The sequence below is a fragment of the Mycobacterium sp. smrl_JER01 genome (assembly GCF_048513595.2).
GTDB lineage: Bacteria > Actinomycetota > Actinomycetes > Mycobacteriales > Mycobacteriaceae > Mycobacterium.
This window is the reverse complement of record NZ_JBLXXK020000001.1, coordinates 4239038-4354380: the sequence shown is the minus strand read 5'-3', so window position 1 is coordinate 4354380 and position 115343 is coordinate 4239038. Positions and strand designations below refer to the sequence as shown.

103 protein-coding genes (2 of these 103 running past the window's edge) are annotated in these 115343 nt (G+C 68.5%); 53 read left to right on the top strand and 50 right to left on the bottom strand.

The window, feature by feature from the left end; genetic code table 11:
* On the top strand, positions 1-43 hold the 3' end of the coding sequence (locus ACNUDN_RS20195) for a M15 family metallopeptidase (RefSeq protein ID WP_419125236.1). It extends 485 nt beyond the left edge of the window; the window shows 43 of its 528 coding nt (coding positions 486-528); its start codon lies off the left edge, out of view; it ends in the stop codon at positions 41-43.
* Between the two features lie 4 nt (positions 44-47).
* Here ACNUDN_RS20195 and ACNUDN_RS20190 read toward each other — a convergent pair whose 3' ends face one another.
* Entirely contained in the window at positions 48-1220 is a 1173-nt protein-coding gene (locus ACNUDN_RS20190) for an MFS transporter (protein ID WP_419123544.1), read from the bottom strand.
* 54 nt (positions 1221-1274) lie between these two features.
* On the opposite strand from ACNUDN_RS20190, the gene ACNUDN_RS20185 reads away from it, so the two are divergent.
* Positions 1275-2465, top strand: coding sequence for an ROK family protein (locus tag ACNUDN_RS20185; RefSeq protein ID WP_419123543.1), 1191 nt, complete (start codon positions 1275-1277; stop codon positions 2463-2465).
* A gap of 73 nt (positions 2466-2538) precedes the next feature.
* On the opposite strand, the gene dapD is transcribed toward ACNUDN_RS20185, so the two are convergent.
* The gene (gene dapD, locus ACNUDN_RS20180) at positions 2539-3534 is read right to left on the bottom strand and encodes a 2,3,4,5-tetrahydropyridine-2,6-dicarboxylate N-succinyltransferase (RefSeq protein ID WP_419123542.1); all 996 of its coding nucleotides are present in this window, start codon (positions 3532-3534) and stop codon (positions 2539-2541) included.
* Positions 3535-3596: 62 nt separating this feature from the next.
* Here dapD and ACNUDN_RS20175 point away from each other — a divergent pair, with 62 nt between their 5' ends.
* The 5 genes from ACNUDN_RS20175 (at position 3597) to ACNUDN_RS20155 (ending at position 10131) form a co-directional block, all read left to right on the top strand.
* A complete protein-coding gene (locus ACNUDN_RS20175; RefSeq protein ID WP_419123541.1) occupies positions 3597-4526 on the top strand; it encodes a LysR family transcriptional regulator in 930 nt (309 codons plus the stop codon).
* A gap of 89 nt (positions 4527-4615) precedes the next feature.
* Complete coding sequence (locus tag ACNUDN_RS20170; protein ID WP_419123540.1) at positions 4616-6124, top strand: APC family permease; 1509 nt, start codon at positions 4616-4618, stop codon at positions 6122-6124.
* 98 nt (positions 6125-6222) lie between these two features.
* A complete protein-coding gene (locus ACNUDN_RS20165; RefSeq protein ID WP_419123539.1) occupies positions 6223-7236 on the top strand; it encodes an aminotransferase class IV in 1014 nt (337 codons plus the stop codon).
* Between the two features lie 59 nt (positions 7237-7295).
* On the top strand, positions 7296-8360 hold the full coding sequence (gene dapE, locus ACNUDN_RS20160; protein WP_419123538.1) for a succinyl-diaminopimelate desuccinylase: 1065 nt from the start codon (positions 7296-7298) through the stop codon (positions 8358-8360).
* 169 nt (positions 8361-8529) lie between these two features.
* On the top strand, positions 8530-10131 hold the full coding sequence (locus tag ACNUDN_RS20155) for an ABC-F family ATP-binding cassette domain-containing protein (RefSeq protein ID WP_419123537.1): 1602 nt from the start codon (positions 8530-8532) through the stop codon (positions 10129-10131).
* A gap of 27 nt (positions 10132-10158) precedes the next feature.
* Here the strand turns inward: ACNUDN_RS20155 and ACNUDN_RS20150 are convergent, their stop codons facing one another.
* Both ACNUDN_RS20150 and ACNUDN_RS20145 read right to left on the bottom strand, forming a co-directional pair.
* Positions 10159-10938, bottom strand: coding sequence for an ESX-1 secretion-associated protein (locus ACNUDN_RS20150; RefSeq protein ID WP_419123536.1), 780 nt, complete (start codon positions 10936-10938; stop codon positions 10159-10161).
* A gap of 88 nt (positions 10939-11026) precedes the next feature.
* Positions 11027-13027, bottom strand: coding sequence for an AAA family ATPase (locus ACNUDN_RS20145; protein WP_419123535.1), 2001 nt, complete (start codon positions 13025-13027; stop codon positions 11027-11029).
* A gap of 31 nt (positions 13028-13058) precedes the next feature.
* Between ACNUDN_RS20145 and log the strand changes: the two genes are divergently transcribed.
* The 7 genes from log (at position 13059) to ACNUDN_RS20110 (ending at position 18817) form a co-directional block, all read left to right on the top strand.
* Positions 13059-13622: a cytokinin riboside 5'-monophosphate phosphoribohydrolase gene (gene log / locus ACNUDN_RS20140; RefSeq protein ID WP_419123534.1), complete on the top strand. Its 564-nt coding sequence runs from the start codon at positions 13059-13061 to the stop codon at positions 13620-13622.
* Positions 13623-13656: 34 nt separating this feature from the next.
* On the top strand, positions 13657-15462 hold the full coding sequence (gene fadD6 / locus ACNUDN_RS20135; protein WP_419123533.1) for a long-chain-acyl-CoA synthetase FadD6: 1806 nt from the start codon (positions 13657-13659) through the stop codon (positions 15460-15462).
* A 127-nt stretch (positions 15463-15589) separates the two neighbouring features.
* Positions 15590-16414: a dihydropteroate synthase gene (folP, locus tag ACNUDN_RS20130; protein WP_419125235.1), complete on the top strand. Its 825-nt coding sequence runs from the start codon at positions 15590-15592 to the stop codon at positions 16412-16414.
* Complete coding sequence (locus ACNUDN_RS20125; protein ID WP_419123532.1) at positions 16411-17370, top strand: glucosyl-3-phosphoglycerate synthase; 960 nt, start codon at positions 16411-16413, stop codon at positions 17368-17370. The genes folP and ACNUDN_RS20125 overlap by 4 nt, the downstream gene beginning before the upstream one ends.
* A gap of 54 nt (positions 17371-17424) precedes the next feature.
* A complete protein-coding gene (locus ACNUDN_RS20120; RefSeq protein WP_419123531.1) occupies positions 17425-17817 on the top strand; it encodes a DivIVA domain-containing protein in 393 nt (130 codons plus the stop codon).
* Positions 17814-18437, top strand: coding sequence for a DNA-3-methyladenine glycosylase I (locus ACNUDN_RS20115; protein ID WP_419123530.1), 624 nt, complete (start codon positions 17814-17816; stop codon positions 18435-18437). The genes ACNUDN_RS20120 and ACNUDN_RS20115 overlap by 4 nt, the downstream gene beginning before the upstream one ends.
* A gap of 212 nt (positions 18438-18649) precedes the next feature.
* Positions 18650-18817, top strand: a complete 168-nt coding sequence (locus ACNUDN_RS20110; RefSeq protein ID WP_003931055.1) for a DUF3117 domain-containing protein — start codon at positions 18650-18652, stop codon at positions 18815-18817.
* Between the two features lie 10 nt (positions 18818-18827).
* On the opposite strand, the gene glgA is transcribed toward ACNUDN_RS20110, so the two are convergent.
* Complete coding sequence (gene glgA / locus ACNUDN_RS20105; protein WP_419123529.1) at positions 18828-19991, bottom strand: glycogen synthase; 1164 nt, start codon at positions 19989-19991, stop codon at positions 18828-18830.
* A gap of 163 nt (positions 19992-20154) precedes the next feature.
* Here glgA and glgC point away from each other — a divergent pair, with 163 nt between their 5' ends.
* The gene (gene glgC, locus ACNUDN_RS20100) at positions 20155-21369 is read left to right on the top strand and encodes a glucose-1-phosphate adenylyltransferase (protein WP_419123528.1); all 1215 of its coding nucleotides are present in this window, start codon (positions 20155-20157) and stop codon (positions 21367-21369) included.
* 15 nt (positions 21370-21384) lie between these two features.
* Here the strand turns inward: glgC and ACNUDN_RS20095 are convergent, their stop codons facing one another.
* The 5 genes from ACNUDN_RS20095 to ACNUDN_RS20075 all read right to left on the bottom strand — a co-directional run bounded on the left by ACNUDN_RS20095 (position 21385) and on the right by ACNUDN_RS20075 (position 26143).
* Positions 21385-22071: a methyltransferase family protein gene (locus ACNUDN_RS20095; RefSeq protein ID WP_419123527.1), complete on the bottom strand. Its 687-nt coding sequence runs from the start codon at positions 22069-22071 to the stop codon at positions 21385-21387.
* A gap of 38 nt (positions 22072-22109) precedes the next feature.
* Complete coding sequence (locus ACNUDN_RS20090; protein ID WP_431960478.1) at positions 22110-23735, bottom strand: ABC transporter permease; 1626 nt, start codon at positions 23733-23735, stop codon at positions 22110-22112.
* Entirely contained in the window at positions 23732-24637 is a 906-nt protein-coding gene (locus tag ACNUDN_RS20085) for an ABC transporter ATP-binding protein (protein WP_419123526.1), read from the bottom strand. The genes ACNUDN_RS20090 and ACNUDN_RS20085 overlap by 4 nt, the downstream gene beginning before the upstream one ends.
* Positions 24630-25292: a TetR/AcrR family transcriptional regulator gene (locus tag ACNUDN_RS20080; RefSeq protein WP_419123525.1), complete on the bottom strand. Its 663-nt coding sequence runs from the start codon at positions 25290-25292 to the stop codon at positions 24630-24632. Before ACNUDN_RS20080 ends, ACNUDN_RS20085 begins: the two co-directional genes overlap by 8 nt.
* Positions 25293-25462: 170 nt before the next feature.
* On the bottom strand, positions 25463-26143 hold the full coding sequence (locus tag ACNUDN_RS20075; RefSeq protein WP_419123524.1) for an O-methyltransferase: 681 nt from the start codon (positions 26141-26143) through the stop codon (positions 25463-25465).
* A 178-nt stretch (positions 26144-26321) separates the two neighbouring features.
* On the opposite strand from ACNUDN_RS20075, the gene sigE reads away from it, so the two are divergent.
* The 4 genes from sigE (at position 26322) to tatB (ending at position 29786) form a co-directional block, all read left to right on the top strand.
* Entirely contained in the window at positions 26322-27140 is an 819-nt protein-coding gene (gene sigE / locus ACNUDN_RS20070; RefSeq protein WP_419123523.1) for an RNA polymerase sigma factor SigE, read from the top strand.
* A 97-nt stretch (positions 27141-27237) separates the two neighbouring features.
* Complete coding sequence (gene rseA, locus ACNUDN_RS20065; RefSeq protein WP_419123522.1) at positions 27238-27633, top strand: anti-sigma E factor RseA; 396 nt, start codon at positions 27238-27240, stop codon at positions 27631-27633.
* Positions 27634-27768: 135 nt separating this feature from the next.
* Positions 27769-29259 carry a serine protease HtrA gene (gene htrA / locus ACNUDN_RS20060; protein WP_419123521.1) on the top strand — a complete coding sequence of 497 codons (1491 nt, stop codon included), beginning with the start codon at positions 27769-27771 and terminating at the stop codon, positions 29257-29259.
* Positions 29260-29261: 2 nt separating this feature from the next.
* Positions 29262-29786, top strand: a complete 525-nt coding sequence (gene tatB, locus ACNUDN_RS20055) for a Sec-independent protein translocase protein TatB (RefSeq protein ID WP_419123520.1) — start codon at positions 29262-29264, stop codon at positions 29784-29786.
* Positions 29787-29819: 33 nt separating this feature from the next.
* On the opposite strand, the gene ACNUDN_RS20050 is transcribed toward tatB, so the two are convergent.
* The 4 genes from ACNUDN_RS20050 to ACNUDN_RS20035 form a co-directional block, all read right to left on the bottom strand.
* A complete protein-coding gene (locus ACNUDN_RS20050; protein ID WP_419123519.1) occupies positions 29820-30947 on the bottom strand; it encodes an Mrp/NBP35 family ATP-binding protein in 1128 nt (375 codons plus the stop codon).
* Positions 30948-31004: 57 nt separating this feature from the next.
* Entirely contained in the window at positions 31005-32402 is a 1398-nt protein-coding gene (locus ACNUDN_RS20045; protein WP_419123518.1) for a lytic transglycosylase domain-containing protein, read from the bottom strand.
* An 88-nt stretch (positions 32403-32490) separates the two neighbouring features.
* Positions 32491-33036 (bottom strand): DUF1003 domain-containing protein, encoded by a 546-nt coding sequence (locus ACNUDN_RS20040; RefSeq protein ID WP_419123517.1) that lies wholly within the window; start codon positions 33034-33036, stop codon positions 32491-32493.
* Positions 33033-34328, bottom strand: coding sequence for a magnesium transporter MgtE N-terminal domain-containing protein (locus tag ACNUDN_RS20035; protein ID WP_419123516.1), 1296 nt, complete (start codon positions 34326-34328; stop codon positions 33033-33035). The genes ACNUDN_RS20040 and ACNUDN_RS20035 overlap by 4 nt, the downstream gene beginning before the upstream one ends.
* Positions 34329-34354: 26 nt before the next feature.
* Here ACNUDN_RS20035 and ACNUDN_RS20030 point away from each other — a divergent pair, with 26 nt between their 5' ends.
* A complete protein-coding gene (locus ACNUDN_RS20030) occupies positions 34355-35311 on the top strand; it encodes an HpcH/HpaI aldolase/citrate lyase family protein (protein ID WP_419123515.1) in 957 nt (318 codons plus the stop codon).
* 16 nt (positions 35312-35327) lie between these two features.
* On the opposite strand, the gene ACNUDN_RS20025 is transcribed toward ACNUDN_RS20030, so the two are convergent.
* Entirely contained in the window at positions 35328-36038 is a 711-nt protein-coding gene (locus tag ACNUDN_RS20025; RefSeq protein ID WP_419123514.1) for a DUF4190 domain-containing protein, read from the bottom strand.
* A gap of 153 nt (positions 36039-36191) precedes the next feature.
* Here ACNUDN_RS20025 and ACNUDN_RS20020 point away from each other — a divergent pair, with 153 nt between their 5' ends.
* Together ACNUDN_RS20020 and ACNUDN_RS20015 are read left to right on the top strand one after the other, a co-directional pair.
* Positions 36192-36719: a YflT domain-containing protein gene (locus tag ACNUDN_RS20020; RefSeq protein WP_419123513.1), complete on the top strand. Its 528-nt coding sequence runs from the start codon at positions 36192-36194 to the stop codon at positions 36717-36719.
* 97 nt (positions 36720-36816) lie between these two features.
* Positions 36817-37410, top strand: coding sequence for a suppressor of fused domain protein (locus ACNUDN_RS20015; RefSeq protein WP_419123512.1), 594 nt, complete (start codon positions 36817-36819; stop codon positions 37408-37410).
* An 82-nt stretch (positions 37411-37492) separates the two neighbouring features.
* Here ACNUDN_RS20015 and corA read toward each other — a convergent pair whose 3' ends face one another.
* Positions 37493-38614: a magnesium/cobalt transporter CorA gene (gene corA, locus ACNUDN_RS20010; RefSeq protein ID WP_419123511.1), complete on the bottom strand. Its 1122-nt coding sequence runs from the start codon at positions 38612-38614 to the stop codon at positions 37493-37495.
* A gap of 154 nt (positions 38615-38768) precedes the next feature.
* Here corA and ACNUDN_RS20005 point away from each other — a divergent pair, with 154 nt between their 5' ends.
* Positions 38769-39938 carry an NAD(P)-dependent malic enzyme gene (locus ACNUDN_RS20005; protein WP_419123510.1) on the top strand — a complete coding sequence of 390 codons (1170 nt, stop codon included), beginning with the start codon at positions 38769-38771 and terminating at the stop codon, positions 39936-39938.
* 34 nt (positions 39939-39972) lie between these two features.
* Positions 39973-40821: a glycine betaine ABC transporter substrate-binding protein gene (locus tag ACNUDN_RS20000; protein ID WP_419125234.1), complete on the top strand. Its 849-nt coding sequence runs from the start codon at positions 39973-39975 to the stop codon at positions 40819-40821.
* 15 nt (positions 40822-40836) lie between these two features.
* Here the strand turns inward: ACNUDN_RS20000 and ACNUDN_RS19995 are convergent, their stop codons facing one another.
* Entirely contained in the window at positions 40837-41667 is an 831-nt protein-coding gene (locus tag ACNUDN_RS19995; protein ID WP_419123509.1) for an SDR family NAD(P)-dependent oxidoreductase, read from the bottom strand.
* Positions 41668-41791: 124 nt separating this feature from the next.
* Between ACNUDN_RS19995 and ACNUDN_RS19990 the strand changes: the two genes are divergently transcribed.
* Entirely contained in the window at positions 41792-42145 is a 354-nt protein-coding gene (locus tag ACNUDN_RS19990) for a DUF732 domain-containing protein (RefSeq protein WP_419123508.1), read from the top strand.
* Between the two features lie 19 nt (positions 42146-42164).
* On the opposite strand, the gene ACNUDN_RS19985 is transcribed toward ACNUDN_RS19990, so the two are convergent.
* Both ACNUDN_RS19985 and ACNUDN_RS19980 read right to left on the bottom strand, forming a co-directional pair.
* Positions 42165-45962, bottom strand: coding sequence for a multifunctional oxoglutarate decarboxylase/oxoglutarate dehydrogenase thiamine pyrophosphate-binding subunit/dihydrolipoyllysine-residue succinyltransferase subunit (locus ACNUDN_RS19985; RefSeq protein WP_419125233.1), 3798 nt, complete (start codon positions 45960-45962; stop codon positions 42165-42167).
* Positions 45963-46228: 266 nt separating this feature from the next.
* A complete protein-coding gene (locus tag ACNUDN_RS19980) occupies positions 46229-46972 on the bottom strand; it encodes a hypothetical protein (RefSeq protein WP_419123507.1) in 744 nt (247 codons plus the stop codon).
* A gap of 240 nt (positions 46973-47212) precedes the next feature.
* On the opposite strand from ACNUDN_RS19980, the gene ACNUDN_RS19975 reads away from it, so the two are divergent.
* Positions 47213-48478, top strand: coding sequence for a multidrug effflux MFS transporter (locus ACNUDN_RS19975; protein WP_419125232.1), 1266 nt, complete (start codon positions 47213-47215; stop codon positions 48476-48478).
* Positions 48479-48579: 101 nt separating this feature from the next.
* Entirely contained in the window at positions 48580-50520 is a 1941-nt protein-coding gene (locus tag ACNUDN_RS19970; RefSeq protein WP_419123506.1) for an MFS transporter, read from the top strand.
* Here ACNUDN_RS19970 and ACNUDN_RS19965 read toward each other — a convergent pair.
* The 4 genes from ACNUDN_RS19965 to ACNUDN_RS19950 all read right to left on the bottom strand — a co-directional run bounded on the left by ACNUDN_RS19965 (position 50439) and on the right by ACNUDN_RS19950 (position 57519).
* A complete protein-coding gene (locus ACNUDN_RS19965) occupies positions 50439-51908 on the bottom strand; it encodes an NAD(P)-binding protein (protein WP_419123505.1) in 1470 nt (489 codons plus the stop codon). The genes ACNUDN_RS19970 and ACNUDN_RS19965 overlap by 82 nt on opposite strands.
* A gap of 44 nt (positions 51909-51952) precedes the next feature.
* The gene (locus ACNUDN_RS19960) at positions 51953-53311 is read right to left on the bottom strand and encodes an FAD-binding oxidoreductase (protein ID WP_419123504.1); all 1359 of its coding nucleotides are present in this window, start codon (positions 53309-53311) and stop codon (positions 51953-51955) included.
* The gene (locus ACNUDN_RS19955; protein ID WP_419123503.1) at positions 53308-56805 is read right to left on the bottom strand and encodes a TM0106 family RecB-like putative nuclease; all 3498 of its coding nucleotides are present in this window, start codon (positions 56803-56805) and stop codon (positions 53308-53310) included. The genes ACNUDN_RS19960 and ACNUDN_RS19955 overlap by 4 nt, the downstream gene beginning before the upstream one ends.
* Positions 56806-56955: 150 nt before the next feature.
* The gene (locus ACNUDN_RS19950) at positions 56956-57519 is read right to left on the bottom strand and encodes an LppP/LprE family lipoprotein (protein ID WP_419123502.1); all 564 of its coding nucleotides are present in this window, start codon (positions 57517-57519) and stop codon (positions 56956-56958) included.
* Positions 57520-57626: 107 nt separating this feature from the next.
* Here ACNUDN_RS19950 and ACNUDN_RS19945 point away from each other — a divergent pair, with 107 nt between their 5' ends.
* The 4 genes from ACNUDN_RS19945 to ACNUDN_RS19930 all read left to right on the top strand — a co-directional run bounded on the left by ACNUDN_RS19945 (position 57627) and on the right by ACNUDN_RS19930 (position 63811).
* Positions 57627-59312 (top strand): DEAD/DEAH box helicase, encoded by a 1686-nt coding sequence (locus ACNUDN_RS19945; protein ID WP_419123501.1) that lies wholly within the window; start codon positions 57627-57629, stop codon positions 59310-59312.
* Positions 59313-59362: 50 nt separating this feature from the next.
* Positions 59363-60499, top strand: a complete 1137-nt coding sequence (locus ACNUDN_RS19940; protein ID WP_419125231.1) for an acyltransferase family protein — start codon at positions 59363-59365, stop codon at positions 60497-60499.
* 80 nt (positions 60500-60579) lie between these two features.
* Complete coding sequence (locus ACNUDN_RS19935; protein WP_419123500.1) at positions 60580-61296, top strand: siderophore-interacting protein; 717 nt, start codon at positions 60580-60582, stop codon at positions 61294-61296.
* 181 nt (positions 61297-61477) lie between these two features.
* Positions 61478-63811 (top strand): arylsulfatase, encoded by a 2334-nt coding sequence (locus tag ACNUDN_RS19930; RefSeq protein WP_419123499.1) that lies wholly within the window; start codon positions 61478-61480, stop codon positions 63809-63811.
* An 11-nt stretch (positions 63812-63822) separates the two neighbouring features.
* Here the strand turns inward: ACNUDN_RS19930 and ACNUDN_RS19925 are convergent, their stop codons facing one another.
* Genes ACNUDN_RS19925 through ACNUDN_RS19915 form a run of 3 tightly spaced genes read right to left on the bottom strand, consistent with a single transcriptional unit; the run spans position 63823 to position 67091 of the window.
* Complete coding sequence (locus ACNUDN_RS19925) at positions 63823-64404, bottom strand: TetR/AcrR family transcriptional regulator (RefSeq protein WP_419123498.1); 582 nt, start codon at positions 64402-64404, stop codon at positions 63823-63825.
* A complete protein-coding gene (locus tag ACNUDN_RS19920) occupies positions 64404-65669 on the bottom strand; it encodes a cytochrome P450 (protein WP_419123497.1) in 1266 nt (421 codons plus the stop codon). The genes ACNUDN_RS19925 and ACNUDN_RS19920 overlap by 1 nt, the downstream gene beginning before the upstream one ends.
* Positions 65670-65729: 60 nt before the next feature.
* The gene (locus ACNUDN_RS19915) at positions 65730-67091 is read right to left on the bottom strand and encodes an FAD-binding oxidoreductase (RefSeq protein ID WP_419123496.1); all 1362 of its coding nucleotides are present in this window, start codon (positions 67089-67091) and stop codon (positions 65730-65732) included.
* 62 nt (positions 67092-67153) lie between these two features.
* Here ACNUDN_RS19915 and ACNUDN_RS19910 point away from each other — a divergent pair, with 62 nt between their 5' ends.
* A complete protein-coding gene (locus tag ACNUDN_RS19910) occupies positions 67154-67498 on the top strand; it encodes a hypothetical protein (protein ID WP_419123495.1) in 345 nt (114 codons plus the stop codon).
* 19 nt (positions 67499-67517) lie between these two features.
* Here the strand turns inward: ACNUDN_RS19910 and tap are convergent, their stop codons facing one another.
* A complete protein-coding gene (gene tap / locus ACNUDN_RS19905; protein ID WP_419123494.1) occupies positions 67518-68786 on the bottom strand; it encodes a multidrug efflux MFS transporter Tap in 1269 nt (422 codons plus the stop codon).
* Between the two features lie 105 nt (positions 68787-68891).
* Positions 68892-69590 (bottom strand): sensor domain-containing protein, encoded by a 699-nt coding sequence (locus tag ACNUDN_RS19900; protein WP_419123493.1) that lies wholly within the window; start codon positions 69588-69590, stop codon positions 68892-68894.
* A gap of 162 nt (positions 69591-69752) precedes the next feature.
* On the opposite strand from ACNUDN_RS19900, the gene ACNUDN_RS19895 reads away from it, so the two are divergent.
* Positions 69753-70604: a uracil-DNA glycosylase gene (locus ACNUDN_RS19895; protein ID WP_419123492.1), complete on the top strand. Its 852-nt coding sequence runs from the start codon at positions 69753-69755 to the stop codon at positions 70602-70604.
* 17 nt (positions 70605-70621) lie between these two features.
* On the opposite strand, the gene ACNUDN_RS19890 is transcribed toward ACNUDN_RS19895, so the two are convergent.
* On the bottom strand, positions 70622-71239 hold the full coding sequence (locus tag ACNUDN_RS19890; protein ID WP_419123491.1) for a TetR/AcrR family transcriptional regulator: 618 nt from the start codon (positions 71237-71239) through the stop codon (positions 70622-70624).
* 64 nt (positions 71240-71303) lie between these two features.
* Here ACNUDN_RS19890 and ACNUDN_RS19885 point away from each other — a divergent pair, with 64 nt between their 5' ends.
* Entirely contained in the window at positions 71304-72518 is a 1215-nt protein-coding gene (locus ACNUDN_RS19885; RefSeq protein ID WP_419123490.1) for an FAD-dependent oxidoreductase, read from the top strand.
* Positions 72519-72544: 26 nt separating this feature from the next.
* Positions 72545-73594 (top strand): LLM class flavin-dependent oxidoreductase, encoded by a 1050-nt coding sequence (locus ACNUDN_RS19880; RefSeq protein ID WP_419123489.1) that lies wholly within the window; start codon positions 72545-72547, stop codon positions 73592-73594.
* On the opposite strand, the gene ACNUDN_RS19875 is transcribed toward ACNUDN_RS19880, so the two are convergent.
* From ACNUDN_RS19875 to ACNUDN_RS19865, 3 genes are read right to left on the bottom strand one after another with little or no spacing between them, the layout of a single operon-like run.
* Complete coding sequence (locus tag ACNUDN_RS19875; protein ID WP_419123488.1) at positions 73591-74049, bottom strand: nitroreductase family deazaflavin-dependent oxidoreductase; 459 nt, start codon at positions 74047-74049, stop codon at positions 73591-73593. The genes ACNUDN_RS19880 and ACNUDN_RS19875 overlap by 4 nt on opposite strands.
* A gap of 3 nt (positions 74050-74052) precedes the next feature.
* On the bottom strand, positions 74053-74490 hold the full coding sequence (locus ACNUDN_RS19870; RefSeq protein WP_419123487.1) for an HIT family protein: 438 nt from the start codon (positions 74488-74490) through the stop codon (positions 74053-74055).
* Positions 74491-74506: 16 nt separating this feature from the next.
* Positions 74507-74977, bottom strand: coding sequence for a VOC family protein (locus tag ACNUDN_RS19865; RefSeq protein WP_419123486.1), 471 nt, complete (start codon positions 74975-74977; stop codon positions 74507-74509).
* 27 nt (positions 74978-75004) lie between these two features.
* On the opposite strand from ACNUDN_RS19865, the gene ACNUDN_RS19860 reads away from it, so the two are divergent.
* The gene (locus ACNUDN_RS19860; protein ID WP_419123485.1) at positions 75005-75838 is read left to right on the top strand and encodes an AraC family transcriptional regulator; all 834 of its coding nucleotides are present in this window, start codon (positions 75005-75007) and stop codon (positions 75836-75838) included.
* Here ACNUDN_RS19860 and ACNUDN_RS19855 read toward each other — a convergent pair.
* Complete coding sequence (locus ACNUDN_RS19855; RefSeq protein ID WP_419123484.1) at positions 75816-76319, bottom strand: DNA-deoxyinosine glycosylase; 504 nt, start codon at positions 76317-76319, stop codon at positions 75816-75818. The two genes, ACNUDN_RS19860 and ACNUDN_RS19855, sit on opposite strands and share 23 nt — an antisense overlap.
* 31 nt (positions 76320-76350) lie before the next feature.
* Between ACNUDN_RS19855 and ACNUDN_RS19850 the strand changes: the two genes are divergently transcribed.
* Entirely contained in the window at positions 76351-77472 is a 1122-nt protein-coding gene (locus ACNUDN_RS19850; protein ID WP_419123483.1) for an adenylate/guanylate cyclase domain-containing protein, read from the top strand.
* A 197-nt stretch (positions 77473-77669) separates the two neighbouring features.
* Positions 77670-79112 carry an HNH endonuclease signature motif containing protein gene (locus ACNUDN_RS19845; RefSeq protein WP_419123482.1) on the top strand — a complete coding sequence of 481 codons (1443 nt, stop codon included), beginning with the start codon at positions 77670-77672 and terminating at the stop codon, positions 79110-79112.
* 71 nt (positions 79113-79183) lie between these two features.
* Here the strand turns inward: ACNUDN_RS19845 and ACNUDN_RS19840 are convergent, their stop codons facing one another.
* The 4 genes from ACNUDN_RS19840 to ACNUDN_RS19825 all read right to left on the bottom strand — a co-directional run bounded on the left by ACNUDN_RS19840 (position 79184) and on the right by ACNUDN_RS19825 (position 82165).
* A complete protein-coding gene (locus tag ACNUDN_RS19840; protein ID WP_419123481.1) occupies positions 79184-79420 on the bottom strand; it encodes a hypothetical protein in 237 nt (78 codons plus the stop codon).
* A 164-nt stretch (positions 79421-79584) separates the two neighbouring features.
* Entirely contained in the window at positions 79585-81795 is a 2211-nt protein-coding gene (locus ACNUDN_RS19835; protein WP_419123480.1) for a heavy metal translocating P-type ATPase, read from the bottom strand.
* Positions 81792-81953, bottom strand: coding sequence for a hypothetical protein (locus ACNUDN_RS19830; protein WP_419123479.1), 162 nt, complete (start codon positions 81951-81953; stop codon positions 81792-81794). Before ACNUDN_RS19830 ends, ACNUDN_RS19835 begins: the two co-directional genes overlap by 4 nt.
* A 5-nt stretch (positions 81954-81958) precedes the next feature.
* Positions 81959-82165, bottom strand: coding sequence for a heavy-metal-associated domain-containing protein (locus ACNUDN_RS19825; RefSeq protein ID WP_419123478.1), 207 nt, complete (start codon positions 82163-82165; stop codon positions 81959-81961).
* A gap of 78 nt (positions 82166-82243) precedes the next feature.
* On the opposite strand from ACNUDN_RS19825, the gene ACNUDN_RS19820 reads away from it, so the two are divergent.
* Positions 82244-82936: a DUF305 domain-containing protein gene (locus ACNUDN_RS19820; protein WP_419125230.1), complete on the top strand. Its 693-nt coding sequence runs from the start codon at positions 82244-82246 to the stop codon at positions 82934-82936.
* Between the two features lie 10 nt (positions 82937-82946).
* Positions 82947-83378 carry a D-aminoacyl-tRNA deacylase gene (gene dtd, locus ACNUDN_RS19815; protein WP_419123477.1) on the top strand — a complete coding sequence of 144 codons (432 nt, stop codon included), beginning with the start codon at positions 82947-82949 and terminating at the stop codon, positions 83376-83378.
* Between the two features lie 118 nt (positions 83379-83496).
* On the opposite strand, the gene ACNUDN_RS19810 is transcribed toward dtd, so the two are convergent.
* On the bottom strand, positions 83497-84387 hold the full coding sequence (locus ACNUDN_RS19810; protein WP_419123476.1) for an AIM24 family protein: 891 nt from the start codon (positions 84385-84387) through the stop codon (positions 83497-83499).
* Positions 84388-84524: 137 nt separating this feature from the next.
* Between ACNUDN_RS19810 and ACNUDN_RS19805 the strand changes: the two genes are divergently transcribed.
* Positions 84525-84728: a hypothetical protein gene (locus tag ACNUDN_RS19805; RefSeq protein ID WP_419123475.1), complete on the top strand. Its 204-nt coding sequence runs from the start codon at positions 84525-84527 to the stop codon at positions 84726-84728.
* Between the two features lie 63 nt (positions 84729-84791).
* On the top strand, positions 84792-85427 hold the full coding sequence (locus tag ACNUDN_RS19800) for an Rv1265 family protein (RefSeq protein ID WP_419123474.1): 636 nt from the start codon (positions 84792-84794) through the stop codon (positions 85425-85427).
* A 39-nt stretch (positions 85428-85466) separates the two neighbouring features.
* Here the strand turns inward: ACNUDN_RS19800 and ACNUDN_RS19795 are convergent, their stop codons facing one another.
* A complete protein-coding gene (locus ACNUDN_RS19795) occupies positions 85467-87374 on the bottom strand; it encodes an ABC transporter ATP-binding protein (RefSeq protein ID WP_419123473.1) in 1908 nt (635 codons plus the stop codon).
* Positions 87371-89113: an ABC transporter ATP-binding protein gene (locus tag ACNUDN_RS19790; protein WP_419123472.1), complete on the bottom strand. Its 1743-nt coding sequence runs from the start codon at positions 89111-89113 to the stop codon at positions 87371-87373. The genes ACNUDN_RS19795 and ACNUDN_RS19790 overlap by 4 nt, the downstream gene beginning before the upstream one ends.
* Before the next feature lie 139 nt (positions 89114-89252).
* Between ACNUDN_RS19790 and ACNUDN_RS19785 the strand changes: the two genes are divergently transcribed.
* Positions 89253-89834, top strand: a complete 582-nt coding sequence (locus ACNUDN_RS19785) for a DUF3558 domain-containing protein (protein WP_419123471.1) — start codon at positions 89253-89255, stop codon at positions 89832-89834.
* Positions 89831-90376 carry a DUF3558 domain-containing protein gene (locus ACNUDN_RS19780; RefSeq protein ID WP_419123470.1) on the top strand — a complete coding sequence of 182 codons (546 nt, stop codon included), beginning with the start codon at positions 89831-89833 and terminating at the stop codon, positions 90374-90376. The genes ACNUDN_RS19785 and ACNUDN_RS19780 overlap by 4 nt, the downstream gene beginning before the upstream one ends.
* A gap of 4 nt (positions 90377-90380) precedes the next feature.
* On the opposite strand, the gene ACNUDN_RS19775 is transcribed toward ACNUDN_RS19780, so the two are convergent.
* Complete coding sequence (locus ACNUDN_RS19775) at positions 90381-90899, bottom strand: SixA phosphatase family protein (RefSeq protein ID WP_419123469.1); 519 nt, start codon at positions 90897-90899, stop codon at positions 90381-90383.
* 102 nt (positions 90900-91001) lie between these two features.
* Here ACNUDN_RS19775 and ACNUDN_RS19770 point away from each other — a divergent pair, with 102 nt between their 5' ends.
* Both ACNUDN_RS19770 and ACNUDN_RS19765 read left to right on the top strand, forming a co-directional pair.
* Positions 91002-92153: a metallophosphoesterase family protein gene (locus ACNUDN_RS19770; RefSeq protein ID WP_419123468.1), complete on the top strand. Its 1152-nt coding sequence runs from the start codon at positions 91002-91004 to the stop codon at positions 92151-92153.
* Positions 92150-94795 carry an AAA family ATPase gene (locus ACNUDN_RS19765; RefSeq protein WP_419123467.1) on the top strand — a complete coding sequence of 882 codons (2646 nt, stop codon included), beginning with the start codon at positions 92150-92152 and terminating at the stop codon, positions 94793-94795. The genes ACNUDN_RS19770 and ACNUDN_RS19765 overlap by 4 nt, the downstream gene beginning before the upstream one ends.
* A gap of 122 nt (positions 94796-94917) precedes the next feature.
* On the opposite strand, the gene ACNUDN_RS19760 is transcribed toward ACNUDN_RS19765, so the two are convergent.
* Complete coding sequence (locus ACNUDN_RS19760) at positions 94918-96132, bottom strand: acyl-CoA dehydrogenase family protein (protein WP_419123466.1); 1215 nt, start codon at positions 96130-96132, stop codon at positions 94918-94920.
* Positions 96133-96246: 114 nt separating this feature from the next.
* Between ACNUDN_RS19760 and ACNUDN_RS19755 the strand changes: the two genes are divergently transcribed.
* Positions 96247-97497 carry an alpha/beta fold hydrolase gene (locus ACNUDN_RS19755; RefSeq protein WP_419123465.1) on the top strand — a complete coding sequence of 417 codons (1251 nt, stop codon included), beginning with the start codon at positions 96247-96249 and terminating at the stop codon, positions 97495-97497.
* Here ACNUDN_RS19755 and ACNUDN_RS19750 read toward each other — a convergent pair.
* The 5 genes from ACNUDN_RS19750 to ACNUDN_RS19730 form a co-directional block, all read right to left on the bottom strand.
* Positions 97487-99202 carry an ABC transporter family substrate-binding protein gene (locus ACNUDN_RS19750; protein WP_419123464.1) on the bottom strand — a complete coding sequence of 572 codons (1716 nt, stop codon included), beginning with the start codon at positions 99200-99202 and terminating at the stop codon, positions 97487-97489. The genes ACNUDN_RS19755 and ACNUDN_RS19750 overlap by 11 nt on opposite strands.
* A gap of 11 nt (positions 99203-99213) precedes the next feature.
* On the bottom strand, positions 99214-101088 hold the full coding sequence (locus tag ACNUDN_RS19745; protein WP_419123463.1) for a dipeptide ABC transporter ATP-binding protein: 1875 nt from the start codon (positions 101086-101088) through the stop codon (positions 99214-99216).
* The gene (locus tag ACNUDN_RS19740) at positions 101085-101984 is read right to left on the bottom strand and encodes an ABC transporter permease (protein WP_419125229.1); all 900 of its coding nucleotides are present in this window, start codon (positions 101982-101984) and stop codon (positions 101085-101087) included. The genes ACNUDN_RS19745 and ACNUDN_RS19740 overlap by 4 nt, the downstream gene beginning before the upstream one ends.
* 23 nt (positions 101985-102007) lie before the next feature.
* Complete coding sequence (locus tag ACNUDN_RS19735; protein WP_419123462.1) at positions 102008-102985, bottom strand: ABC transporter permease; 978 nt, start codon at positions 102983-102985, stop codon at positions 102008-102010.
* Between the two features lie 97 nt (positions 102986-103082).
* A complete protein-coding gene (locus ACNUDN_RS19730) occupies positions 103083-103373 on the bottom strand; it encodes a hypothetical protein (RefSeq protein WP_419123461.1) in 291 nt (96 codons plus the stop codon).
* A 105-nt stretch (positions 103374-103478) separates the two neighbouring features.
* Between ACNUDN_RS19730 and ACNUDN_RS19725 the strand changes: the two genes are divergently transcribed.
* From ACNUDN_RS19725 to ACNUDN_RS19700, 6 genes are all read left to right on the top strand, one after another.
* A complete protein-coding gene (locus ACNUDN_RS19725; protein WP_419125228.1) occupies positions 103479-104183 on the top strand; it encodes a response regulator transcription factor in 705 nt (234 codons plus the stop codon).
* On the top strand, positions 104161-105873 hold the full coding sequence (locus ACNUDN_RS19720; protein ID WP_419123460.1) for a sensor histidine kinase: 1713 nt from the start codon (positions 104161-104163) through the stop codon (positions 105871-105873). Before ACNUDN_RS19725 ends, ACNUDN_RS19720 begins: the two co-directional genes overlap by 23 nt.
* A gap of 23 nt (positions 105874-105896) precedes the next feature.
* Positions 105897-107789 carry a glycosyltransferase family 39 protein gene (locus tag ACNUDN_RS19715; RefSeq protein ID WP_419123459.1) on the top strand — a complete coding sequence of 631 codons (1893 nt, stop codon included), beginning with the start codon at positions 105897-105899 and terminating at the stop codon, positions 107787-107789.
* 20 nt (positions 107790-107809) lie between these two features.
* On the top strand, positions 107810-109099 hold the full coding sequence (locus ACNUDN_RS19710; protein ID WP_419125227.1) for a bifunctional glycosyltransferase family 2/GtrA family protein: 1290 nt from the start codon (positions 107810-107812) through the stop codon (positions 109097-109099).
* Positions 109096-111096: a glycosyltransferase family 39 protein gene (locus tag ACNUDN_RS19705; RefSeq protein ID WP_419123458.1), complete on the top strand. Its 2001-nt coding sequence runs from the start codon at positions 109096-109098 to the stop codon at positions 111094-111096. Before ACNUDN_RS19710 ends, ACNUDN_RS19705 begins: the two co-directional genes overlap by 4 nt.
* Before the next feature lie 196 nt (positions 111097-111292).
* Positions 111293-111784, top strand: a complete 492-nt coding sequence (locus ACNUDN_RS19700) for a beta-class carbonic anhydrase (RefSeq protein WP_419123457.1) — start codon at positions 111293-111295, stop codon at positions 111782-111784.
* On the opposite strand, the gene ACNUDN_RS19695 is transcribed toward ACNUDN_RS19700, so the two are convergent.
* The 3 genes in view from ACNUDN_RS19695 to ACNUDN_RS19685 are tightly spaced (at most 24 nt apart) and all read right to left on the bottom strand, a layout consistent with a single transcriptional unit that may run on beyond the window.
* On the bottom strand, positions 111728-113944 hold the full coding sequence (locus ACNUDN_RS19695) for an ABC transporter ATP-binding protein/permease (protein WP_419123456.1): 2217 nt from the start codon (positions 113942-113944) through the stop codon (positions 111728-111730). The two genes, ACNUDN_RS19700 and ACNUDN_RS19695, sit on opposite strands and share 57 nt — an antisense overlap.
* A complete protein-coding gene (locus tag ACNUDN_RS19690) occupies positions 113941-114906 on the bottom strand; it encodes an ABC transporter permease (protein WP_419123455.1) in 966 nt (321 codons plus the stop codon). The genes ACNUDN_RS19695 and ACNUDN_RS19690 overlap by 4 nt, the downstream gene beginning before the upstream one ends.
* A 24-nt stretch (positions 114907-114930) precedes the next feature.
* Positions 114931-115343 carry the end of an ABC transporter substrate-binding protein gene (locus tag ACNUDN_RS19685; RefSeq protein WP_419123454.1) on the bottom strand. It continues 1198 nt past the right edge of the window, so only the last 413 of its 1611 coding nucleotides appear in the window; the start codon falls outside the window, past its right edge — the gene reads right to left on this strand; it ends in the stop codon at positions 114931-114933.

Below are 115343 nucleotides of genomic sequence, written 5' to 3'. Positions count from 1 at the left end.
GCAGGGCAACTGTCCGCCGCTCAAGCCCAACGCGGCGGGGTAGCCGGTCACGGCTGCGCCGGGAAGGCGTGACGCGCCAGCACCGCGACGGCAAGGCCGAGGCCGAACAGCAATGCCGCCGCCCAGGGCAGTGACTGCAACCCGGCGGTCCCGAGCAGGCCGGCGCCGATGGCGGATCCACCGGCGATGCCGGCGTTGGCGGTGGCGTTGACCCACGCGCCCGCGCGTTCGGGTGACACCGCGCCGGTGCGCACCGCGCAGGCCTGGTAGATCGACGGGATCCCGCCGAATGCGGTGCACCACACCGCGATCGTCGCCAGCAACGCCCACAGCAGTGACGACGTCACCGTCAGTGCGGCGACGGCGACCGTCGCCGATCCCAGCAGCACCGCCGTGGTCCGCCGGGGGTTACGGTCCAGGCCCCGTCCCGCATACCACAGGCCGATCAGCCCGCATGCTCCGCACATCAGCAGCACCGGTCCGACGAAGGCCGCCGGTACACCGCCGGTCAACAGCACCACGCTGATGAACGTGTACACGGTGAAATGCCCGAGAAACACCAGGGTGTTCGACGACGCCACGGCGAACAACCGGCGGCGTCCGCCCGTCGGTCGCGGATGCTCGCCGGGTTCGTGCCCGACCGGCGGCAGCACGCGGGCCATCAGCGTGACCGTCACCGCCGACAACACCGTCAGCGCGACGAACGACGTGCGCCAGCCCGCGGCGGTGCCCAGTGATGTCAGCAACGGCACGCCGAGGACCAGACCCACCGACGCGCCGCTGCCGGCCAATGCGAGCGCGCGCCCGACCTGCGCACCGGACACCAGTCGGGGGGCGTAACCGATGGCCAGCGAGAAGAACAACGCATGGGTGAGACCGCCGACGGTACGGCCGACGGCCACGATCGCGAACGTCGGTGCCACAGCCACCAACGCGTTGCTCACCACATAGCCACCGACGGTGACCACCAACAGCGGCTTGCGCGCGAAACGCGCGGTGGCCGCGGTGAGCGGCACCGCCAGCGCGGCGACCATGACGGCGTAGAGCCCGACGAGCAGACCGGTCGCCGATTCGGAGACGGTGAACGCACGTGCGATCTGGGGGAGCAGACCGACGGGCAGCATCTCGGTTGTCACCGCCAGGCACGAGGCCGCCGCGAGCGCGGACAGGCCGGCACGGCTGGCACGCAGCCCGGAACCGTGCGTCGCGGCTGCGGTCATGGCTGCTGAATATACTCGCGCGATGAGTTTAATCAAGTGCGATACTGCTCGGCGATGTCCGAGGAACAGCGGCACGCGGCGCAGACGCGCTGGTCCGGCGCTGCCCAGCTGATCGCGGTGGTGCGGGCCGAGCCCGGTGTCACCCGGGCCACCGCCGCGCAACGTCTGGGCATCGGCACCGGGGGAGCGGCCGATATGGTCGCCCGGCTCAGAGGGCTCCGCCTGCTCGACGAGACCCCCGCGCCGGCGCGTGGCCGTGGCAGGCCGACGACGGTGCTGGGGCCCCACGATGCCGGACCGCTGGTGCTGGTCGCCGAGGTGCGGGCCGCCGACTGGCGGCTGGCGGTGGCCGGGATCGACGCTCAACCCCGGATCGTGGCCACCGGTGACTACGCCGACAACGAGCTGGACACCGCGCTGCGTCGACTCTCGGTGGCTGTCGGCAGCACCTATCGGCGCAATGCCACGCGGTTCAGGGCCTTGACGATCTCGGTTGCCGGCACCGTCAGCGATGCCGAGCTGGTCCAGTTCACCTCCCGGCGCAGGCGCAACGTCGACCTGTCCGTGCTCACCGAACGGATCCCGCGTCGGGCCGGGCTGACGGTGCTGGTCGGAAACGACGCCACGCTGGCGGGTCTGGCCGAAGCCCGCACCGGCTCGGCCCGATCGGCGCGCACCTCCCTGCACCTGATCGTTGCGCAGGGCATCGGCGGAACCCTGGTCGTCGACGGTGAGCCGCTGGCCGGCGCGCACGGCGCCGCGGGCGAGTACGGCCACATCCCGTTCGGCGATCCGGCGCTGGCCTGCCCGTGTGGGGCGCGCGGATGCTGGGATCTGACCGTCGACGGACGCGCACTGGCCCGGCTGCGGGGGGAGGACGCGCCCGAGGACCCGGTCGGCTATGTCCACCGGGTGCTCGCCGAGCCCCGCGACGCCCGGACGCGGCTGGCTCTGGAGAGCGTCGCGGCGTCGTTGGGCCGCGGGATCGGGGCGCTGGTGAACCTGCACGATCCGGAGGTGGTCACGCTGGGCGGCGTCGGCGCGGCACTACGCTCGGGTGCGGCGCGGACCTTCGAGACGGCCTACCGCGACGCTCTGATGGCCTACCGCCAGGATGCCCCGCCGCCGGTGTGCGATGCCGAGCACGGCGAGGAAGGTCCGCTGCGCGGTGCCGCCATCATGGCGGTCGACCAGGTCGTCAGCGTCGCGGGTCTCGCCGATTGGGCGCAGCGCCAACGGCTTTGAGCGTGCGTGAAGTCGTCGATGAGGGCGGCGTTTCGCCTGCAGACACGCACGCTCGCACCATTGGGGGCTGGGGTCAGTTGGCGTGCAGCGCTTCGTTGAGGGTGATGCCGGAACCGTCGCGCTTGACCACCTCCACCGCGCCGGTCACCGAATTACGGCGAAACAGCAGATTGCTCGCCCCGGAGAGCTCGCGCGCCTTGACCGTCGTGGCCGTGCGGTCCCCGTCGAGGAGGGTCACCTTGGTGCCCGCGGTGACGTACAGGCCGGCCTCGATCACGCAGTCGTCGCCCAGCGAGATGCCCAGACCGGCGTTGGCGCCCAACAAACAGCGCTTGCCGACCGAGATCACCTGTGTGCCGCCGCCGGACAGCGTGCCCATGATCGATGCGCCGCCACCGACGTCGGACCCGTCATCGACGACCACACCCGCCGAGATCCGCCCCTCGACCATGGAGCTGCCCAGCGTGCCGGCGTTGAAGTTCACGAAGCCCTCGTGCATCACCGTGGTCCCCGGCGCCAGGTGCGCGCCGAGCCGCACCCGGTCCGCGTCGGCGATGCGCACCCCCGACGGCAACACATAGTCGACCATCCGCGGGAACTTGTCGACGCCGTAGACCGCGACGTGGCCCCGGCGGCGCAACCGCGCCCGCACCGTCTCGAAACCGTCGACGGCACAAGGCCCGTGGCTGGTCCACACCACATTGCTGAGCACTCCGAACAGCCCGTCGGCGTTGAGGCCGTGCGGCGCGACCAGCCGGTGGGAGAGCAGGTGCAGTCGCAGATAGGCGTCGTAGGCGTCGACCGCCTTGTCGGCCAGCGACGCGATGACGGTGCGCACCACCACGACATCGACGTCGCGGTCCTCGTCCCGGCCCGCGAGCGCGGCCAGTTCCGCGGGCACCTCGGCGACCGACAGGCGCACCGTCGCCGACTCGCCGTCGGCGCTCAGTTCGGGCGCGGGGAACCAGGTGTCGAGGACCGATCCGTCGGCCGCGAGGGTCGCCACGCCGACACCGGATGCTCCAGAAGCAGAAGTCACGGTGCTCCAGGCTACCGGTGGGCCTAGCATCGCTTCACGGGGTCCCGACCAGGTCAGGAGGAGCCACGACCGCTGGAGTCCACGCCGTCACGTTGCGTCAACTGCGCTACTTCGCTGCTCTGGGCCACGAGCTGAACTACCGGCGGGCCGCGGAGAAGCTGTTCATCACCCAGCCCGCGCTCTCGACCGCGATCAAACAACTCGAGCACCAGTTCGGCATCGTGCTCTTTCACCGCAACACCCGGGAAGTGGCCCTGACCGATCTCGGTTCGGCATGGTTGCCGCAGGTTCAGCAGGCGCTGTCGGGGGTGGACGCCGTCGTCGACAACCTGATCATGCTCTCGGGCACCCGGCGTGGGGTGCTGCGGGTCGGCTACCTCATCGGGACCGGCGCCGACCTGTTGTTCCGGCTGGTCCGCCACTTCGAGGCGGCCTACCCCGACGTCACCGTCGAACCCATCGAGTTCGATTTCGCCGACCCGACCGCGGGACTGGCCGAGGGCAGCACCGACGTCGCGATCATCCGGCCGCCGGTCGACCTGCCCGGGCACCGCATGCTGATCCTCGACTCCGAATCGTGGGTGGCCTGCCTGCCGCGCGATCACCGCCTCGCCGAGCGCACCGAGGTCGAGATCGCCGAGTTGCTCGACGATCCGATCGTCTGCGCTCCGCTGACCGCGGGCACCTGGCGCGACTATTGGCTGGCGATGGACGTCCGCGGCAACCGGCCGCCGACCATCGCCGCCGTGGCGGCCACCTATGAGGCCGAGACGACGGCCATCGCCCGGGGCCTGGGTATCAGTTTCACCACCTCGTCGGTGGCCCGGTTCTACGACCGGCCCGGGATCGTCTACGTGCCGATCGTCGACCGCCCACCCAGTCACACCGCGTTGGCGTGGAATCCCGCCGACCTCACCCCGCAGGCTGATGCGCTGGTCCGGCATGTGCGGTCGGAATGGAGTTTCGGGGATTCCGACACGGTGGACGCGCCGCGGACCACCGCTGATAACCGTGGTTTATGAGCAGATCAGAAGTGCGAACTTCCGGTAACCGCGCGGTGGCGGTTCGCTGTCTCCAGGTGTTCTTCCCGATGGCTTGACCTGGAGCGACCATGACCGATGCGATATCACCACCCACTCATTCACCAGAGCGCGGCTCAGCACTGAGCGCCGAGGATGCCAAGCTCGCCGAACTCGGCTACCACCAGAAGTTGGACCGGTCGGTGGGCACGCTGGCGTCCTTCGCGATCGGATTCGCGACCATCAGCGCCACCACGGCCGTGTTCACCGGCTTCGGTGCCGGCTACTTCACCGCCGGAGCGCCGTTCGTATGGACGCTGCTGCTGGCCGGCGCGGTGTTCGCACTGTGGACGTTCATCGCCGCCGACCTGACCGCCAAGCTTCCCCTGGCCGGCTACTCCTACCAGTGGATCAGCCGGATCAACGGCCCCAACCTTGCCTGGTTCACCGGCGTCATCGCGCTGATGGGCTGGGTCTGCGGTATGACCGGTGTCGGCTTCATCCTGTCCGGTTATCTCGGCGGGTTGATGGGCTGGAGCATGACGCAGACCACCCAGATCCTGCTCGCCATCGCGGTGGTGGTCGTCTGCGTGTTGATCAACATCTACGGTGTCCGCTTCGCCACCATGGTCAACAACATCGGCGTCAGCCTGGAGTTGGTGATCACCGTCGGCGCCACCGCGCTGATCGCGATCATCGCGTTCTCCGCACCCGAGAACCACCAGCCGATCTCGACGTTGTTCACCGGCGGCGAGTCCGGCGACAAGGACTCCTACCTGCTGGCGTGGCTGGCGGCCGCGCTCGGACCGTTCTTCGGGTTGATCGGCGTGGAGTCCGGCGCCGACGTTGCCGAGGAGACCAAGAACGCCCGCCGGGTGGTCCCGAAGACGATGTTCTACGCGCTGGTCACCTCGATCGTCATCGAGTTCCTGATGTACATGGTGTACGTCCTGGCCATCAAGGATCCCGCCGCGGTGCAGGCCAATTCGGCCGCGCCCATCGAGGAGATCATCACCCAGCAGGCCGGTCCGACGGTGACCAAGGTCGTCGTCGCGATCGCACTGACGAACATCCTGGCCTGCCTGCTGGCCAACATCCTGGTCGCCACCCGGCTGGCGTACTCGATGGCCCGTGACAACATGTTGCCGTTCTCCCACGTGTGGCGCCATGTGTCGCCCAAGAGCAAGGCGCCGACCTACGCCATCATCGGATTGGGTTGTCTGTCAACGGTTCTGCTGCTGTCTGCGCTGGTCAACGAGAAGGCGTTCAACTACATCATCGGCATCGCTTCGCTGCTGTTCTTCTTCGTCTACATCCTGCAGACCGTCGGCCTGCTGGTGGGCTACCGGCGCGGAACCATCCCGGCGCCCGAACCCGGCACCTTCGATCTCGGCAGGTTCCGATTGCCGCTGTACGTCACGGCTCTGGTCGTATTCCTGGCAGTGGCGGTGGCCCTGCTGTTCCTGCCCCAATTCACCACCAACAAATGGGTTTTCCTCGGCATCGTCGCCCTCGCCGCCATCTGGTGGGCCACCGGGCTGAAGACCCGCCTGGCTGCCGGTGAGGCCGGCGCCGACTACGCCAAGACCCACAACCTCTGACCCGAACCCTCGCTGACACTGCGTTCACCGCGGCATCCACTCGCACGTCCTCACGGTGGACGCAGTGTCAACGCACCGATGAAAGGACCACAAACACCATGAGCGTTGACATCGGCACGTCGAATCTGGTCGCCGTCGAACCCGGCGCCATCCGCGAGGACACCCCACCGGGATCGGTGATCCAGTACAGCGACTACGAACTGGACCACTCCAGCCCGTTCGCCGGCGGGGTGGCCTGGATCGAAGGTGAGTATCTGCCCGCCGAGGACGCCAGGATCTCCATCTTCGACACCGGGTTCGGGCACTCCGACCTCACCTACACGGTGGCCCACGTCTGGCACGGCAACATCTTTCGGCTCGGCGATCACCTCGACCGCCTGCTCGACGGCGCCCGCAAGCTGCGCCTCGACCCCGGCCACACCAAGGACGAACTCGCCGAGATCACCAAGAAATGCGTATCGCTGTCGCAGTTGCGCGAGTCGTTCGTGAACCTGACCGTCACACGGGGCTACGGAAAACGCAAGGGTGAGAAGGATCTGACGAAACTGACCCATCAGGTCTACATCTACGCGATCCCGTACCTGTGGGCATTCCCGCCCGCCGAGCAGATCTTCGGCACCACCGCGGTGGTACCCAGGCACGTTCGCCGCGCCGGTCGCAACACCGTCGACCCCACCATCAAGAACTACCAGTGGGGCGATCTGACCGCGGCCAGCTTCGAGGCCAAAGACCGCGGGGCGCGCACCGCCATCCTGATGGACGCCGACAACTGCGTCGCCGAAGGACCCGGGTTCAACGTCTGCATCGTCAAGGACGGCAAGCTGGCATCCCCGTCGCGAAATGCGTTGCCCGGCATCACCCGGAAAACGGTCTTCGAGATCGCCGACACGATGGGCATCGAGGCCACGCTGCGCGATGTCACCAGCTACGAACTCTACGAGGCCGACGAGATCATGGCGGTCACCACCGCAGGCGGCGTGACGCCGATCAACACCCTCGACGGTGTCCCGATCGGCGACGGGGGCCCCGGCCCGGTGACGGTGGCCATCCGGGACCGCTTCTGGGCGCTGATGGACGAGCCCGGGCCGCTGATCGAGGCGATCCGGTACTGAGGTCGGGCGATCGGCGACCGGGGCGAACGGGTCGACGCGAACAGGGTTAACGTGGTCGTGTGCTGGATCTACACGGCGACCCGATCGCGCTGACCGCCGCCCTGGTCGACATTCCCAGCGAATCGCGTCACGAGACGCGCATCGCCGACGAGATCGAGACCGCGCTCAGAGCGCAGACGGTCGGCTTCGAGATCATCCGCAACGGCGATGCGGTGCTGGCCCGCACCGACTTCGGTAGATCGTCGCGGGTGCTGCTGGCCGGGCACATCGACACCGTGCCCGCGGCCGGCAACATGCCCAGTCGGCTGGCCGACGGTGTCCTGCACGGCTGCGGGACCTCGGACATGAAGTCCGGTGACGCGGTGTTCCTGCACCTGGCGGCCACCGTCACCGACCCGACCCACGACATCACGCTGGTGATGTACGACTGTGAGGAGATCGAAGCGTCCGCCAACGGGCTGGGACGCATCGAGCGCGAACTGCCCGAGTGGCTCGCTGCGGACGTCGCGGTGCTGGGCGAGCCGTCGGGCGGATTGATCGAAGCCGGCTGCCAGGGCACGCTGCGGGTCATCGTCAGCGCGGCGGGAACCCGGGCGCATTCGGCTCGGTCATGGTTGGGGGACAACGCCGTTCACAAACTGGGTGAGGTGCTGGCGCGGCTCACGGCGTACCGCGCCCGTTCGGTCGACATCGACGGATGCGTCTACCGCGAAGGGCTCTCGGCGGTGCGGGTCGAGGGTGGCATCGCGGGCAATGTCATCCCCGACGCCGCCAGCGTCACCGTCAACTTCCGCTTCGCCCCGGACCGCTCTGTCGAACAGGCGTATGCCCACGTATGCGAGGTTTTCGACGGCCTCGACGTGCGGATCGACATGACCGACTCCGCACCGGGCGCGCTGCCGGGATTGACCCGGCCCGCCGCGGCCGCGCTGGTCGCCGCCGCCGGCGGTCGGGTGCGCGCCAAATACGGCTGGACCGACGTGTCGCGGTTCGCCGCCCTCGGCATCCCAGCGGTCAACTACGGGCCCGGCGACCCGAATCTTGCCCATCGGGTGGACGAACACGTCGAGGTCGAGCAGATCACCGCGGTCACAGCCATGCTGCGGCGTTACCTGACCGCTTGACCGGTGGCGAATAATCGGATTGACAGCCGAGATAATCTGCCAAGCATGCTGGGAGAAGACATCACCGGGTAGATCCCGGACGTGTCCTTATTTCGCTGCACGGGCGTATTCGCCCCTGCGCCATCGAAAGCGCTTCCACATGTCTATCTCTGCGTCTACGTCCGCTCCCATGGTGGCCGCCAGTCGATTGACCTTCTCCTGGCCCGACGGCACCGAGGTGTTCGGCGACCTGTCCTTCACCGTCGGTGCCGCGCGCACCGGTCTGGTCGCGGCCAACGGTGCCGGTAAAAGCACACTGTTGCGGCTGATCGCCGGCGAACTGCGTCCCAGTTCCGGCGCGGTGACCGCGGACGGGGTCGTCGGCTACCTGCCACAGACCCTGCCGCTGCTCGACGACCGCAGTGTCGCCGAAGTGCTGGGTGTCGCCACGGCGATCGATGCGCTCAACGCGTTGACCGCCGGCGATTGCGGCGACGACGTGTTCGCCGCGATCGGCGACGACTGGGACATCGAGGAACGCACCCGAGCTCAACTCGACCGGCTCGGCCTCGGGCGCATCGCTGTGGACCGGTCGCTGCGGTCGCTCTCGGGTGGCGAGGCGGTGCGGCTCGGCCTGGCTCGGGAACTGCTGCGCCGACCCGATGTGCTCCTGCTCGACGAGCCCACCAACAACCTCGATGTCGACGCCCGGCACCGACTCTTCGACACGCTCGACGACTACGGCGGGTGCCTGCTGGTGGTCAGCCACGACCGGGAGCTGCTGGACCGGATGGACCAGACCGCCGAACTCCATGATGGCGAGATCACCTTCTACGGAGGAGGTTTCACCGCCTACCGGCAGGCCGTCGAGGACCTGCAGCGTTGCGCCGAGGATGCGGTGCGCAACGCCGAGCAGACCCTCAGGCGGGAGAAGCGACAGCGCCAACAGGCCAGGGAGCGGGCCGATCGGCGGGCCGGCGCGGCCACACGCAACCTCAAGGACGCTGGGCTGCCCAAGATCGTCGCCGGTGCGATGAAGCGACGGGCGCAGGAGACCGCGGCGCGTGCCGACGATGTCCATGCCAACCGGGTGCAGGATGCCAGGACCCGTCTCGATGACGCCCAGCGGACGCTGCGCGACGCGCCCACCCTGGTACTCGAGTTGCCCGAGACGGTCGTCGCTTCCGGCCGAAAGGTTTTGCACGTGAGCGGATTACATGTGCATCTCGACGGGCGTGTGGTGCTCGGCGGTGTCGATCTCGACGTGCGCGGTCCAGAGCGGATCGCTCTGACCGGACCCAATGGTGCGGGCAAGACGACGCTGTTCAGGGCGCTGCTCGGGCGGGTCGAACCGGACGTCGGCACCGTCGAGCTCACCGCCGCGCGCACAGCGTATCTGTCCCAGCGGTTGGATCTGCTCGACGACGACAGCTCGGTGTTCGACAATCTCGAGGCGTTCGCACCCGAGCTGTCGGTGACCCGGCGCCGGCATCTGCTCGCGCAGTTCCTCTTTCGCGGCGACTCGGTCGACCACCCGGTGCGCGTGCTCTCCGGCGGCGAGCGACTGCGCGCCACCCTGGCCTGTGTGTTGTTCGCCCAACCCGCACCCCAGCTGTTGCTGCTCGACGAGCCGACCAACAACCTCGACCTGACCAGCGTCGAGCAGCTGCAGGACGCGCTGACCGCCTACCGGGGGGCCGTCATCGTGGTCAGCCACGATCACGCCTTCCTCGACGCGATCGGCGTGCACCGCGTCCTGCGACTCGCCGACGGCAAGCTCACCGAAATCTGATCGATGCCGGACCAGGCGAAGCCGTGCCTACTCGACCGCCGGCCGGGTGGGTGCCGGCCGCGGTTCGGTGGCGGGCAGCGGCACCGGACCGGCTGCTGCGTGGGTGCCCTGCCCTGCCCCGCGTGCAGCGTTTCCGGTGGCCTCCTCGCTTCCGGTGGGGTCTTCGCTTCCGGTGGGGTCCACGTCGACGGGTTCCCCGTCGGCGGCAGCACGCTCGTCGACGGGGTGCTGCTGCTCGATGAGGTCCGGGTCGGTCGATCCGGGGCCCTGCGCTGAAGTCTGCGCCGTCTGGGCCAGGCCTTGTGCCAGCTGTTGGGGAAGCTGCGCAAGCGGCTGCGCCAGTGCGGCCAGCGGTGCGGTGAAGGCCTGTCCCAACTGGCCCAGCTGGGCCAGCTGACCGACCGCCTGCCCCAGCGCATCGGTGCCGGCGCCGGCCGGGCCGGCCGCACCGGTGGCTGCGGTGGCGCCCTGGCCGACGGTGCCCTGCTCGCGCGCCAGCTGGTCGGCCGCGGTCCGGATGGCCTGGGCACCTTTCTCGTCACCGCGCTCGTAGGCGGCTGCCGCCTGCCGCAGCAACTCCGCAATCGTGTCCCCGGCCGCCTGGGTGGTGGCCATCGTGCCCGATCTGCTGCCGAGCGCGCCGGTGAGCGCGGTGCCGACCGCGGCGGCGATGGTGCCGTGCGATCCGGCGACCGCCGCCGCGCCGGGCGAGTCGCCCGCCAACGAGCCGAGACCTGCGGCCACCCGGCCGTGGATGTCGCCGAGGAAACGCAGACCGCTGGTGTCCACCGACAGCGGTTCGGTCATCGTGCACTCCATATCACGTGGGGTATCGGTGACATCGATTCTAAGTTCGCCGCCGGGGGTGCCCGGACACCGAAATTCGCTGCACCGTTCAGGTCCGGCCGGGGGCCGCGGCGAGCGCAGCGCGCCCGTAGCCACAGTCGACCTTCTCGGACAACCGCGACACCGTGTCCAGGGCGCGCGGATCACCCAGCCCGACACCGTCGACCGCGGCGCGCAACGCGACCGCCAGCTGCCCGCCCCGCTCGGCCGCCTTCACGGCGTCGCGGGCAGCACTGACCGCCCCGTGCGTATCCCGTCGCGCCGCCAGCGTCCACGCCCGCGCCAATGCCAGCTCGGGGGCGAACATCATCGACTTCAGGCCGTGGCGGGACTCCGCACGCGCCAACGCTTTTCCGGCTTCTACCGGCTGGCCGAGCCGGCCCAGGGCCTGCGCCGACAACATCCACGCCAGCGGGCCCCACGAGTATCCGGTGGGTGCCAGGGTTGCGGCCGCCTCGCGCAGCAGCGCCACCGCACGCGCCGGCTCGTCCACGGCGATGAGGGCGTCGGCGATCAGCACCTCACCGATGGCTCGGGCCGGCTGACGGCGCTGTGCGAAATCGGTGATCCGCTGCGCCAGCTCCAGTGCCCGGTCGGCCCGGCCCGTCATCAGCAGTGCCGTCGTCTGGCCCAGCCCGCTGGTGAACCGCAGCAGGCCGGGCTGGCCCGCGGACAGTGCCCGCTCGGCCAGCGCGTCGACGTCGTCGAAACGACCCATTCGCGCCGAACTGAGCGCTGCCGCGGACGCCGCCCACCCCACCGCGGTGTCGTCGGCATCGGGTGAGGCCAGTACGTCGCGCGCGAGTTCGCTTGCCCGAACCAGATTTCCGGCGTTCATACTGAAGGTGGCTGCCAGCGCGTCAAGTGTGATGCGCGCGGCCGCCGTGCGCATCTTGCCCCGGGTGCTGTGCAGGAACGCCGTGGCACGCTCGGGTTCGGACAGCATCCAGAACTGGTTGGCCGCCGTGGGCAGCGCCCACGCCAGCAGTTCCTCTTCGGTCAGTGCAGCCGGATCGATCTCGCCGAGCACCGCATCGGCCTCCCGGCCGCGGCCCTGCCAGGCCAGCGCGTACCCGACGGTCAAGCGGGCGCTGAGATCAGGAGCTTTTCCGAGCGCCGCGCGGCCGAGCTGCTCGCTGAGGTCGAGGTCGCCCAGCCGCAGTGCATCCTGGGCGGCGGCGCAGGTGTCGGACAACGGCAGCGGGCGGTCGCTTCCCACCGCCAGCACGGCCAGCCGCAGCCGGCCCACAACGCCGACACTGCCCGTCGAGACCTGCGCCACCATGGCGGTGCGCAGCCGGCGCAGATCCGGTCCACCGAGTGCGTCTCGGACGGCGTCGAGGAACAGCGGATGGGCCGGGCGCAGTTCGTCGTCCTCGACGACGACCGCACCGCACCGCAGTGCCCCCTCGACCGTGTCGAGGTCGGTCAGCGCCTCGGCATCGGCACGGCTCAACGGATCTGAGACCGCGAGGAACTCCAGGATGCGGTGGGCCGCGCCGGGCAACGTGTCGACGAACTCGGCGATCTGCGTCATCAGCCGCCCGTCGTCGTGACCGGGTGGCTGCAGGTCGACCCGGGCGACCAGACCGTCCCGCCACAGGGCGGCGACCTCGGCGGGAACCGGTGCCGCACCGAGGGTCGCGGTGACCAGCACCCGCGCCGTCGCGCCGACCGCCAACTGGTAGACCAGCGCCGCCGAAAGCGGGTCGAGCAGATGCGCGTCGTCGACGAGCAACAGTCGGCCGTCGCCGAGCCTCTCCCGGGCCGCGCGCAGAACCGTTGCGGTGGTGCCGGTCTCGGGCACGGTCAGCAGGCGTTCGAAGGGCGCCAGCGGGACCGGTTGTCGTGATGCGGTCGCGCGCACCCGGTCGACGCGCGGAAAGTCGGCGCCCAGGCGGTCGGCGGCCGTTCGGGCCAGCGTCGTCTTGCCCACCCCGGCGGGGCCGAGCAGCACCGCGCCGGCCCGCGTGCGCACGCCCGCCTCGAGCTGTTCGAGGACGGCGTCGGGCGGTGCGGTCACCCATCCGGGAGGCTGAGGCGAAGGCACATCGCGGAGTCTATGTGGATAGGTTGGTGTCGTGTCCCGAGATCCAGACCGTGAGTGGGCGGTGTGCGTCTACTGCGCATCGGGCCCGGTTCATCCTGAGCTGTTGCAGTTGGCCGACGCGGTCGGCAAAGGCATCGCCGACCGTGGCTGGACGCTGGTGTCCGGTGGGGGCAACGTCTCGGCGATGGGTGCCGTGGCCGCCGCCGCCCGATCGCACGGCGGATACACCGTCGGGGTGATCCCCAAGGCGCTCGTCCACAAAGAGGTCGCCGACACCGAGGCCGACGAGCTGATCGTCACCGACACCATGCGGGAACGTAAGCAGGTGATGGAGGACCGCGCCGACGCGTTCATCGCGCTACCCGGGGGCATCGGAACCCTGGAGGAATTCTTCGAAGCCTGGACCGCGGGCTATTTGGGTATGCACACCAAACCGATCGTGATGCTCGACACCCTCGGGCACTACGACGGTCTGCTGGCCTGGTTGCGCGGGCTGGTCGGAACCGGTTATGTCGCCGAGAACGCGATGCGGTGCCTCACCGTCGTCGGCGACGTCGACGCCGCTCTGGCCGCGTGCGTACCCCGGCTAGGGTGACCCACACATCGACACCGGAGGAAGAGCGGCAACTATGACGAACAGGTCAGGGACCCGAAGCAGCGTCGGGCTGCTCGACATCGCCAAGCAGGTACCGGGTCTGCTGAGAGACACGCCGACGATCGTGCGTGGCGTGGTGACCGGCTTCGGCGCCCGGCCCACGGCCAAGACGTCGATCGGCAAAGTCTTCCAGGACCGCGCCGCCCAACACGCCGACAAGGTGTTCCTGCGCTTCGAGGACCGCGACATCACCTACGGCGAGGCCAACGAAACCGTCAACCGGTACGCGGCCGTGCTCGCCGCCCGCGGAGTCGGCCACGGCGACGTGGTGGGCATCATGATGCGCAACTCGCCGGAACCGGTGCTGCTGATGCTGGCCGCCGTCAAGTGCGGGGCCATCTCCGGGATGCTCAATTACAACCAGCGCGACGAGGTGCTCAAGCACAGCCTGGGCCTGCTTTCGGCGTCAGTGGTCGTCGCCGAGACCGAGTTCATCGAGCCCATCACCGAGTCCGGCGCCGATACCGACGGTGTGATCACCCTCGACGAGCTCAAACAGCTCGCCGAGACCGCGCCGGCCACCAACCCGGCCACCACCTCGGCGGTGCTGGCCAAGGACAAGGCCTTCTACATCTTCACCTCCGGGACCACGGGCATGCCGAAGGCCAGCGTGATGACCCATTACCGCTGGCTGCGCGCGTTGGCCGGATTCGGTGGCCTGGGTCTGCGGTTGAACAGCAGCGACACGTTGTACTGCTGCCTGCCGCTGTATCACAACAACGCGCTGACGGTCGCGCTGTCGTCGGTGTTGAACTCGGGTGCCACGCTGGCGTTGGGCAAGTCGTTCTCGGCGTCGAAGTTCTGGGACGACGTGATCCGCTATGAGGCGACCGCGTTCGTCTATATCGGAGAGGTCTGCGCCTACCTGCTCAACCAGCCGGAGAAGCCAACCGACCGGCAGCACAAGGTGCGGGTCATCTGCGGCAACGGGCTGCGCCCGGCGATCTGGGACGCGTTCACCGAGCGCTTCGGCATCGGGCGGGTGTGCGAGTTCTACGCCGCGAGCGAGGGCAACACGGCGTTCGTCAACGTTCTCAACGTGGACAAGACCACCGGGATCTGCCCGACCCCGGTGGCGTTCGTCGAGTACGACGAGGGCTCCGGTGACCCGGTGCGCGACGAGAACGGTCGGGTGCGCAAGGTCAAGGACGGCCGGCCGGGTCTGCTGCTGTCCAAGGTCAGCAATTTCCAGCCCTTCGACGGCTACACCGACAAGAAGGAGTCGGAGAAGAAGCTGGTCCGCGACGCGTTCAAAGAAGGGGACGTGTGGTTCAACACCGGCGACCTGATGCGGTCGCAGGGGTTCGGGCACGCCGCGTTCACCGACCGGCTGGGTGACACCTTCCGCTGGAAGGGTGAGAACGTGGCCACCACCGAGGTGGAGGCCGCGGTGTCCACCCACGATCAGGTCGAGGAGTGCACCGTCTTCGGTGTGGAGGTCCCCGACACCGGCGGTAAGGCCGGCATGGTGGCGATCCAGCTCAAAGACGGCGAGCAGCTCGACGGCAAGGCGCTGGCGCAGTCGGTGTTCGACAAGCTGCCGGGGTACGCGGTGCCGTTGTTCGTCCGGGTGGTCAAGGAGCTGGCCCACACGTCGACGTTCAAGAGCCAGAAGGTGGACCTGCGCAAGGAGGGCTACGGCGGCTCCAGCGGCGAGGGTGACGACGACGACGTCACGATCGAGGATCCGCTGTTCGTGCTGGCCGGGCGCGACGAGGGCTACGTCCCGTTCTACAACGAGTACCCCGACGAGGTCGCTGCCGGCAAGAAGCCGAAATAGCCCGCGGCCGGGCGTGCGCACCAACCCCGACGGTCGCCCGGCGCTGCCGAACGGGCGCTGAACGTAGCCTGGTCAGGTGCAGTCGACGTTTCTGGGGCGCCCCGTGGCCGGCGATCGTGCGCTGATCATGGCGATCGTGAACCGCACGCCGGACTCGTTCTATGACCGGGGTGCGACCTTCACCGACGAAGCCGCCAAGCAGGCGGCGTACCGGGTGGTCGCCGACGGCGCCGATGTCATCGACGTCGGCGGGGTGAAGGCCGGGCCGGGTGTGACGGTGGACGCCGACGAGGAAGTGGCGCGGGTGGTGCCGTTCATCGAATGGTTGCGCGACGCCTTTCCCGACCAGTTGATCAGCGTCGACACCTGGCGAGCCGAGGTCGCCAAGCAGGCCTGCGCGGCCGGCGCGGACCTGATCAACGACACCTGGGGCGGGGCCGACCCGGAGCTGGCCGGGGTGGCCGCCGAGTTCGGCGCCGGGCTGGTGTGTTCGCACACCGGCGGGGCGGTGCCGCGGACCCGTCCGTTTCGGGTCGCCTACGGGCTCTCCGAGCGCGGTGTGGTCGACGACGTCGTCGCCGAGGTGACCGCGTCGGCCGAGCGCGCGGTGGCTCTGGGGGTGCGCAGGGACCGGATTCTCATCGATCCCACCCACGATTTCGGCAAGAACACTTACCACGGTCTTAGTTTGTTGCGCCACGTAAAAGAGCTTGTTAACACTGGATGGCCCGTCCTGATGGCCCTGAGCAACAAGGATTTCGTCGGGGAGACTCTGGGGGTGGGTCTGACCGAACGCCTCGAAGGCACCCTGGCGGCAACCGCGCTTGCGGCGGCCGACGGTGCCGCGATGTTCCGGGTGCACGAGGTCGGACCCACACGTCGGGTACTGGAGATGGTTGCGTCGATCAAGGGCGCCCGTCAGCCGAAACGCACGGTGAGGGGACTGGCATGACTGTGTTGTCTGATCGCGTCAACGACCTGGATACCTTCGGTGTGGCCGAACACCGCTGGCTCACCGACCGCAGTTGGTGCCGGCCCAGCTGGACGGTGGCCGAACTGGAGGCGGCCAAGAAGGGGCGCACGGTGTCGGTGGTGCTGCCCGCGCTCAACGAGGAGGAGACGGTCGCCGGCGTCGTGGAGACCATCACCCCGCTGCTCGGTGGGCTGGTCGACGAGCTGATCGTGCTCGACTCCGGTTCCACCGACGACACCGAGATCCGCGCGGTCGCCGCCGGTGCCCGGGTGGTCAGCCGCGAGGTGGCGCTTCCCGAGGTCGCGCCCGAACCCGGTAAGGGCGAGGTGCTGTGGCGCTCGCTGGCGGCGACAACCGGCGACATCATTGCCTTCGTCGACTCCGATCTGCTCGACCCGGATCCGATGTTCGTGCCCAAGCTGCTCGGGCCGCTGCTCACGGCCGAGGGTGTGCATCTGGTCAAGGGTTTCTACCGGCGGCCTCTGAAGGTCAGCGGCAAAGAGGACGCCAACGGCGGCGGACGGGTCACCGAACTGGTGGCGCGGCCCCTGTTGGCGTCGCTGCGTCCCGAGCTGACGTGCCTGTACCAACCGTTGGGCGGTGAGTACGCCGGTACCCGCGAGCTGTTGACGGCGGTGCCGTTCGCGCCGGGGTACGGCGTGGAGATCGGCCTGCTCGTCGACACCTACGACCGGCTCGGACTGGACGCGATTGCCCAGGTGAACCTTGGCGTCCGTACGCACCGCAACCGCCCGCTGACCGAGCTGGCATCGATGAGCAGACAGGTGATCGCCACCCTGCTGTCCAGGTGCGGAATCCCCGACTCCGGGGTGGGTCTGACGCAGTTCTTCGCCGACGGCGAGGACTACACCCCGCGGACGTCGACGGTCTCGTTGACCGACCGGCCGCCGATGATCACCCTGCGTCCCCGCTGAACCATGCCCGGGTGAGCCGGTGCCGGTGTCGGCGCCGTCGGGCAAGATCGAACTGTGACTCTGGTGCTGCTCTATCTCGTCGTGCTGGTGCTCGTCGGTTTCGTGTTGTTCGCGGTGGGCAGTGTGCTGTTCGGCCGCGGCGAAGTGTTGCCCCCGCTGCCGCAGGGCACCACCGCCACGGTGCTGCCCGCCTCCGGTGTCACCGGTGCCGATGTCGAGGCGGTCAAGTTCAGCCAGGCCCTGCGTGGTTACCAGACCAGCGAGGTCGACTGGGTGCTCGAGCGGCTGGGCCGCGAACTCGACATGCTTCGAGGTGAACTCGCCGCGGTGCGCGCGGCGCACGGTGCGGACACCCTCAGTCACCATCGCGATGCCGACGATCGCGATGCCGGCCTTCGGGATGCTGCCGGTGCGCTGCCGGCGGACGACGTCCGGGACGACGGGTGAGTGCGGCGACCGCCGATCCGCGGATCCGGTGCGGCTGGATCGACCAAACCAGGCTTTCCGCCGCCGATTTCGCGTTGTACCGGGATTACCACGACACCGAGTGGGGGCGGCCGCTGCACGGTGCGGCGGCGCTGTTCGAGCGGGTCAGCCTCGAAGCGTTCCAGAGTGGCCTGTCCTGGTTGATCATCCTGCGTAAACGGGATAACTTCCGCACCGCGTTCGACGGGTTCGACGTCGAACGCATCGCCGGCTACACCGATCGCGACGTCGACCGGCTGATGGCCGATTCAGGCATCGTGCGCAATCGCGCCAAGATCGACGCCACCATCACCAACGCGCGCGTCACCGCGCAGATGGCCGCCGCCGGTGTGGATCTGGGGGAGTTGCTGTGGTCCTTCGCCCCGGCCGACCGCGCGACCCGGGGACGACCGGCGAGCTTGGCCGAGGTGGCTGCCGTGTCGCCGGAATCCACGGCGATGGCCAAGGAACTCAAACGGCGCGGGTTCCGGTTCGTCGGACCGACCACGGCGTATGCGTTGATGCAGGCCACCGGGATGGTGGACGACCATGTCGCAGACTGCTGGGTGCCACGTCTGGGAGGCGGCACGTCGGCCTCATGACCGTCACGGCGCCGGCCCGGGAAAGGACGCGTCCCGATGGCTTGCCGGTGGCTATAGCCGGGTCTTCGCACACGACGTGGCGTTGATAGGGAACAATGGAGGTCTGTAGCAGTTCAGATCCGGATGCTGTCGGTGCACGTAGAACCAGCGCAGCTTCGGGTCACGGACAGAACGGGCCCTGACAGGGCACGCCCATGCGGAGGGAGCACTCGATGGCGGCGATGAAGCCCCGGACCGGAGACGGTCCACTGGAAGCAACCAAGGAGGGGCGAGGCATCGTGATGCGAGTACCGCTGGAAGGTGGGGGCCGGCTCGTCGTCGAACTCACCCCCGAGGAGGCCGCTGCGCTCGGCGACGAACTCAAGGGTGTGACCAGCTAGAACCCCTCGGCTACGACGAAACCTTGCGGTAGATCTGCAGGGTTTCTTCGGCGATGTGCGCCCAGGAGAACTCGTCGATGCACCGCTGCCGGCCCGACACGCCGAAGCGGGTCGCCCGCTCGGGGTCTCCGACCAGGGAATTCACCGCATCGGCCAACCCGTGCTCGAACGACGCCGTGTCATCGGCGTCGTAGTGCACCAGCAGGCCTGTCCGTTGGTCGTCGACCACCTCGGGGATCCCGCCGACGTCGGAGGCCACCACGGCGGTCCCGCACGCCATCGCCTCGAGGTTCACGATCCCCAGCGGCTCGTAGACCGACGGGCAGACGAAAACAGTTGCTGCCGAGAGAATTTCGCGGATCTTGGGGGTCGGCAGCATCTCCCGCACCCAGAAGACTCCGGTGCGGGCCTGGGAGAGCTGCTGCACGGCGCCGGCGATCTCCTCGGCGATCTCCGGGGTGTCGGGGGCGCCTGCGCACAGCACGAGCTGGACGTCGGGGGCGAAGCGGTGGGCGGCGGCGACCAGATGCGCCACACCCTTCTGTCGGGTGATGCGCCCGACGAATGCAACGATCGGTCGGGTCCGGTCCACGCCGAGTTCGGCCAGTACCGATCCGTCCTGATCTGATCGGGCGGGGTACCAGACGTCGGTGTCGATACCGTTGCGCACCACGTGCACCCGGTCGGGGTTCAGCGCGGGGTAGGTGCGCAGCACGTCGGCGCGCATTCCCGAACTGACGGCGATGACGGCTGCGGCCGCCTCGACGGCGGTCTTCTCGACCCAGGACGATATCCGGTAGCCGCCTCCGAGCTGTTCGGCCTTCCACGGCCGCATCGGTTCCAGCGAGTGCGCGGTGAGCACATGCGGGACCCCGTACAGCAATGCGGCCAGGTGCCCGGCCATGCCGGCATACCAGGTGTGGGAGTGCACGAGCGTGGCTGCCGACGCCGAGTTGACCATGTTCAGGTCGGCTGACAGCGTCGCCAGCGCCGGGTTGGCCCCGGTGAGCGCCGGGTCCGGTTGCGCCACCGTGGCGCCCGGCCGCGGCGCGCCCATGCAGTGCACATCGACCTCGCACAGGTGCCGCAACTGGGCGACCAATTCCGTCACGTGGACACCAGCACCGCCGTAAACCTCGGGTGGATACTCCCGAGTCATCATCGCCACCCGCATGGTGTGACCGTATCCAACTCAGGGACGCGTCGCGTCGCATCCCCAATTGTCTTGACGGACAGCCCGAGAAGCCCCCGGGCCGGGAGGTGTTTTCGCGGCGCGCGCAACGCGGTAAAAGCGCGAATGGCTGGCCCCCGTCCCCACGTGCGGATAGGTTGGCAGCATGAGGGAAGCGCCACATGTGTTGGGCATCGTCCTCGCAGGCGGAGAAGGAAAGCGCCTTTATCCGCTGACAGCCGATCGCGCCAAGCCCGCCGTGCCGTTCGGGGGCGGCTACCGGCTCATCGATTTCGTGCTCTCCAACCTCGTCAACGCCCGGTTTCTGCGGATCTGCGTGCTCACGCAATACAAGTCGCATTCGCTGGACCGGCACATCTCGCAGAACTGGCGACTTTCCGGGCTTGCCGGGGAGTACATCACCCCGGTGCCCGCCCAGCAGCGGCTCGGCCCGCGCTGGTACACCGGTTCGGCCGACGCGATCTACCAGTCGATGAACCTGATCTACGACGAGGATCCGGACTACATCGTGATCTTCGGCGCGGACCACGTGTACCGGATGGACCCTGAGCAGATGGTCCAGCAGCACATCGAGAGCGGTGCCGGCGCGACCGTGGCGGGTATCCGGGTGCCGAGATCGGAGGCCAGCGCGTTCGGCTGCATCGACTCCGACGACTCGGGCCGGATCCGCGGTTTCATCGAGAAGCCGGCCGATCCGCCGGGAACCCCCGACGATCCCGAGCAGACGTTCGTCTCGATGGGCAATTACATCTTCACCACCAAGGTGCTGATCGACGCCATCCGCGCCGACGCCGAGGACGACGACTCCGACCACGACATGGGTGGGGACATCATTCCCCGGCTGGTGGCCGACGGGATGGCGTCGGTGTACGACTTCAACAACAACGAGGTGCCGGGCGCCACCGAGCGCGACCACGGGTACTGGCGTGACGTGGGCACGCTGGACGCGTTCTACGACGCGCATATGGACCTGGTCTCGGTGCACCCGGTGTTCAACCTGTACAACAAGCGGTGGCCCATCCGTGGTGGGGCCGAGAATCTGGCGCCGGCCAAGTTCGTCAACGGCGGTTCGGCCCAGGAATCGGTGGTCGGCGCAGGCAGCATCATTTCGGCTGCCTCGGTGCGCAATTCGGTGCTGTCCTCGAATGTCGTCGTCGACGACGGCGCCATCGTCGAAGGCAGCGTGATCATGCCGGGAGCCCGCATCGGGCGCGGTGCGGTGGTGCGGCACGCGATTCTGGACAAGAACGTGGTGGTCGGGCCGGGCGAGATGGTCGGTGTGGATCTGGACAAGGACCGCGAGCGGTTCTCGATCAGTTCCGGCGGTGTGGTCGCCGTCGGCAAGGGTGTCTGGATCTGAGGTCAGGTCCCGGCATCACCACACCCCGGGGATGAGTCGGTAGCGCACCTGTTGCCGATAGGCGCGATACCCGCTGAGTTCCTCGTCCAGCATCTTCTCTTCGTCGAGGATGCGCGCGACCAGCACCGGCACCGTCGCGGCCATCCCGAGCAGCCCCCACAGCGAGTCCAGGGCGATGGGCGTTCCGATCATCATGATCACCGTGCCGCTGTACATCGGGTGGCGGACCAACCCGTAAAGGCCGGTCGACACCAGCGGTTGGTCGTCCTCGACGCGCACGGTCGCCGCTGCGTAGTGGTTCTGCACGATCACCAGTTGCGCGACGGTCAGTCCGATCGCCACCAGGGCGTTGCCGCCGACGACGAGCCACACCGGAACCGAGGACCAGCCGAACCGGTGGTCGAGGGCCGACAGTACGAACGTCGCGGCCAGGACCACCACGGTCAGGCTGATGATGATCCGCTGTGCGGCGCGGGGTTCCTGGGTCGGGCCGGCCTTGAGCCGGCGGTTCAACGCGTCGGGATGGCGAACCGCCAGGAAGATGGTGAATCCCGACGTCGTCAGTGTGAACACCGCCAGGAACGCCCAGGCCTGCCAGTAGTGGAAGGTGCCGGCCGGCCAGAACAACACGGCGACGAAGAACGCCGCGCCGGCCAGTGTCGAAGCCAGCGCCCGGGCGATGAGCTTGACCGTGGTTTCCACAGGAGAGCGTCTCCCTTCGATGTGGACTGCTGTGCCGGTCAGACCGCGTCACGGCGGCGGTACACCTCGGCCGCGACAATCGTCAGCGCCGCTGCCGCACCGGCCATAACGGCCCACTCCAGTGCCGGAACCGAGGTGGGATAGCTGGTCTGACCTACCGGCGAGAGGTCGAGTAGCCACTGGGGCAACCGCAGCAGCGCGCCGAGGTACAGCGACGTCACCACGAAAGCCACTGCCAGCCAGGCGATCCACGCCTGACGCACGGCCACCGCGAGCGCGGCGATACCGGCGAGAACCGCAAGCGCGGGCACGAAAGCCAGCCCGGTCAGCGTGAGTTTGAGTACCGTCGCCGGTTCGCCCAGCGTGAGTCCGGCTCCGAGACCGTTGCCCAGCCCTGCGAAGAACATCAGCACCGTCGCGCCCAGGACTGCGGAGAGCACCGCGGTGGACAACCAGCGGCGGCGCGATACCGCACCGGCGAGCACGGCCTCGCCCAGACCGTTCTGCTCGTCGGTGTACACGCGCAGCACCGCCGATGCCACGTAGGCCGCCGCTGCCGCGGCCAAAAACTGTGACATGGTCGTGTAGACCCCGTCGAGGCCTTGGTCCGACACGATCTGGGCGATCAGTTCGTTGTCGCGGGCGGCATCCAGCAGCGAGTCCGTCATCGACCCGAAGGCCAGCCCCGCCGCGAACAGACCGACCGACCACCCGATCGTCTGCCCGAACTGCAGCCTCAGATGAAGTCCGAGCACACCGCGGATCGGGCGGGCATCGGGTCGGTCGCCACGCGAGGCGATGGAGCCGTCGTCGTATTGACGGCGCGCCTCCAGCCAGGCGGCCACGGCGACGAGCGCCGGCGTCGACACCGCAAGCAGCGCCAACGGCCACCAGCGCAGATCGACGAAGGGGCGCATCTGCTGGGCCCAGGCGATGGGGGACAACCAGCTCAACGCGCTGCCCGAGTTGTCGATGACGTCGCCGACGCCGCGAACCAGGGCGGCCAGGGCCAGAGTCGCCATCGCGGCACCGGTCGCCGCGCGTGCTGTCCGCCACAACTGGGCGGTGATCGCGGCGACGGCGCCAAACACCGTGGCCACCGCGACGACACCGAGACTCATGGCGGCGGAGTCGACGACGTCGAATCCGTTGACGGCCATCGCCGCCGTCAGCGTCGCGGCGAGCACGACGTTGACCGCTGCAACCAGGGTCAGCGCCGCGGTGGTGCGGGCGTAGCGGCCGACGACCGAGGCCAGCACCAATTCCGCGGCGCCGCTTTCCTCCTCGGCGCGGGTGTGGCGGACGACGGTGAGGATGGCGAGGATCGACGTGGCGACGATGAGCGTGAGCATCAGCTCGTTGGCCATCATCGCGCCGAGTTCGGTTTCGTTGCGACCGAACATCGGGCCGCCCAGCATCATCCCGGCCGGTGTTCTGAGCAGCTCTATCCGCGCCAGACGTTGCGCTTCTTGCGGGTACGCCAGCTCGAGGGTCCGCGGAGAGTAGGCCATCATCGCCGTCAGCGCCGCGATCCACACCGAAAGGCGCACCCGGTCGCGGCGCAGGGCCAGCCGGATCAAACTGACGGTGCCCGTCCACGGTGACCCGGCCGGCGCGGCGGCGTGTCGTGTTGCGCGGGTGGGTAGTTCGGCGGTTTTGGTCACCGGCCGACCCCCTGGTACTCGCGCAGGAACATGTCCTCCAGTGATGCCGGCGCGACCGTGAGCTCCTCGATGCCCAGACCGCTCAGATCGGCCATTGCGCGGTCGAGGTCGTCGCGGTCGACCGAGAACCGCAGCCGGCCGTCGTCGGTGCACAGATCGTGCACATAACCCGATTGTTCGAGGTTCCCGCCGTCCGCACGGGTGCGGGCTGTGACCGTGGTACGCATCAGATACCGCATGTCACTCAATGCCCCGGACCGGACGGTGCGACCAGCGCGGACGATAGTCACTGCATCGCAGAGCTTTTCCACCTCGGCCAGGATGTGGCTGGACAGCAGTACCGCGGCGCCACGGTCGGCCACCTCACGAACGCACTGCTGAAAAGCTTGTTCCATCAAGGGGTCCAGACCTGATGTCGGTTCGTCCAGGACGAACAGATCGCTGTGGGTGCTGAACGCGGCGACGATCGCCACCTTCTGCCGATTGCCCTTGGAATAGGTACGGGCCTTCTTGTGCGGGTCGAGTTCGAAGCGCTCGATGAGCTGGTCACGTCGCTTCCTGTCCACCGCGTCCTTGCCGCGTAACGCCGCGAGAAGGTCGATGGCCTGCATCCCGGTGAGATTGGGCCACAACGCGACGTCGCCTGGGACATAAGCGATCCGGCGGTGCAGCTGCACAGCGTCGTGCCACGGGTCCGCGCCGAGCAGTCGGACGGTGCCGCCGTCGGCGCGCAGCAGGCCGAGCAGCACCCGGATGGTGGTGGATTTGCCCGACCCGTTGGGCCCGAGGAATCCGGTCACCCCGCCCGGCGCGACGGTCAGGTCGAGCCCGTCGAGGGCTTTGGTGTGGCCGAACGACTTGTGCAACCCCGCGATGTCGACCGCGAGCCCGGTGTCAGTCATCGTGCGCTCCTTCTCTCGGTGTGAACGGAATGCCCTGTGCGCGTTGAGCGACGAACGCGTCGTACATCGTCGAATCCGCCATCAGACCCTGGGTGTAGAGCTCCAGGGCCGGCAGCATCATTTCCTCGCTGTAGTCGCGCAGCACGGCGCGCAGGTCGGTCGGGTTGTCGTGTAGTTGCAGATAGAGCAGGAATCCGCCGCCGGCGGCCATTGCCATGAACCGCGCCCGGCCCCGCGGATCAGCGCTCGGTTTGAGGGTCCCCGACCGGACACCCTCCTCGATGTACTGTTCGGCGTTGTCGATCATGGTGTGCCACAGCGTCTTGGCCAGATCGCCGCCGGTCTGCATGCTCCGCACCAGGTAGGCCATCAGCGGGGCGTACTCCTCGATCTCGGCCAACTGGGCGAACCACGTTGTGGGATCCGATGTTTGAATGGTCTCGGTTTTGCTCGCGCGAACCGTCGCGGCGATGAAGTCGTCGCAGGCTCGGCGTAACCCGTCCTTGGAACCGAAGTGGTGGATCACCAGTGCCGGGCTCACTGCCGCGGCTGAGGCGATGGCCCGCACGCTGACCCCGAACCCCTCGCGTCCGAACAGGTCCACAGCCGCATCGCGGATTCGAGCCACCGCGGTGAGGTCATCGGCTGAACGCATGTTTAGTATGCTAAACGCTCGTTCAGTGCGAGGGCAAGGGGTGGCGCCAGACAGCGCTTGAAACAACCGCGGCAGCCGGGGGCGGGTCGGCGGTGCGCAGGTCGGCGAGGGAGCCGAGAGGGAGCCCGACCGGGAGTGGGAGGGGAGTGGGAGGGGAGCGGGAGAAAGGCTCAGTCGCGCGCGGCGATGAGCAGACCGTCGCCGAGTGGTACGAGCACCGGCGTGAGCCGTTCGTCCTCGGCGATCAGGCGCGCCGCTTCCCGTACCGCGGCGACTTCGGCATCCTTGGCCGACGCGTCCCCGGCCCGCCCGCCGAGGGCGGAGCGGTGCACCACGATCGCCCCGCCGGCCCGCAGCAGCCGGACCCCTTCGGTGACAAAGTGCGGCTGGTCGGCGGGTGCGGCGTCGATGAAGACCAGGTCATAAGACTCGTCGGCCAGCCGGGTGAGCACTTCCTGGGCGCGGCCGCTGATCAGCCGGGTCCGTCCCGGCCCCACGCCGGCCTCGGTGAACGCCTGCTTGGCGGTGCGCTGATGCTCGGGTTCGACGTCGATGGTGGTCAGCACGCCGTCTTCGCGCATACCGGAGAGCAGCCACAACCCACTGACGCCGGCCCCGGTGCCGACCTCCACCACCGCGCGGGCACCGGTCAGCTTCGCCAGCACGCACAGCAGTGCCCCGACGGCCGGGGTAACGGCGCCGGCGCCGATGTCGACGGCACGCTCACGCGCCGCAGCGACGATGGCATCCTCGGAGATCGAGTGTTCGGCATGGGTGACGATCGCCTCGGCCTGGCGGGCCCGAGCGGTGGCGTCGGCCGAGCCGGCGCCGGGATCGTCGGTGCTGGACATGCCCGCAGCGTAGAGCCAAGGCCGGGTGAGCCGCGACAGCGACACGCCCGGGCGTCGGTGCCCACAGCCGCCATTGGTCGAGCTGTTTCCGCTGGTGAAAAAAGGGGTAGCAATCTTTCTCAGGAAATGTTCAGTTAGCTCATATGCCTGGCACACCAGCACGGGAGACGGTAATCGCATGACAGACGGCGCTGCAAGCGCACGCACCGATTCCGCGCGTGCCGGGAACAACCCCCCGGCACCCGGTGTTGTCGAGTTCGAGCGGTCGTCAGCGCATGGCCGTTCCCATCACGAACTGGAGGATCCGACGACCACCACACACGTCCCCATGTCTGCTACTCCTGTGCCTGCCGCTGCGCCGGTCACCATGGCGCACCTGGAGCAGTTCACCGACGCCGAGTGGGTTGAGCCGGCTGACGAGCTCACCGGGACCGCGGTGTTCGACGCCACCGGTGACAAGGCCGCGATGCCCAGTTGGGACGAACTCGTCCGCCAGCACGCCGACCGGGTGTACCGGCTGGCCTATCGGCTGTCGGGCAATCAACACGACGCCGAAGACCTGACCCAGGAAACGTTCATCCGCGTCTTCCGCTCGGTCCAGAACTATCAGCCCGGCACCTTCGAGGGCTGGTTGCACCGCATCACCACCAATCTGTTCCTCGATATGGTCCGGCGCCGTGGCCGCATCCGGATGGAGGCGCTGCCCGAGGACTATGACCGGGTCCCGGCCGATGAGCCGAACCCCGAGCAGATCTACCACGACTCACGACTCGGACCGGATCTGCAGGCCGCGCTGGATTCGTTGGCGCCGGAGTTCCGTGCCGCAGTCGTGCTGTGCGATATCGAGGGTCTGTCCTACGAGGAGATCGGGGCGACGCTGGGCGTCAAACTCGGTACGGTGCGCAGTCGCATCCATCGGGGCAGGCAGGCGCTGCGGGACTATCTCGCGCTGCACTCCGAGAGCGCTCTCGTCAACGACACGGCCAGGTCGGCCTGAGGTTCCCGCGCTGCCACCCGCCGCGCCGCGCTACATTCGAAGCAGGTCGTCTTTCGTCAGCGCAGGCCGACGCCGCCGAGCGGAAAGGAGCTGAGTGGTGTTCGATCCCGGACATGCGTTCCGCCGGGCGTTCTCCTGGCTCCCCTCGCAGCTGGCGTCGCAGAGCGGTGATCCGGTGGGGCCGCGACAATTCGGCTCCACCGAGCATCTGTCCATCGAGGCCGTCGCCGCGTTCGTCGACGGTGAACTGCGCATGTCGGCACACCTGCGAGCCGCGCACCATCTGTCCCTGTGCCCGGAGTGTGCGCGGGAGGTCGATGCGCAGCGCCAGGCCCGCGAGGTGCTGCGCGAATCACGGCCCGTAGCGATGCCGAGTTCTTTGCTGGGGCTGTTGTCCCAGATTCCCGACCGCACCCCGGTGGACGCGCCGGAGCCCGCCGAGACGCCGCAGTTGGCCGACGGTGCTCAGCGGGCCCGCCGCAAGCGCCGGTAGGGTGGACGCGAACTCGACCGCCGAGTTGTCGGCGATTGCTGGCGCGGCGGCGGCAGCGGTGCGGGTATCCCGGGGATCACAGGTTTGTCGGGATGGTCGGGCTTGTAGGGAAGGGCACGAAAGGGCGATGCACGGGTGACCAATCTGGACCAGACCGGCCGGGAACGCCTGGAACCACGGCCGGTGTCGCGTCCGCCGGTGGATCCGGCGGCGCAGCGCACATTCGGGCGCCCCGCGGGCGTGGACGGCTCGTTCCTGGACGCGGCCAAGCATCGCGACCAGGGCGAGTACGCCCCGAAAGACCAGCCGCCGGACCCGGTCCTCGCGGAGGCCTTCGGTCGCCCCTACGCAGGCGGTGACTCGCTGCAGCGCCATCCCACCGACGTCGGCGCACTGGAAGCCGAGCGCGACTCCGGGGACGACGAACCCGATGATCCGTGGCGCAATCCGGGCGCCCCGGCGGCGCTCGGAACCCCCGCCATGGCACCGGCCGGACCGGTCCAACCCGTCACTCCGGTGGGCAAGCTCGGTGTGCGTGACGTGCTGTTCGGCGGCAAGGTGTCCTACGTCGCGCTGGCCGTCCTCGGCGTCATCGCACTGGTCATCGGCGTCGCCGGGGGATGGGTGGGACGCACCACCGCCGAGGTGGTCACCGCGTTCACCACGTCGAAGGTGACATTGCACACCAGCTCCGCCGGAGACGGCGAGCCCGAAGGCCAGTTCGCCAAGGTTGCCGCGGCGGTGGCCGATTCGGTCGTGACCATCGAGGCGACCAGTGACCGGGAGGGTTCGCAGGGGTCCGGTGTGGTGGTCGACGGCCGCGGTTACATCGTCACCAACAATCACGTGATCTCCGAGGCTGCCACCAATCCCAGCGAGTTCAAGATGGCGGTGGTGTTCAACGACGGCACCGAGGTGCCGGCGAATCTGGTCGGCCGTGATCCCAAGACCGATCTGGCGGTGCTGAAAGTCGACAACGTCGACAACCTGGTCGTGGCCCGCATGGGCGACTCCGAGAAGCTGCGGGTCGGTGAAGAGGTGATCGCGGCGGGCGCCCCGCTCGGGCTGAGGAGCACGGTCACGCACGGCATCATCAGCGCCCTGCACCGCCCTGTTCCGCTGTCGGGCGACGGCTCGGACACCGATACGGTGATCGACGGTGTGCAGACCGACGCATCGATCAACCACGGTAACTCCGGCGGGCCGCTGATCAACATGCAATCCGAGGTCATCGGCATCAACACCGCCGGCAAGTCGCTGTCGGACAGCGCCAGCGGGCTCGGTTTCGCGATCCCGGTCAATGAGGTCAAGCAGGTTGTCGAGACGTTGATCGAGAACGGCAAGATCGCTCACCCGACGCTGGGCCTGACCGCTCGCTCGGTGAGCAACGACGTCTCCAAGGGTGCGCAGGTCGCCGACGTCTCGCCGAACAGCCCGGCCGAGCGTGCGGGGATCCTGGAGAACGACGTGGTGGTCAAGGTGGGCGACCGTAAGGTCGCCGATGCCGACGAGTTCATCGTCGCGGTGCGTCAGCTCGCGATCGGCCAGCCGGCGCCGATCGAGGTCGTCCGGGACGGTCGTCCCGTGACGCTGACCGTGACCCCCAACGGCGACGACAGCACCTAACCATGTTCGCCAACGTCGGCTGGGGCGAGATGCTGGTCCTGGTGATCGCCGGTCTGGTGATCCTGGGGCCGGAGCGGCTACCCGGCGCCATCCGCTGGACCGGGGGCGCCGTGCGTCAGGTGCGTGACTATGTCACCGGTGCCACCAGCCAACTCCGCGACGAGTTCGGCACCGACTTCGACGATCTGCGGGAGCCGCTCTCGGAACTGCAGAAGCTGCGCGGTATGACTCCGCGCGCGGCGCTGACCAAACATCTACTCGACGGCGACGACTCGATCTTCACCGGCAAGGTCGATCAGAACGGCGCGCCTGCGGGTTCGGCCGACCGCAATGGCAAGCCTCAGACACCGGCGGTGAAGCCGCAGTCCGGACCGGGACCGGCGGCTGCGGCGCAGTCCTCGATCGCTGGCACTGATGGGACGGCTGGCACTGATGGGACATCGGTGGGCGCCGGCGGTGCCAAACCCCAGCCCGCCGACGGCCCGGCGCCGAGTTCGACCACACCGTTCGACTCCGACGCGACCTGACGCGGCGTGCCGCCGGGCGGGTGCCCGGGCCGGTCAGCGGCCGGCGGGATCCAACCCGAGCGACATGCCGGCCAGCCCGCGCTTGCGTGAGGACAACGCATCGGCGACTTTGCGCAGCTCCGTACCCGCGGGCGAATCGGGTGCGCTGAGCACCAGCGGCACCCCGGAGTCCCCGGCGGTGACCAGTTCCGGGTCCAACGGCACCTGTCCGAGCAGTGGCACATCGGCGCCCACCGCTCGGGACAGACTTTCTGCCACGTGGCGGCCGCCGCCTTCGCCGAACATCTTGATGACCGGACCGTCCACCATGTTCTCCACCACCCCGGCGATGCGCTGGCGGGTCTGCAATGCGATCGCGCCGGCCCGCTCGGCGACCTCCGCCGCGGCCAGCTGCGGGGTCGTGACGACGAGGATCTCGGCGCCGGGGATCAGCTGGGCCACCGAGATCGCGATGTCTCCGGTGCCGGGTGGCAGATCAAGCAGCAGCACATCCAGGTCGCCCCAGTACACATCGGCCAGGAACTGCTGCAGCGCGCGGTGCAGCATCGGACCGCGCCACACCACCGGTGTGTTGCCCTGGGTGAACATCGCGATCGAGATCACCCGCACGTCGTGCGAGACGGGCGGCAGGATCATCGAGTCGACCTGGGTGGGCCGGTCGGTCGTGCCCATCATCCGGGGTACCGAATGGCCGTAGATGTCGGCGTCGAGGAGTCCGACGGACAGGCCGCGCGCCGCCATCGCCGCGGCCAGGTTGACGGTGATGCTGGACTTGCCGACACCCCCCTTGCCCGACGCCACCGCGTACACGCGGGTCAGTGAGCCCGGTTGGGCGAACGGAATGACGGGTTCCCGGGAATCACCGCGCAGCTGTTTGCGCAGCTCGGCCCGCTGCTCGTCGTTCATCACGTCCAGGCTCACGGTGACTGCACCGGTACCGGGGACGTCCTGCACGGCACGGGTGACACTGTCGGAGATCTCGGTTTTCTTCGGACACGCCGCGGTGGTGAGATACACCTCGACGTGCACCGAGGCCGCGGAGTCGACCGTGACGTTCTTGACCATGCCCACCTCGGTGATGGGCCGCCGCAGTTCGGGGTCGATCACCTTGGCGAGTGCGGCGCGCACGGCCGCTTCCAGGTCAGGCGGAGTTGATGTCATCACCGGCGAGTCTAGGCACTGGTCGTCGGGGACCCCGAATGCGGGCGACGGACGTGCTCAGCCCAGCGGGCCGGGCGCCGGTCCCGGCGCCACCGGCAGGCCCGGCACCGCCGGGGGTGGGCCGGGCGGTGGGGGAGCCGGCGGGGCCGCGGCGGGCGCGAGCGGTGGCGGCGCGGGCGGCCCCGGCGGTAGGCCGAGCGGGCCGGCCGGCGCAGGCCCGGGCGCGGCAGGAGCGGGCCCTGGCGCGGCGGGGGCGGGCGCGGCAGGGGCGACGTCCTGGATGCAGAACACCGCGCACTCCGGTTGCCGTTGCTGCTGCGGCTGCTGGATCCAGGGTGGCACCCAGGCGGGCGGGGGCACCGGTTCGGGCACCGCCTGCGGAGCCGCCGGTGCGGGGCCGGGAAGCGGGCCGAGCGCCTGGCCGGGCACGAAGCCCGGCACGTTCTGGTTGATCTGGCTGGCCACATCGGTTCGGGTCATCAGCGGGATCAGCGCCAGCGGGTCGTTGGCGGGCAGGCCGGTTGCGGTCAGCGGCAGACCGGGGCCGAGGCCCGCACGACGGTCGAGATGGCTGTCGGTGGCCGCGGTGCTCAATTCGGGCACCTCGCCGGTGATCGGGGGCAGATCCACCGGTACGACGCCCGTCGCGTAGGCCGCTGCCCAGCTCAGCACATTCTGGGCGTAGGCCATGGAGTTGTTGTAGCGCAGGATCGCCGCGATCACGTCGGGCTGATTGCGTAGGTTCATGTTGCCGCTACACAGGTACCGGGCGGCCGCCAGCGATGCGTCGAACAGGTTCTGCACATCTGCCTTGCCGTCGCCGTCGCCGTCGGAGGCGTACCGCGACCAGGTTCCGGGCAGGAACTGCATCGGCCCCATCGCCCGCGCGTAGATGACACGGTCGGCGGACCGACTCTGCACGATGACCTCATTACCGGGCAGGGTGCCGTCCAGCGCGGGTCCGTAGATCGGTCGCACCGCGGTACCCCGGGCGTCGGTGGCACCGCCGTAGGCGTGCATCGACTCGATGCGGCCGATCCCGGCGAGCAGGTTCCAGCTCAGCCCGCAGCCGGGTTGCGCCGCCGCCATCATCGTCTCGGCGTTGCGGTAGGCGGCGAGGGCCATCGACGGGATGCGCAACGTGCCCGGCGAATTGACCACCGCCGACGGGGGCGGCGCGGACACCGTGCTGGCAACGGTGCGGAACGGGGTCGGCGTCTTGGTGACAGCGACCACCGACGGTCCGGAACGATCATCGGCCGCGGGCGCGACCGCGGCCAACGGCAGCACCGCGGCATCCCGTACCGGTAGGTTCGCCGACGGCGCGGACGCGCCGACCGCTCCGGCCAGCACCAGCGGTGTGAGTACGGCGGCGACGCCGACGGCCGGCGTCCGGACGAACTGCTCCGCCCTCCGCCGCGCCGCTGTGAGGGCTGATCCTCCCCCTATGTGCACTCAACCGTCCTAGCTGTTAGACCGCCTGTGAATCAAGTCACCATACCTATTCGGCAACGCCGGTGTAACAGCAATCGCCGCAGCTGTTTCACCCGGATTTCTTCGACTTGCGTTCACCGGGGTCAGGTTTGCCCGCATCGGTCTGCTTCGGGCGCGGCTGCCGGTGCAGTTCCTGGATCAGCTCGCTGAGCTCCTCCAGTTCACGGCGAAGGTAGTCACGGGTGGCCACTTCGCCGACGGCCAACCGCAACGCCGCGAGCTCGCGGGCCAGGAACTCGGTGTCGGCCTTGGTTTGCTCGGCGCGCCGGCGATCCTCCTCCAGCGAGACGCGGTCACGGTTCTCCTGACGGTTCTGGGCCAGCAGGATCAACGGGGCCGCGTAGGCGGCCTGGGTGGAGAACGCGAGGTTGAGCAGGATGAACGGATAGGGGTCCCACTGCCAGGCGAACGCGCCGAGGTTGAGCAGGATCCACACGATGACGACGATCGTCTGGATCGCCAGGTAACGACCGGTACCCAGGAACCGGGCGATGCGCTCGCTGACCCGGCCCACCGCCTCGACATCGAAACGCGACGTCAGGCCCCGGGAGACGCGCGGGGTGTCGAGCCGTTGCCGCGACGACGCCTCGCTCATGTGACCTTCTCCGCGCTGACGATGACCGGTTCGGCTTCGCGGTCACGCCAGTCGTCGGGCAGCAGGTGGTCCAGGACGTCGTCGACCGATACCGCGCCGAGCAGGTGGCTCTCCTCGTCCACCACCGGTCCGCACACCAGGTTGTAGGCCGCGAAGTAGCGCGTCAGGGCGCCCAGCGAATCCTCGGGGCCCAGGCTGGGCAGATCGGTGTCGACCATGCCGCTGACCAGAGCGGCGGGCGGTTCGCGCAGCAACCGCTGCAGATGGACGCAGCCCAGATAGCGACCGGTCGGGGTGGCCGTCGGCGGGCGCACCACGAACACCAGCGACGCCAGCGCCGGTGTCAGATCCGGGTCACGAACCCGCGCAAGCGCTTCGGCGACGGTGGTGTCCGGAGCCAGCACCACGGGCTCGGACGTCATCAAACCGCCCGCCGTGTTCGGTGAATGGCTGAGCAGTCGGCGGACGTCCTCGGAGTCCTCGGGGTCCATCCGGCGCAGGAACTGCTCGGCATCGGCCGGGGTCATCGAGCCCAGCAGGTCGGCGGCGTCGTCGGGATCCATCGCTTCGAGCACGTCGGTGGCTCGTTCGGTCTTCAGCTGGCGCAACAGCGCGAGCTGCTGGTCTTCGGGCAGCTCCTGGAGCACGTCGGCCAGCCGTTCGTCGTCGAATGCGTTGACGACCTCGAAGCGCCGTTTGTCCGGTAGCTCGCGGATCGCGTCGGCCACTTCGACCGCGCGTTGGCCCTGGAATTGCTCGAGCAGCTGCGCGACCCCCTGGTCGGGCATCGCCAGACCCGACGGGGTGAGTCCGTGCACGTTCTGCCATTCCACGGCGTAGACGTTGCTGCGCCGGCCGAGGCGACGCTGCGGACGCACGGCGACCTTGGTCACCATCCAATCGCGGGTGCGGGTCTGCTCGATCGCGAGGTCGACGACGATGACATCGGTACCGGCCAGCTGGGGCAGGTCCGGATCGTCGACGCGGACCCGGGTTTCGATCACCTGGCCGAGTACCAGGACCTCACCGGGCCGCTGCGAGAAACGTCGCAGCGACACATTGCCCGTCGACAGGGTGACCGCTCCCGGCTCGATCGCGGTGACACGCAATATCGGTACGAAAATCCTTCTCCGGCTGAGCAATTCGATCACAAGCCCGAGGACGCGGGGTTGGTGGCGGACAATGCTGATGCCGATGACCACATCCCGGACGCGGCCGATGGATTCACCGTCGGGGCCGAGCACGACCATGCCCGCGAGCCGAGCCGCATAGACCCTGTTGACCGACGCCATGGTTGTAGAGGGTAGAGAGTGTTGTTGTGGAAAACCGGTATCGACCCCGCCGTACCTGTCTGTCCGTGCCGGGCAGCAGCGCCAAGATGATCGAGAAGGCCAAGACCCTGCCTGCCGACCAGGTATTCCTCGACCTTGAGGACGCCGTCGCGGCGGATGCGAAAACGCAGGCGCGAGAGCAGGTCGCCGCCGCGCTGGCGACTGCGGGCTGGGCCGGACAGCTGCGCGGGGTGCGGGTCAACGACTGGACCACGCCCTGGACTCACACCGACGTCATCGAGGTGGTCGGCAGGGCCGGAGCGGCGCTGGACATCGTGGTCCTGCCCAAGGTGACCGACGTGTCGCACGTGCACGCGCTGGACCTTCTGCTCTCCCAGCTCGAGGCCGTGCACGATCTACCGTTGGGGCGCATCGGTATCGAGGCCCAGATCGAGGACGCCAGGGGTCTGACGAACGTCGACGCCATCGCCGCCGCACCCCGGGTGCAGGCGCTGGTTCTGGGTCCGGCCGACCTGATGGCCAGCTTGAACATGCGGACCCTGGAAGTCGGCGAACAGCCCGAGGGCTATTCCGAGGGTGACGCCTATCACCACGTTCTCATGCGGATCCTGGTCGCCGCGCGGGCCAATGGCATCGCCGCGATCGACGGTCCCTATCTGAAGGTCCGCGACGTCGAGGCCTTCCGCCGGGTCGCCGGCCGTTCGGCCGCGCTGGGCTATGACGGCAAGTGGGTGCTGCACCCGGATCAGATCGAGGCGGGTAACGAGATTTACAGTCCGCGCCAGCAGGCATACGACCACGCCGAACTGATCCTGGAGGCCTATGCGTGGCACACCTCGAAAGCCGGCGGCGCCAGGGGAGCGGTGATGCTGGGCGACGAGATGATCGACGAGGCCAGCCGCAAGATGGCGCTCGTCATCGCCGGTAAAGGGCGCGCCGCGGGCATGCAGCGTACCGGGGAGAGGTTCCGCCCGCCCAGCTGAGCCCGGGCGGGCGCGGTCAGACGCTCATCACCGCGATGGTGGTGACCACGCTGATGAGCAGGGTGATCACGCCGACGACGATTCCGGCGACGGCCAGACCGTGGCCCTGCTCGTTGGTCTGCTTGATCTGGTTGAGCGAGACGATGCCGAGGACGATGCCGACGATGGAACCCACACAACACAACAGGCCGACGCAGGAGGCCACCAGCGAGGCGATCGCCAGCGAGTTGGTGCCCTGAGGCGCCGGAGCGCCGTATCCGTAGTCAGGTGCCGGATAGCCGCCGCCGGGCGGGTACCCGCCGGGGACGGTCCCGTAGGGAGGTGGCGGATACGGTGCTGAATAGGACGGCGTGCCGTACCCCTGGGAGGGGTAGCCCTGGTCGCCGTATGCCTGCGTGCCGTATGCCTGGTCGCCGTATCCCTGGGGGGTGTAGCCGGGGGCGGTGTAACCAGGATTCGGGTAGGGCGGCGGATAGCCCGCGGGCGGGGGCGGATAGTCGGGCGCGGCGAATGCGCCCGGCGACGGGTACGGCGGTGTGGGCTCGTACGGAGACGTGGGCTCGTACCCGGATGTCGGCGGCGGGTAGGCCGGGGGCGGTTCGGGTGGCGTCGCACTCTGCGACTGCTCGATCGGGGACGCCTCGTGACCGCTCGTAGACGGCTCGGACCCACCCGCGGTGGAATCGGAAGATTCGCTCCGGCCTGCGTCGTTGTCCGAATTTGTCATGCTGCTCAACCTAGCCTAAGGACAGGTAGTCCGAGGTGAGCGGCGCTGCGGGCACCTCCAGCGGGTGCGGTGCGTTGACGTCAGGAGACTAGCCGTGAGGGACTAGCCGTGAGGGACTAGCGTTGCATCGGCATAGCGAAGGAGAGCTCAGAGATGACCAGTCCGTTCCAGCCAGGACAGAACCCCGGTGCGGCTCCCGGTGGCCCGGCAGCGGGACGTGGTCGCCCGGTGGGTCTGCCGACCAAGCCCAAGGGGTGGCCGATCGGTTCCTATCCCACCTACGCGGAGGCCCAGCGTGCGGTGGATTATCTGTCCGACCAACAGTTCCCGGTCGAAAAGGTGACCATCGTCGGGGTGGATCTGATGCAGGTCGAACGGGTCACCGGCAGGTTGTCCTGGCCGAAGGTACTCGGCGGCGGTGTGCTCACCGGCGCCTGGTTGGGTCTGTTCATCGGCCTGATCCTCGGCTTCTTCAGCCCCAATCCGTGGAGTGCGCTGATCACCGGTTTGATCGCCGGTGTGTTCTTCGGGCTGATCACATCCGCGATTCCCTATGCGATGGCCCGCGGCACAAGGGATTTCAGCTCGACGATGCAACTGGTGGCGGGGCGCTACGACGTGCTGTGCGATCCGTCGAACGCCGAACAGGGACGGGATCTGCTCGCCCGTCTCACCATCTAATTCCCGCGAGCGTGCGTGTCTGCGGGCGAAACGCCGGTCGATTTCCTGAGTTTGCGCACCCTCGTCGCTGCGGGCGCCTGCCGGTGGGGGTCGGCGCGTGACCGACATCCTCGCGGTGGTGCGCGAGCATCTGCGGGATCACTTCGCGCGCAACGGAGTCACCGCCGAACCTGACGTCGCCAGCGTCACTTTCCTCGGGGCCGATCGGGTCGACGTCCTGCGCTTCGCCGGTCCCGGGGACGGTGCCGTGCACTACGTGTCGTTGGGATGCTCTCGGCATCCGATGGTGGATCCGACCGAGATGGTCGCCGATCCGGTCCGGGGCCCGCGGGCGGAGATAGTGGTCGCGCTGCGCGGGTCGTCCCCGGTCGGCCTGTCACGCTCGGTCGCGATCGTCGCCGCAGCGCCCGCGGTGGAGGGTTTGGTGCTGGCTCCCGACGCGCTGATCGACCTGGAGGCGCCACTGTGGGAAGGTGCGCCTTTCACGGCATTCCTGTTGGGGCGCAGTGATATCGACGACGTGCCGGGGTCCGAGCCGCGCGCGCCGGTGAGCGTGCTCTCGGCGGTGCCGATCACTGCGACGGAGGCGGCCTGGGTGCGGCTCAAGGGGGCCGAGGCCATGCGGGAGGCGTGGAGGCAGGACGGAGTCGACCCCGAGGACCCACGGCGGCGGGCCGCCAATCCGGCGTGAGCGGCGGGCCGCCAATCCGGCGTGAGCGGCGGGCCGCCAATCCGGCGTGAGCGGCGGGCCGCCAATCCGGCGTGAGCGGCGCTCAGAGCCAGTGGTTGCGGCGGAAGTTCCGGTAGAGCAGCACGCAAATCGTGGCCATGACCAGGAGAACCATCGGATAGCCGAAGTTCCACTGCAGTTCGGGCATGTCGGTGAAGTTCATCCCGTAGATACCGGCCATGGCCGTCGGGACTGCGGCGATCGCGACCCAGGCCGAGATCTTGCGCATGTCGACGTTCTGTTGCATCGCGACCTTGCCGAGCGCTGCCTGCACCAACGAGCTGAGCAGCTCGTCGTAACTGGCGATCCGTTCGGAGGCTTTGATGGTGTGGTCGAGCACGTCGCGCATATAGCGGCGGATCTCGACGTTGACCAGGTCTTCGTGATCGGTGCCGATGCGCTGTAGGTCGGTGGTCAGTGGGCTGATGGCCCGGCGAAGTTCCACGACCTCGCGCTTGAGCAGGTAGATGCACTCGATGTCGGTGTGCTTGAGCGGGGAGAAGATGTCCTCCTCCATGGCGTCGATGTCGGTCTCGATCAGGTCGGTGACGTCGAGGTAGGTGTCGACGACATGGTCGGCGATTGCGTGCATGACCGAGTACGGGCCCAGTTTGAGGTTCGCCGGCGACTGTTCCAGGCGGTGCCGGACACCGGCGAGGCCGCCGTGCTCACCGTGCCGGACGGTGACGACGTAATCGCTGCCGACGAAGATCATGATTTCGCCGGTTTCGACGATCTCGCGGGCCGCCAGGGCATCGTGCTCGACGTATGTGACTGTCTTGAGCACCAGGAACAGCATCCGGTCGTAGCGTTCGAGCTTGGGTCGTTGGTGTGCGTGCACCGCGTCCTCGACCGCGAGTTCGTGGAGACCGAACACATCGGCGACGGCCTGCATCTGGTGCTCGTCGGGTTCGTGCAGGCCTATCCAGACGAATGCGCGGCGGCCTTCGGCCTCGATCTCGTGGACTTTGGCCAGTGCCGCGGCGTGGGTGTACTTACCGGGCAGACGTTGCCCGTCGCAGTAGACGCCGCAGTCCACCGTGGCCTGGGAGACCGGGACGTGGATCCGCTTGGCGTCGGGCTCCGGCATGTGCGCCGTCGTGGTGCTGCGCGCCTTGGCTGCCTGTCGCACCAGGGAGGGTGGCAACGCGCGGAACGTCGGCATGCGTTCACCTCACCTTTGATCAGTGGGCCGGCCCGGGCCTGTGGGTACGGGCACCAGGGGACACCAGGGGAATCGTACGCGCGGGCCGGTCCCGACTTCTCACCGTGCGTCAACCCCTCCCGGTGAGATCCGGGGGTCGGTTACCCTGACGCCCGTGGTAGAAACCGTGCGCACGCCCCAAGTTGTCATCGAGGACAGCGAGATCTTCGAGGCTCACGAGGGCGGCAAGCTCTCGGTCGAGCTGAAATCTCCACTGGACACCCAGCGGGCGTTGTCGATCGCCTATACCCCAGGGGTGGCGCAGGTCAGCCGCGCCATCGCGACGGATAAGACGCTGGCCGCCAAGTACACCTGGGCCGGCCGGCTGGTCGCCGTCGTCAGCGACGGCAGCGCGGTGCTCGGTCTCGGGGACATCGGCCCGGCGGCGTCGCTGCCGGTGATGGAGGGCAAGAGCGCTCTGTTCAAGGCGTTCGGTGGGCTGGATTCGATCCCGATCGTGCTCGACACCAAGGACCCCGACGAGATCGTCGAGACCCTGATCCGGCTGCGGCCGACCTTCGGCGCGGTCAACCTCGAAGACATCTCGGCGCCAAGGTGTTTCGAGATCGAACGGCGCGTCATCGAGGCCCTCGACTGCCCGGTCATGCACGACGACCAGCACGGTACGGCGATCGTGGTGCTGGCCGCGCTGCACGGCGCGACCACCGTGCTCGACCGGGACATGCACTCGTTGCGGGTGGTGATCTCCGGCGCCGGGGCGGCCGGCGTGGCATGCGCCAACATCCTGCTGGCCAAAGGGATCTCGGATGTCACCGTGCTCGACTCGAAGGGCATCGTCCACACCGGCCGCGACGACCTGAACTCGTTCAAGGCGGAACTGGCGCAGCGCACCAATCCGGCCGGTCGCACCGGCGGTGTCGCCGAGGCCGTCGACGGGGCCGACATGTTTCTCGGCCTGTCCGCCGGCGTGGTTCCCGAGGAGATCATCGCGACGATGGCACCCAAGGGCATCGTGTTCGCGCTGTCGAACCCGGACCCGGAGATTCACCCCGACGCCGCGCGCAAGTACGCGGCGGTGGTGGCGACCGGACGCAGCGACTTCCCGAACCAGATCAACAACGTGCTGGCGTTCCCCGGGGTGTTCCGTGGTGCGTTGGACGCCGGCGCCCGGCGTATCACCGAGCGGATGAAGGTCGCTGCCGCGGAGGCGATCTTCTCCGTCGTCGGCAACGACCTCGCGGTCGATCACATCGTCCCGAGTGCGCTGGACCCGCGGGTGGGTCCAGCGGTGGCCCGTGCCGTTGCTGCCGCGTCCGAGGAATAGTCGGCTGAATCGCGCTGGATCTCGGGGCGGTCGGCTGCGGTGGGTGTCCGTGGCGGTTGCCGCGGGCCTTCTGCTGGGTGTCGTCGCGGGCTGCGGCGGCACGGCGTCCCCGCCGTCGATTGCGATCGGGGCGCCGGCGGCACCCGAGTCGCAGCTGGTGGCGCACCTGTATGCGGCGGCGCTGCGCTTCTACGGGAACCCGGCGCACGTCGAGGTGGCCGACGATCCGCTTGCGCTTCTCGACACCGGACAGATTCGGGTCGCGCCCGGTTTCACCGGGGAGCTCCTGGAGAGGTTCGCACCCGAATCTGCAGCCCGGGCGGATGTGCAGGTCTACCGCACGTTGCTCTCGGCGCTGCCCGAGGGTGTCGCAGCCGGTGACTTCACGGTGTCGGCCGAGGACAAACCTGCTGTCGGCGTCTCCGAACGCACCGCCGAGCAGTGGGATGGACGGGATGTGGCCGCGTTGGCGCGGCGCTGTGACGACCTCACGGTCGGCGCTGTGGCGACGGTGCCCCATCCCGCGTCGCTGGGTACCTGCACGCTGACCGAGGCGCGGCGTTTCCCCGACGCCGAGACGATGTTCGCGGCGTTGCGGGCCGGGCAGATCGACGCGGCCTGGACGTCGACCGCCGCCCCCGACGTGCCGTCGGAGGTCGTGGTCCTGTCCGACCGGACGTCGTTGATCCGCGCCGAGAACCTGGTTCCGCTGTACCGGCGCAACGAGCTCACCGAGTCTCAGGTGCTGGCGCTCAACGAGATCGCCGGGGTGCTCGACACCGGCTCGCTGGCCGATATGCGTCGCCAGGTCGCCGAGGGCACCGATCCGGGGCTGGTGGCCGGGCGGTGGCTCGACGAGCACCCGCTGGGCGTGGGTAACTAGGGGAGAGGTATCGGCTTACCGGGCCGGACCGGTCAGCCGGGCCACGGCCTTGGGGAACAGGCTCTGGTAGCCGGCGCCGACCGCGCGGACGACGATCTCGAACATCTTGGCGTCGTTGCCGACCAGGATGCGGGCCTTGTTCTTGCGTACCCCCTCCAGGATGACCTTGGCGGCTTTCTCCGGTGTGGTGCTGGCCAGCTTCTTGTCGAAGGTCTTGGCGAGCTCCTGGGGATCGAGTCCGTCGGCGGCCTCGGCGTTGCGGGCGATCGCGGTCTTGATGCCGCCGGGGTGCACGCAGGACACCTTGACCGGGTGGCCGGCCAGTCCCATTTCCTGCCGCAGCGCTTCGGTGAAGCCGCGGACGGCGAACTTCGCCGAGTTGTAGGCGGCCTGGCCGGGGACGGCGAACAGGCCGAACACGCTGGAAACGTTGACGACGTGGCCGTCGCCGGACGCGATGAGGTGGGGCAGGAACGCCTTGGTGCCGTTGACGACGCCCCAGTAGTCGACATCCATCACCCGTTCGATGTCCTTGAACTGGGTGATCTCGATGTCACCGGTGAACGCGATACCTGCGTTGTTGTAGATCTGGTTCACCTTGCCGAAGTGCTCGGCCACAGTGTCGGCGTAGAGCAGGAACGCTTCACGTTCGGTGACGTCGAGGCGGTCCGCCTTGACCTGGGCGCCGATCGCCTTGAGCCGTTCCTCGGTGACGGCCAGCCCTTCGGTGTCGACATCGCTGATCGCGAGGTGGGCGCCGGAGCGCCCGAGCTCGATCGCCAACGCCTGACCGATACCTGATCCGGCGCCGGTCACGACGGCCACCTTCCCGGCGAAGCCCTGCATGTCAACTCCCTCGTGTTGTTCTACGCGTGTTGAGTGAGTGCGAGCCTACCCGTTACCGCGGGTACCGATGCGGTCCGGGTCGGGCGACCGTAATGGTCGGGGCCGCCGCGACGACAGTCCAGGCATGAAGTTGATGTATCCGGCAGTGGCGGCGGTGCTGGCGTCGGCCGCCGTGGCGGCGACGGTGTCCGCACCGGCTGCGCACGCCGACACCGCCACCGATGTCTTCCTGTCCTCGCTGCAGCATTACCGTCTCGGCGACATCGACCCGGCGACCGCGATGCGGGTCGGCGAGTCGGTGTGCCCGATGCTGGCCGAGCCGGGACAGAACGCGGCCAACGTGGCGGCCGATGTCGCCGACGCGCTCGGCCGCCCGCTGGGGCCGGCGACGATGTTCACCGGGCTGGCGATCTCGATCTTCTGCCCGCGCGCGGTCAACGCGCTCACCGACGGGGTTCCGTTCTCGTTCTTCCGCTGATCGTGGGCGTCCGCCGACCCTAGGCGAACGCCTCGTCGATGATCTCCTGCTGTTCGACGGCGTGCACCTTCGACGAACCCGACGACGGCGCGGACATGGCCCGCCGCGAGATCCGCTTGATGCCGACCAGTTTCGCGGGCAGCATCTCGGGCAGCGTCAAGCCCAGGGTCGGCCAGGCGCCCTGGTTGGCCGGCTCTTCCTGCACCCAGAAGTACTGCTCGGCGTTCGGGTACTGGTCCAGCGTCTCGGCCAGCCGCCGCCTGGGCAGCGGGGCGAGCTGTTCGAGGCGCACGATGGCGACGTCGTCCCGCTCTTCCTTGTTCTTGCGGGCCGCCAGCTCGTAATAGAGCTTCCCGCTGGTCAACAGGACGCGCTTGGCCTTCGACCGGTCACCGGTGCCCTCGGTGTAGGTCGGCTCCTCGAGCACGGAGCGGAACTTCGCCTCGGTGAAGTCCCGCAGATCACTGACGGCAGCCTTGTTGCGCAGCATCGACTTCGGCGTGAACACGATCAGCGGACGGTGGATGCCGTCCAGACCGTGGCGGCGCAGCAGATGGAAGTAGTTCGCGGGGGTCGACGGCATCGCGATCGTCATCGAGCCCTCCGCCCACAGCAGCAGGAATCGCTCGATGCGGCCCGACGTGTGGTCGGGGCCCTGGCCCTCGTGACCGTGCGGCAGCAGCAGCACCACATCGGAGAGCTGACCCCACTTGGCCTCACCGGAGCTGATGAACTCGTCGATGATCGACTGGGCGCCGTTGACGAAATCGCCGAACTGCGCTTCCCACAGCACCAAGGCGTCGGGGTTGCCCACCGAGTAGCCGTATTCGAAGCCCACCGCGGCGAATTCCGACAGCGCCGAGTCGTAGACCATGAACTTGCCGCCGGTCGGATTGCCGTCGGAATCGACCGTCAGCAGGTCCAGCGGAGTGAACTCCCGGCCGGTCTTGCGGTCGATGATCACCGAGTGGCGCTGGGTGAAGGTGCCGCGCCGGGTGTCCTGGCCGGTGAAGCGGATGGTCTTGCCCTCGGCGAGGAACGTGCCCAGTGCGAGCAACTCGGCAAACGCCCAGTCCACCTTGCCTTCGTAGGCCATCTCGCGGCGCTTCTCCAGCACCGGTTTGACCCGGGGGTGCACGTTGAAGTCCTCGTCGAAGGCCAGATGCGCGTCCCCGATGCGGGCCAGCAGCGACTTGTCGACCGCGGTCTTCATGCCGGCCGGCACCATCTGGTCGGACTCCACCGAGCTGCTGGGACCCACGGTGTGTTTCTCCAGCTCCCGCACTTCGTTGAAGACCCGTTCCAGCTGGCCCTGGTAGTCGCGCAGCGCGTCCTCGGCTTCCTTCATCGAGATGTCGCCGCGGCCGATCAGCGCCTCGGTGTAGGTCTTGCGTACACCGCGCTTGGTGTCGATGACGTCGTACATGGTGGGCTGCGTCATCGACGGATCGTCGCCCTCGTTGTGACCGCGCCTGCGGTAGCACAACATGTCGATGACGACGTCCTTCTTGAACTTCTGCCGGAAGTCGACGGCCAGCTTGGCCACCCACACACAGGCCTCGGGATCGTCGCCGTTGACGTGGAAGATCGGGGCGCCGATCATCTTGGCGACATCGGTGCAGTACTCCGACGATCGGGAGTCGTACGGCGATGTGGTGAAGCCGATCTGGTTGTTGACGATGATGTGGATCGTGCCGCCGGTGCGGTAGCCGCGCAGCAGGGCCAGGTTCAACGTCTCGGCGACCACGCCCTGCCCGGCGAACGCGGCGTCGCCGTGCAGCATCATCGGCACGACGGTGAAACCGTCGGGCCCGTTGCCCTTGTCGAGGATGTCCTGTTTGGCGCGGACCAGACCTTCGAGCACCGGGTCGACGGCCTCCAGGTGGCTGGGGTTGGCGACCAAGGACACCGCGATGTCGTTGTCCCCGAACATCTGGATGTAGGTGCCGCTGGCACCCAGGTGGTACTTCACATCGCCGGACCCGTGCGCCTGCGACGGGTTCAGATTGCCCTCGAACTCGGTGAAGATCTGCGAGTAGGGCTTACCGACGATGTTGGCCAACACGTTGAGCCGACCGCGGTGCGGCATCCCGATGACGACCTCGTCGAGTCCGTGCTCAGCGCACTGGTCGATGCCGGCGTCCATCATCGGGATGACGGTCTCCGCGCCCTCAAGTGAGAAGCGTTTCTGTCCAACGTATTTCGTTTGCAGAAAGGTCTCGAACGCCTCCGCTGCGTTGAGCTTGGACAGGATGTACTTCTGTTCGGCGACGGTGGGTTTCTCGTGTTTGACCTCGATGCGCTCCTGGAGCCACTGCTGCTGCTCAGGCTCCAGGATGTGGGTGTACTCGACGCCGACGTGCCGGCAGTAGGCATCCCGCAGCAGGCCCAGGATGTCGCGCAGCTTCTTGTGCGTCTGGCCGGCGAAACCGTTGACCTTGAACTCGCGGTCGAGGTCCCACAGCGTCAGCCCGTGGGTGTTGACGTCGAGGTCGGGGTGGCTGCGGAACCGCGTCTTGTCCAGCCGGAGCGGATCGATGTCGGCCATCAGGTGACCACGGTTGCGGTAGGCGGCGATCAGCTCGATGACCCGGGCGTTCTTGTCCTCGATGGAATCGGGGTTGTCGATGCGCCAGCGCACCGGCTCGTACGGGATGCCCAGCTCACGGAAGATCTCGTCGTAGAACTCGTCGTCGAGCAGCAGCGTGTGGATCGTGCGCAGGAAGTCGCCCGACTCGGCGCCCTGGATGATGCGGTGGTCGTAGGTTGAGGTCAGCGTCATCAGCTTGCCCACGCCGAGTTCGGCGATGCGCTCCTCACTGGCACCCTGGAACTCCGCCGGGTACTCCATGGCGCCGGCGCCGACGATCGCGCCCTGGCCCTGCATGAGCCGCGGTACCGAGTGGACGGTGCCGATGGTGCCCGGGTTGGTCAACGAAATCGTCACGCCGGCAAAGTCTTCGGCGGTCAGCTTGCCGTCGCGGGCCCGGCGGACGATGTCCTCGTAGGCCGCGATGAACTGGCCGAAGTGCATGGTCTCGCAGTTCTTGATCGCGGCGACGACCAATGAGCGCTTACCGTCCTTGCCCGGCAGATCGATCGCCAGGCCGAGATTCGTGTGCGCGGGCGTGACCGCAGTGGGCTTGCCGTCGACGGTCGTGAAGTGGCGGTTCATGTTCGGGAACTTCTTGACCGCCTGCACGATCGCGTAACCCAGCAGATGGGTGAACGAGATCTTGCCGCCGCGGGTGCGCTTGAGGTGGTTGTTGATGACGATGCGGTTGTCGATCATCGCCTTGGCCGGGATGGCGCGCACGCTGGTCGCGGTCGGCACCTCCAGCGACGCCGACATGTTCTTGACCACCGCGGCCGCGGCGCCTCGCAGGACCTGGGTCTGGGCGTCCTCGGAGACGGTGCCCGAGGCGCCGGACGCGGCCTTGGGTGCCTCGGCCGACTTCGCCTCGGTCTTTTCGGCGGCCTTGTCTGCGGTCTTCGCGGGTGCGTTCGCAGGAGCCTTCTGGGGCGCCTTGTCGGTGGTCTTCTGGGCGGCCTTCTGGGTGGCCTCCTGGGTGGCCTTGTCGGCGTGCGGCGGTCCGTCCTGCGCGGCGCCGGCCTTGGCCTGCCCGCCGTTGTTGCTCGCCGGCTTCGGGGCCGGGGCCGGTTCCGGGGGTGCCGTGGGTCGGCCGTTGCCGGTCGAGGCCGCGCGAGTCGTACCGGCGGCGGAGGCGTCGTTCATGGGTTCGGGGGAGTAGTCCACGAGGAACTCATGCCAGCTCGGATCGACCGAGGACGGATCCTCGCGGAATTTGCGGTACATCTCTTCGACCAACCACTCGTTCTGACCGAATGGTGAAGGTGAGCTCACGGCTGCTTTTCGCCTCAATTCTTCGCTTCGGGCCAGCCCCCCGCGGCAGCCGGCCACCCCTTTTCGACCCGGTGTGCGGTTATCCGCGTTTCCGCCGCCTCAAGGCTAGCGCTTCGGTCATGAGCCCGACCACGCAACGTCGTTATGGTCATTGAGGTCACGTGGCGGCGGCCCGCACGCCCGGTCCGCCGGCATGCGGGACCCGTGGGACGCACGCGTCAGAGGTGCGGGGCGGGTAGCAGATGCAGCGTCGAGGGCCACCGGGCCGGCGGCGCCCCGAACGCCGTGTGCGCGTTGGCGACGATCTTCTTGCCCATCAGGCGATTGCCGACGCCCCCGACGACCGCACCGACCCCGATGGGCAGCATCTTCCCGAAGGCCAGCGCACCGCGCTTGAGCGTGTAGCGCTTGACGAAGTACCGCAGCAGCCGCGAGTTCAGTTGCGACAGCGCAGGCAACGGCAGCGTCGCCGCACCGTCGGACACCCAGGCGCCGCTGGTGCGGCCGGTGCCGACGAGGTCGGCCACCGCGCGCTTGCTGTCCTCGCCCACGAGTACCGAGAGCACCAGTGCGCGGCGACGCTCGCGGTGCTCGGCTGGGATGCCGTGCACTTCGGCGACGGCGAGCACGTAGAGCGCCGTCGCCTCCAGGAACACCACGGTCTCGCCGGCGACGGCCGACATGGCGACCAGCGTGCCGATACCCGGATAGGCCGCCGCCGAGCCGACCGCGGCGCCGCTGGCCATCACGGTGGCCATGTACTGCTTGTCGAGCCTGGTGATGATCTCGGCGGGCGTGGCGCCGGGATGATGCTCGCGCAACCGCTGCACGTAGGCGCTGACCGCGGGACCCTGCACGCGACTGCCCCGCTCGATGATCTGGGAGAGCACCTTGGCAGCGACACCGGGATCCTCGTCGACGACCGCCGGGGGCTGACTCTTGGCACGTGACCGGCCGATCATGGGCGCTTCCTCCCTGTGAACCTGATCTCAGGCTAACGCGTGGACAACGAACGGCGGTGGCCGCCGCGTGCCCGGACGTGATTGCGGTCACGGTTGGTGCTCCGGGGAAGAAAATATTGAGAAGCGTCGCTAATCATTTTCATGGCAGTATCCCCGGACGTGGACGTGAGGCAGCCCAAGCCCGAGCTCGAGGGCCGAGCCGCGCCCGGTCGCACCCGGATGATCCCCGGTCGCACCCGGATGATCCCCGGTCGCACCCGGATGATCCCCGGTCGCACCCGGATGATCCCCGGTCGCACCCGGATGATCGTGGTGCTCGGCCTGCTGGTGGCACTCGGGCCGCTGACGATCGACATGTATCTGCCGGCGCTGCCGAAGATCGCCGACGAACTCTCGGTGTCCTCGTCGCTGGCGCAGCTGACGTTGACCGGCACGCTCGCCGGGCTCGCGGTCGGGCAGCTGGTCATCGGTCCGCTGTCGGATTCGTTGGGCCGTCGTAAACCACTGTTCGCGGGCATCGTGCTGCACATGGTGGCGTCGCTGCTGTGTCTGTTCGCGCCGAACATCACGATGCTCGGCATCGCCCGCGGCCTGCAGGGGATGGGTGCGGCGGCCGGGATGGTGGTGGCCATCGCGGTGGTCGGTGACCTGTACAAGGACAACGTCGCGGCGACGGTCATGTCGCGGCTGATGCTGGTCCTCGGAGTGGCGCCGGTGCTGGCGCCCTCGCTGGGGGCCGCGGTGCTGCTGCACGGATCGTGGCACTGGGTGTTCGCCGCTCTGGTCGTGCTCGCGGGTTTGCTGCTGGTGATGGCCGTGCTGGCGCTGCCGGAGACCCTGCCGGTGGATCATCGCCGTCCGTTACAGGCGCGCGGCATCGCGTCGACCTACCTCGGGTTGTTGCGCGACGCCCGGTTCGTGATCCTGGTGCTGGTCGGCGCGCTCGGAATGTCGGGTCTGTTCGCCTACATCGCCGGTGCCTCGTTTGTGCTGCAGGGCCGGTTCGGACTCGACCAGACGGCGTTCGCGCTCGTGTTCGGCGCCGGCGCAATCGCACTGATCGGGACCACCCAGTTCAACGTCGTGCTGCTCAAGCGGTTCGCTCCGCAGCAGATCATGGTCTGGGCGCTGGCCGCGGCGTCGGTGTTCGGCGTGGTGTTCGTCGCGCTGGCGGCGGCCCGCGTCGGCGGGCTGTACGGGTTCGTGCTCCCGGTGTGGGCCATCCTGGCGGCAATGGGTCTGGTGATCCCGAACGCTCCCGCGGTGGCGCTGACCCGGCACCCGGAGGCCGCCGGAACGGCCGCTGCGCTGTTGGGTGCGGTGCAGTTCGGGATGGGCGCCGCGATCGCGCCGGTGGTGGGTGTCCTGGGCAACGACGAGCTCGCGATGGCGATCGTGATGGCCGCCGGGGTTGTCGTGGCCTTGACCGCACTGCTGGTCACTGGTGTGCACCGGCACGCTGCGCCCGCCGCTGTGCCGGGTGGCGCGGTCGCCGAGCCGGCCTGACGCGCAGACCGGGGGCGGTTGCGGACTTGTCGGGACCACCGCCGGACCGTACCGTCGGGCCGACCTGTTTCTTCCCCGAATGACTTTGGGTTGCTTTCACCATGTTCGAGACCGTGACTCCGCGCGCCCGGGACGTCGATCCCTGGCATGCGCTGTGGGCGTTGTTGATCGGGTTCTTCATGATCCTGGTCGACGCCACGATCGTCGCCGTAGCGAATCCGGCGATCATGGTGGCCTTGGGCGCGGGCTACGACGCGGTGATCTGGGTGACCAGCGCGTACCTGCTCGCCTACGCGGTTCCGCTGCTGGTGGCGGGACGCCTCGGGGACAGGTACGGACCGAAGACGGTGTACCTGGTCGGATTGACGGTGTTCACCGCCGCGTCGTTGTGGTGCGGTCTGTCCGACAGCATCGGCATGTTGATCGCGGCGCGGGTGCTGCAGGGATTCGGCGCCGCGCTGCTGACCCCGCAGACGTTGACGGTGATCACCCGCACCTTTCCGGCCCACCGCCGCGGTGTGGCGATGAGCGTATGGGGCGCCACCGCGGGGGTGGCCACGTTGGTCGGCCCGCTGGCCGGTGGGGTTCTGGTGGACAGCCTGGGCTGGCAGTGGATCTTCATCGTCAACGTGCCGGTCGGCGTGCTGGGCCTGGCGCTGGCGGTGTGGCTGGTGCCGTCGCTGCCGACCCAGAGCAGGCAACGCTTCGACGTGCCGGGCGTGGTGCTGTCCGCGGTCGGGATGTTCCTGATCGTCTTCGCGCTGCAGGAGGGTCAGTCCCACGCCTGGGCGCCGTGGATCTGGGCGCTGCTGGCCGTCGGTGCGGCAACCATGGCGGCCTTCCTGTACTGGCAGTGGGTCAATCCGGGCGAGCCGCTCATCCCGCTGGTCATCTTCGCCGACCGCAACTTCTCCATGTCGAACCTCGGTGTGGCGACGATCGGGTTCGTCGCCACCGGGATGATCCTGCCGCTGATGTTCTACGCCCAGGCGGTATGCGGGCTCACCCCGACCCGGGCAGCGTTGCTGACCGCGCCGATGGCCATCGCGACGGGTGTGCTGGCACCGTTCGTCGGCCGCCTCGTCGACCGGTCGCACCCCCGATCGGTGGTCGGCTTCGGGTTCTCGCTGATGGCCGTCGGACTGACCTGGCTGTCGATCGAGATGACGCCGAGCACGCCGATCTGGCGGCTGGTCGTGCCGCTGACGGCGATGGGGGTGGCGATGGCGTTCATCTGGTCGCCATTGGCGGCCACCGCGACCCGAAACCTGCCGCCGCAGCTCGCGGGCGCCGGTTCCGGTGTGTACAACACGACGCGGCAGGTGGGCTCGGTGCTGGGCAGCGCGGGGATGGCGGCGCTGATGGCCTCGCAGTTGTCGGCGAAGGTTCCCGGCTCGACCGAAGCTCCGCAGGGCGAGGGACAGGTGGCGCAGCTGCCCGAGTTCCTGCACGCGCCGTTCGCCGCGGCGATGTCGCAATCGATGCTGCTACCCGGATTCGTCGCGCTGTTCGGTGTCATCGCGGCCCTGTTCCTGCGGGATCTGCTTCCTTCGGCGCAGCCGGCCGAACCGGACCCGGCACCCCGCTACAGCTCTCAAAGCAAGGGCTCTCAAAGCGAGGACCCTGAGCACGAGCTGTACTGGGCCGACGGCGAAGACGACTACGTCGAATATGAGGTGCTCTGGGACGACGCCGATGTCGGTGTCGGCGCCGCGCATCCGGCTGTCGAGGTCGCCGACACCGATGTGCTGGAACCGGCCACCGAGCCGATGCGCGATGGCGTTGTCGAGTCCACGGCGGCGTCGGCCGGACGCCGGAACGGCGCCGCGACCCCGGCTGACCGGGATGGCGAGTGGCGCGGCATACTCGACCGGCTGCTCGCCGACGGGCCGGAGCCGTCCCGCGGCCGCAACACCGGCAACGGCGGCGGCAGTGACCGCGGACGGCGCAACGGTTTCGGTCAGGCCGACCCGGCGGAGGTCGACGCGCCGTTCGGCGGTGATGGCCCAGGCGCCTCCCGCGGCAGGCACTCGCGCGACTGACCGCCCATCAGCGCGGCCAACTGGTCGTTCGTCGTCCGCAACGCCACACCGAGCGCGCCCATCGCCTTGTCGCGCACCCGCTCCTTGCCCGGCGGGAAAACGGGGAACAGGTCGCGAGCCGCGTTGAGTCGCGACGACTTCAGCCAGGCCATCAGGTCCGGATCGCGCAGCCAGCGCACCTGGGCGCTGTTGTCGGCGAGGGTGTGTCGCAGCCAGTCGATCGGGGCGTCGGGATGGGGGACTGGTTCGCACAGCGCGTTGCGGGTGGCGTCATCGCCGTAGGCGGCCTCGACGTGCGCGATGAACGCAGAGCTGAATACCTGTTGGCAACTGCGCACACTCTGCAGCGTGATCCGGTCACCGTCGAACACCGGCACCGACGGCGGTCGCGGCAGACCCTGGGTGGTGCAGTCGATGTACAGCGATGCCGGGTCGGCGTCGACGATTCCCTGTTGCAACCGGATGTGGTCGGGTTCCACCGACTCGATGTGGCCGAGGCGTACGACGTCCTCGATGCGGCGCAGGTGCTCCAGCTCACGGTGCGACACGATGGCGCAGTGGTACATGGTGGGTGTGACCGAAGGGTCCAGACGCAGCAGGATCTCGGCGTCCTCGAGCCGGATGAACAAGTCCTCCAGTGAAGCCGCGGCGGCAATCGCCTGCATCCGCTTGGCGACCGAATCGCGCAGCTGTGTGACGAACTGCGGGCCGGGCTGGATGTCGGCCCGGTTGAGCAGCCACGAGTCGCGGGGGCGCACCCAGCGCAGTCGGTGCGCCGGCACTCCGTTGCACAGCAGCCACAGGCAACAGTCCATACCGGTCTTGCCGCCACCGACGATGGTGAAGTGGTTGTGGTCGGCTGCGCGCCGGGGTAGGTCGTTGGGTGCGGTCAGCGCGATCCCGTCGGCGACCGGGAACGGCGCCGGCCGCATGGACTGGACCACGGTGAGCAGATAGGTGGCGTCGACGGTCCGGCGCCGCACGGTGACCCGGTGCCGGCTGCCGTCGAGGGTGCGAAAGGTGTTCTCACCCAGGTAGCGCGACGCCGGGAAATAGCTGAGACGCCCGGTCGGCAGCAGGTGATTGCGCATCACCTGGTCGTAGTAGGCGCACACCTCGTGTCCGCTGGCGAGCTCGAAGAAGCCTTCGTTGAGTCCGCTGCGGTCGAGCGAGTCGTCGTTGCCCAGCGATTGGGAGTTGACGCCGTAATAGGCCGAGGGCTGGTGCAGCCGCACGAAGGGATAGACCGAGTTCCAGTGCCCGCCCGGCTGATGGTTCTCGTCGACGAGCACGACGTCGGCGTCGGTCTCGGTGAGCAGGGTGTCGACGAACGCCATACCCATGGCCCCCGCGCCCACGACCAGGTAGTCCGCCTCGATGCCGGTCATCGTTGGCCAACGTACCGAAGCCGGCCCGGTCCCTTCGAGGGCGGTCAGGGGAACAATACGGCGCGGTTGAGGAAGCCGGTCGGGTCGAAGGCGGCCTTGATCGCCTTCATCGCCGCGATGTCGGTGTCCTCGCGCGCCATCGACAGGTAGTCGCGCTTTCGGGTGCCCACGCCGTGTTCGGAGCTGACGTTGCCTCCGTGGCGCGCGATCAGCGTCATCATGGCCGCGTAGAGCTCGCGTTCGGATTCGCCGGCGAGCGTGCAGCGCACGATGTTCAGGTGCAGGTTGCCCTCGCCGATGTGACCGAACAGCACCGGGATCGCCTCCGGCGCGTGCTCGGCGATGAGTGTGGCGGCCTCGTGGCCGAAAGCTGTGATCGACGAAAGTGGCAGGGAGACATCGAATTTGAGCGGTGGTCCGTAGATGCCGAGCACCTCTGCGACCGCCTCGCGGACCTGCCAGAGCCGCTGCTGGGCGACCGTGTCGATGCCGACCGCCGGCTCGTCGGCGAGATCGGCGTCCTGCAGCCCCCCGGCCAGCCGCTCGGTCAGGTCCGTGTCGCCGGCGAGCTCGATGAGTAGTTGCCAGGTCCCCCGTACCGGGGGCACCACCCCGACGTGCTCGGCGGTCAGTGCGCCCGCCCTGGCGTCAAGGAGCTCCAGCGCCGCAATGCCCTCCATGTCGCGGAACGCCCGGCCCGTGGCGATCAACGCGTCCAGATCGTCGAAACCGCAGATCGCGGTAACCCGGTGACGCGGGGCAGGATGCAGTCGCAGGTCCAGCGCGGTGATCACGCCGAGGGTGCCCTCGGCGCCGACGAACAGCGAGGCGAGGTCGTAGCCGGTGTTGTCGCTGCGGACCTGACTGTGGCGGTGCACCACCCGGCCGTCGGGCAGCACCACGTCGAGTCCGATGACCTGTTCGCCCATGTTGCCGTAGCAGACGGTGCGGAGTCCGCCGGCATTCGTCGAGGCCATCCCGCCCACGGTGGCCGAGTCGCGGGCGGCGAGGTCGACCCCGAAGATCAGGCCCGCGGCGGTGGCCGCGTGCTGTACCTCGGCCAAGGTCACCCCCGCCCCGACGCGGATTCGGCGTTCCACGACGTCGACGTCTCCGATACCGCCCAGCCGTTCGGTGGACAGCAGGACGTCGTCGTGTTCGGGGACCGTGCCCGCGACCAGCGAGGTGCGCCCGCCCTGCACGGTGACATTCACCCCGGCGGCGCGGCAGGCCCGCAGAACGACGGCCACCTCGTCGGTGCAGCCCGGGCGCACCAGCGCCGTGGCGTGGCCCCGGTACCGCCCGGTGTGATCGATGCTGCGTCCGTCGAGCACGTCGGCGTCGGTGCTCACGTAGGGCGCTCCGACGATCGCGGCTAGCTGCTCGGTCAGCGGTTGGGTCACTCCGCCGGTGTATCACACCCAGACAGTGACAGGAACGCGCCCAACTCGCGGAGCCGCTCGGGGGTGCCGGGCAGGTAGTCGGTGAGGTGGTGCGAGCGTACGATCACGGCCAGATACTTGGCTCGGCTCACCGCGACGTTGAGCCGATTCCTGTTGAGGAGAAACGCGATTCCGCGCGGGACGTCGTCGATCGACGACGCCGTCATGGACACGTACACCACGGGCGCCTGCTGACCCTGGAACTTGTCGACGGTGCCGGCGCGCACGTCGGTCAGTCCGGCCGCGTCGAGGCGCCGACGCAGCAGGACCACTTGCGCGTTGTACGGGGTCACGATCAGCACGTCGCGCTCGCGCAGCGGTCGGGTGCCGTCCTCGTCGGTCCACCGCGTCCCCAGCAGCCTGGTGATGTCGGCGACGATGGCGTCGGCCTCCTCCGGGCTCTCGGTCGCGTTGCCGAGATGGTCGAGGGCCAGCGTGCGCACCCCCGGCGTGACGCCGTCGAGGTGGCGCGCGGCGGTGACCTCCTCGGCCGAGAGCAGTCGGCCGTCGTAGGACAGCCGGGATACGGCCGCGCACACGTCGGGGTGCATGCGATAGGAGCGGTCCAGGAAGTACCCGCGGTCCGGGGGCAGCGTGTGGTGGCCGTCGACGAGCCAGCCGAGCGCCGAGCCGTCGACGGGCTCGGGATGGATGCCCTGACTGACCTGCGGGAGCTGCTGCGGATCCCCGAGCAGCAGCACATTGCGAGCGGACGGGGCCACCGCGACGGTGTTGGCGAGGCTGAACTGCCCGGCCTCCTCGATGACCAGCAGGTCGAGGCTGAGGCGGGCGATCTTGTTGGCGTTGGCGAAATCCCAGGCAGTGCCACCGATCACGCAACCGTCCTGGCAGAGGAACTGCGCGTAGTCGTCCCGCCCGAGTTCGGTCCAACCGGTGCTGACGGTGTGCAGCTTCTTGCCCACGCGTGCGCCGTCGATGCCGGCGGCCATCAGGTCGGCGAACAAGTTCTCCACCACCGCGTGTGATTGCGCCACCACGCCGACCCGCCACCGGTGCTCACCGACCAGAGTCGCGATCACCTGTGCGGAGGTGTGCGTTTTGCCGGTACCGGGCGGACCGTGCACGGCCAGGTAGGACGAGTCCAGGTCCAGTAACGCCGCGGTGATGTCGGCGGCGACGTCGCCGGTGCGCGGAAGTGCAGCACCGCTGCGGGTCCGGGGTGGGCGGCGCAGCAGGATGTCGGTCAGCCCGTCGGCGGGCAGGTTCGGCAGCCCGGCGGCCACCAGCGCCGTGGTCTGGGCGATCGAGTCCTGCAGCGCAGCGGTGCTGATGGGCGGTCCGGGGGTGAGCGCGAACGGAACCTGCGAGAAGACCTCGCCGTTCTTCGGTTCGCGTTCGACGATGAGTAGTTCGGTGGGCGCCTCGGGGTCGTCGCATCCGGTCACGGTGACCGTCCCGAACCCCCGCCGGTCCGGGTCGTCGGCGAGCCCGGCAGGAGACGGCGGATCGTAGAGCGCGTACATGTCCCTGCTCACCTCACCGCTGGCGATCTCACCGAACAGGCGCAGATGGCGCTGTGGTTTGCGGGCCCGAGGCGGCGTGTGCCAGTCGGCGACGATCTCGTGGTGCTCGGCGAGGAAAACCCCACCGTCGTCGGCCCATTCGTCGACCGGGTTGTTGACCCGGTCGAAATGCGCCCACCAGAACGGCTTGTCCTCACGCTTGTGGAAACCCTTGGCGGCGGCCAGCAGCGCGACCGCGGTCTGCTCGCGGGTGCGCGCGTCGATGCCGTCACCGGCGAACGCGCGCAGCGTGCGCTCGACCTGATCGGGAGGTTCGGCGACGTCGGGGCCGGCGGTGCCGGCGAGGCCGGCGGGGCCGGCGGGGCCGGCGAGGCCGGCGGTGCCGGCCACCGGGACGGGGCCGCGCGGCGGCACCCCGGATTCGATGGCGCGGGCGGTCAACCAGTCCCGCAGCCGGCGCGTCGAGCGGCAGTCGTAGCGGTTGTACTCCTTGATCTCCTTGAGGACGGTGGCTGCCTCGTCGGCGCGACCTTCGTCGCGCAGTGCGCAGTAGCGGGCATATTCGGTGATCGATGCGGTGGCGGTGGTGACCTCGCCGTCGCGCAGCTCGTTGCCCATGTACAGCGGCTCAAGTGATTTGATGCTGTAGTTCGGCGTTCCCACCCGGATGCTCTTGCGCACCAAGGGATACAGGTCGACGAGCACGCCCTCGCGGAGCAGTTCGTCGACCTCGCGCTCACCTTCGCCGTAGCGGCCGGCCAGCCGCAACAGCGTGCTCTTCTCGTATGCGGCGTAGTGGTAGACGTGCATGCGCGGATGGCGACGTCGGCGTTTGCGGACCATCGCCAGAAAATCCTTGAGGGCCTGGCGTTCCTCGGATCGGGTGTGCGCCCAGAACGGGTGAAACTCGTCGCTGACGGTCAGCACACCCCACAGGTATTCCAGCCCCCACTCGCGACCGTCGGTGGTCCACAGCGGATCGCCCTCGAAATCGAAGAACAGATCGCCGCGGTCGGCGTCCGGCAGCACCATGAGCGGCTGCGCATCGACCAGTTCGTAGGGCGGTTTGCCGTCCACCCGGTCGGCGATCTGCAGGCGGGCCTGAGCGGTCAGCGCGGCGATGGTGCGGGGGGAGAGCTCCGCCACCGGCCCGTCGTGGGAGGCCAGCTCACCCACGGTGGTCAGCCCCGCGTCGAGCAGTCGGGCCCGCTGGCTGACCCGCATCCCGGCAACCAGGAGCAGATCGTCGTGCGCGCGGACCTGGGGCTCGCATTCGGCACACCGGAAGCACGCGCGGACGCGCTCGTCCTCCCAGGTCACCGGCCGGCCTCCGGCGAGGTGATCGTCGAGCAGCCGTTGCAGGGCGGCCCGCCGTGGCCGGTACACCGGAAGCAGTTCGTCGACCGGATAGCTGACGGTGGTGCCGTCACCGAGCACCAGGTCGACCTCGTCGGCAACGGGAACACCTGCGGCGGTGAGGGTTTCGACGTAGGCGGCCATCTGTAGCAGCGCTTCGACCTTGACCGAGCGGGCCAGCTTGGTGTCGCGCAGCCGGTAGCGAGGTTCGCCGGCAGATGGGTCGCGGTCCTGCGGGTCTTCCAGGATCAGGAAGTCGGCGAATCCCACGAAGCGGCCGTCGAACATCGCGGCCTGATAGATCACCGGTGCCCGTCGACGGATCGCCTGCAACGTCTGCTCGGCCGCGGCGGTCAGGCCGTCGAGGGTGTACCGGGGCCTGCCGATGACCGCGACGTCGGCGTCGAGCCTCAGCTCGTCGAGGTGGCGGTGCTCGTGCTCGTCGCCGAGGGTGGCGGTGCGGGCCAGCAGTTCGTCGTCGGAGGAGACGGCCGGACCCCAGCCGAGTCGGGCGTCGAAGGAGCGCAGCAATGCGTACTCACAGCGCGCCGCGGCCGCGAGATCGGAGGCGCTGTAGACGACTCGGACCTCGTCTGCGTCGGTGGCGACGAACACGCAGCCACTGTAGGGGAACCCGCCGACAGCGCCACCCCCTCGCGCCACCGCCGCGCCATCCCTCGCGAGGGTGCAATCACGGTAGTCGGCAACGCACAGGCACGACGCTCAGTGCACGTTCGGGGACCGACACTCGTGACTGCGCCCAGCTCACCCTCCGGTGTTGCCGATCAGTTCGACACCGCTGCCGTTCCAGCGGAACTTCACGATGCTGTCCAGACCGGGCACACCGCCCGAGTACTTCAGCGCGACGGTGTCACCGGTGGTCTGGGTGCCGTCCAGTCCGTTGAAGCCGTAGGTGTCGGGCACCCCGGTCGGGATGAACTTGCCTTGATGGAACAACACCGCGCGGGTGTTCGGGTTCTGCGAGTTGGTGTTGGCCTTGATGATGACCGCCGAGAGCTGCGCGCACTCGTTGTAGTTGCCGGCCAGCGGCTCGGGGTTCCAGCCCTGGTTGCTGCGCGGGTCGCGGGGCAGCTCGGAGACCGCCCTGGCGATCTCCGGCGCGGCCAGGTCGGTGGCGCACGGATCATCGGCGGGCGCCGGTCCCGGCAGCGGACCCGCAGGCGGTGGCGGACCGGCCGGTTCCGGGGCAGGTGCGACCGTCGTCGGGTCCGGCGTCTTGGACACCGTCGAGTCGCCCGGACTGCAGGCCGTCGCCGCGGTCAGCGCTGCCGCCCCCACCACGGAGCCGATGGTCGCCGCCCAATTCACAGTTGCGCACCGTACCGTCACCGGGATCGGCGCCGCGGAAGGCGCGCAGGACGCCCCGGCGGCGGGACGACGGACCGTGCCGTGGTTACCACTAGACTGCAACGACGATGACGTCGACAGATGCGGATTCCCAGACCGCTGACCTGACTTTTGCCGACCTGCAGATTCACCCCGGGGTGCTGCAGGCGGTCGCCGACGTGGGATACGAGTCACCTTCGCCCATTCAGGCGGCCACCATCCCGGCCATGCTCGAAGGGTCCGATGTGGTCGGGCTCGCCCAGACCGGGACGGGTAAGACGGCCGCGTTCGCGATACCGATCCTGTCGAAGATCGACACCGACAGCCGCGCCACCCAGGCTCTGGTGCTGGCCCCGACCCGTGAGCTCGCGTTGCAGGTGGCCGAGGCATTCGGTCGCTACGGTGCACATCTGCGGGTCAACGTGCTGCCCGTGTACGGAGGATCCTCCTACGTGCCGCAGCTGGCCGGCCTCAAGCGCGGTGCGCAGGTCGTCGTCGGGACACCGGGTCGGGTGATCGACCATCTGGAGAAGGGCAGCCTCGACCTGTCGCACCTGGACTACCTGGTGCTCGACGAGGCCGACGAGATGCTGCAGATGGGATTCGCCGAGGACGTCGAACGCATCCTCGCCGACACCCCGGAGTACAAGCAGGTGGCCCTGTTCTCGGCGACCATGCCGCCGGCCATCAAGAAGATCACCTCCAAGTACCTGCACGACCCGGTCGAGGTCACCGTCAAGGCCAAGACCCAGACCGCGGAGAACATCACCCAGCGCTACATCCAGGTCTCGGGTCCGCGGAAGATGGACGCGCTGACCCGGGTGCTGGAGACCGAGCAGGGCGACGCGATGATCGTGTTCGTCCGCACCAAGCAGGCGACCGAAGAGGTTGCCGAGAAGCTGCGCGCGCGGGGATTCGCCGCGGCGGCGATCAACGGCGACATCCCGCAGGCGGTCCGGGAGCGCACCATCAACGCCCTCAAGGACGGGTCGATCGACATCCTCATCGCCACCGACGTGGCCGCCCGGGGTCTCGACGTCGAGCGCATCTCGCATGTGCTCAACTACGACATCCCGCACGACCCCGAGTCCTATGTGCACCGGATCGGGCGCACCGGGCGCGCGGGCAGGTCGGGAACCGCGCTGTTGTTCGTGACCCCCCGCGAGCGGCATCTGCTCAATGCGATCGAACGCGTGACCCGGCAGAAGCTCGTCGAGTCGGAGCTGCCGTCGGTCGACGACGTCAACGAGAAGCGGGTGGCAAAGTTCCGCGATTCGATCACCGACGCGCTGTCCAAACCCGGTATCGACCTCTTCCGCACACTGATCGAGGCCTACGAACGCGACCATGACGTGCCGATGGCCGATATCGCGGCCGCGCTCGCGGTGCAGAGTCGCGACGGCGAGGAGTTCCTGATGACGGAACCCCCGCCGGAGAAGCGGCGGGAACGCCGGGAGCGCGACGGCGACGATCGAGCGCCCCGCAAACCGCGCGAGCGGCGCAGCGATCTCGCCACCTACCGTATCGCCGTGGGTAAGCGGCACAAGGTGGCGCCGGGCGCGATCGTGGGCGCCATCGCCAACGAGGGCGGATTGCACCGCAGCGATTTCGGGCACATCACCATCAAGATGGACCATTCGTTGGTGGAGCTGCCTGCCAAGCTTTCCGGCAAGACGCTGAAAGCGTTGGAGAACACCAGGATTCAGGGCCAGCTGATCGCGCTGCAGCCCGATCGCGGGCCCAAACCGCATCGGGGGAAGCCCAAGCCGAGGTGACGTTGTCCGACAGGTCGAACCGCCGGTCCGCCGAGGCTGACGACGTCGACATCGGTGGAGGTCTGGCATCGGTCACCACCGGGCGGGTGCCGTCACTGACCGGGATCCGGGCCGTCGCCGCCCTGCTGGTGGTGCTCACCCACGCCGCCTACACGACGGGAAAGTACCCCCAGGGCTATCTGGGCCTGGTGTATTCGCGGATGGAGATCGGTGTGCCGATCTTTTTCGTGCTCAGCGGGTTTCTGCTGTTCTCGCCGTGGGTGAACAGAGCGGTGGACGGCAGGCCGGCGCCGTCGGTGCGCCGCTACGCCTGGCACCGAGTGCGCCGCATCATGCCCGCTTATGTCGTCACCGTGCTGGCCGCCTACCTCGTGTACCACTTCCGCACAGCGGGACCGAATCCCGGGCACACCTGGGAGGGCCTGTTCCGCAACCTCACCCTGACCCAGATCTACACCGATCACTACATGTTCGCCTTCCTCCATCAAGGGCTCACCCAGATGTGGAGCCTGGCGGTCGAGGTCGCGTTCTACGCGGTGCTGCCCGCGCTGGCCTATCTGTTGCTGGTCGTGCTGTGTCGGCGGCAGTGGCGTCCGGGTCTGCTGCTGATGGGACTGGCGGCGCTGGCGGCGGTGTCGCCGGCGTGGATGTGGCTGGTGCACACCAGTACGTGGCTGCCTGACGGGGCGAGGTTGTGGCTGCCGGGATACCTCGCGTGGTTCGTGGGAGGCATGCTGCTGGCGGTGCTACAGCCGATGGGGGTGCGTGCCTACGCGCTGGCATGTGTGCCGTTGGCTGTGGTCTGCTTCTTCATCGTCGCGACGCCGATCGCCGGTGAGCCGACCACCTCGCCGGCCGAGCTGCGCGAAGCGCTGGCCAAGACGGCCTTCTATGCGGTGATCGCGACGCTGGTGGTCGCCCCGCTGGCTCTCACCGGCCGCCGGGAAGCGACCGACGATCGGCCGGGCCTGTACTCGCGCTTCATGGCGAGCCGACCGATGGTGTTCCTCGGCGAGATCTCCTATGAGATCTTCCTGATCCACCTCATCACGATGGAGTTGGTGATGGTCGAGGTCGTCCGCTACCCCATCTACACCGGATCTGCGTGGTTGCTGTTCTTGGGCACCCTGGTCGTGACGATCCCGCTGGCGTGGCTGTTGCATCGCTTCACCCGGGTCCGCACCTGATCGCCGGCGGGGCCGGATCACCCAGCGAGCGAGTTAGGTTACGCTGACCTAATAAAAGGCTGGAAAGGGTGGTGAGTCCGATGCCGGACACCAAGATGTCGCGCGGATTCGCCGGTGCGGTGCTCAAGCTGCTGCGCGCCGGCGATTACGAACTCACGGTCACCGGACGCGCCGAGGTGAGCCCCCATTATCTGCGGCTGAGCTTTCAGGCCGGCGGACTGTTGCAGGACCGGGCGCTGCACCCCACGATGTGGATCCGCATGTGGTTCGCCGACGGCGACAAGTTGCATCAACGCGGCTACACCCTGGTCAACCCGGATCCCGAACGCGACACCGTCGACATCGAGTTCGCTCTGCACGACGGCGTCGCGGCGCGCTGGGCCGAGCGCGCGCAGCCGGGCGACACCATCGAGGTGACCGTGTTGGGCAGCAACTTCGCCCTGCCCGAACCCGCCCCGGCCGGCTACGTCATCGTCGGCGACACCGCGTCACTGCCGGCGATCAACTCGCTGCTCGACGCGATCGGCGACGCCCCCGCGCGGGTGTTCCTCGAAGCCGCTCACGCCGACGACAAACAGTTGCCGGTGCGTCGGGACGCCGACGTCGTCTGGGTCGACCGCGCCGACTCCGGGGAGGCGCTGATCTCGGCGGTGGCGTCGGCGGCGTTCGAGGCCGGTGACCACTTCGGCTGGGTGGCCTGTGACAACCGCACCACGCGGGCGGTGGCCAAGGTGCTGCGGGAGGAGTACCAGATTCCGCGCAAATCCATCAAGGCACAGGCCTATTGGGTCGCCTAGGCGCCTCGGCCGCGACGGCCGGATTCCAGGCGGTGACAACACGGTGACGCGCCGACGACCAAGGCGTCAATATCCGGCGTGAACCGGGACGCCGACATACGCTGACCCTCTCAGAACCCGAGAAATGTGGTTCTAGGTCGAGAGGACTGCCTTGCACGATTCACCAACGGGGCCAGATACGGTGCGCCGGGACATCCTGCCGATTCCGGATCCCCAGCATGTCGGATTGACGACCTACGACGCCAGGGATCCCGACACCACCTACCCGCCCATCACCCGGTTGCGGCCGCCCGAAGGCGCGCCCAACATCCTGATCGTCCTGCTCGACGACGTCGGATTCGGCGCCAGTTCGGCGTTCGGCGGTCCCTGCGACACCCCGACCGCGGAACGCCTGGCGGCCAACGGCCTCAAGCTCAACAGATTCCACACCACCGCGCTGTGCTCGCCGACCCGGCAGGCATTGCTCACCGGCCGGAATCACCATTCGGTGGGGATGGGTGGGGTCACCGAGATCGCCACCTCCGCACCCGGTTACTCCAGCATCCGGCCCAAGGACAAGGCTCCGGTCGCCGAGACGTTGCGACTCAACGGATATTCGACCAGTCAGTTCGGCAAGTGCCATGAGGTGCCGGTCTGGGAGGTCTCGCCGGTCGGCCCGTTCGGGCAGTGGCCCACGGGTTCGGGATTCGAGCACTTCTACGGGTTCATCGGCGGTGAGGCCAACCAGTACTACCCCGGCCTCTACGAAGGGACCAAACCGGTCGAACCGGAGAAGACGCCGGAGCAGGGCTACACCCTCACCGAGGACCTGGCCGACCGCGCGATCACCTGGGTGCGCCAGCAGCAGGCCCTGACCCCGGACAAGCCGTTCTTCATGTACTTCGCCCCGGGGGCCACCCACGCCCCGCACCACGTACCGGCGCACTGGTCCGACAAATACCGGGGCAAGTTCGACGACGGCTGGGATGTGTTGCGGGAGAACATGCTCGTCAAGCAGAAGGCGCTCGGTGTGGTACCCGAGGACGCCGTGTTGACCGCGCGCCATGACGAGATCCCGGGGTGGGACGACATGCCCGCCGAGCTCAAGCCGGTGCTCGCGCGCCAGATGGAGATCTACGCCGGATTCCTGGAACAGACCGATCACGAGATCGGCCGGCTGATCGACGCGATCTCCGACCTCGGGGTCCTCGACGACACGCTGGTCTACTACATCATCGGCGACAACGGAGCATCGGCCGAGGGCACCCCGAACGGCTGCTTCAACGAGATGTGCACGCTCAACGGAATGGCGGGCATCGAGACGCCGGAGTTTCTGCTGTCCAAGATCGACGATTTCGGAACCCCCAACGCCTACAACCACTATGCCGTCGGATGGGCGCACGCGCTGTGCGGGCCGTATCAGTGGACCAAGCAGGTGGCGTCGCACTGGGGCGGCACGCGCAACGGGACGATCGTGCACTGGCCAAACGGGATTGCCGCCAAAGGGGAAACCCGCGATCAGTTCCACCATGTGATCGACGTCGTGCCGACGATCCTGGAGGCCGCCAGGATCCCCGCGCCGACAGTGGTGAACAGTATCCAGCAGGCCCCGCTGGAGGGCGTCAGCATGATGGCCACCCTGTGCGACCGCGACGCCGACGAGACGCACACCGTGCAGTACTTCGAGATGTTCGGTAACCGCGGGATCTATCACAAAGGGTGGACGGCGGTCACCAAACACCGGACCCCGTGGGTCGTCGACCACCCGCCGCTCGACGAGGATGTCTGGGAACTCTACGCACCCGACGACTGGACGCAGGCCCGCAACCTCGCCGCCGAGCAACCGGAGCGACTCGCGGCGCTGCAGCGCCTGTGGTTGATCGAAGCCGTCAAGTACAACGTGGTGCCCCTCGACGACCGCTCCTTCGAGCGATTCGACGCGGGCATCGCCGGCCGGCCGCAACTGATCACCGGAACCACCCAGACCCTGTTCTCCGGCATGCGGTTGCTGGAGAACTGCGTGCTGAACATCAAGAACCGTTCCCATGCGGTGAGCGCGCTGATCTCGGTGCCGGACGGGGGCGCGCAGGGCGTCGTCGTCAGCCAGGGCGGGGGAGTCGGCGGCTGGTGTCTCTACACCCACGAGCACCGGCTGAAGTACTGCTACAACTTCTTCGGCATCGAGTATTACTTCGTCACCTCCGACGCGCCGATTCCGCCTGGAGAGCATCTGGTCGGTTTCGAATTTGCTTACGACGGTGGAGGTCTCGGGAAGGGTGGAACCGTCACCCTCTACTGTGACGGAAAGTCCATCGGGGCGGGCCGGGTCGAGCAGACCGAACCCATGGCCTTCTCGGCCGACGAGGCCTGCGATGTGGGTTCCGATACGGGGTCACCGACGTCGCCGGACTACGGGCCGCACGGCAACGGGTTCAACGGCCGGATCGAGTGGGTCAAGATCGACGTCAGCACCGACGATCACGAGCATCTCATCACGCCCCAGGACAGGTTCAACATCTCGATGGCGCGCCAGTAACGGGCGCCGCCCTACCGGGTCGCGTGGCGGGCCGGCAACATGGTGGGGACGACGAACTCGTCGATCATCGCGCGTTCGTCGTCCTCGTCGTGGCCGGGGAAGAGCATCAGCGACGTCATCACCCGCACCAACCAGCGGGCCCGGTGTGCCACCAGCGCGGCATCATCGGGGCCCAGCGAGATGACGAACGCCTCGGTCAATGCCTTGATGACCTCGGACTCCTCGGCCATCTGGGCGCCGATGGGCCGCTGGGTGGCGGCGAACCACGAAGCCAACGCTGGGCTTTCGCGAACCTTGCGCAACGATGCCAGGATGCCTTCGACCAACCGTTCACGCGGGTCGGCGATCGACATGATCTGCTCGGTCATCTCCCGGTAGAGCCGGTGGCTCTCCCGATGCACGTAGGCGGTGTGCAGCGCCTCGCGGTTCTCGAAGTAGCGGTACAGCGTGGCGCGTGAACAACCTGCGGCCGAGGCGATCTCGTTCATGCCGACGGTGGCGGCGGCCTGAGTGGCGAACAGTCGCGCCGCCGCGTCGAGGATGCGATCGGCAGCCACCTCGGTACGCCGGTCGGCCAACCAGTCAGCCGCCATCAGTAGGTGACCGTGAACGGTACCGATACCGGGCGGCGCACGTAACTGCCTCCGGCCCAGACGATGGCGGACTCGTCGACCTCGAACCTCGGGATGCGCGCCAGCAACTCGGTCAAGGCCACCCGCGACTGCATCCGCGCCGCGGCCGCACCGAGGCAGTGGTGAGCTCCGTGACTGAACGTCAGGATGTTACGGGGCCGCCTGGTCACGTCGAGTTCTGCTGCATCGTCGCCGAACTGGCGCTCGTCGCGGTTGGCCGATCCGTAGAGGAACATCACCCGCCGGCCCTGCGGAATCGTGACGCCGGCGATCGACACGTCACGGGTCACCGTGCGGCCCAACATCTGTACCGGTGAGGTCAGCCGGAGGAACTCGTCGACGGCGTCGGGGATCAGGGCCGGATTCTCGCTCAGCAGTGCCCGCTGCTCGGGGCGTTGGTGCAGCAACTGGACCGAGCCGCCGAGCATGCCGGTGGTGGTGTCGTTGCCGCCGGTGACCATGGTGAACGTGAAGGCCAGGATCGACAGCACCCCGGCGATGTCGCCGTCGGCGCCGACCCCGGCGGCCACCAGGTGCGACACGGTGTCGTCCGCGGGTTGGGCGCGGCGGCGCTCGATGAGGGCGGTGAAGTAGGACATCATGTCGCCGAGGGCGTCCCCGACCGAGCCGAGCGCACCCCCGATGCCGCCCGCGCTGGTGTTGGCCGCCACGATGGCATCGGTCCAACCGTCGAACTTGTCCCGGTCCTCGTCCGGCACGCCCAGGTAGTGGGCGACCACCATCGACGGCAGGGGTTTGAACAACTCCGCGACGATGTCCGCGCCACCGTCGGCCTTGATGCGCTCGAGTCGTTCGACGACGAACCGGCGGACCTTGGGCTCGACCGCCTCGACCTGTCGCGGGGTGAAGCCGCGGGCGACCAGTTTGCGAAATGCGGTGTGCACGGGCGGATCCTGCATGACCATGGGCGGGTTGTCGGCCAGCCCGATCAGGTCCAGCTCGCCGTAGTTCACGGTCAGCCCTTGCGCCGAGGAGAACGTCCCGTGGTCGCGGGCGGCGGCCCAGATGTCGGCATGGCGGGACAGCACGTAGTAATCACGGGGGCGGGCCCCCAAATTACCGGTGTCTGGCCGGTCCTCGGGAACCACGTGATGCACCGGATCGTGGTCGCGCAGCGCCCGGTACATCGGCCAGGGCTCGCGCCAGGTCGTCGCATCGGCCAGGGTGAAGCGCACCGGCGAGTCATGAGACAAAGTGGCCGTCATGTCTCATTCGTACGACATGTGGCGGCCAGTGTCAATGCTCCCGCTGCTCGGGCGGGCTTCTCAGATCGCGGCCCCCGGGTTCAGGATGCCGTCGGGATCCAGCGCGTGTTTGATCCGGCGGTTGAGCTCCATCGCCTCGGGACCGAGCTGACCGGCGAGCCAGGGCCGTTTCAACCGGCCTACGCCGTGCTCGCCGGTGATCGTCCCGCCCAGGCCGACCGCGAGATCCATGATCTCGCCGAACGCGCGCTGGGCGCGCTGCTCCATGGCTGCATCGGTGGGGTCGTAGACGATCAACGGGTGCGTGTTGCCGTCGCCGGCGTGGGCGATCACCGAGATCAACAGGTCGTGCTCGGCGCCGATCTTCTCGACGCCGCCGACGAGTTCGGCCAGTGCGGGCAACGGGACACCGACATCCTCCAACAGCAGCGCGCCCTTGGCCTCGACCGCGGGAATCGCGAACCGGCGGGCGACGACGAAGGCTTCGCCCTCGTCCGGATCCGACGTCGAAAAGACCTCGGTGGCACCGTGTTCGGTGAAGACGTCGGCCATGAACTGGGCGTCCTGGGCGCCCGACGGACCCCGGTCGTCGCTGGCCGCCACCATCATCGCGGCAGCATTGCGATCCAAACCCATCTTCAGCTTGTCCTCGACGGCGTTGATGGCCGTCGCATCCATGAACTCCAGCATCGACGGTCGGATCTTGCCGGTGATGGTGACCACGGCATTGGCCGCGTCCTGCACCGAGTCGAAGGTGGCCACCACGGTGCACGCGCCACTCTGGGCCGGCAGCAGTTTGAGCGTCACCTCGGTCACCACGCCGAGGGTTCCCTCGCTGCCGACGAACAACTTGGTCAGCGAGAGTCCGGCGACGTCCTTCAGCCGGGGACCGCCGAGTCGCACCGCGGTGCCGTCGGCCAGCACCACCTGCAGGCCCAATACGTAGTCGGTGGTGACGCCGTACTTGACGCAGCACAGTCCACCGGCGTTGGTGGCGATGTTGCCGCCGATGCTGCAGATCTCGTACGACGACGGGTCCGGCGGGTACCACAGGCCGTATTCGGCGACCGCCTTCTTGACCTCGGCGTTGAGCAGCCCGGGCTGCACCACTGCCGTGCGCGTGACCGGGTCGACCGCGATGTCACGCATCTTCTCCGTGCTGAGCACCACGCTGCCGTCCAACGCTGTTGCGCCACCGGACAATCCGGTGCCCATACCGCGGGGGATGATGGCGATCCGGTGCGCGCCGGCCCAGCGCAACACGGCTTGGACCTCCTCGGTGCGCCGCGGGCGCACCACCGCCATCGGCGTTCCGGCGCTCGGATCGGCCGCGCGATCCTGCCGATAGGACTGCAGAATGTCGGGGTCGGTGACGACGGTGCCGTCGGGAAGTTCGGCGATCAGGCCGGCCAGCGGTTGCACAGCCGCCAGTGTAGGGCCGGGTGGGCTGATGTTACGGACGTGTTACGGCTATTCTCTGGCGCATGCGCGACAGTGTGGTCTTCGCCCAGGTGAAGTCCTTACAGAGCAGGAAGCGTACGGCGCTGCTGTCGACCGGTGCGCTGGAGATACACGTTCGGGCCGCGGCAGACCGCGCCGGTTCACGGTTCCCGGCGTTCGTCCCCGACGATCGCCTCGATGCGGTGGCGCCGGGACGGGTCACGACCATGGCCGCGATCGAGCTCTGCATGGCGGGCCTGTGGTACCGAGCCGGCGACGGTTACGTGATCGCTGACCTCGATCTCGTCGAGCGGCTGGGGCGGCCGACTGGACGGCGCTGGCTGCACGCGGTGGGTCGATTGCTGTGGGGAGCCTTCACGAGGCGCTAGTTCACGAGGAGCCCGGTGTTCACGAGGAGCCCGGTATGGAGCCCACCGGCCCGCCGGTCGGGCGGTCCAGCTCGCGGAGCGCGGGCAGGAACACCGCCGCGACACCCAGCGCGAGCATCGGCAGCGACAACGCCAGGAACGTGGTGTGCAGGCCGGCCGCGTCGGCCAGCGGGCCGGCCAGGATCAGCCCGAGCGGGCCGGCGGCGTAGGCCAGCGACCCCATCACTCCGACCACCCGACCTCGCAGGTGCTGGGGTGCGCGGGTTTGCATGACGTAGTTGTAGATCGGGGCGATCGGCCCGTAGACGAATCCCACGACGGCGCACAGCATCAGGATCACCGGCAGCGGCGGCAGAAACGCGATCACGGTCATGGCCACGCCCAGGGTGATGACGGCGATCAACATGACGGTGCGCCGCTTCAGGTAGCGCGACATGACCGCGTAGCCGAGGGCGCCGATCAGCCCACCGATGCTGAGCGCCATCAACACCCAGCCCAGCTGTGCGGGTTCGTTGCGATCGGTGAAGTACTTCGGGAACAGCACGCTCTCCATCGGCATGTACAGACCGGTGGCCGCCAGGTCGACGAACGCCAGCGTCCGTAACACCTTGTTGGTCCACACGAATCGCAGACCCTCGACGATGCCGGCCCACACCCCGTCGGTCAGCGCGGCCTTGTCGGGGCGGCCGGCGCCCTCGAGTCGCAGCACGCTGATCGCGGCGATCGACAACCCGAACGCGCCCGCCGTGACCCACATGGTGTCGATGCCGCCGAGGGTGGCGATCAACAGGCCCCCGATGCCCGGGCCGACGATGTAGGCGAGGTTGAAGATGGCCTCGAAGACGCTGTTGGCGTGGTCGAGTGTCCACCCTGCCCGCCCGGCCGCCTCGGGCAGCATCGTCTCGCGTGCCGTCATCCCGGCCGGGTCGAAGAACGCTCCCAGCGCGGCGAGCCCGGCCAGCACCGCGACATTGACGACGTCGGTGCCGAACAGCAGCGCCAGTACCGGCACCGCCGCCACCGACAGTGCCGAGAGTGCGTCGGAGATCATCGACACTCGCCGGCGGCCCAGGTAATCGACGGCCGCACCGGCGATCAGAGTCGCGGCCAGCAGGGGCAGCGTGCCCGCCATCGCGACGATCGATGCGTCCAGGGCCGAACCGGTGCGCTGCAGGACCAGCCACGGGAACGCGACGATGGAGATGCCGTTACCCGCACCCGCCATCAGCGCGGCGAACAGGATCAGCAGCAGCGGACCGCGCCTGCTGGGCGCACGGGTGGGTGTCATGGGTTATCGCGGCGAATGTAGCAGCGCCACCTGCCGTGAGCCGAGCGATTATCTGGGTCGCCCGGCCAGGGCAGGAAGCCGTCGCGGACAGCCGGGTTGGCAGCTCTACCACTGCGCGTCGACGGTGGCGGCGATCTGCGCGGCGACGCGTAGGGCCGAATCGCCGGGGTCGGCGCTGCAGGTGTTGACGTCGATGATCACGTTGTTGCGCTGCACCAGCGCCCGTCCGCACCCCCACCCCGGCGCTGCGGCATCCTGCTGGGTGGCCACCGTGCTCAGCACCCCGTCGACGGCGGTGATCTCGCCTGCGGTCCACTCGGTGCCACTCTGGGTGTGGGTGTATCGATGGCACTGAGGCCATTGCGCGACAGAGCTTTCGAAGAACTCGGCGGCCTTCTCCAGATACGGGAACAACACCACCGACTGCTTGAGATAGTGCTTCCAGCCCTCGCCGTCGTTGAGGCTCTGATCACGATGTGCCCGGTATCCGCTGTCGGCGTAGACCGCGGCCTCGGCCGCGCCGTCGACCGCCAGACATTCGGGCGGCGCCATGATGGCGCTGTGATCGGACATCGACGATTGGGATTCGGTGACGATCATCGCCGGCACCCCCATCGCCGCGGCGGCCTGCTCGGGGGTCAGCAACAGGCCGGACAGTTCCCGTTCGGCCAGCGGACGCGGGATCATGGTCCGGGTCGGCATGGCCGACTCTGCGCTGCTGATGGTGTTCGCGCATCCGGTGACCAGGATCGGGATGACCAGGATGGCGATGCCCAGGACCGCCGCTGTCGCCCGCCGCCGCATGATGCCCCCAATCCAATCGCTGCGCGATCACTGCCTAACCGATCGCTGCGCGATCACTGCCTAACCAATCGCTGCGCGATCAATGGTGACCTGGCACTGTTCACCCGCCCGTGAGGGAGACGGCGTTTCGTGGTAACGATGAACGGTGCTTTCTGGTAACGAATGATGCGTCCCTCACCGGCGACCGGACCGCCGCTGCCCCACCCCCGCACCGGGGAGTTGTTCGGCTCGCCGGTGCCGCCGGGAACGGGCTGGCCGGGTGATCCGGCCACCCGGCGGACCGCGGTGGCGGCCGGGCCGGCCGAGGTGGCGGCCAAGGCTGCGGCGGCCAGGACCCTCGCGCAGGTGGATGCGGGTATCTCGGTGTGTCGCGCGTGCCCGCGCCTGGTTCGGTGGCGTGAGGACGTGGCGGTGCAGAAGCGCAAGTCCTACGCCGACCAGCCCTACTGGGGCAGGCCCGCACCGGGTTTCGGTTCGGCGCGGCCCCGCATCTTCGTCGTCGGGCTGGCCCCGGCCGCGCACGGCGCCAATCGCACGGGCCGGGTCTTCACCGGCGATCGTTCCGGCGACTTCCTCTACGGCTCACTGTTCCGCAGCGGTTTGGCGAATCAGCCGACATGCACCGACAGTGCGGACGGTCTGGAGCTGACCGGCGTCAGAGTGGCCGCCGCCGTGCGGTGCGCACCGCCGGGCAACGCCCCTTTACCTGCCGAGCGCAGCACCTGTGCGCCGTGGTTGGACGCGGAATGGCGACTGACCGGCTCGGATGTGCGGGTCATCGTGGCGTTGGGCGGATTCGCCTGGCAGGTGGCGTTGGCGATGGTGCGCCGGGCGGGCGGCGTGGTGGGCACACCCGCACCGAAGTTCGGGCACGGGGCCACGGCCACGCTGCAGACTCCCCGGGGCGAGGTCCAGCTCCTCGGTTGCTTCCACCCGAGTCAGCAGAACACCTTCACCGGCCGGCTGACCCCGGCGATGATGGATGACATCTTCGCCCGCGCGGCCACCGGATGACCGAACGGCGATGGGGCTCACGGCGCGAGTAGTCGCCGCAGCGCGGCCAGTTGAGCGGCCGTCAGCGCTGCAGTCCGGGCGTTGTCGAGCTCGTCGAGGTGGTTGACCGACCAGCGGTCGAATATCTGGAGCACTCCGAAGGCCAGGTCGGATTGCAGATCCTCGGGCAGATCGTCGCGCACGGCGCCTCGACGGCGCCCCACCGCGAGGACGTCCCGCACCCAGGTGTGGGCCCGGACGTGCGTCGCGGTGACCGGACTGCGTGCGGTGTCCGGCGCCGCACGGTAGAACATCCGGCCCACATCGAGCAGCGTCGCATCCTGCGCAGCGGTGTGCGCGAACGCGGCGAGCAACGCCTCCGCACGGGCCCAGAAATCCCCCGCGGCGAACTCCTCGGCGGCCGGAACAGGGATCGCGGCCGCCAACTTCGCGACTGATTCGGTCACGACGAAATCGAAAAGTTCTTCCTTGGATTCGAAGATGTAGTAGAACGAGCTCTTGCTCATTCCACACTGTGTGACGATGGTGTTCAGTGAGGCGGCGGCAAAGCCTCTATCGGCGAATTCTCGGGCTGCGACCTCGACAAGGCGGGCTCTGCGCTCCGCAGGTAATCGCCGTAATCGACCACTCCGCATGCCCGGAGATTACCAGTATCCATTCTGTGGACCGGCTGGTACAGACAATGGTAGATTCGCGGTCGTGTTGCACCACGTGTCGCTCGCGCAGCAGTACGCGAAAGCGGCCGGGGGTGGACTTCGGGTCCTGGTCTGCGGTGCCGGTGTCGCCGGTATGACGATCACCGGTCTGTTGCGGCGAGCCGGCGTCGACGCGGTGCTGATCGAACGCGCCCGCGACACGGTGCCGGCCGGGTACATGCTGGCGCTCCTGCCGATGGCCGATCCGGCGATCGACGACCTCGGCGCGCGCGACCGCTACCGGCACGCCGGAATCCCGATCCGTCGCTATGCGGTCGACGGCCACACCGGTCGCCGCCTCAGGGAGGATTCGATCGCCGCGGTGGTGAACCCGTTCGGTGACTACCTCGGCATCGACCGCGGCAGTCTGATCGACGTCCTGAGCGGTGACGGCGCCGCAGCGACGACGGGCGCCTGGGTGTGCGGTGTCACCGATCGGAGCACCGATAGCGGCGAGGAGGTCGCGGTCTCGATCGTCAGCGACGACGGCGTCGCCACGTTGGCATTCGACGTGGTCGTCATCGCCGAGGGGATGGGATCGCGCACCCGGGAGTTGCTCGGCCACACGGTGGACCGGCTCGACACCGGATGGGGCGGCTGGGTGGTGTGGACGGAGCCCGACGGCGACCATGACCTGGGCGAAGAACTCTGGGGGGCGGGATCGTTCGTGGCGACGTACCCGGTGGCCGATCGGCTCGGGGTGTTCCTCGGCGGCGTCGCTGAGGACACCAAAGCCGGTCCCCGCGAGTTCGTCGAAAGCATGCGCCACCGCATCTGCAGCCCCACGCCGAGGATCGGTCGTGCGATGTCGGCGGTGGTGGCGGCCGAGGACCCGTACTTCTGGGCGCTCGCCGACATCCGCGCGCGCGACTGGGTCCGGGGCCGCACCGTGCTTCTCGGTGATGCCGCAGCCGGCTTCCTGCCCACCGCGGGCATCGGTGCGGGCATGGCGATGGAGTCGGCGTGGGTGCTGGCCCGCCTGCTGCGCGACGCCCGCCGTACGGACCTGCCTGCGGTGCTGAGCCGCTACGAACGCACCCAACGACCTCGGGTCATCGCCGCGCAGCAGAACTCCCGAAGGCTGGCCCGGCTGATGTTCCGGCGGAGTCGTCTGCTGGCCGTGGTCCGTGAGGCGGCGCTGCGCGGAGTCGGCGTGGACCGGGCGCTGGGTCCCATCCGGCGTCTGCTCCAGACACCGCCCGAGGTCCGGGGAACGTAACGGTGCCGCGGCGCGTTGCACCATCAATGCGTCTGTCTGTCCTCGACCTCGTCCCCGTGCGCTCCGACCAGAGCACCTCCGATGCGATCGCTGCCTCGACGCTGCTGGCGCAGACCGCCGACCGGTTGGGCTACACCCGTTACTGGGTCGCCGAGCACCACAACATGCCCTCGGTCGCGGCGACCAGTCCGCCGGTGCTGATCGCCCACCTGGCCGCCCACACCGCGGCACTGCGACTCGGCTCGGGCGGGGTGATGCTGCCCAATCACGCACCGCTGGCCGTCGCCGAACAGTTCGCGTTGTTAGAGGCCGCCCACCCCGGCCGCATCGACCTCGGGATCGGCCGGGCCCCGGGTTCGGATCCGGTGACCTCGCTGGCTTTGCGCGGGGCGGCGGGCCGTGACGAGCGCGACGTCGAGGCCTTTCCCGACTACCTCGACGACGTTGTGGCGCTGATGAGTAGCAGGGGTGTGCGGGTATCGCTGCCACGAGACCTGATGCGCGACAATTACATTCTCAAGGCCACCCCGGCCGCCGTCACCGAGCCGCGACTGTGGCTGCTGGGTTCGTCGATGTACTCCGCACGGCTGGCCGCGACCAAGGGTCTGCCGTATGTCTTCGCGCATCACTTCTCCGGGCAGGGCACCGAGGAGGCGTTACGGTTCTACCGGGATAACTTCCGTCCCAGCGATCTGACGCCGGAGCCGGTGACGTTTCTGACCGTCAACGCCGCAGTCGCCGTAACCCGGGACGAGGCGATGCGTCTGATCCTGCCGAACCTGCAGATGATGGCGCGGCTGCGCACCGGTCAACCGATGGTGCCGCTGGACCTGGTCGAGGATGCCGAGGCGCGCGAAGTCAGCGCTGCTGCGCAGGCGGTCATCGAGGCGGGGCTTCGTCAGGCGGTGGTCGGTTCGCCGGCCGAGGCCGGCGACCAACTGCGTGCTCTGGCCGAGAAGTTCGAGGTCGACGAGGTGATGGTGCATCCGGTCGCGTCGGCGTTCCGCGGTGTGGACCCGGCTTCCGCGCCGGCCCGGGAGGCCACGCTGGAACTGCTGGCCAAGGAGATCTTCTAGGGCTTCGGTGTCAGTCGGACCAGCGGGATCTTGCGGGTCGTCCGCTTCTGGTAACCGTCATAGCGGTGGGAGTTGCCGTCGTTGACCATCTTCCACAGCCGCGGATAGTCCGGATCGTCGGCGGTCACCGGGGTGGCTGTGACCGCGAATCGCTGTGGCCCGATGTTGATTTCGATATCGGGGCGGGCCTTGAGGTTGTGGTACCAACCCGGCGCCTTCGGGTCACCGCCCTTGGACGCGACGACGTAGTAGCTGTCACCGTCAGGGAAGTACGACAACGTGTTCGTCCGCGGCTTGCCGGTCTTGGCGCCGACGGTGTGTAGCAGCAGCGACGGTGCGACACCGGGTAGCGGAATGCGGTGTCCGATGCGCCCGTCGGTGCTCTTGTACAGCTTGTCGTGCACCATCAGCAGCCGAGTCCCGATGTTCTGTTCGATCCACAGCGCGACGCCCATGGGTCAATCCTGCTCGGCGGCGTCCAGTTGCGCCAGTCCCTCACGCAGCAGCCGTCCGGTCTCCTCGCGGTCAGCATCACGCCGCAGCAACATTCCCTTCGCGAATGACAGCTTGTCGCCGGCCTGGCGCGGCACCACGTGCAGGTGAATGTGGAACACCGACTGAAACGCGGCCTTGCCGTCGTTGATGGCGAGGTTGTTGCCGTCGGCGTGCAGTCCGCAGGCGCGCGCCGCCATGGCGATGCGCTGACCCAGGGCCGTCATTCCCGCCAGGGTCTGCGGGGGTGTATCGGTCAGGTCGACGGTGTGCGCCTTCGGAAACACCAGCGTATGGCCCCGGATGAACGGGCGGATGTCGAGGATGGCGAGGTAGTCGGCATCCTCGTGGATCCGGATGGCAGGAGCTTCGCCGGCGACGATGGCGCAGAACACGCAGGACATGCCGTGAGGCTAGCCTCTATGCGTTCTGGACCGCCCATTCGCCCAGACGGCGGTTGCGTTCCTCGGCGGAAAGGTCCTCGACGCGCGTCATCAGGGTCCAGCGGACACCGAACGGATCGCGGATCGACGCGAACCGGTCCCCGGTCGCGAAGTCCTGCGGCGCTTCGCGGACCGTCGCGCCGGCCTTCGCCGCTCTGGCGACCACGTCGTCGACGTCGGGGCAGTACAGCGCGATCGAGCAGGTGACGGTGTCGGAGCTGGTGTCGGGTGCGGCGATGCCGTACGCGTCGGCCGGATCGCCGAGCTGCAGACGTCCGGTGCCGAAATCCAGTTCGGCGTGGGCGACGGTGCCGCCTGGTCCGTCCACCTTCTCGACCAGGGTCGCGTCGAACACCTCCGTGTAGAAGTCGATCGCCACGGACGCGCTGTCGACACAGAGAAACGGGGTCAGGCTGGTGTAGCCGGCTGGGATGGGTGAGGCAGTCATAGGTCCGAGTTTCGTAGCCTAGATACCGTGGGTGCTTGGAAAAACGCGACAGCCGGCGAGCCGCTGCGCGGTGTGGTCGGGCGCCCGGCCAGCTCGTCGGTGTTCGATCTGCGCCGGTGGCCCGCCGACGGCCGGACCGCGCGGTACGTCGAACACTTTTGGTCCGTCGCGTGGGACCTGCGCGGACAGGACCCCTTCGACACCGCGGTGATCACGTTCCCCTGCATGCACATCACCCGGGAGTGGGGGGAAGACGGTGCCCGGCACGGCTTTCCGTTGCCGAACACACTCGTCCACGGCGTCGTCGACCAGGTTTTCCGCACCACGATCCGCGGGCGGGGTTGGGTGGTCGGGGCGCGCTTCCGCCCAGGGGGATTCACCGCGAGGTTCGGCGGCGATGCGTCGACGATGACCGGCCGGATACAGCCGGCAGACGACGTGTTCGGCGGGCCGGCGCGGTTACCGGACGACGTCGACGCCGCGGCGGCCGCCTTCGACCGGATGATCGCCCACGGCGCCGACCCTGACCCTACGTATCCGGCCCTGGTGGCCCTGGTGGACAGGATCAGGGACGACAGTGGCGTTCATCGGGTGGAGCAGGTGATGAGTCACTCGCCGTGGAGCGTGCGGACCACCCAGCGTGTGTTTCGCCGCTATGTCGGCGTGCCGGTCAAATGGGTGTTGTGCCGGTACCGCCTGCAGAACGCCGCGCTGGAGATCGAGAGCGACCCGGCGGTGGACTTCGCCGACCTCGCGGTCCGGCTGGGATGGTACGACCAGGCGCACTTCATCAACGATTTCCGGGTGATGCTGGGCAGCACACCGGGGGAGTATGCCGCTACCTACGGACGGCGGCCTTGATCTGGCGCCACGCCGCCAACTTGCGGTCGTAAGACATGGTCTGTGCCGGGCTGGTGGACGGCAGCCGGGTGTAGGTCATGGTGTCCGGCGCGGTGACCAGGCGGTGGTAGTTCTTCTCGGCGGCGGCGCCGTTGAAGTACACCTGGGTGATCGTCGGGTGGGCAGCGAAGAATGCGGCGAAATCGTTGGGCACCATGCTGTCCGGCTCGACCGCCGAGTCGAGGCTGCCTACCCTTCGGCAGTGCCTGAGCACATCCCACACCGCGACGCCGGCCCCGGTCAGCGCGGCGACTCGGTCGCGGTAGGTGGCGGCGGCATCGAACCCGAAAAGCTCGGCGGTGATGCCCCAGAACGCGTTGCGCGGATGGGCGTAGTAGCGCTGCGCCTGCAGTGACGCGTCACCGGGCATGTTGCCGAGAATGAGTATCTGTGCGCCGGGCACTGCGAGCGGCGGGAAGCTCTGCAGCGTCGGGGACGTCATGCCTCCGACTATTCCGTATACGTTGGGGCACGTGGCCGAAGACCTCGATCTGGAGACATCCGAGCTGCTCGACGGGCTCGTCGGTGACGCGCGCATCGAGCGCGCCGAGCTGATCCGCTGGTTGATCCGGCGCGGCGTCGACGTCGACCAGATCAAGGGCAATCCGGCCCCGATGCTGTTGGCATCGCGGCGCGTCATCGGCGACGACGGGCAGTACGTGTCGGCGCGGCAGGCGGCAACCGATGCCGGTGTCGACCTGGAGTTGTTCGAGCGGATTCAACGCGCGATGGGTCTGCCTCGGGTCGAGGACCCGGACGCGGAAGTGTTCCTGCGCGCCGACGCTGAAGCCGCCAAGTTCACCCGCGATTTCCTCGATGCCGGGATCGACCCGGACGAGCTGGTGCAGATCACCCGGCTCTTGGGCGACGGGTTGTCGCGTGCGGCCGAGGCGATGCGCTATGCGGCACTCGCTGCCGTCATCCGCCCGGGCGCAACGGAGTTGGAGATTGCGCAGCAATCCGAGGTGCTCGTCGCTAGCCTGGCGCCGCTGCTGGGTCCGATGATCCAGGAGGTGCTGCTGCTGCAGCTGCGCCACGCGATCGAGACCGAAGCCGTCAACGCGACCGAACGGGCTGAGGGACAGCACCTTCCCGGAGCACGGCTGGTGACGATCGGGTTTGCCGATCTGGTGGGGTTCACCCGCCTCGGGGAGGCGGTTCCGCCGGAGGATCTCGAGAAGTTGTCGCAGCGGCTGGCCGACATGACGCGCGAATTCGCCGTTGCACCAGTGCGATTCATCAAGACAATCGGTGACGAGGTGATGTTGGTCAGCCCCGAGGCGGCGCCGCTGCTCGACACCCTTCTGAGACTGGTCGACGAGACCGAGGACGACGATGACTTTCCGCGGCTGCGTGCCGGAATCGCCACCGGGATGGCGGTGAGCCGGGCCGGGGACTGGTTCGGAAGCCCGGTGAACCTTGCGGCCCGCGTGACGGGGGCGGCCAGGCCCGGATCGGTGCTGGTGGCCGAAACGACGCGCGAGGAGATCGGTGAGGACGAACGCTTCACGTGGTCGTTCGCGGGCGGCAAGCACCTCAAGGGCATCAAGTCCGATGTGAAGACGTTCCGGGCGCGCAGAGCCACCATCCTCTGAATGTTCTAGGGCCTCTGAATGTTTCAGGGGGCCATTGTGGTTTCGAGGTCATTGTGGTTCTCGGTCACTGTGGTTTCTAGGGCGTCTGAAATTTCTGGCCTCTGAAATTTCTGGCCTCTGAAATTTCTTTGGTCACTGTGGTTTCTTGGGTCACATCGCGGGCGGATTTGTCGGTGCATCGAACTAGTGTTCGATACATGGGTTGCTCGCGGGAGGACGTGTTGGGGGCCTTCGATGCCCTCGACACGGTGATGCAGTCGATCCTGGCGTTGGATTACGACGCGCTCACTCCCGCCGAGCGGGTTCAGCTGGAGGCGCGGCTGGAACGCAACCTGCGCCGCATCCCCACTGTGGAACATCAACTGCTCGCCTCGGTGATCAGCGACACCGAACCCGCCCGGCTCGGCGAAGCGTCGTGGAAGACGGTGTTGACCACCTCCTTGCGGATCTCCGGTGCAGAGGCCCGTCGGCGGCTGAGGCGGGCAAAGACTCTGGGCCCGCGTCGCGGACTGACCGGGCAGCCCTTGCCGCCGCTGTGGGAAGCCACTGCCGCCGCCCAGGCCCAGGGACTGCTGAGTGAGGAGCACGTGGCGATCATTGCGAAGTTCCACAAGGACCTGCCCGCCTGGGTCGACGTCGATACCCGCGCCGAAGCCGACCGACACCTGGCTCACGCGGGTTCCGGGCTGGATCCCGAAGGCCTCGACGAGGCCGCCGGGGTGTTGCTGGCCATGATCGACCCCGATGGCGCCGAACCATGCGACCAGGAGCGGGCCCGCAAACGCGGCATTCGGATCAGCAAGCAACACCCCGACGGCACCGCCACCATCTCGGGCACCCTGACCCCCGAAGCCCTAGCCATCTGGCAGGCGATCTTCGCCAAAGAAGCCGCCCCTGGCGCCAACCTGCCCCACACCGACACCGACACCGACGCCGGCGACTGCGAGGTCGCCAACGGGGCGGGCGCCGAACCGCCCTCCGGTGAGGCGTCGGCTGGTGATCATGATCCGCCGCCCGAGCGACGGGGCTCTGATCCGCGCACCCAGGCCCAGCGCAACCATGACGCGTTCTTGGCGGTCGGCCGCCGCGTCCTGGAATCCGGCGAACTCGGCACCCACAACGGATTACCGGTGACGATGGTCGTGTCGACGACACTGCAGGAGCTGGAAAAAGGGGCCGGGATGGCGGTCACCGGCGGCGGATCGCTGTTGCCGATGCCGGACCTGATCCGGCTGGCCGCCCAGGCTCACCACTACCTGTATGTCTACGACCAGCACACCGGCCAATCCCTGTACCTGGGCCGGGCCAAGCGGTTGGCCAACGCCGCGCAACGAATCGTGCTGCATGCGCGCGACCGCGGCTGCACCCGCCCGGGCTGCACCGCCCCCGGCTACTGGTGCCAGGTCCACCACGCGATCGCAGACTGGAAAGACGACGGACAGACCGACATCGACGACCTGACGTTCGCCTGCCCGTCAGACCACCGCATGCTCGACAACACCGGCTGGACCACCCGCAAGAACGCCAAGAACCACACCGAATGGCACCCGCCACCCGACCTCGACACCGGGCAACATCGAGTCAACGGCCACCACCACCCCGAAAGATACCTACTCCCCGAAGACGACGAAGGACCGTGAACGCCGAGGGCCCGTGACGTGGGACGCGGTCACCTGCGTCTGGTCGCGCAAATACCTTTTCGTGCAAAGGATCAGGCACTCACGGTGATGCGGCCGATCGCCAGGGGTCGGCGTCGAATGTGCCATTCCACGAGCGCGCCCGCATGCGATTGTAGGGATGGGGGCTCTCCACTGGTCGGTCCGGCGCCCGTGTCCATCGTCGTGTAGGCGACAGCCTCGTCGTCGTCGAACAGGGTCACGACTGCGAGCCGTTCGTCGACGATTCCTTGCACAATCTCCAGCGCTCCGTCTTCGCCGAGCGAGTGCACGCCACTCTGGAAATGCTGCGAATAGCGGCCCTCCGAAATTGCTATCCGAGTCTTTACAAGTCACCCAACCAACAGATCAAGATGACCGTCAACCTCGTTTGGACAGCGGCGTGGGTCACCTCGTTGACGGGCATCCACCCGACGACGGCCGTGGCGGTCCGTGGTCAGCGGGACAGGGTGAAGGAACGCAGCCGCAGGCTGTTGCTCACCACAAACACGGAGCTGAAAGCCATTGCGGCACCTGCGATCATCGGGTTCAGCAGCCCCGCCGCAGCCAGCGGCAGGGCGGCGACGTTGTAGGCGAACGCCCAGAACAGGTTGCCCTTGATCGTGCTCAACGTCCTGCGGGAGAGCCGGATCGCATCCGGGACCGCTCGCAGGTCATCGCTGACGAGTGTCAGATCGCTGGCTTCGATCGCGACATCGGTGCCGCTGCCCATCGCCAACCCGAGGTCAGCCTGTGCCAGCGCGGCCGCATCGTTGACTCCGTCACCCACCATCGCCACAACCTTGCCGTCACGCTGCAGCTGCTTGACCGTGCCGACCTTGTCCTGGGGAAGTACGCCGGCGACGACCTCGTCGATACCGATCTGTGCCGCCACCGCGCGGGCGACCGCCTCGTTGTCACCGGTCACCATGATCGGTGTCAGGTGCATCCGCTTGAGTAGCGAAACAGCTTCGGCAGAGCTGGGTTTCACCGCATCGGCGACCATCAGGGCGCCTCGCGCCCGGCCGTCCCAGCCGATCACCACCGCGGTGCTGCCGCCGGATTCGGCACGTGTCACCGCGGCGCGGAGCTCCTCGGGGATGTCGAGGGATCGTTGGTTCAGCAGGCGGATCCGGCCCAGCAGGACCGCGCGGCCGTCGACCTCACCCGAGACGCCCAGGCCTCGCAGGTTGGTGAAGCCTGCGACCGCGGGCAGTTCACCGAGCTTGTCCCGGGCGCCCGCGGCGACGGCCCGCGCGATCGGATGCTCCGACGGACTCTCCACGGCGCCGGCGATCCGCAGCACTTCGTCCGGCTGCTCGCCATCGGCGACGACCACATCGGTCAATGTCATGTTCCCCGTGGTCACCGTGCCGGTCTTGTCCACGATCACGGTGTCCACCCGGCGGGTGTCCTCCAGCACTTCGGGGCCTTTGATCAGGATGCCGAGCTGGGCGCCCCGGCCGGTCCCCACCATCAGCGCGGTCGGGGTGGCCAGTCCGAGCGCGCAGGGGCACGCGATGATCAGCACCGCCACCGCGGCGGTGAACGCTGCCGCGACGGGATACCCACTGCCGATCCAGAACCCCAACGTTCCGACCGACAGCGCGATCACGAGCGGGACGAAGACGCCGGAGATGCGGTCGGCGAGCCGCTGTGCCTGTGCTTTTCCGTTCTGCGCGTCCTCGACCAGTCGCGCCATCTGTGCCAGCTGGGTGTCCGCTCCGATGCGTTCGGCACGGACCACCAGCCGACCGTCGACGTTGACCGTTGCGCCGACGACCTGATCGCCGGGCTGCACCTCGGCGGGCACCGATTCGCCGGTGAGCATCGACGCGTCGATTGCAGACGCGCCGTCGACGACCACACCGTCGGCGGCGATCTTCTCACCCGGTCGGACCACGAATTCGTCACCGATTCGCAACTGGTCGACCGGGATTCGCTGTTCACCGCCGGCTCTGCGGACGGTGACCTCCCGGGCACCCAGGTCGAGCAGGGCGCGCAGCGCTGCGCCGGCGCGCCGTTTGGCCCGGGCCTCGAAGTACCGGCCGGCCAGGATGAACGTGGTCACACCGGCGGCTGCTTCGAGGTAGATGTTGCCGCTGCCATCCGTGCGCGCGATCGTCAGCTCGAAGGGATGCGTCATTCCCGGTACGCCCGCTGTGCCCCAGAACAGCGCGTAGATCGACCACCCGAGCGCTGCGAGCGTCCCCATGGAGATGAGGGTGTCCATGGTGGCGGCGCCGTGACGCAGGTTGACCCACGCGGCCTGATGGAACGGCCAGGCTCCCCAGATCACCACCGGCGCGGCCAGTGTCAACGACAGCCACTGCCAGTAGGTGAACTGCAGCGCCGGGGCCATCGCCATCGCGATCACCGGTACCGACAGCGCCGCACAGATCACCAGGCGGCGCTTGAGCGCCGCGGCCGGGTCTTCGGCCGTCTCGGCCGGGCGGGACGAGCCGGGCACAGTCGCCCGGTAGCCGGCGGATTCCACGGCTGCGACGAGCTGCTCGGAAGATACGGCGCCGTCGAATTCGACCCGGGCCTTCTCGGTGGCGAAGTTGACCGTGGCGGTGACACCGTCGAGTTTGTTGAGCTTCTTCTCGACGCGTGTCGCACACGACGCACAGGTCATCCCGTCGATGGCCAGTTCGAGCGTTGTCATGACCCGTGTCCTGGGTGGGGATCGGGATGCTCACCGGTTGCAGGGTGCGGCCCGGGAACTGTCGGGTCCGGCCCGATCGCGTTGCCCACCCACAGTGCGGCCGCGAACACCACGGCCAGTGTGGCCACGAAAGCGGCGATCCTCGCCGAGGCACTCACGAGCGTCAGCCCGCCAAGGTGTAGCCGGCCTCTTCGACCGCCGCCCGAATGTCGACGGGGTCCACCGGCGTGTCGCTGTCGATGGTCACGGTACCTTCGGATACGTCGACATCGACCCCGACAACGCCGGGAATGTGGGTGAGCTCCGCGCGCACCGAATTGGCGCAACCGACGCAACTCATACCCTCGACGGTGATGGTCGTGGTGCTCATCGCCCTCCTGCCATTGATTGCCTATATGTACCGTACCCCCCTAGGGTATAGATGTCAGCTACGAGAGGAGTACGGGAGTTGTTGTCGAAACGCAGTCTGCTGGTTGGAGCGAGTGCCGTGGGGGCCACCCTGGTGCTGGTGGTCGGATGCGCGGACGGCGGGACCGAGGCAGGCAACGCCGACGACCGTGCGCAGGAGACCACGTCGCAACACGCCGATGGCAGTGCCCACTCCGACGAGGAAGCCCAAGGGCACGATGACGCGGGTGCCCAGGTGCACGATGACGCGGACGTCGCCTTCGCCCGCGACATGGTCCCGCACCACGAACAGGCCATCGTGATGAGCGACATCATCCTGGCCAAGCAGGGCATCGATCCGCGCGTGACCGAACTCGCCGAACAGATCAAGGCCGCGCAGGGCCCGGAGATCGCCACGATGCAGCAGTGGCTGACGCAATGGGGTGCCTCGGCACCGTCAGACCACGAACCATCAGGCCACGAAGGCCACGACATGGGCGGTGACCCGTCCGCGCATGCGGCGATGGGGATGATGACCGAGGAGCAGCTCGAGCAGCTCCGCCAGGCGCAGGGCGTCGACGCCGAGCGGCTCTTCCTGAACGGGATGATCACCCATCACGAGGGTGCGGTCACGATGGCGCAGACCCAGGTCGACACCGGTCAGTCCCAGGAGGCCGTCGAGCTTGCCCACGAGATCATCGAAACCCAGCAGCGTGAGATCGCCACGATGAGGGACCTGCTGGCCTCACTGTAGGTTTGCCGCCATGCGGATCCTGGTGCAGCGGGTGACCGCGGCCCGTGTGACGGTGGAGGGTCAGCCAGTGGCCGAGATCCGCCCGCGGACACAGGGCCTGCTCGCGCTGGTGGGCGTCACCCACGACGACGATGTCATCAAGGCTCGGCGGTTGGCCGAAAAGCTTTGGACCCTGCGGATTCTCGACGGCGAGAAATCCGCCGGAGACATCGGCGCGCCGATCCTGGTGGTCAGTCAGTTCACCCTGTACGGCAACACCGCCAAGGGTCGACGGCCGACCTGGAACGCCGCGGCCCCCGGCGCGGTGGCCGAACCGCTGGTCGACGCGTTCGCCGACGCGCTCGGGGCTCTCGGCGCGTCGGTGCAGACCGGCGTGTTCGGCGCAGACATGCAGGTGGAACTCGTCAACGACGGCCCGGTCACCGTGCTGCTGGAGCTTTGATCGACGGCCCGGTCGTCGTGCTGCTGGAGCTTTGATCGACGGCCCGGTCGCCGTGCTGCTGGAGCTTTGATCGACGGGCGGGGTTGCGCTTCGTCCGTCGGCCGTCCAGCGTGAAGGTCTATTGCGCCGTGGCGACCGGCGCACCTTCGGACGGTTGCACGATGACGAAACCGTTGCCGTAGAAGGACACCTGCACTGCCTCCCCGGAGCCACGGCCGATCAGGGCGCCGGCCTTGAAGCTCGTCTTCAACTGGGTCTGCAGGTTGGCCGACCAGGCCACCACCGCATTCGTGTCGGCGAATGTCGGGGCCTCGGCGGCGTTGAGGACCACCGGAGGGCCGTCGGTCGTCAACGCGACCCACCCGGTACCGCGCAGGGTGGTGTTGAACAGTCCGCCGGCGACCACACTGCCGCCTTTGACCCGCTCGATGTTCCAGTCCAGGCTCGACGAGAACGCCAACACGTTCTTCCCGCTGATCGACAGGCCGGAATTGTCCAGATTGAGCAGGTGTACGTCGTAGGACCGTTCGGCGAGGAACACGTCGCCCTGGCCCTGACAGCGCATCAGCGGCAGACCCTCCCCGGTCAGTGCCTTCTTGATGAATTTCGACGCCCCGCCGCCTTCGAAGGCGAACTCCACGTTGCCCTGGTAGGCGACCATCGATCCCTGCCTGGCCATGAACGGCTCACCCAGTCGCACCCGCAGCATCCGGGTGTTCTGGTTGGCGATGGCTCTGGTCTCTTTCTCGCTGAACCGGCCATCGACCAGATCTCCGCTGATACCGGCGAATCCGTCGGCCCCGCCCGGGACGGGGTGTGCCTGGTGCCGGCCCGGTTCCTGGGGAGCCTCGTAGGGACCCGGCTGCGGGGCGGGTGCGCTACCGAGCGCCGCCCGCTGCACCTGTCCGTGGTGGGACACCTGGTCGGTCCATTGCCGTCCGTCGTGCCAGCGGTAGTCGAAGCGTCCCTCGGGGTCGGGCTGCCAACTGCCTTGTCCGGGTGCTGTCATGGCCGTCTCCTTCCAGCGGGTTCTCGCGTTCACTGTATTCGCCGTTCCGCGCCGACCCGGTGGCATTCGGTCCGGTGGCATTCGGTGCGGTGGCACTTCGGTCCGCTGGCAATTCGGTCCGCTGGCATTGTGGAGGAATGGGCAAGGAAATGGACCGGCAGCGCGCCCAAGGCGCGCTCGCGGTTGTCAGGCAGCACCCGGGGATGGTGCTCTTCGCGTTGTCACCGGTGGTGGCCGCGCTCGCGGTGGTGTGGTGGTTGTTCGGCGCCGGCTGGGCGGCGCTGCTGTTGATCGCCGCGGTGCTCGGCGGCGGCGTGGCCGTGTTGCGCAAACGAGGCTGACGTCCCGGTTCAGCCGTGGGCGTAATCCTCTCACCAGGCGTGCAACGGTGTAATTATGTAAACATGAGACACCATTCCCATGGCCGACGCGCTGCCCGCCCCGGCGGCTGGCAGCAGGCCGAACAACCCGATGCCGCCGACGCGACCGAATGGTTCGCCGGCCGGCTGCCCGATGACTGGTTTGCCGGTGAGCCTGAAGTCACCGTCGACCGCGAAGAGATCACGGTCGTCGGCCGGCTCGCCGACGCCGACCATCCCGAAAGTGAAGCGCGCGCGTCCGGACGGGCTGCCCGGTTCCGGGAGCAGACACGCTCGGAACGTATGCAGATCGCCGACGAAGCCGAGGCACGGTACGGACGCAAGGTTTCCTGGGGCGTCGATGTCGCCGTTGATGTCGATGTCGATGCCGATGTTGCTGTCGAGGCTGATGTCGATGGCGCCGACTCGACAGCTCCCGACGGCGGGCGGACCGAGCGAATCCTGTTCACCCATCTGGCGGTTCCGGTGATGACGCGGTTGCGGCAACCGGAGCGCCGGGTGCTCGACACCCTCGTCGACGCGGGGGTGGCCAGATCGCGCTCTGACGCGCTGGGCTGGTGTGTGCGGTTGGTCGGCGACCACGCCGACGAGTGGCTGGACCGGCTGCGGGAGGCCATGCGTGAGGTCGATGACCTGCGCTCGGCCGGACCGCAACTCTAGACGCGAACGTTCTGACACCCGGCAGGGCCGGGCGCCTGGTCAGCGGCGGCTGGCCATCGCCCAGTATTCGCCGTGCCGGGCCATCAGCTCGGTGTGGGTGCCCCCCTCCACGATCTTGCCCGCCTCCATCACCAGGATCATGTCTGCGTCGCGGATCGTGGAGAGGCGGTGGGCGATGATGAAGCTGGTGCGGTCCTCGCGCAGCCGGCTCATCGCGCGCTGGATCAGCACCTCGGTGCGGGTGTCCACCGAGCTGGTGGCCTCGTCGAGAATCAACAATCGGGGCTGTGCGAGCACCGCCCGGGCGATCGTGATGAGCTGCTTCTCGCCGGCGCTGATGTTCGTGCCGCCGTCGTTGACCCGGGTGTCGTAACCGTCGGGCAACGTCTGCACGAACCGATCCACATATGCCGCCCTGGCTGCCTCGATCACCTCATCCTCGCGGGCCTCGGGGCGACCGTAGGCGATGTTCTCCCGGATCGTCCCGGCGAACAGCCAGGTGTCCTGCAGCACCATGCCGATGCGTGAGCGCAGTGAGTCGCGGCTCACCGACGAGATGTCCACTCCGTCGAGCAGGATCCGGCCGGAGTCCACGTCATAGAACCGCATCAGCAGGTTCACCAGGGTGGTCTTACCGGCGCCGGTCGGACCGACGATCGCGACCGTGGTGCCCGGCTCGGCAACCAGCGAGAGGTCCTCGATCACCGGTGCGTCGGACCGGTACCCGAACCAGACCCGCTCGAATTCCACCCGACCTGAGCCCCCGCCCACCGGGTCGGGAAGGGTGGCCGGCCGGTCCTGCGGTTCCTCCTCGGCGTCGAGGAGATCGAAAACCCTTTCCGCAGAAGCGACCCCGGACTGCAGAGTGTTGTACATGCCCGCGATCTGGGTCAGCGGCTGGTTGAACTGGCGGACATACTGGATGAAGGCCTGGATGCTGCCCAGGGTGATCTGCCCGGTGGCGACCTGCACACCGCCGACCACCGCGACGGCGACGTAGCTGAGGTTGCCGATGAATATCGTCGCCGGGGCGACCAGACCGGACAGGAACTGGGCTCCGAAGCTGGCTTGATAGACGTCGTCGTTGAGCTCGCGGAACTGCTGCTCGGCCTGCGCGCGGTGGCCGAACGTCTTCACGACGGTGAACCCGCTGTAGGTCTCCTCGATATGGGCGTTGAGCCTGCCGGTGTTGGTCCACTGGGCCACGAACAGTGCGCGGGAACGCTTCGCGATCGAGCGGGTGACCCACAACGACAGCGGCACCGTGACCACGGTCAGCAGCGTCAGCAGCGGCGAGATCGTCAACATCATGACCAGTACGCCGAGCACGGTCAACACCGACGTCAGCAGCTGGGTGATCGACATCATCAGCGATTGCTGCAGGTTGTCGACGTCGTTGGTGACGCGGCTGAGCACCTCACCACGCTGCCGGGAGTCGAAGTACCGCAACGGCAGCCGGTGCACCTTGTCCTCGACATCGGCGCGCAACATCACCATGGTGCGCTGCACGACGACGTTGAGCAGTCGTGCCTGGATCCAGACCATCAGCGCCGCAATCAGGTACAGGCCCAACGCCAGGGCCAGCGTGCGGCCCACCGCGCCGAAATCGACCCCTTGGCCCGGGACGACGTCCATGCCCGACAGCAGGTCGGCGAAGGTGCCGTCCCCGCGCTGCCGGGCAGCCTCCACCGCCTGTTCCTTGGTCAGCCCGGGCTGGAGCTGGCGGCCGATGACGCCGTTGAACAACAGGTCCGTCGCGTGTCCGAGGATCCGCGGACCGACCACGCTGACCGCGATGCCACCGATACCCAGCAGCATCACCGCGACGGTGAGCCGCCGATGCGGAGTGAGGCGTTTCACCAGCCGGATCGCCGAACCTCTGAAGTCGCGGGATCGAGCCTGGGGCGGCTCGTTCATGCGCATCGGCCGCGCGAGTGGTCCGCTCATCGTTCTCCCACCGGCACCGACTGCGACTCGGCGAACTCCCGGTACGGTCGGCAGCCGCGCAGCAGCTCATCGTGGGTGCCGGTCCCTACCACCCGACCGTCGTCGACGACGACGATCACGTCGGCGTCGGCGACGGTGGAAATGCGTTGCGAGACAATCACGACTGCGGCATCGCCGGAGATTTCGCGCAGACGCACACGCACTCGGGCGTCGGTGTGCACGTCGAGTGCGGAGAATGCGTCGTCGAACAGGTAGACCGCGGGTTCGCGGATGACCGCTCGGGCGATGGCCAGGCGCTGGCGCTGACCGCCGGAGAAGTTCATGCCGCCCTGGGCGACCCGCATCGACAGTCCTTCGGGGTGATCGCTCACGAAATCGTCGGCACAGGCCACGCGCAGCGCTGCCCACATCTGCTCGTCGGTGGCCCGGCGTCCGGGCGGCGCCCCCAGTTGCAGGTTGTCGGCGACCGTGCCGGAGAACAGGTATCCGCGTTGCGGGACCAATCCGATCGCCGCCCACAAACGCTCGATGTCGATGTCACGGACGTCGATCCCGTCCACCGACACCGATCCGCCGGTGACGTCGTAGAGCCGGCAGATCAGCGACAGCAGCGTGGATTTCCCCGAACCGGTGGAACCGACGATCGCAGTGGTGCTTCCCGGACGAGCCGTGAACGTGACGTCCTGGAGCACCGGACGATCGGCACCCGGATAGGCGAATGTCGCGGTGTCGAACCGGATCTCGCCGGCGATCACTGCCGGCGATGCTGCGGTGGGGGAGTTGGTGATCGTGGGATCGGTGGCCAGCACCTCGGTGATCCGCTCGGCGCACACCGACGCGCGCGGGATGATCACCAGGATGAACGTCGCCATCAACACCGCGAGCAGGATCTGCATGAAGTAGGACAGGAACGCGATCAGCGACCCGACCTGCATCTGACCGGCATCGATACGCATTCCGCCGAACCAGATCAGCGCCACGCTGGACACGTTGATCACCAACGTCGTGACCGGCAGCATCAGCGCCTGCCAGCGGCCGGCCTCCAGCACGCTGCCCGCCAACGCGGTGTTCGCCTCGGCGAAACGCTTGCGCTCGAACGGTTCCCGCGCGAACGCCCGGACCACCCGCAACCCGGTCAACTGCTCGCGCATGACCCGGTTGATGCCGTCGATCTGGCTCTGCACCCGGCGGAAGATGGGCAGCAGATGAGACACGATCCAGTAGTTCGCCAGCGCCAGCACCGGCACACTGACCACCAGCAACCAGGACAGCCCCGCGTCCTGGTGCACGGCCATGAAGATGCCGCCCACACACATGATCGGTGCGGTGATCAGCATCGTGCACGTCAGCTGGACCAGTAGCTGGATCTGCTGGACGTCGTTGGTGGTTCGGGTCAGCAGCGACGGTGCGCCGAACCGGGCCGCCTCCTCGGCGGAGAATCCGGTGACGTGGTGAAACATGGTCGAGCGTAGATCGCGGCCCACGCCCATGCTGGCGCGCGAGCCGAAGTACACGGCGCCCACCGCGCACACCACCTGCAAGGCCGTGACGGCGAGCATCACCGCGCCCAGCTCGACGATGCGCCGCAGATCCCCCTGGGCGACACCGTCGTCGATGATCGCGGCGTTGACGGTCGGCAGATAAAGCGTGGCCAGCGTGCTGATCACCTGAAGCGCAGCCACCACCATCAGCAGCCGGCGGTACGGCCTGGCATACCGGCGGAGCAGCCCCCAGAGCATCCCGCTACTGTCGCACACCCGCCGTGCGGGTCCCGCGCCCACGAGCGTGTCGGCGCAGAACGCCTCGGCTGCCTGAGAATCCGATAAATGTGCTGGTCAGTCGGCATGTCGGTGGTTGGTCCCTGAGGCTGCCGCTACAGTGCATGGCGTGACCCCCAGCTTCCGTGGACATCGCCGACCGGTGAAGGTGCTCGCCGTTGCTGCCGCGGCCATGCTCCCGGTGCTCGCCGGGTGCTCGGACTCCGAGCCGCAGGGCCCGGCCGTGCCGCCCACCGAGGCGGCGCAGCAGAGCATCGCGCACGGCCCGTTCTTCCCCGAGTGCGGCGGCATCAGCGATGAGGAGATCACCAGGCAGACCGAGGTGCCCGGCCTGGTCAACACCGCCAAGACCTCGGTGGGCTGCCAGTGGTTGTCCGGCGGATCGATCCTCGGTCCGCACTTCTCCTTCTCCTGGTTCCGCGGCAGCCCCATCGGGCGCGAGCGCAAGACCATGGAGTTGTCCCGCACCAGTGTCGAGGACATCAACATCGAGGGGCACGACGGGTTCATCGGGATCAACGAGAGTCTCGATCCCAGGGTCGGCGTGAACCTGTGCGAGGTCGGTATCCAGTTCGACGACGACTTCATCGAGTGGTCCATCAGCTACTCGCAGCCGCCGTATCCGGATCCCTGCGAGGTGGCCAAGGAACTCACCCGCCAGTCGATCGTGAATTCGCGATGACCCGCCGCATGCGCACGGTGGCGGCTGCCGCACTGGCCGGGCTTGTCGTGCTGACCGGGTGCACCCAGACCGTCGAGGGCACCGCGGCCAGATCCGGCTCCGGTGACGTGCCCCGAAATGACAACTCGGAGCGCAAGTATCCGAACCTGCTCAAGGAATGCGAGGTCCTCACCGAGGACATCCTCGCCGAGACGGTCGGCGCCGATCCGCTCGACATCCAGAGCACGTTCGTCGGCGCGATCTGCCGCTGGCAGGCCGCCAACCCGGCAGGCCTGGTCGACATCACCCGGTTCTGGTTCGAGACGGGCAGCCTCGACAACGAGCGCAGTGTGGCCCAGCAGCTGGAGTATCAGATCGAGGACCGCAATGTCGCGGGCATCCAGTCGATCGTCATGCGACCCAACGACCCCAACGGAGCGTGCGGTGTCGCCAGCGATGCCGCCGGTGTCGTCGGCTGGTGGGTCAACCCGCAGACTCCCGGGATGGATGCCTGTGGCATGGCGGTCAAGCTCATGGAGTTGACGCTGGCCACCCGCGCCTGACCGGTCAGCGGGGCACGTGGAAGTCGACCAGTTGCGCACCCCGCAGCGCCAGATTCTCCCACGGTGTCGTGGTGCGTAGCACCGCCACCGCCGACGTCGGGAACTTCGTGGAGATGTCGCGGTGGGGTCGGGTTCCGGCACAGCCTTCGTCGGCGAGCCCAAGCGCCAGCGACGACATCACCGGCTCGTGCCCGATGACCAGCAGGGTCGACACCTCGTCGTCGAAGAGCGACGGCACGCCGTTGATCTCCTCGATCACAACGCCGGGCGTCGCGTCGTAGATGCGGTCGACGTACTGCACCGGCGCGGTGATCCCGGTGCGTTCCAGGGTCTGCCGGGTACGCGTGGCGGTCGAGCACAGCACGGCGTCGACAGCTCCCACGGTGGTCCTGATCCAGTCGCCGGCCAGGGCGCCCTCCCGGACACCACGGGGCGCCAGCGGACGGTCGTGGTCGACGACGCCGTCCGGGTAGTCCGACTTGGCATGACGGAGCAACAGCAGCGTGCGGTGGCGGTCGGTCATCAGTCAACCGTAGGCCATGCCGGTGCGCGTCCACGTCGTTGTCGGCGGCTCGACCTACAGTAGCCATGCCCGACGGAAAACGACGGAAAGGGGCGGGGCGAGATGCGGTTTCTGCACACTGCCGATTGGCAGCTCGGTATGACCCGTCACTACCTCAACGGCGATGCGCAGCCGCGCTATTCGGCCGCGCGGCGCGACGCGGTGGCCGGGTTGGGGTCGCTGGCCGACGAGGTGGGCGCCGAGTTCGTCGTCGTCGCCGGTGACGTGTTCGAACACAACCAGCTGGCTCCCCGGGAGGTGAGCACCGCACTCGAAGCCATGCGCGCCATCACCGTCCCGGTCTTCCTGCTGCCCGGCAACCACGACCTGCTGGATGCGTCCTCGGTCTACACCAGCGCGTTGTTCAGCTCCGAGAAGCCCGACAACGTCGTGGTGCTCGACCGGCCGGGTGTGCACGAGGTCCGGCCGGGGCTGGAACTCGTCGCAGCGCCCTGGTACTCGAAGGCGCCCACCCGCGACCTGGTGGCCGGTGTCCTCGACGGGTTGGACGCCGCGCCGGGCGTGACGCGCATCGTGGTGGGCCACGGCGCGGTCGACATCCTCGTTCCGGACAAGGACCGTGCGTCGTTGATCGGGCTGGAGCCGCTGGAGTCCGCCATCGACCGCGGTGCGGTGCATTACGTTGCGCTGGGCGACAAGCACTCCCGGATGGGTGTCGGTTCGACGGGCCGGATCTGGTACTCCGGTTCGCCCGAGGTCACCAACTACGACGACATCGAAACCGATCCCGGTCAGGTACTCGCGGTCGACATCGACGAATCCGACCCGCGGCGGCCGGTACGGGTTCAGGCCCATCGCGTCGGTACGTGGCGCTTCATGTCGCTGCGACACACCGTCGACAACCGACGCGACATCGCCGACCTGGACATCAACCTCGATCAGATGCCGGACAAGGAACGCACGGTGATCCGGCTCGGCCTGACCGGATCGCTGACGGTGACCGACCGCGCGGCACTGGACGCCTGCCTGGACCGCTACGCCCGGCTGTTCGCGGCGTTGGTGCCCTGGGACGCACAGACCTCGCTTGCCGTGATGCCCGCCGACGGTGAGTTCGACGATCTCGGCATCGGCGGTTTCGCCGCCGCGGCGGTCGACGAGCTGGTGTCGACGGCCCGGTCGACCGGCGAGGACGCCGAGGATGCACGGGCGGCATTGGCGTTGTTGCTGCGGCTCACCGAAGGAGGCGCGGCGTGAAGCTGCACCGGCTGGTCCTGACCAACTACCGCGGAATCACCCACCGCGACATCGAGTTTCCCGACCGCGGTGTCGTGGTGGTCAGCGGTCCCAACGAAGTGGGCAAGTCCTCGATGCTCGAAGCGCTCGACCTGCTGCTGGAGTCCAAGGACCGGTCCAGCAAAAAGGAGGTCAAGCAGGTCAAGCCCACCCACGCCGATGTCGGTGCGGAGGTGACGGCCGAGATCTCGGCCGGGCTGTACCGGTTCGTGTATCGCAAACGTTTCCACAAGCGTCCCGAGACCGAGCTGACCGTGCTCACTCCGCGCCGTGAGCAACTCACCGGAGACGAAGCACACGAGCGGGTCCGGGCCATGCTCGCCGAATCCGTCGACCTCGACCTGTGGCAGGCGCAGCGGGTGTTGCAGTCGGCGCCGACGTCGGCTGCCGAGTTCTCCGGGTGCGGCGCCTTGTCGCGAGCGCTCGACGTGGTTGCCGGTGAGGTCGAGGACGCGCCGGCCGTCGGCGGCGCCGCCGACACTCTGCTGATCGATCGCATCGAAGAGGAGTACCGGCGCTTCTTCACCGCCACAGGTCGTCCAACCGGAGAATGGGCGGCCGCGACGGTGCGCTTGCGCGAGGCCGATGAGGACGTCGCACGCGCTGCGGCGGCGATGGCCGAGGTGGACGAGGCGGTGCGCAGCCACGCCGGTCTCACCGCGGATCTGTCCCGGCTCGCGCTGGAGTGCGCCGCGGCCACCGAGCAGGTCGCCGCGGCGCAGGCAGCCGCGCAGGCGGTGGCGGTCCTGCAGGGCCAGTTGCAGCAGGCCGCGGTCCGGGCCGATGCTGCCCGTGCCGCGCACACGGTGTCCGCAGCCGCACTCAGCGAGCGGCGCCGAGCCCGGGCGGAGATCGACGAACGGACTGCGACACTGGCGGCTCTGCAGGTCGACGCCGATACCGCGGTCGACGAACTGGACACTGCCAAGCACATGCAAACCGAAGCCGAGCAGGCCGCCGGGGAAGCCCGTGCCGCGCTGAACGGCAGTCAGGACCGGGTCGACGCCGCCAGGGTCGCCGTGCAGCGGCTGGCCGACCGCGAGGAGGCCGACCGTCTTGCCACCCGCATCGCGACGATCGAGCGTCACGAACGCGAGCTGGCCACGGTACACAACGACCTGACGGCGATCGCGCTCACCGACGCGCTGCTGGGTGAGGTCGAGGCCGCCGCGGCCGCCGTCGATCGCGCCGCTGCCGCTGCCGAGCAGACCTCGGCCCACATCGAGGTGGCCGCCGCCGCCGACGTCGCGTTGCGCATCAACGGCCAGGACGTCGCCCTGCGTGCCGGCGAACATTGGTCGGCCACATCGGGTTCGGCGACCGGTGTCGAGGTCCCCGGCGTGGTCTCGGTGCGGGTGGTGCCCGGGGCGTCGGCGGCGGCCACCCAGAGCGCCCTCGAGGATGCCACTGCTCGGCTGACCGAGGCGCTGCGGCGGGCCGGGGTGGCCGATGTCGAGTCCGCACGCGCGCTGGATGGGCGCCGCCGCGAACTGCGCGCGACCCGCCAGCAGCTGCGGGCGATTCTGCAAGCCCTCAGCGCCGACGACGACATCGACGACCTGCGGTCCCGCCTGAACGAGCTGCACGCCGGGATGCCCTCCGCCGAAGGGCTTTTCGAGCCGGACGGGGCGCTCGATCCGGCAGCGCAGCGACTGGAGCTGCTCGAAGCCACCGCGGCCCACCAGCAGGCCATCCAGGCGTGCGAGACCCAGCGCAAAGTGGCCGAGGAGGCGGGCAAGCTGTTCGCCACCCGCAGTTTGCACACGGCCCGACTGCTGGAGAAGCTGCAGGCCGCCCGAACCGAGTTGGCCGCGGCCGCCCAGCGACTCACCGAACAGCGCGCGATCACCGGAGATGATGAGCTGGCCGTGCGGTCCGAGGCCGACGCCGAGGCGGTGGCCGAGGCCGATGCCGTGCTCGCCGGGGTCAGCGCCGAATTGGCGCGGCATGAGCCTGAATCGGTGGCAGCCACCCTGGCCGACGCCGAGCGGGTGGCCGCGGCGGCGGGTGCGCGGCGTGCCCAGGTGACCGAGGCACTGCGTGAGGTCTCCGCCGCGCTCAAGGTGTACGGCACCGAGGGGCGCAAGGGCCGTCTCGATGCGGCCGAGACCGAGCGGGAACGCGCCGAGGCGGAGTTCGTCCGGGTCCGGCGCCGGGCCAGGGCAGCTGAGCTGCTCAGGGCGGTGATGGGCCGGCATCGCGACGCGATGCGCCAACGCTATGTCGATCCGTTCCGGGACGAGGTGGAACGGTTGGGCCGCATGGTGTTCGGCGAGAGCTTCGAGGTGGATGTGGACAGCTCACTGCGCATCGGGCAGCGAACCCTGTCCGGGCGCACGGTGCCCTACGAGTCACTGTCGGGTGGGGCCAAAGAGCAACTCGGCATCGTGGCGAGGCTGGCGGGAGCCTCGCTGGTCGCCAAGGAGGACAGCGTGCCGGTGGTGATCGACGATGCGCTGGGATTCTCCGACACCGACCGGTTGACCAGGATGGCCGAGGTGTTCGACGCGGTGGCCGGCGACGGGCAGGTGATCATCTTGACCTGCAGCCCGCACCGCTATGCCGATGTGCAGACCGCCCAGCACATCGAGCTCATCGCCTGACCGCGCCCACCCGGATGGCGAGCGTGCGTGTCTGCAGCCGACACGCCGCGCAAAAACCGGCGAACCCGCACGCTCGTCGTGGCCTGGTGCCGGACGGCGTGTGCGTGTCGGTCCCAAGCGTTTCAGAAGTACGCGTTGGCGGGAATCGCAGTGCCGTGCAACAGGTTTTCGCCGATCACCTTGGCCTTGTAGGCCACCGGGTTGTGCAAGGTGATGGTGCGGATGTTGCGCCAGTGCCGGTCCAGGTTGAGTCGTCGACTCGCTGCGCTGGCACCGCCGAGTTCGAGCAGGCGGGTGGCCGCCTGCGGAGCGACGGTGTCGAGATGCACCTTCACCTTGGCTGCCGCGAGCTGAGCTCGCGTGGCCAGGTCGGCATCGGGGACACCGTCGCGTTCCGAGGCGGTGGCATCGGCGATCGCCGCTGCCGCGTCGAGAACCACCGCTCGCGCGATATAGGCCGTGCTGGCCAGCTCACCGAGCTGACGCTGCAACAGCGGGTCGTCGGTCGGTCGCTCGGCGGCGGCGTGGCTGAAGCTGCGATCCCGGGACCGCAACAACGCGACTCCGTCGTCGACCACCGACTCCAGGATCCCGGCGACCACCGCGTGGATGAACAGCTGTAGCGCGGCGTACTGCACCGTGGGCACCGGCTCGGCGTCGTACGGCGTATCGCTGAGTACCTCGTCGGCGGCCACCGCAACGTCGGTGAACGTCGTGGTCCCCGTCCCGGTCCGGCGCTGGCCGAATCCGTCCCAGTCGTCGACGATTCGCACGCCGTCACGGTCGGCGGGAACCACAACCACGGCCACCGAATCGTGGTCGGTGGTCGCGGTGACGGTGAGGTAGTCCGAGAACAGCGTCCCGGTGCTGTAGAACTTCTGCCCGTCGAGCCGGAATCCGCCGTCGCGAGAAGCCAGCAGCCTGGTGTCGAACACCAGGCTGCCCACCGCGTGGGTGCCTTTCTCGCTGAATGCGTTCCCGAAGATGCTGCCGGAAGCCACCTTTGACAACCATTGTTGTGAGATGGGGTCCGCGGCGGTGCGTAGCCTTTCCTCGACAAACCAGAAGTGAGTCCGGAAGATGTGCGCGACAATGGGATCGGCACGCGCGACATCGATGACGGCGGCGAACAGCTGCGGGATCGTCAGACCCGCACCACCCAGTCCGGCCGGTAGTCGCAACGCGCCGAAACCCGCCCGCTTGAGTGTCTCCACCTGTTCGAACGGGTTCTCGTCGTTGAGGTCTCGGTCCTTTGCGCCCGCCCCGATCCGTGCCAGCAGGTCGGCGAAGCCGGTGGAGCCGGGCGACAGCGCGGCGGTGTGGTCGACTGAGGTCATGCCTCGGTTGTACTGACCGACGTGCCCGTGGCACACCGCTTTGGATCAGCGCGAACCGAATGACCGTCACGGCGGGACACCTCGCCCGCCCGGCAACCGGGCACAATGGCGGTGATGACGATGAACGCCAGACGCCGCCGGGCGCATGACAAGCTGGCCGCAGTGGCCGGGGTGCGGTCGGTGCGCCGGCCGGTCCGGCCCGGCGCCGGGGAGTTCGACCTCTACTACGTGCGGACCGGGCGCAAGTCGGCGCATCCGGTGGTGGTCATCCCCGGTGGGCCGGGGGCGGCGTCGGTGGCGCTGTACCGGACGTTCCGGAGGCACGCGGCGGTGGCCGGACTCGACGTCATCATGGTCGAACACCGTGGGGTCGGCCTGTCCCGGCACGACGACGCCGGTGCCGACCTGCCGGCGGAGGCGGTGACCGTCGACGCGGCCGTCGATGACATCGCGGCGGTACTCGACGACGCCAACGTGGACCGGGCCGTGGTGTATGGAGCGTCCTACGGTTCCTACCTGGCGGCCGGGGTCGGAGTGCGGCATCCGGGTCGGGTGCGTGCGATGGTGCTGGACTCCCCGCTGCTGTCGGCCGACGACATCGAGACCGTACGCGCCCGGATCCGTCGGGTGCTGTGGGACGGCGAACCGGTTGGCGTCGATCTGGCGGCCAAGGTACGGCGGCTGGCGGCCGAGGGCGCCCTGACGCCGCAGGCGCTTCTGCTGGCGATCGGCCTGTACGAGCTCGCCGGGCCCGACGGGTTGAGCCGCCAACTCGACCTGCTGCTGGGCGGGCGGGACTGGCTGTGGCAGGTGGCCGCGACGGTCACCAAACAGGTGACCGAACGCCAGACCGCCTACCGGCACGAGCCCGATCTCGTGGAGCGGATCGCCTACCAGGAACTCAACTACGGGGCGACCCCAGATGGGGGCCCGGTGGACCCGTCGGTCGCCTTACGCGAGATTGCCTCCGGTGACCCCGAGTTCGTCGCCGAACCGTACGATCTGCCGTCGGCGCTGCCGGGCTTCAGCTGGCCGACGGTGGTCGTCTCGGGCGGCCGCGACCTGACCACACCTGCCGAGGTCGCGCGCCGCGTCGCCGCTCTGGTTCCCGACTCCGTGCTCGTCGAACTGCCCACGGCCGGTCACAGCATCCTCGATACCCGGGAACACGCGGCCCTGCAAATCTGCACGGCCGTGCAGACCGGGCGTATCGGCGAACTGGCGCATCGCTGCGCAGAGTTGGATGCGCTGCCGGCCAATCTGACCGTGCGTTTGCTGGTCGGTGCCATCGCAGCGGCCGCGCGCTTCGAGTCGATGGTGCCCGGGGCCATACCCCGGGCGGTGCGCCGCGTCGCTACTTCATGAAGCCGATCGCCGAGTAGTTCAGGTCGCCGATACCGGCGGGTCCGTAGTTGGCCAGATTGCTGCGGACGGCGACGTTTCCGGGCGCCTGGAACAGCGGCAGGCTGTGACCGATCTCCCAGATCATGGCGTCGAGTTCGTTGGCCAGGCTACGGGCCTTGGCCGGATCCAGCTCGGACAGCGTCTCCTCGATCTTGGCGTCGATCTGCGGGCTGCCGATCCTGCCGTAATTGCTCTCACCGTTGGAGGCGTAGATCTGATTCAACCCTCCCAGTGGGAAAGCATCACCGCCCCAAGCGAATTGAGCGATATCGAAGTTGCCCGGCGTGATGTAGTCGCGAAACAGCGACCCACCCGGCGCCGGAACCAGTTCGAGATTCACACCGATCTGGGCGAGTTGGTTCTGGGCTACCTGGGCGATGGCCCTGGTGCTCGCGCCGTCGTAGAACACGTCGCGGATGGTCAGACGCCTGCCGTCCTTCTCCCGGAACTGACCGTTGAGCGTCCAGCCCAGTGCGTCGAGCTCCCGTGCGGCGGCCTCGGGATCGAAAGCGATGCTGTTGTCCTGATAACCCTCCTGTCCGGCCAGGAAGATGTGATTGTTCAGCGCCGCCGGATCGTCGGTGAGTCCGCGCTGTGACACCGCCGTGATCGCTTGACGGTCCAGGCCCTTGGTGATCGCGGTGCGCAGCGCGGGATCCGACAGCGGCGCGCCGTCGGCGCCATTGAGGGTCAGGTGATACCAGTTCGGAGCCGGGGCCCGCCGGATGGTGACCCCTTGGGCGCGACGGGCGCGTTCCATGTCGTCGACGGTTGCCAGGCCCACCGAGTCCAGCGCGTTGTTCTCCAACGCCGGCAGCATCGCCGCGTCGTCGAGCACGGTGTAGGTCATGCGGTCCAGCACCGGCGGAGTGCCCCACCACTGCGGGTTGCGCTCCAGAGTGATCCGCTGGGCGCCGCGGTCGACCGCGGTGATCATGAACGGCCCCGCCGACGGGCCGGGCTCGTTGAGGAAGCCACGGTTGAACGCCTCGGGATCCTGCGTCATCTCTTTCGGGTAGAGCATCCCGTTGCCGGCGAACATCCCCCGCCAGTCGGCATAGTGGTCGGCGAAGGTGACCACAGCCTGGCGGTCGTCGACACCCCTGGTGACCGACGCGACCCGCTCGCTGCCGTTGGGCGCGGCGAACAGGAAACGCTCGTCCTTACCGCTGGTGGCGTTGATCTGAGCAGCGATGTCCTCCCAGTCGACCGGCCGGTTGTTGGTCCACACCGCTTTCGGGTTGATGGTGTACGTGACGACCTGCGGCTCCGTGCCGGTCAACTCGACGCTGGTGAAGTAGTCGCTGTTGACCGTCATCTCGCCGTCGGGCTTGATGAAGAACGCCCGCGGCAGCGTGGGCCGGTACATGCGCCCGATCTCGCCGAGGTTGCCGTCGATGTGCAGGTTGTTGAAGTTCGCCGGGAAGCCGGTCAGCGCCAGCCGCAGATTGCCGCCCCGCTGCAGCGTCGCGGGGTCCTGAGGGTTGATGTCGGCGGTCGCGCCGAGCTCGGCGCTGCCGCCGGCCGACGGGACGTCGTTCTGGCCGCCGGCGCACCCTGCCAGCAGCAGCGCGACCGCGGATCCCGCCGCCAGCAGGCGCGAGATCACCCGCCCGGAGGTCCGCGGGTGCGGTCGGGTGTCTGCTCGCCACGACAGGTGCGTCATGCGGACTGACTCTAACGGCGATCGGCCTGCGCGCGCGGAACCGCGGCGAGCAGCCGCCGGGTGTACTCGTGCTGCGGGCCGCCGAATACCTGGTCGCTGTCACCTTGCTCGACGATCACCCCGTTGTGCATCACCGCGACGCGGTGCGCCAGGTGTCGGACCACCGACAGATCGTGCGAGACGAACAGGTAGGCCAGCCCGAAGCGCTCCTGAAGGTCGAGCAGCAGGTTGATGATGCCCGCCTGGATCGAGACGTCCAAGGCGCTCACCGGCTCGTCGAGGGCGAGGATCTTGGGCTGCAGCGCCAACGCTCGCGCGATGCCGATGCGCTGCTTCTGCCCGCCGGAGAACTCGGCCGGATAGCGGGCGGCATCCTCGCGCCGCAGCCCCACCACGGTGAGCAGCTCGGCCACCCGGTCCCGGCTGGACTTTTTATCGAATCCATTGGCCTGCAACGGTTCTGACAGCACATCGAAAACAGGCAGGCGCGGATCCAGTGAGGCCACCGGGTCTTGGAACACCACCTGCAGATCTGCGCGCAGTGCTTGCCGGCCCCGGCGGTCGAGCGTGGCGACGTCGCGACCGAGCACTTCGATGGTGCCGGCCTGGGGTGGACGAAGGTCCAGCACCTGGTGCAGCGTGGTCGACTTTCCGGACCCCGATTCGCCCACGACGCCCAGCGTGCGGCCCTGCTGCAGTTCGAAGCTGATGTCGTCGACGGCGCGAACCTCGCCGATCCGGCGCCGCAGGACGACGCCCTTGGTCAGCGGGTAGGTCTTGACCAGGTTGCTGACCCGCAGGACGGCGGCCCCTGCATCAGACCCGCTGTCGACCCCTTCGGTGGAGGCTTCGGCGGCCCCGTCGGACACCGCCGGAACCGACGTCGGCACGCCGTAGATGTCGGCCGCTCGGCGGCCGGCGACGAGTTCGTGGCGGATACAGGCCACCCGATGATCCGGGCCGATCGGCACCAGCTCAGGCTCGGCGGTGCGGCAGTCGTCGACCGCCAGCGGGCACCTCGGCGCGAAGGGGCAGCCGGGCGGCAGCGCGGTCACCGCCGGCGGAGCTCCCGGAATCGGCACCAGGCGAGTGCCCTGCCGCGCGTCCAAGCTCGGAGCTGAACCCAAAAGTCCTGCCGTGTAAGGCATCCGGCGACTACGGTACAGTTCGGACACCGGTGCGGTCTCCACCGCGCGTCCGGCGTACATCACCAGAGCCCGGTCGGCGAACTCGGCGACCACCCCGAGGTCGTGGGTGATGATCAGCACCCCGGCGCCGGTGACATCGCGCGCCGTACGCAGCACGTCGAGGATCTGGGCCTGCACGGTGACATCGAGCGCGGTGGTCGGTTCGTCGCAGATCAACAGGTCCGGGTCGTTGGCGATGGCGATGGCGATGACCACGCGCTGGCGTTCGCCGCCGGACAGTTCGTGCGGGAACGCCTTGGCCCGTCGCTGCGGCTGCGCGATCCCGACGAGTTCGAGCAGTTCGACGGCGCGGGCGCCGGCCGCGCGCGCGTCGACGCCGCGGTGGTGGATCCGGATGGCCTCGGCGATCTGGTCGCCCACGGTGTACACCGGTGTCAACGCCGACATGGGGTCCTGGAACACCGTCCCGACCTTGGCCCCTCGGATCCGCGACAGCTGCCGGTCGGTCAGACCGAGCAGCTCCTCGCCGTGTAGCCGCACCGATCCGGCGACCTCGGCGTACTCGGGGAGCAGGCCGATGACCGCCATCGCGCCTGCGGACTTGCCCGCCCCGGATTCCCCGACCAGTGCCACCACCTCGCCGGATTCGACGTGATAATCCAGACCGCGGACCGCCGGAACGGATTCGGTTTCGGTCGGGAACGTGACCGTCAGTCCGCGCACCTCGAGCAGGCTCATGACCGTCCCTTTCGCCTGCGGCGCGATGCCGGCCGGACCCCAGGATCCAGCGCATCCCGCAGACCGTCACCGACAAGGTTGGCGCAGAACACGATCAACACCAGTACCCCGGCAGGAAACAGGAAGACCCACGGGAACGTCGTCACCGAGCGGGTGCCGTCGGCGATCAGCGTGCCCAACGACACATCCGGGGGCTGCACGCCGAAACCGAGGAAACTCAGGCTCGTCTCGGCCAGCACGGCCAGCCCGACGTTGAGCGCGGTGTCGATGATCAGGATGGACGCCACGTTGGGGATGATGTGGCGCACGATGATGCGCCAATTGCGCACACCCATATAGCGTGCGGCGGTGACGAACTCGCGTTCCCGCAAGCTCATCGTCATGCCGCGCACGATGCGCGCACTGATCATCCAGCTGAACGCGGCCAGCAGCAGGATGAGCCACAGAATGGTGCCGGACTCGCGGGTGCGCGGCGTGACGATCGCGATCAGCAGGAAGCTGGGGACCACCAACAACAGGTCGACGATCCACATCAGCGCCGTGCTGCGCCAGGCGCCGAAATAGCCGGCGATCGCGCCCACCGTCGCGGCGATGACCGTCGACAGGAACGCCACACAGACTCCGATCAGCAGGGACTTCTGCATACCGCGCAGCGTCTGCGCCAGCACGTCCTGTCCGAGCGCATTGGTGCCGAACCAGTGGGTGGTGGTAGGCGGCTGCTGCAGGGCGTAGTAGTCCAGATCGGTGTGTGAGAACGGCAGCAGCGGCGGTAACGTGTAACAGCCGATGAACAGCACGGCGAGCACGAACAGGGACACCACCGCGGGACGGTTACGCAGGAAGCGGCGCCACACCAGGGTGCGACGCGATACGAATGGCTGGTCCGCGACGGGCATGTGCTCTTCGCGCGGGTCGGGACTCACGACACACGCACCCGCGGGTCGAGCGCCGCGTAGAGCACATCGGAGAGCAGCCCCGCGAGCAGCACCGTGGTTCCGGTGAACACCGTGATCGCCACGACGATGTTGGTGTCCTGAGTGGTGATGCCCTGCACGAACCATTCGCCGATGCCGTGCCAGCCGAAGATCTTCTCGACGAACACCGCGCCGGTGAACAGGCCGCCGACACCGTAGGCGAACAGGGTGGCCATCGGGATCAGCGCGGTACGCAGCCCGTGCTTGAACAGCGCCTGCCGCCGGGTGAGTCCCTTGGCGCGGGCCGTGCGGATGAAGTCCTGGCCCAGCACGTCGAGCATCGCGTTGCGCTGGTAGCGGCTGAAGCCGGCGATGGCACCCAAGGCCAGCGTGAACGTCGGCAGCACCAGGTGCTGCACTCGGTCCACGAACTGGTTCCACGCGCCGCCGACGGCGTCCGAGGACGTCTCGCCGGTGTATTCGAAGATCTGCATGCCCAGGAACGAGTTCGCGTTGAGCGCCGCGAGGATCAGCAGGTTGGCGATCACGAAGGTCGGGGCGCTCAGAATCAACAGCGCGAGAGTCGTGATGACGCGGTCGGAGAGCCGATACTGCCGGACCGCGCCCCACGCACCGGCCACGACGCCGAGGACGGTGCCGACGATCGAGCCCAGGATCACCAACCGCAGGCTCACCCCGACGCGGCGCCAGAGCTCGTCGGTCACGGGTTGACCGGCCACGGTGGTACCGAAGTCGCCGCGCGCGACCCCGGCCAGCCAGTCGACGTAGCGGACCGGTATCGGTTTGTCGAGGTTCAGTTCGGCGGCCTTGGCGTCGATGACGGCCTGCGGCGGGCGCGGATTGCGCTCCAGCAGGCCGTCGAGGGGCTCGAACGTCATCGAGGTCAGCGTGAACGTCAGAAACGAGGCCAGGCCCAGCAGCACCACGTAGTTCAGCAGCCTGCGCGCGAGGAAGCGGGTCATCCGGCGGGTTCGCCTCGGGGCTGCATCCGCCCAGGTTAAGAGATACGTCGCTTGACAGCGCGGTGATGTGGCTTCGGCGTGGCCGGGTTGGCGTCGCTCAGCGGCGGGCGAGCTGCGGATCGAGCAGCTCGGTGGCCGTTGCCGCCACCCCGTCCTGCGTGCCCCGAACCAGCACGCTGTCGCCGGGGACCGGCCCCTGACCCCCGGCGGCAACGGTCCAGGTCTGGGTGAAACCGTCGATGCTGCGCACGGTGACCGACTCCGGCGCGGTGGCGGTGACCGTCCCGGTCTGGGTCAGTACCGTGACGAAGCCGCCGGAGCCGTCGGCGACCGGGGCGGCGATACCGGCGGCCAGCCACGTCTGCCGGGGTTGTGACGTGCGCTTCACAGCGCGCACATAGGAACGGCACAGTCGGTGCCTAGCGCAGGGGCCGATAATGGGGCGATGGCCGGCCCGCAGAGTGCGTACGGGGACGATCCCGCGCGGGTGGTGATGCGCCGCGCCGACGGTAGTCCCATCCACGTGCTCGTCGTCGACGACGAACCGGTGCTGGCCGAGTTGGTGTCGATGGCGCTGCGCTATGAGGGCTGGGAGATCTCCACCGCGGGCGACGGCGGCACCGCCGTCGCGCTCGCCCGCGAGAACCCGCCCGATGTGGTCGTGCTCGACGTGATGCTGCCCGACATGAGCGGACTGGACGTACTGCGCAAGCTGCGCGAGCAGATTCCCGGCCTGCCGCTGCTGTTGCTCACCGCCAAGGATTCGGTGGAGGACCGCATCGCCGGACTGACCGCGGGTGGCGACGACTACGTGACCAAGCCCTTCAGCATCGAGGAGGTCGTGCTACGGCTGCGCGCGCTGTTGCGGCGCACCGGGGTCAGCACCGCGACCAGTGGGTCCAAGATCGTCGTCGGGGACCTCGTGCTCGACGAAGACAGCCACGAGGTGACCCGCGGCGGCGACCCGATCACGCTCACCGCAACGGAATTCGAATTGCTGCGGTTCATGATGCGCAATGCCAAGCGGGTGTTGAGCAAGGCGCAGATCCTGGACCGGGTGTGGAGTTACGACTTCGGCGGCCGGTCCAACATCGTCGAACTGTACGTGTCCTACCTTCGGAAGAAGATCGACAGCGGCCGGGAACCGATGATCCACACACTGCGCGGGGCCGGATATGTCCTCAAACCGCCGCGCTGAGCGCACTGCGGGTCTCTTGGGATCCCCGCGCAGCTGGTCGCTGCGCACCCGCCTGATTCTCACCCAGCTGTTGCTGCTCGCGGCGGTGTGTGCCGGAATAGGCCTTGCGACCGAGTTCGCGCTGCAGCGCTTTCTGATGAACCAGCTCGACGAGCAGGTTGTCGAGGCGGGGCGGCGATCCGCGGTGATCTTCGAATTCGGTCCACCGCCGGCTATGCCACCGCCGGCTATGCCCCCGCCCGGTATGCCCCCGCCGGGTATGCCCCCGCCGGGTATGCCACCGCCGGGGATGGCATCTCCACCGATGCCGCCGTTCGGACCTACGGCCCCTGGTCTGCGGCCGCCGCACGGTGCCCCCGAGCCGTCGGTCGCCGGGGACCATCGCGTGCTGATCCGCGACCACCAGGGACCGGGACCCGCCTTCCTCAATGCCCCGGGCCAGGCGATCGACACCGTCGGCGCAGTGGTGGCCGATGGCGCGGCGCTGGCTGCCGGCGTGATCACTGCCGACGGATCACGCGACGAGATATCCGCTGCCGCAGCACAACAACTGGCGGAAGTCGCTGTCGACGCTCGGCCGCGGACGCTCGATCTGGACGGGCTCGGCCGCTATCGGGTGGTGGCGCTGCCCACCCACCTACCTGGCGAGGCGGTGGTCGCCGGGTTGCCCACCTCCGACGTCGACGACACGTTGTTCTGGGCGGTGGTGATCTTCTGCGCAGTCGGCGCCGTCGCGCTGGTCGCCGCAGGCGCGGCCGGCGTGGTGATCGTACGGCGCCAACTGGAGCCGCTGGCACGGGTTTCCGCGGCGGCCCAGCAGGTCGCCGACCTCGACCTCGACCGGGGCGAGGTTCGCTTGCCGACGGCGATCGTCGACGTGGATCCGGTGGCCGCCAACACCGAGGTGAATAAGCTCGGGGCGGCGCTGAACCGGATGCTCGACCGGATCGCCGGGGCACTGGCTGCACGGCACGCCAGCGAGACTCGGGTGCGGCAGTTCGTCGCCGACGCCAGCCACGAGCTGCGCACGCCATTGGCCGCCATCCGCGGCTACACCGAACTGGCGCAGCGTAAGCATGCGCAGCTGCCCGACGACGTGGCCCACGCCATGAACCGGGTGGAGTCCGAGACCGCGCGGATGACCCAGCTCGTCGAGGACATGCTGCTGTTGGCCCGCCTGGACAGCGGCCGCCCGCTGGACCGCGAGACGGTGGACCTGACCCGCCTCGTCGTCGACGCGGTCAGCGACGCGCACATCGCCGGGCCCGACCACGTCTGGCAGCTCGACCTGCCCGACGAGCCGGTGACGGTTCATGGCGACGAGGCGCGGCTGCATCAGGTACTGGCCAACCTGCTGGCCAATGCCCGGGTCCACACGCCCGCGGGCACCGTCGTGACGACGTCGCTCGGAACCGGAGACGGTGGCGCGGCGGTACTGACCGTCCTCGACGACGGCCCGGGAATCCCCGCCGGACTGCAACCCGAGGTGTTCGAGCGGTTCGCCCGCGGTGACACGTCGCGCTCCCGCCGCGGCGGAAGCACCGGGCTTGGTCTGGCGATCGTCGCCGCCGTCGTACGCGCGCACGACGGCACGATCGATGTGCACAGCGGTCCCGGTCGAACAGAATTCGTCGTCACGCTGCCCGGCGATACACAGCCGGGGCACAGCCGAGACCAATCGGACCCCTAGCCGGCTCACCCATGATCGGGTGAGTGACCCTGCTGATCCCTGCCGAGGAGACGGAAGCTCGCCCACAACAGCGCCGCGGCATGCGACTTCGCGTCTATTCGCGACAGGTCCCGCTCGCGGCTCTCCTGGTGGCGACCGGGGTGCTGTACCTCTGGGACCTCGGTGCCAGCGGATGGGCCAACGCGTACTACTCCGCGGCCGTGCAGGCGGGTTCGCAGAACTGGACGGCGATGCTGTTCGGCTCCAGTGACTCTGCCAACGCGATCACGGTCGACAAACCGCCCGCCGCGTTGTGGGTGATGGACTTCTCGGCGCGGTTGTTCGGCTTCAACCCGTGGAGCGTGCTCGTCCCGCAGGCCCTGCTCGGGGTGGCGGCGGTGGCGGTGCTCTACGCCTCGGTGCGCCGGGTGAGCGGCCCCGGCGCCGGGCTGCTCGCCGGTGCGGTACTCGCCCTGACGCCGGTGGCGGCGTTGATGTTCCGGTTCAACAATCCCGATGCGCTGCTGGTGCTGTTGCTCGTGGTCGCGGCGTACTGCACCCAGCGCGGCTGCGAGAAGGACGCAGGCAGATGGTGGCTCATCGCCGCGGGCGTCGCGATCGGGTTCGGCTTCCTCACCAAGATGCTGCAGGCCCTGCTCGTGCTTCCGGCGTTCGCGACGGCCTACCTCGTCGGTGGGCACCGCCCGATGCGTCGCCGGTTTCTCGACGCGCTCGCTGCGGCAGGCGCCGCTGTGGTCTCAGCCGGGTGGTATCTGCTGATGGTCGAGTTGTGGCCGAAGACGTCGCGGCCCTACATCGGGGGTTCGCAGACCAACAGCATCATCGAACTCACGTTGGGCTACAACGGTTTCGGCAGGCTCACCGGCCACGAAGCCGGCGGGCTGGGCAATCTCAACCACGACGTCGGCTGGGGCCGGCTGTTCGGGTCCGGCATGGGAGCCGACATCGCATGGCTGCTGCCCGCCGCGGTGATCTGTATCGCCGCCGGATTCGTCCTCACCCGCAGACGGCCCAGGACGGATCCCGTCCGCACGGCGTTGATCGTCTGGGTCGGCTGGTTGGCGGTCACCGCACTGGTGTTCAGCTACATGAACGGCATCGTCCACCCCTATTACACGGTCGCGCTGGCCCCCTCGATCGGAGCCGGGATCGGGATCGGATCAAACCTGTTGTGGCAGAAACGGCATGACGTGCGTGCCGCCACCACGATGGCCGGTGCGGTGCTCGTCTCGACGATCCTCGCTGCCGTGTTGTTGGCCCGGTACGGCGAATGGATGCCGTGGCTGCGGGCCGCCGTCGCCGTCGGGGGAGTGGGAACCGCGGCGTTACTGCTCGTCGTGGGCCGGCTTCACCGCCACGCGGCCCGACTGGTTGCCGCATTGGCGGTGACGTCATGTCTGGCCGGGCCGGCCGCATTCGCCGTAGTCACCGCGGCCTCGCCGCACGGCGGGGCCCTGCCCTCGGTGGGGCCGTCCCGGCAGGGTGGTCCCGCTGTCGAGTTCCCGGGTGGCGGATTGCTGAGTTCCCCGAAACCGCGACCCGACCTGATCCGGCTGCTGACCACCGATGCCGATCAATTCACCTGGACCGCAGCGGTGGTCGGGTCGAACAACGCGGCGGGATATCAGCTCGCCTCCGGCGCGCCGGTGATGGCTGTCGGCGGATTCAACGGCACCGACCCGTCGCCGACACTCGAGAAGTTCATCGACGACGCCCGGTCCGGCCGCATCCACTACTTCATCGTCGGTCCGAGCCTGCTGATGGGCCGGAGCGCAGCCCAAACCACGGAGTCGGCCGCGATCCGGGATTGGGTCGCGGCCCGCTACCCGGAGCTGACCGTCGACGGCACCGTCGTCTACGACCTCACCGGGGACGCCGGGATCTCACAGCCGGCACATAGCTCCGGCCCACGATGAGCACACGTCCACAGAACAGCATGGATGCCATGACAGACCTCGCCCTGCAGTCCGGGATCCGCTGCGCGGAACGCCCATTCGGCCCCCGCCCCAATGCCGCTCTGGTGGCGCGCGCGACGGGCGCACCTGTGCTCGACGTCGTCGTCCCCGTCTACAACGAACAGGCCGCGCTCGCCGATTCAGTGCATCGCCTGCACCGCTACCTGAGCGAGTCCGTGCCGTTCCCGGCCTGGATCACCATCGCCGACAACGCCAGCGTCGACGACACCCCCCGCATCGCCGCGGAGCTGGCTGCCGAGCTGTCCGGTGTGCGTGTGGTGCGTCTCGAGGAGAAGGGGCGGGGACGCGCGCTGCACCGGGTGTGGGCGGAATCGGACGCCGCGGTGCTCGTCTACATGGACGTCGACCTATCGACTGACCTGGCCGCGCTCGCGCCATTGGTGGCGCCGCTGATCTCCGGCCACTCCGACCTCGCGATCGGCACCAGGCTGGCTCGCGGCGCCCGGGTGCGGCGCGGGCCGAAGCGCGAGATCATCTCCCGCTGCTACAACCTGATCCTGAAATCCACGCTGTCGGCGGGCTTCTCCGATGCCCAGTGCGGTTTCAAGGCGATCCGCGCCGACGTCGCGGCGCAGCTGCTCCCGTACGTCGAGGACACCGGATGGTTCTTCGACACCGAACTGCTGGTGCTGGCCGAGCGTAGCGGTCTGCGTATCCACGAGGTCCCGGTCGACTGGGTCGACGACCCTGACAGCCGGGTCGACATCGTGGCCACCGCCGCCGCGGACCTGAAGGGTATCGGCCGGCTGCTGCGTGGTTTCGCCGGCGGGGCCATCCCGGTCAACGCGATCGCCGCTCAGCTGGGCAACTCGCGTGCCGCGGCCCCACCGCGGTCGCTGTTGCGCCAGGCGGTGCGGTTCGGCGCCGTCGGAATCGCATCCACCCTGGCCTACATCCTGCTGTTCATGGTGCTCCAGGGTTGGACCGGTGCGCAGCTGGCCAACCTGATCGCGTTGCTGCTCACCGCGATCGGGAACACCGCGGCGAACCGGCGGTTCACGTTCGGCATCGGTGGCCGCCCGCATCTGGCCCGCAACCACGTCGAGGGCCTGATCGTCTTCGGTATCGCCTTGGCGATCACCAGCGGCGCTCTCGTCCTGCTGCACGCCGCTACCGCATCCCCGCACCACCTGCTCGAACTCGGTGTTCTGGTGGCGGCCAATCTGCTCGCCACGGTGGTGCGCTTCGTCCTGTTGCGCGGCTGGGTGTTCCATCCCCGCCGCAGCCATACCGAAGGGTCCGCACGATGACTACCACCGCTGGCCTGGTTTCGCGTCCCAGCGCGGACGCCGAGCCCGTCGCGACCGAACGGCCACGCTGGATGTGGCCCGCGCTGCTGGCGCTGCTGGGTGCCGCCGCCGTGCTCTACCTCTGGGGGCTGGGGTCGGCGGGCTGGGCCAATCAGTACTACGCCGCCGCCGCGCAGGCGGGCACCCAGAACTGGACGGCGTGGCTGTTCGGCTCGCTGGACCCCGGCAACGCGATCACGGTCGACAAGCCACCCGCAGCGCTGTGGGTGATGGCATTGTCGGGCCGGCTGTTCGGCTTCAGCCCGTTCTCGATGCTGCTGCCGCAGGCGATGATGGGCGTTGCCTCGGTGGCGGTGCTGTTCGCTGCGGTGCGCCGCGTCGGCGGGCCCGGTGCCGGCCTGATCGCCGGTACGGCACTGGCCATCACCCCGGTGGCTGCGTTGATGTTCCGCTACAACAACCCCGACGCGCTGCTGGTGCTATTGCTGGTGGTCGCGGCCTATCTGACGGTTCGGGCGATTAACAGCGGTGGCACCCGATGGATGATCCTGGTCGGTGTCGTGCTCGGGTTCGCGTTCCTGACGAAGATGCTGCAGGCGTTCCTGGTGATGCCGGGCCTGGCGCTGGCGTTCCTCGTCGCCGCGCCGGTCGGACTGTGGCGACGGGTCGGCGCACTGTCGGCGGGCGTGCTGGCCATGGTGGTGACCGCGGGCTCGTTCCTGGCCGTGGTCAGTCTGTGGCCGGCTGATTCGCGCCCCTATATCGGTGGCTCCACCGACAACAGTCTGCTTCAGTTGGCCCTGGGCTACAACGGGATTCAGCGAGTGATGGGCGGTGAAGGAGTCCCCGTCGGTGCTGCGGGCGGCGATCTTGCCGGTGGGCCGGGCAGGCCGGGCGCGCCTGGCGGGGGAGCCAACCTGTTCTTCGGTGGCGACCCCGGGATCGGCAGGCTCTTTGGCGCGTCGATGGGCGCCGAGGCCTCGTGGCTGCTGCCCGCCGCGCTGATCGGGCTCGTCGCGGGTCTGTGGTTCACCCGCCGAACAGCCCGCACAGACGCCCTGCGGGCGAGCCTGCTGCTGTGGGGCGGCTGGGTGTTGGTCACCGGTGCCGTCTTCAGCTTCATGGACGGCATCATCCACCCGTATTACACGGTGGCACTGGCACCGGGGATCGCGGCGCTGACCGGCCTCGGTGTCGTCGAATTGTGGCGTGGGAGGCGTCGTCTCGCACCGCGGGTCACCCTGGCGGCGATGTCTGCAGTGACGGGCATGTGGGCGTTCATCCTGCTCGATCGAACACCGGACTGGCAGCCGTGGCTGCGGTGGGTCGTGCTCGCCGGCTCGATCGTCGCCGCCACCGTTCTTGCGGTGGGTGCGCACCGGTCGGGTCGCGCCGTCGCCGCCGTGGCCGCCGTGTCCATGCTGTGGGGCGCCGCAGCGCCCGCGGCGTACGCGATCGAAACTGCGGCCAATTCACACGACGGCCCGGTCGCGATGTCGGGCCCCACGAGAACTGACGTCGACTTCGGCGGCCCCGGCGGCCCCGGAGGCGCAGGCGGCCCTGGCGGACCTGGCGGCCCCGGCAACTCGGTGTCGAACAACACCGCACTTCAGGAGCTGGTGAAGGCCACCGACAACCGTTGGGCGGCAGCCGGTATCGGATCGATGACGACCGCAGAGCTCGCGCTGGCGACCGGCACGTCGGTGATGGCCGTCGGCGGCTTCACCGGCGGTGACAACTCACCCACCCTGGCACAGTTCCAGACCTATGTGGCCGACGGTCAGATCCGGTACTTCCTCGCCGGCGGCCCCGGTGGCCGCGGAGGGTCTTCAGGCGACGGCGGCCCGGGCGGCCGCGGTGGGTCTTCAGGCGACGGCGGCCCGGGCGGCCGCGGTGGGTCTTCAGGCGGCCCGGGCGCCGAGATCACGTCGTGGGTCGAGGACAACTTCACGCCGATGGATGTGGGTGGTACCACCGTTTACGACCTGCAGCGCTGAGGCGCCTGTGCGGCGCTGAGGCGACTGTGAAGGCATCGTCACGCTCGGCTGCCGGTGTGACGACACCTTCACACTCGCGGCAGGCGCCACTCGCGGCGGGCGCCACTCGCGGCGGGCGCCACTCGCGGAGGCAGACTCTGCGCGCTGACTGAGCATTACTCGTGACACAGTGATGCCATAGGGCTACGGTCGCGCCATGTCGGTCACAGACGAGTACCTGAAGAACAACGAGGAATACGCCAAGAGCTTCTCCGGGCCGCTGCCGCTGCCGCCGAGCAAGCACGTCGCCGTGGTGGCCTGTATGGACGCGCGGCTCGATGTCTACCGGATCCTCGGCCTCAAGGACGGCGAGGCGCACGTCATCCGCAACGCCGGCGGCGTCGTCACCGATGACGAGATCCGCTCGTTGACCATCAGTCAACGACTGCTCGGCACCAGGGAGATCATCCTGATCCACCACACGGACTGCGGGATGCTGACGTTCACCGACGATGGCTTCAAGCAACAGATCCAGGACGAGACGGGCCTCAAACCCGAGTGGGCCGCCGAGGCGTTCCAGGATGTGGAGGAGGACGTCCGGCAGTCCCTGCGACGCATCGAGGCCAGCCCGTTCGTCACCAAACACGATTCGCTACGCGGTTTCGTCTTCGACGTCGCGACCGGCCGACTCAACGAGGTCACGGTCTAGCGCAAGCCGGATCACCCGGTTGGCGATGGTGGCGACAGCGGCCGCGTCGTGGCTGATGAACACGATGCCGGTGCCTGCGGCGGCCAGCCCGGCGAGCGTGTCCAGGATCGCGTCCCTGGTGTCCTGGTCCAGAGAGGACGTGATCTCGTCGCACACCAGCACTCGCGGACCGACAGCTATCGCGCGGGCCAGCGCCACCCGCTGAGCCTGCCCGCCGGACAGCTGACGCGTTCCCCGGCCCAGCAGCTCCGGACCGAGCCCGACCAGTGCGAGCAGGCCCGCGACGTCCCGGCCTTCCTGTTCGCCGCGCACCGGGGCGGAGGTCAGCTGGAGCGCACGCCGCAACTCCTGGCCGACGGTGTTGCGCGGATTCAGTGAGCGCCGCGGGTTCTGGAAGACGAGTTGGATCGCACGCCGCTGTGCGGCGGTTCGCTGCCGCGCACCGGGTGCCAGTTCGGCTCCGTCGAGCAGGATCCGCCCGCCCTGCGGCCGGTGCAGGCCGACCAGGCTACGCGCCACCGTGGTCTTACCGCTTCCGGACCGGCCGACCAGTGCCACGCACTCCCCGGCGCGCACGGTCAGTTCCGGCAGTTCCAGCGCAATTCGGCCGTGGTGGCCGATGGCAAGGTCCTCGACCAGCAGAACCGGGTCCCGGCGCGGGGGCGACGCGGCCAGCGCCCGCACCGGGGGCACCGGTGGCCGGGGTGTGGGCGCGACGATCCGGCCGTTGCGCAGGGTCACGACATCGTCAACGAGGTCACGAACCGAGTCCAGGTCGTGGGTGATGACCAGAAAGTTGGTGCCCGTGCCGGCACGCAGATCACGCAGTGTCGCAACGAGGATGGCGGCGGTCTCGGCATCCAGACCGGTCGTCGGCTCGTCGAGCACCACGACCGCGGGCCGGTGCAGCAACGCAAGCGCGATCAGGACGCGCTGTTGCTGACCGCCGGAGAGTTGGTGCGGGTAGCGGCGCAGGAACGATCTGCTGTCGGGCAGGTCGACGCCACGCAATGCTTCAGCGACCTCCGCGGTTCCGCACTCGCGGTGTGCGCGTTGCATTTCACCGAAGTGCGCCCCGATGCGCAGCGCCGGGTTGAGGCCCGTCGCCGGGTCCTGCGGAACGTACCCCATGCGGCGCGGCGTGCTCACGACCGAGCGCGCGCCGCCCTGGCGGGTCAGGCCGCGAGGGAGGGCGTCCAGCAGCGCCAGGGCCAGGGTGGTCTTACCGGCTCCCGACGGGCCGACGATCGCGACACTGCGCCCGGCGGGAAGGTCGAGCGCGATGTCGTCGAGAATCGTCCGCCCGGCCGAATCGGTGACGGTCAGACCGGGGGTTGCGGCGCCACACCGGGACCGGGGGGACGCCGGTGCCGACGGTGTGGTGGTCATGCGGTCCGCACACAGGTTCAAGGCGACGACCAATGCGGTGATCAGGCCGGCAGGCACCAGCACCGACAGTGGGGCGGTGCCGATCCCGGCACGGTTCTCGGTGACCATCAACGCCCAATCGGGGGCGGGTTGATGGGTGCCGAGCCCGAGAAAGCTGCTTGCGGTGACGATCCCGACGGTCGCCGAGGCGCGGATACCCGCGTCCGCGATCAGGACCGGCCGTAGGTTGGGCAGGATCTGACGCAGGGCGATCCGTCGATCGCTCTCACCGCGCGCCACGGCCGATTCGACGAAACCCGCGGACAGCAACTCGATGGTGGTGGTGCGCACGATCCGGGCGACCCAGGGGGCGATCACCAGCGCGGTCGCGAGCACGACGGCCGCGGGTCCCTTGCCCGCGGCCGTGGCGATGACCGCGACGACCAGAAACCACGGCAGCACGATCATGGCGTCCACCGGCCGCATCAGCCAGCCGTCGACGCGTCTGCGCATTCCGGCGGCGAGTCCGACCGCAACTCCGAGAAGGTAGGACAACAGCAGCGCGATCGAGGTGAACGCGGCCAGTCGGTATCCGCCGTGCAGCACCCGTGACGCGACGTCGCGGCCGACGAAGTCGGTGCCGAGCAGATGCGCGCCTGACGGCCCTTGGAATGGAACGCCGTGCGCCTCGGTCGGTGAATACGGTGCCAGCAACGGACCGAAAGCGATGAGCCCGAGCAGCGCCAGGACGACGGCCGCGGCAGGTCCGACCGTGACGAGCCTGCGGGTCATCGGTCCAGGACGTTTCGGCCGGCGGGGGACAGGGCCATTGCGGCGACATCGGCGACCAGGTAGGTCAGTAGTCCGAAACCGGCGAGCAGGACCGACGCCGACTGGACGAAGGGCAGGTCCCGGGCCGAGATGGCGCGCAGCAGCTCGTGGGCGAGGCCCGGGTAGGCGAAAAGTGTTTCCACCACTGCGATCCCGCCGATGAGGCCCACGATCGCGCCGGCGAGGGGGTGCACGGCCGCCGACAGGGCGTTGGGTGCCGCATGGCGCAGGATGAGCCGCAGCTGTGGGACTCCGTTGATGCGTGCGGTGCGGATGTAGTCACTGCCCATCACCTCGGCCATCTGGGCCCGGGCGATACGGATGGGATGTGGTGCCAGGCCGCACAGCAGGCACACCACCGGCAGCACCAGCACTTCCGGTCGGTCCAGTGCACTGGTGCCGGTCGGGACCAGTGACACCGCCGGCAGCCAACCGAGACCCAACGCCAGCCAGGAGATACACAGCACGCCGATGACGAACGGGGGAATCGATTCCGACGCCAGCGCGATCCGACTGACCCACCGGTCGAAGCGCGATCCGGCGTAGGCGCCGGCGGTCAGTCCGAACAGAACCGACAGCGGGACCAGAAGCGTGACGGTGACCGCGGCCAACACCAGCGAATTGGCCAGCCGGAATCGCATCACTTCCGACACCGGCCGGTGCGAGAGCAGTGACATCCCGAGGTCGCCGCGGAGCAGTCCGGCGGCCCACTCGACGAACCGTACGATGGCCGGACGGTCGAGTCCGAGCTCTGCGCGCAGCACCGCCAGCTGTTCGGGGTCGGCCTGCCCCGCACCCTGGCGTGAGAGCAGTACTGTCGCAGCGTCTCCCGGGAGAAGTTCGAAGAGCCAGAAGATCAGGCCGGCCACCACGCACAGGACAGCCGCCGCCCCGGCCAGCCGCCCGGCGATGTAGCGCGTCATCTCAAGGCCCGGGCGGCGCGGCGGTCACGCCGACACCCAACTGGTGGAGAAGTTCGCCCAGTCGCCGGTTCCGGGGACGCCGTCGCGGATGCCCCGGACGTGACTTCGCACCGCTGTCGGCTGCAACGCAAAGGCGTGCAGAATGTGACCGCCGTCGGTCCAGAGTTGTTCCTGCAGTTGGCGATACAGCTCGGCGCGGCGATCGACGTCCATGGTGGCGCGCGCCTGCTGGAACGTCCGGTCCCAGCCGGGGTTCTTCCAGCCGGTGCCGTTGTCGGGTGCCTCTGAGGTCAGCGCCTGACCGTAGAAGTAGTCCAAACTGTAGTTCCACCAGCCTGTTTGCGTGAACGGGCGGTTGCCCGAGATCTGCGAGAAATAGATGTCGCCGGGTTCGGTCTGCAGTTCGACGGTGATCCCCGACCTCTTGGCCTGCTCGG

Coding starts and splice junctions, on each gene's coding strand:
- ACNUDN_RS19845 (WP_419123482.1), top strand. CDS start 77,670: ATGGGTTGCTCGCGGGAGGACGTGTTGGGGGCCTTCGATGCCCTCGAC.
- ACNUDN_RS19925 (WP_419123498.1), bottom strand. CDS start 64,404: ATGGCGGCTGACTGGTTGGCCGACCGGCGTACCGAGGTGGCTGCCGAT.
- ACNUDN_RS19995 (WP_419123509.1), bottom strand. CDS start 41,667: ATGCAGGGCTTCGCCGGGAAGGTGGCCGTCGTGACCGGCGCCGGATCA.
- ACNUDN_RS20025 (WP_419123514.1), bottom strand. CDS start 36,038: ATGACAAATTCGGACAACGACGCAGGCCGGAGCGAATCTTCCGATTCC.
- ACNUDN_RS19870 (WP_419123487.1), bottom strand. CDS start 74,490: ATGTCCTGCGTGTTCTGCGCCATCGTCGCCGGCGAAGCTCCTGCCATC.
- ACNUDN_RS19805 (WP_419123475.1), top strand. CDS start 84,525: ATGGGCAAGGAAATGGACCGGCAGCGCGCCCAAGGCGCGCTCGCGGTT.
- ACNUDN_RS20050 (WP_419123519.1), bottom strand. CDS start 30,947: ATGACATCAACTCCGCCTGACCTGGAAGCGGCCGTGCGCGCCGCACTC.
- ACNUDN_RS20170 (WP_419123540.1), top strand. CDS start 4,616: ATGACCGATGCGATATCACCACCCACTCATTCACCAGAGCGCGGCTCA.
- ACNUDN_RS20185 (WP_419123543.1), top strand. CDS start 1,275: ATGTCCGAGGAACAGCGGCACGCGGCGCAGACGCGCTGGTCCGGCGCT.
- tatB (WP_419123520.1), top strand. CDS start 29,262: ATGTTCGCCAACGTCGGCTGGGGCGAGATGCTGGTCCTGGTGATCGCC.
- ACNUDN_RS19720 (WP_419123460.1), top strand. CDS start 104,161: ATGTCCTCAAACCGCCGCGCTGAGCGCACTGCGGGTCTCTTGGGATCC.
- ACNUDN_RS19755 (WP_419123465.1), top strand. CDS start 96,247: ATGACGATGAACGCCAGACGCCGCCGGGCGCATGACAAGCTGGCCGCA.
- ACNUDN_RS19705 (WP_419123458.1), top strand. CDS start 109,096: ATGACTACCACCGCTGGCCTGGTTTCGCGTCCCAGCGCGGACGCCGAG.
- ACNUDN_RS19775 (WP_419123469.1), bottom strand. CDS start 90,899: ATGACCGACCGCCACCGCACGCTGCTGTTGCTCCGTCATGCCAAGTCG.
- ACNUDN_RS19760 (WP_419123466.1), bottom strand. CDS start 96,132: ATGACCTCAGTCGACCACACCGCCGCGCTGTCGCCCGGCTCCACCGGC.
- ACNUDN_RS20080 (WP_419123525.1), bottom strand. CDS start 25,292: ATGCGTTCAGCCGATGACCTCACCGCGGTGGCTCGAATCCGCGATGCG.
- ACNUDN_RS19890 (WP_419123491.1), bottom strand. CDS start 71,239: ATGCGGAGTGGTCGATTACGGCGATTACCTGCGGAGCGCAGAGCCCGC.
- ACNUDN_RS19740 (WP_419125229.1), bottom strand. CDS start 101,984: ATGCCCGTCGCGGACCAGCCATTCGTATCGCGTCGCACCCTGGTGTGG.
- ACNUDN_RS20150 (WP_419123536.1), bottom strand. CDS start 10,938: ATGACCGAACCGCTGTCGGTGGACACCAGCGGTCTGCGTTTCCTCGGC.
- ACNUDN_RS19695 (WP_419123456.1), bottom strand. CDS start 113,944: ATGACCCGCAGGCTCGTCACGGTCGGACCTGCCGCGGCCGTCGTCCTG.
- ACNUDN_RS19710 (WP_419125227.1), top strand. CDS start 107,810: ATGGATGCCATGACAGACCTCGCCCTGCAGTCCGGGATCCGCTGCGCG.
- folP (WP_419125235.1), top strand. CDS start 15,590: ATGGCGATCGTGAACCGCACGCCGGACTCGTTCTATGACCGGGGTGCG.
- ACNUDN_RS19975 (WP_419125232.1), top strand. CDS start 47,213: ATGATCCCCGGTCGCACCCGGATGATCCCCGGTCGCACCCGGATGATC.
- ACNUDN_RS19920 (WP_419123497.1), bottom strand. CDS start 65,669: ATGACGGCCACTTTGTCTCATGACTCGCCGGTGCGCTTCACCCTGGCC.
- ACNUDN_RS19900 (WP_419123493.1), bottom strand. CDS start 69,590: ATGCGGCGGCGGGCGACAGCGGCGGTCCTGGGCATCGCCATCCTGGTC.
- ACNUDN_RS20035 (WP_419123516.1), bottom strand. CDS start 34,328: ATGGCGTCGGTCAACAGGGTCTATGCGGCTCGGCTCGCGGGCATGGTC.
- ACNUDN_RS19865 (WP_419123486.1), bottom strand. CDS start 74,977: ATGACTGCCTCACCCATCCCAGCCGGCTACACCAGCCTGACCCCGTTT.
- ACNUDN_RS19700 (WP_419123457.1), top strand. CDS start 111,293: ATGTCGGTCACAGACGAGTACCTGAAGAACAACGAGGAATACGCCAAG.
- ACNUDN_RS19880 (WP_419123489.1), top strand. CDS start 72,545: ATGCGTCTGTCTGTCCTCGACCTCGTCCCCGTGCGCTCCGACCAGAGC.
- ACNUDN_RS19895 (WP_419123492.1), top strand. CDS start 69,753: ATGATGCGTCCCTCACCGGCGACCGGACCGCCGCTGCCCCACCCCCGC.
- ACNUDN_RS19910 (WP_419123495.1), top strand. CDS start 67,154: ATGCGCGACAGTGTGGTCTTCGCCCAGGTGAAGTCCTTACAGAGCAGG.
- dapD (WP_419123542.1), bottom strand. CDS start 3,534: ATGCTAGGCCCACCGGTAGCCTGGAGCACCGTGACTTCTGCTTCTGGA.
- ACNUDN_RS19800 (WP_419123474.1), top strand. CDS start 84,792: ATGAGACACCATTCCCATGGCCGACGCGCTGCCCGCCCCGGCGGCTGG.
- ACNUDN_RS19780 (WP_419123470.1), top strand. CDS start 89,831: ATGACCCGCCGCATGCGCACGGTGGCGGCTGCCGCACTGGCCGGGCTT.
- ACNUDN_RS19935 (WP_419123500.1), top strand. CDS start 60,580: ATGCCGGACACCAAGATGTCGCGCGGATTCGCCGGTGCGGTGCTCAAG.
- ACNUDN_RS20075 (WP_419123524.1), bottom strand. CDS start 26,143: ATGTCCAGCACCGACGATCCCGGCGCCGGCTCGGCCGACGCCACCGCT.
- ACNUDN_RS20190 (WP_419123544.1), bottom strand. CDS start 1,220: ATGACCGCAGCCGCGACGCACGGTTCCGGGCTGCGTGCCAGCCGTGCC.
- ACNUDN_RS20085 (WP_419123526.1), bottom strand. CDS start 24,637: ATGACTGACACCGGGCTCGCGGTCGACATCGCGGGGTTGCACAAGTCG.
- ACNUDN_RS19875 (WP_419123488.1), bottom strand. CDS start 74,049: ATGGGCGTCGCGCTGTGGATCGAACAGAACATCGGGACTCGGCTGCTG.
- ACNUDN_RS19790 (WP_419123472.1), bottom strand. CDS start 89,113: ATGCTCTGGGGGCTGCTCCGCCGGTATGCCAGGCCGTACCGCCGGCTG.
- ACNUDN_RS20165 (WP_419123539.1), top strand. CDS start 6,223: ATGAGCGTTGACATCGGCACGTCGAATCTGGTCGCCGTCGAACCCGGC.
- ACNUDN_RS19970 (WP_419123506.1), top strand. CDS start 48,580: ATGTTCGAGACCGTGACTCCGCGCGCCCGGGACGTCGATCCCTGGCAT.
- glgC (WP_419123528.1), top strand. CDS start 20,155: ATGAGGGAAGCGCCACATGTGTTGGGCATCGTCCTCGCAGGCGGAGAA.
- corA (WP_419123511.1), bottom strand. CDS start 38,614: ATGCCGACGTTCCGCGCGTTGCCACCCTCCCTGGTGCGACAGGCAGCC.
- ACNUDN_RS20020 (WP_419123513.1), top strand. CDS start 36,192: ATGACCAGTCCGTTCCAGCCAGGACAGAACCCCGGTGCGGCTCCCGGT.
- tap (WP_419123494.1), bottom strand. CDS start 68,786: ATGACACCCACCCGTGCGCCCAGCAGGCGCGGTCCGCTGCTGCTGATC.
- ACNUDN_RS19725 (WP_419125228.1), top strand. CDS start 103,479: ATGCGCCGCGCCGACGGTAGTCCCATCCACGTGCTCGTCGTCGACGAC.
- ACNUDN_RS19795 (WP_419123473.1), bottom strand. CDS start 87,374: ATGAGCGGACCACTCGCGCGGCCGATGCGCATGAACGAGCCGCCCCAG.
- ACNUDN_RS19825 (WP_419123478.1), bottom strand. CDS start 82,165: ATGAGCACCACGACCATCACCGTCGAGGGTATGAGTTGCGTCGGTTGC.
- ACNUDN_RS20110 (WP_003931055.1), top strand. CDS start 18,650: ATGGCGGCGATGAAGCCCCGGACCGGAGACGGTCCACTGGAAGCAACC.
- ACNUDN_RS19735 (WP_419123462.1), bottom strand. CDS start 102,985: ATGACCCGCTTCCTCGCGCGCAGGCTGCTGAACTACGTGGTGCTGCTG.
- ACNUDN_RS19965 (WP_419123505.1), bottom strand. CDS start 51,908: ATGACCGGCATCGAGGCGGACTACCTGGTCGTGGGCGCGGGGGCCATG.
- fadD6 (WP_419123533.1), top strand. CDS start 13,657: ATGACGAACAGGTCAGGGACCCGAAGCAGCGTCGGGCTGCTCGACATC.
- ACNUDN_RS19990 (WP_419123508.1), top strand. CDS start 41,792: ATGAAGTTGATGTATCCGGCAGTGGCGGCGGTGCTGGCGTCGGCCGCC.
- ACNUDN_RS19835 (WP_419123480.1), bottom strand. CDS start 81,795: ATGACAACGCTCGAACTGGCCATCGACGGGATGACCTGTGCGTCGTGT.
- ACNUDN_RS19985 (WP_419125233.1), bottom strand. CDS start 45,962: ATGTACCGCAAATTCCGCGAGGATCCGTCCTCGGTCGATCCGAGCTGG.
- dtd (WP_419123477.1), top strand. CDS start 82,947: ATGCGGATCCTGGTGCAGCGGGTGACCGCGGCCCGTGTGACGGTGGAG.
- ACNUDN_RS19750 (WP_419123464.1), bottom strand. CDS start 99,202: ATGACGCACCTGTCGTGGCGAGCAGACACCCGACCGCACCCGCGGACC.
- glgA (WP_419123529.1), bottom strand. CDS start 19,991: ATGCGGGTGGCGATGATGACTCGGGAGTATCCACCCGAGGTTTACGGC.
- ACNUDN_RS19770 (WP_419123468.1), top strand. CDS start 91,002: ATGCGGTTTCTGCACACTGCCGATTGGCAGCTCGGTATGACCCGTCAC.
- ACNUDN_RS19855 (WP_419123484.1), bottom strand. CDS start 76,319: ATGACGTCCCCGACGCTGCAGAGCTTCCCGCCGCTCGCAGTGCCCGGC.
- ACNUDN_RS20040 (WP_419123517.1), bottom strand. CDS start 33,036: ATGAGCGAGGCGTCGTCGCGGCAACGGCTCGACACCCCGCGCGTCTCC.
- ACNUDN_RS19810 (WP_419123476.1), bottom strand. CDS start 84,387: ATGACAGCACCCGGACAAGGCAGTTGGCAGCCCGACCCCGAGGGACGC.
- ACNUDN_RS19980 (WP_419123507.1), bottom strand. CDS start 46,972: ATGATCGGCCGGTCACGTGCCAAGAGTCAGCCCCCGGCGGTCGTCGAC.
- ACNUDN_RS20155 (WP_419123537.1), top strand. CDS start 8,530: ATGGTGGCCGCCAGTCGATTGACCTTCTCCTGGCCCGACGGCACCGAG.
- ACNUDN_RS19945 (WP_419123501.1), top strand. CDS start 57,627: ATGACGTCGACAGATGCGGATTCCCAGACCGCTGACCTGACTTTTGCC.
- sigE (WP_419123523.1), top strand. CDS start 26,322: ATGACAGACGGCGCTGCAAGCGCACGCACCGATTCCGCGCGTGCCGGG.
- ACNUDN_RS19745 (WP_419123463.1), bottom strand. CDS start 101,088: ATGAGCCTGCTCGAGGTGCGCGGACTGACGGTCACGTTCCCGACCGAA.
- ACNUDN_RS19690 (WP_419123455.1), bottom strand. CDS start 114,906: ATGACGCGCTACATCGCCGGGCGGCTGGCCGGGGCGGCGGCTGTCCTG.
- ACNUDN_RS20125 (WP_419123532.1), top strand. CDS start 16,411: ATGACTGTGTTGTCTGATCGCGTCAACGACCTGGATACCTTCGGTGTG.